We start from the raw sequence: 115,343 nt of genomic DNA, 5'->3' as shown, positions 1-115,343 counted from the left end.
GATGTGCCGGCGCACCTCGGCGCGGTCAAAGTGGGTTTCCAGGTGCACCAGGTGCGCAACACAGTCGCGGCCGTCCAGGGCGTCGTCCACCACATCGGCCACGAGGCGGGGGTAGAAGCCGGCCTTCTCGAGCGCACCTTCCAGGCTCTGGCCTTGTGCAGTGTGGCTGTGTGAGCTGTGGTGGCGGACTGCCTGGGTTTCATTGCCGGGCGTTTCGGGCGCCGAAGCGGGAGGCTGTGAGCTCATCCTCCCATTTTCACAGATCGGCCGGACTCTTGCTAACCGCGTCAGCCCAGCATGGCCCGGCGTGCACTGTCCGTCCGCTGGGCGGCGTTGCCGATCCGCACCTCCGCGGCAAGGATGGTTGCGCCAGACGTGCCGCACAGGACCGGGTTGAATTCCACGAGTGCGATCTCGGGGTGGTTGTCTTTAAGCCAGGCAAGCCGACCGGCCAGGTCCTCGAGGGCAGCCACGTCCACCGCCGGCAGGCCCTGATAGCCGAACAGCTTGCGGGAAGCCCGCGGGCCCCGGATGAAGTCCTTCACGTCGGCGGCGGACAAGGGCGGCACCCGGTGCGACCAGTCGTCCAGCAGGTTCACGGCGTCCCCCGCGAGCCCGAACGAGACCACCGGGCCGAGCAGCGGGTCCTCGATGGCCCGGAAGGTGCAGGCCTGGCCAACCGGCGCCATGCTCTGCACTTCAAGCGCGGGGTCGCCGTAGTTGGAGAGGACCCGACGCATCTGCAGCACGTTCTGTCGCAGCGACTCCGCATCCTGGATGTCCAGGCGCACGCCGCCAAGGTCCAGGCGGTGCCGCAGGGCAGGATCGGTGGTCTTCAGCACCACGGGCCAGCCCAGGGCTTCGGCCGCCTCAACAGCCTCATCGGGAGTGTCAAAGCCCACGGACGGCAGCACCGCGATCCCGTAATGGTCCAGCAGGGAGGCCATCGCCGCGGGGTCCAGCCGTTTGAGCTGATCGCCCTTGACGTCCCGGAGCAGCGCTTCGAGTTCGGCCCGCGCCAGTTCCGGCCTGCAACCTTCGGGTTCCACAAAATGCCCCTGGTCGCGGGACACCCACTCGGAGTAACGGGCAACGGCCGCGAGCGCGGCTACCGCAGCGCCGGGATTGGAGAAGCAAGGGACGGCGCGCCCGGGGGAACCCACCATTCCCTCCACATAGATGGAGGCGTCCAGGATGCCGGTGAACGCGGCCACCACGGGCTTGCCTGCCGTTGCCGAGCATTCGGCCAGCACTTCAGCAACGCTGTCCACCGTCAGCCCCCGCGCGGGAAGCAGCGCAGCAACCGCGGCGTGGACGGCGTCCTGCTCCAGCGCCTTGAGCAGGCTGGCCCGTAACGCAGGCAGGGCAACCGACTGCCCGGCGTCAAGGTCCACGCCCGTCACCAGCTCTTCGACAGTGAGCCCCTGGGACGACGCGCTGTCCGCCACCACCTTGCCCAGAGCCTGGGAGTTGCTGAAAATGGCCAGTCCCGGCCCCGCGGGAAGCGGCTGGCCGGACACCACCTGCGCCACGTCCATCAGCTGCTCCGTGGTTTCCACCCGGATCACGCCGGACTGGCGCAGCATGGCGTCCAGCGCCCCGGAAGGTGCCTGGGTTGTGCGGACGGCATGCCCTGGCGGCAGCCGCAGCCCCATGGTGTCGGACTTGGCCACGATTACCGGCCGCGTACGCGCGAGCCTGCGCGCCAGCCGGGAAAACTTGCGCGGGTTGCCAATCGATTCAAGGTAAAGGCCGACGGCGGCTGTGTCGGGATCGTCTTCCCAGTACTGCATCATGTCGTTGCCCGAGACGTCCGCCCGGTTCCCCGCGGAGAGGAAAGTCGACAGCCCCAGCCGGCGGCGGCTGGACGCGGCATAAAGGGAAACGCCGATGGCCGCTGACTGGCTGAACAGGCCCAGTCCCCCGCGCGGCGGCAGGCTGGGCGCCATGGAAGCGTTCAGGGACACATCCGGATTGGTGTTGACAATGCCCAGGGAGGCCGGCCCAATAACGCGCATGCCGCTGGCCCTCGCCTGCCGCACGAGGTCCCGCTGGCGCTGCAGGCCGCGTTCGCCGTCGTCCGCGAAGCCTGCGGAGGCAATCACCAGCCCCCTGACACCGGCGGCAGCGCAGTCCGCCACCACCGCCGGGACTTCCTCGTAGGGGACGGCCACGACGGCGAGCTGGACCGGATCCGGGACCTCGGACAATTTTCCGAAGGACAGCATGCCGGCAAGTTCCAGCGCCTCGGGGTTGATCGCATAGACCTGGCCCCGGAACCCGCCTTCAATAATGTGTTCCAGGAGCTGATACCCCACGGTGCCCCACTTGCGGCTGGCACCGATAACGGCAATGGACGACGGCGTCAGCAAGTCCCGCACGCTCCTCGCCTCAGCGCGGTGCTCGCGGGATTCCATCACCGCCCGCGATTTCTCCGTGGGGTCGATGTTGAACTCGAGGCTGACGACGCCGTCGTCAAAATGCCGCCGGACGTCGTAGCCCGCATCCGAGAACACCATCAGCATCTTCCGGTTCTCCGGCAGCACCTCGGCGCTGAACCGCCGGATCCCGTTTTCGTGGGCCGCGGCGGCAAGGTGTTCCAGCAGGATGGAACCTATCCCCCGCCCCTGGTGGGAGTCGGCGATGTTGAATGCCACCTCCGCTTCCGTGGGGTCGTCGAGCCGGTCATACCGGCCGATGCCAACGATCTCGCCGCGGATGGTGATGACAAAAGCCACCCGGTCTTTGTAGTCAACCTCCGTGAAGCGCTTAAGCTCTTTACTGGACAACCTGGCTTTGAACGCGAAGAAGCGCATGTAGATTGAATCCTGGGACTGCCCGATATGGAAGGCCTGGACAGCGTCAGCGTCGGAAGGGTGGATTGGCCTCAAGTGGGCTGTTCCGCCGTCACGCAGTACGACATCGGCTTCCCAATGTTCCGGATATTCGCCGTCCCCGGGCTGATCCACCATAGGCTTAGCCTAGCCAAAAACTCTCGCAGCACACCCCCGTCCGCTGCTCAGTACCAGAAGGATTTACCAGCCCCATGGCCCGCCGCCAAAGTTCCGTCCCCGCTGTGGATGACAGCACCGCCTACACGGAGAACATCGTGGACATCGATGTCACCTCCGAAATGGAGGGCTCTTTCCTGGAGTACGCGTATTCGGTGATCTACTCGCGCGCGCTTCCGGACGCCCGGGACGGCCTGAAGCCCGTGCAGCGCCGCATCCTCTACATGATGAGCGACATGGGCCTGCGCCCGGACCGCGGCCACGTCAAGAGCGCCCGCGTAGTGGGCGAGGTCATGGGCAAGCTGCACCCGCATGGCGACACGGCCATCTACGACGCCATGGTGCGCATGGCCCAGGACTTTTCGCTGCGGCTGCCGCTGATTGACGGGCACGGCAACTTCGGCTCGCTCGACGACGGCCCGGCGGCACCGCGGTACACCGAGGCCCGGATGGCTGCGTCCGCCCTCACCCTCACCGACCACCTCGATGAGGACGTGGTGGACTTTGTCCCCAACTACGACAACCAGCTGACCCAGCCGGAAGTCCTGCCGGCCGCGTTCCCCAACCTGCTGGTCAACGGCGCCACGGGCATCGCCGTCGGCATGGCCACCAACATGGCCCCGCACAACCTCGTGGAAGTCATCTCCGCCGCCCGGCACCTGATTGCGAACCCGGAGGCCACCCTGGATGACCTCATGCGGTTCGTCCCCGGCCCGGACCTGCCCAGCGGCGGCCGGATCGTGGGGCTGGACGGCATCCGCGACGCCTACGCCACCGGACGCGGGTCCTTCAAGACGCGGGCCAAGGTGGAGATCGAGCAGTTGTCGGCGCGCCGGACCGGCCTGGTGGTCACCGAGCTGCCCTACATGGTGGGGCCGGAAAAGGTCATTGAAAAGATCAAGGACGCCGTCAACGCCAAGAAGCTGACCGGCATCAGCGACATCGTGGACCTGACGGACCGCAAGCACGGCCTGCGGCTGGTCATCGAACTGAAGAACGGCTTCAACCCCAACGCCGTGCTCCAGCAGCTTTACCGCTACTCGCCGATGGAGGACTCTTTCGGCATCAACAACGTGACCTTGGTGGACGGCCAGCCGCAGACCCTGGGCCTGGTGGAGCTGCTGACCGTCTACGTGAACCACCGGATCGACGTGGTGCGCCGACGCACCGTGTTCCGGCTGGGGAAGAAGAAGGACCGCCTGCACCTGGTGGAGGGCCTCCTCATCGCCATCGTGGACATTGACGAGGTCATCCAGATCATCCGGTCCTCGGATGAAGCCGCCGCAGCCCGCGAACGGCTGATGTCCATCTACGACCTCACCGAAATCCAGGCGAACTATATCCTGGAACTGCGGCTCCGCCAGTTGACCAAGTACTCCCGCATCGAGCTGGAGAAGGAACAGGACGAGCTGCGGCGCGAGATCGCGGAGCTGGAAGCGATCCTGGCCTCGGACGAACGGCTGCGGACGCTGGTCTCGGACGAACTCGGCGCCATTGCCGAAGAGCATGGAACCCCGCGCCGTACCCTGCTGCTCGAATCCGAAGCCGTCTCCCCCACGGTGGCCGCGGAACTGGCCGCCCCGGGCAAGAAGGGCAAGGCCGTGCCGCTGGCCATGGAAATTGCCGACGACCCCTGCTGGGCCATCCTCACCGCCTCCGGGCAGATCGCGCGCACCAGCAACCAGGAGCCCATGGCCGAAGCCGGGCCCAGGAGCAAGCATGACGTCTTCGCTTCGGTGGTGAAGACCTCGGCACGCGGCGAGATCGCTGCCGTCACGTCATTGGGGCGCATGCTCCGCCTGCAGGTGATGGACATGCCGGTCCTTCCGCCGGTCTCGGGCCTGCCCAACCTTGCCGGCGGTGTCCCGGCCAAGGACTTCATCACCCTGCAGAAGGGGGAATCGCTGGTGGCCTTCGTCCGGCTCGATGAAGTCCTGGCCATCGGCACCGCCCAGGGTGTGGTGAAGCGGGTCCAGCCGGACTACCCGCTGAACCGTGAGGACTGGGAAGTGATTTCCCTCAAGGACAAGGACTTCGTGGTGGGCGTGGCGCCTGCCGTCGAGGACGACGCCGAACTGGTATTCCTGACCAGCCAGGCCCAGCTGCTGAAGTTCGGCGCGGCAGGCGTGCGTCCGCAGGGCCGGACTGCCGGCGGAATGGCCGGGGTCAAGCTCGCCGCGGGCGACCGGGTGCTGTTCTTCGGCGCCATCCGGCCCAAGGACGAAGCGGCCGTGGTGGTGACCATCGCCGGAACCACCGGCGCCCTGCCGGGAACTGCCCCCGGCACGGCCAAGGTGACCGCCTTCTCCGAATACCCGGTCAAGGGACGGGCAACTGCCGGCGTGCGGGCACACCGCTTCCTGAAGGGCGAGGACACGTTGCTGCTGGCCTGGGCAGGCCACGGTCCGGCCAAGGCCGCTTCGGCCGCCGGCGTGGCGCGCTCCCTTCCCCAGGAGCACGGCCGGCGCGATGGTTCGGGCGTCCCGCTGTCCCAGCCTGTGGACGTGGTGGGGCCTGCCATGGCCTGGCCTGATCCCGCTTAGACTGCTTCCATGCCTATCGTTCCTGATGAAAAGGATTGGACCTGGGTCCTGACCCGTCCCTGCCCGGAATGCTCGTTCAATGCCTCCACCGTGACGCCATCAACGGTACCGGGCAACATCGAAAGCATGCTGCCCCGCTGGCGCGCCGTTCTCCGCAGGCCTGACACGGCCGAGCGTCCGGACGAGCACACGTGGTCTGCCCTGGAATACGCCTGCCATGTCCGCGACGTGTTCAGCCTTTTCGACCAGCGGCTGAACCTCATGCTGGATTCAGACGACGCCCGGTTCGACAACTGGGACCAGGACCAGACGGCTGTCGACAAGGACTACGCCAACGCCGACCCGGCGGTTGTCAGCGCCGAGCTGACGGCTGAAGGCAAGCAGGCCGCGGAATCCTTTGCCGCCGTCCGGGAGTCCGAGTGGGGCCGCAAGGGCCTGCGCAGCAACGGCTCGGAATTCACCGTCCTGACGCTGTCCCAGTATTTCCTGCACGACGTGGTGCACCACCTTCACGACGTGGACGGCTGATCCCCCGCCTAGGATGCCACCAGGTTTTCGGTGGCGCTTCCCAAACTGTCGTCCCTTGGTCCCGGGTGCTCCCAGCCGGGTGCCAGCACCAGGCGGGCATCCACGGGACGGATGTCGGCCGGGTTGTGCGTCACCAGCACCACGGTGCGGTTGCGCAGTCCCTGCCGCAGGTCCGCCAGCATCGCCCTGGCTGACTCCGCATCCAGGTGCGCTGTGGGCTCATCCAGCAGGATCACCTCGGCACCGGTCATCAGGGTGCGGGCCACAGCCAGGCGCTGGCGCTCCCCGCCGCTCAGGAATGCCCCGCCCGGCCCGATCCGGGTATCCAGGCCTGCCGGCAACCGCTCCAGGAGGCCATTGAGGCCAACCGACGCGAGCACATCAAGCAGCTCAGCATCGGCCCGCTGTCCGCCGGCCTGTTGTTCGTCCTTGGAAATTCCGTTGCCGGGCTTACCCAGCAGGAGGTTTCCACGGATCGTCGAGTCGAACAGGTGTGCTTCCTGCGGGCACCAGGCGGCGCGGCCCGTCACGCCGATCCGCCCTGCGGCAACGGGAAGAAAACCGAGCAGGACTGACAGCAAGGTGGACTTCCCCGACCCCGACGGGCCCGTGACTGCCAGCCAACGCCCCGGTTCCGCCACGGCGTCCACATCGGAAAACACCGGTGCACCGCCGGGCCAGGCGGCGGACAGCCCTTCCAGTTCGACGCCGGGACGGCCGCCCGGTCGGGCGGGTACGGTCTGCAGGCCGCCCTCCTGCCCGCCCTCTTCAAGGGCTCCGGACTCGGCGACGCGCTGCATAACCGTCCGCAGCGCCGGGAACTGGCGCACCGCCGTCGTCATCGCTGCGAAGGGCTCAACCAGCGCGAGGAGCAGCAGGACCACCACCGCTGCGGTTTCCGGGGCGAGCCGGCCAGCGAGCACGGCCGTCCCCGCCAGCCAGGCGGCTCCCAAGGCTGCGGAAGCGCAGGCAGCAGTGGTGATGGCCTGGCCCAGGCCGTCGGCCCAGGCTGATCGCTGCGAGGCCCGGGTGGCGTTCCGGTCCTGGGCACGCAGGTCCTCCAGCACGCGGCAGGCCACGCCGTTCGCGTGCAGTTCCGCCCGGGCGTCGAGGGCCGCCGAAATGCGGCGCAGGACCCCGGAACGGAGGAGCTGCTCAGCAACAGCAGACTTGCGGTCGCCCCAGAGGGCAACTGCCGGGGCGAGCAGCAGGCTCACCATGCTGGCGGCGAGCACGGCGGGAAGGGCGGCGGGCACCAGCAGCGATGTGGTGACCAGGGCCAACACCGAAACCGCGAGTGCAGTGACCTGCGGCAGGACCACCCGCGGCAGGAGGTCGCGCACGGTATCGACGTCGTCAATCACCGTTCCCAGGACGTTGCCGCCCTGCAGCAGGCGGCGCAGCGGCAGCGCCCGCCGACTCAGGGACTCCCACACCCGGCCCCGCAGCCTGGTCAGGGCTGCGAATACGGCATCGTGCAGGAGGAGCCGCTCGCAGTACCGCAGCACAGCCCGGCCAATCCCGAAGAACCGTACGCCAACAATCGCGGTCAGCAGGTACAGGATGGGCGGCTGCCCGGCGGCGCGGATGATGAGCCAGCCGGAGAGGCCGGACAGCGCGACGGCGAAGACCGCCGCCAGCGTTCCCACCACGGCTGCGGCCGCGAACTTGCCCCGCACGGGCGCCAGGAGAGCCAGCAGCAGCCGCGCCGCGCTGTGCTGGACGTTGCCCTGCCTGGCTCTTTGGCCTGGAGCTTCTGCGGAGTCCTGCTGATCTTGCGTGGTGGAGGAGAGTGCCCCCGCGGCGCCGCCCAAGCCAAGTGCGGGCCGGGTAAGTTCAACGGTGCCAGGAGCCGGGGCCGTCAGGGCATGTCCGCCAACCGGCACCAGGTGTTCGGCGAGGGCCCGGGTGCGTTCCTCGTGCGCCACCAGGATGACCGTCACCTGCCCCCGGAGCTTTCTGATGCTGTCCTCTACCAGCGCGGCGGACGCGTCGTCGAGGTGCGCCGTGGGTTCATCCAGGAGGAGGACGGTGGCGCCGGACTCGATCCTGGCTAGCCCGCGGGCCAGGGCCACGCGACGAAGTTCGCCCGGGCTCAGCTCCGCCGGATGCTTGCCGGCAAGGTGGGCGGCGGCCGCCCGGGCCAGGCAGGTCCGGGCAGTTCCCTCAGCGGCCTGGCGCCTGGGCCCGTTTCCGCCGCTCCCCACGCCACCGGACAGGTACAGCACGATCTCGTCGAGGACCGTTTCTGCCACCATGACCGGATGCTGCGGGACCCACGCGATGTCCTTGCGGTCAAGGCCGGAGATCGTGCCGCCGACCGTGGTGCCGGCTCCATGCCCGATGGTCCCCGCCAGGACGCCCAGGACGGTGCTTTTGCCTGCTCCGCTGGGCCCGTCCAGGGCCGTGATCCGGCTTTGCGGCGCGGTGAAGGTGAGCGGGCCGACGGCGGGCTGCGGCCTTCCGTCGTAGGTCACCGTGAGGCCGGTGACGGTGATGGGGGCACCAGGCCTGCCGGCGCGGGCGGCGGGAAGCGGCTGCGGTTCGGGCGCGTCCGTGACTGCCGTGGTTTCGGCGAGCGCCACGCGGCCGTCATCGCTGGCATGGTGGGCGGTCCCGAGTTCGCGCAACGGAAGATAGCACTCGGGCGCCAGGATCAGGGCCAGCAGGCCGGCTTCGAGGGGCATGTCGCCGTGCACCAGCCTTACGCCGATGAACACAGCGACGACGGCCACGGAGATGGTGGCGATCAGCTCCAGCGCCAGGGCCGAGAGGAACGCGGTCCGCAACGTACCCATGGTGCGGGACCGGTATTCCTCGGAGATCTCCTCCAGCGCCTTTCGCTGCGCGGAGGCACGTCCCAGGCCCACCAGCACAGGAAGCCCCTTGGCAAGCTCCAGCATGTGGGTGGAGAGCCGGGCGAGGGACGCCTGGGCCTCCCGGACGTTATCCTCCGTGTACCGTCCGATCAGCACCATAAACAACGGAACGAGCGGAACGGTCAGGACCACCACCACGGCGGAGAGCCAGTCCGCGAAGAGGATCCGGGCCCCCACCAGCAGCGGGATGGCCGCGCAGTTCACCAGCGCCGGCAGGAACTGCGTGTAGTAGCTGTCCAGGGCGTCCAGCCCGCGGGTGGCCAGCACGGCGAGTCCGCCGTCGGCCGGCCCCGTACTGCGGACGCCGTTGCGCAGCGCCCGGTCCAGCAGCCCGGCGCGCAGCTCCTCCTTGATGCCCAGGGCTGCCCGGCGGGCCGCAACTGCCTGGGCCCACACGGTCAGGGACCGAAGCACCACCCCGGCCATACCGGCAGTGATCTGCTCCGCCCACCCTTCGTTCCCCGCCACGAGTCCGGCGAGCACCGACGCCACCGCCTGGCCGATCAGGACCAGGGACAGCGCCTTAAGGGCGGCGAGAAGTCCCAGCCAGTAGAGGGCGGAACGGGTGGCCGGGCCGGGCGGGAAAGTGGGTCGCATGTCAGCCTTTGTTGGTGAAAGCCTTGGCGGCGACGGCCGGAAGGAAGCTGTGGGCTTCCGGGATGTGCGCCGCACTGACCCGCTTCCGGAAGACCCAGTACGTCCAGGCCTGGTAAGCGATGACCAGGGGAACTCCGAAGGCGGCCACAACAGTCATCAGCCCCAGAGTGTAGTCCGAGGACGAGGCGTTGGAAATGGTGAGGTCAAAGGCCTCATTGAGGGTGGAGGGCAGAACCACCGGGAACGCCGCGCCGAAGATTGACGCCGAGCCCAGGGCCAGGAAGCCTCCCAGTGCCACAAACGCCTTTCCCTCTGAGCCCTTCCGGGCCATCGACCATGCTGCAGCCGCGGCGGCCACCGCCAGCAGGACCAGCGCCCAGGTCCAGGGCTTTCCGTGGAGCATCTGCATCGTGAGTGCCCACGCCGCAATCGGCAGGAGCAGGACGGGCAGCAACCGGACAAACCAGCGGCGGGCCCGGTGGCGCACATCGCCGTCGGTCTTCAGGGCAAGGAAAGCCAGGGCGTGCACCAGCGCGAATCCAACGACGGCGAGCCCACCGAACACCGCATAGCCGTTGAACCAGGAGAAGGGGCCGCCCACGCGGTCACCGTTGGCGTTCAGGGGCAGGCCGGTGGTGGTCAGGGCAAGCGCTGCGCCCACGCCGAAGGCCGCGAAGAAGGACCCCAGGGCAATGGCCCAGTCCCACCTGGCCCGCCACTGATCCGTGTCCACCTTGCCCCGGTACTCGAAGGCCACGGCACGGAAGATCAGTGCAACCAGGACCAGGAGCAGCGGCAGGTAGAGGGCAGAGAACAGGGAGGCGTACCAGAGCGGGAAGGCGGCAAAAGTCGCGCCGCCGGCGGTCAGGAGCCACACCTCATTGCCGTCCCAGACCGGGCCCACAGTGTTGAGCAGGACGCGGCGCTCGGTGTTGTTCCGGGCAAACAGCTTCATCAGCATGCCCACGCCCAGGTCAAAGCCCTCGAGGAAGAGGTACCCGGTCCAGAGCACTGCGATGGCGATGAACCAGATGGTTGGCAGCAGTTCCATTCTTTGTTTCCTCTGCTCTTGGCGCGGACTAGTAGGCGAAGGCCAGGACGTCGTCGGCCGGTTTGCCGCCGCCCTGTCCGCCGGGGCCGGGGGTGGCGTCTTCGTTTTCGTCGACCGGGCCGTGGACGAGTTCCGGCATCGCGGACACCACACCGCCCCGGATGTACTTGACCAGCAGCTTTACTTCAACCACCAGCAGGACGGCGTAGATGGCGGTCAGGGTGATCAGCGACGCCAGCAGTTCGCCGGCGGAGACGCCGGGTGACACCGCGGCGGCGGTAAACATAAACACCTGGTCAATGCCGCTGGGATCCGGGTTGGGTGCCACCACAAAGGGCTGGCGGCCCATCTCGGTGAAAATCCACCCGGCGGCATTGGCGCCGAACGGGGCGAGGATGCCAAAGACGGCAAGCCGCATCAGCCACCGCGACTCGGGCACCGTGCCCTTGCGGGTGAGCCACAGGGCCACCAGGGCTGCCAGGGCGGCGAGGCCGCCGAAGCCGATCATCATGCGGAAGCCCCAGTAGGTGACCTCCATAACGGGAAGGTAGTCGATTTCCTGGCCGGCCCGCTCACCGTAGATCGGGTTGTCCGGCAGGTGGGTGCCGTACTTCTCCTTGTATTCGGGCAGCAGGCTGTTGACGCCCTGGACTTCGGTGGTGAAATCTCCCTTGGCCAGGTAGGAGAGGATGCCCGGGACCTCGATCAGGGCCACGATGTCGTCGCAGTTCTGTGAGCCGATGTTGCCGATGCTCAGGACGGAGAAGCCGGTGCCGTCATGGCAGGCAGCTTCGGCCGCGGCCATCTTCATGGGCTGCTGCTCGAACATCAGCTTGCCCTGGAGGTCGCCGGTGAGCGCGGTTCCGGCGAAGGAGATCATGGCCACCACGGCGCCGATGCGCAGGGAATGAAGCCAGACTTTGTGGTCGTTCCGGTCGCGGCCGGGAATTTCTGCTGACTCACCGGGGCTCACCTTGCCGTCCGCACCTACGGTGTCGACGCCGTCGCGCCGCCTCCGCCACAGGTGGTACCAGGCGATGCCGAGCAGGAAGCCGCCTGCGACGGCGAGGGCGCCAAAGAGCGTGTGAGGAACGGCAACCAGGGCGGTGTTGTTGGTGAAGACGGCCCAGGCGTCGGTCATGACAGGCCGGCCGTCGATCATCTCGACGCCGACGGGGTGCTGCATCCAGCTGTTGGCCACGATGATGAAATACGCGGAAAACACGGAGCCGATGACGGCGATCCAGAGGCAGGCGAGGTGGATGGCCGGCTTGAGCTGCTTCCAGCCGAAGATCCACAGGCCGAGGAAGGTGGACTCCACAAAAAAGGCCAGCAGCGCCTCGAGTGCCAGCGGCGCCCCGAAAACATCACCGACGAAACGGCTGTACTCGCTCCAGGCCATTCCGAACTGGAACTCCTGGACGATGCCGGTGGCCACGCCCATGATGAAGTTGATCAGGAAAAGCTTTCCCCAGAATTTGGTCATCCGGAGGTATTCGGGCTTTCCGGTCCGGTGCCAGACGGTCTGGATCACGGCCACCACGAGGCCCAGGCCGATGGTGAGCGGGACCATCATGAAGTGATAGACGGTGGTGATGCCGAATTGCCAGCGTGCGATTTCCAGAGCGTCCATAGCGTCCATGGCGGGTCCCTACTGTCCGGGCGAAGGTTTTCTACGTTCTGTAGAAACTCTAACTTCTACAAAGTGTAGAACAACGGCTGCTGCGGTGTAAAAACGGGCCGTGACCCGCCCGGGCATCTGCTGCGGCCGTGACCCGCCTGCCTTCTACCCAATGTAGAAACTGAAGCGGAATCGGGGTAAATTAGTTTCTGTAGCAGTAGGGAAATGCAAAATGTCATCGTCTGCCCATGGCAACGGTGCGGGGAAACAAAGGAAAAGTGCAATGGCTAGTCTTGGTGAACTGGAACGGGCAGTGATGGACCTGCTCTGGGCGGGCCATGAAGCAGCCACCGCCAACACTTTGCGTGACCGGCTTGCCCAGACGTCGGCCGGCCAGGATGGCACCTCCGGCCATGAAGGCAAGGAACTGGCCGTCACCACCGTACTCACGGTCCTGTCCCGGCTTGAGAAGAAGGGCCTGGTGGAACGTGAACGCGGCATGCGTCCGCACCGCTACCAGGCAGTATCCAGCCGTGAGGACCATACCGCTGAGCTGATGCACGAAGTGCTGGGGTCAGCCCCGGACCGTGAAGCCGTGCTGGCACGCTTCATTGGCTCCGTTTCCGAAGGTGAAGCCGAGACTCTGCGCAAACTGCTTGGCCACATCTAGCGGACCATGTTCTGGGCCTCATACCTGCTGGCGGTCCTTGCGATAGTCCTGGCGTGGCCGGTGCCTATCCTCCTCTCGCGCGCGCAGTGGCCCGCGCGGTCCCCCTTTACGGCCATGGTGCTCTGGCAGGCCATCGCACTTGCCGGTGGCCTGTCGATGATCGGCGCCATGCTGGTGTACGGCCTGGAGCCCATCGGGGACAACCTGCTCGCCGGCCTGCGGGCGCTTGCAGGCATGGTGCTCTTCAACGCCCCCACCACCGACCTCGGGTTCTGGCACATCTTCGCGCTGTCCGCCGCGGCGCTGCTGACCGCCCACCTGGTGTTCACCCTGCTGCTGACGTACTACAAGATCGAGCGCCAGCGGCGGCGGCACCGGGAGCTTCTCGCGCTTCTGGCCTCCCCGTCCGCCCAAGGAGCCGGAACACTGGTTATCAGCCACGATTCGCCAGTGGCCTACTGCCTTCCCGGCGGGGCGCGCTCCGTGACGGTGTTGTCCGACGGTCTGATGGCCGCCCTTGAGCCGGCCGAACTCCGCGCCGTTCTGATCCACGAAAATGCGCACCTGAGCCAGCGGCACCACCTGCTGCTCTGGGCGTTTGCCGCCTGGCGGCAGGCGCTCCCCTGGCTTCCCACCACCCGCCTTGCGCAGGAGTCGGTCAACGCCCTGATCGAGATGCTGGCCGACGACGTAGCGCTTAAGACCGAAAGCAAGGCTACGCTCATCAAGGCCATTGCCATCGTGGCCAGCGGGTCCGCCAGGACGCCGGGCGACGCCGAACTTCAGCCCGGCCCGTCCGGACTCTCCTCGTCCGGATTGTCATTGGCCGGGCTCGACCCCGCTGCGCCTGCCGCCGGCTCGGACTCGGCCCGCACCACGGCCTCCCGGGTCAGCCGGCTGCTCTCCCCCCAGCCGCAGCTGCCTGCCACCGCCCGCAGCCTGGTGCTCGCCGGCTGTGTGCTCCTGCTGGCGCTGCCTACAGCCCTGCTGGTGGTGCCGGGCCTGTTCGGCTAAAGTCCCGCCGTCGTCCGCCCTGCGCCTCCTGCCGCCGTCAGGCACCCATCCATTGCGAGGCATGCCGTCAGGCGCCGATGCGCGCACCCGGTCAGGCGTCGATGCGTTCCCTGTCCAGGCTGGAAGCGCCGGCGATAATAAAGTCCTTGCGCGGCGACACGTCCGAGCCCATCAGGAGGTCAAAAATCTCCTCCGCCTGCTTGGCATTCTCGATCCCCACCTTGCGGAGGGTACGGTGCCGCGGATCCATGGTGGTCTCGGCCAGTTGCTCGGCGTCCATCTCACCCAGGCCCTTGTAGCGCTGGATGGGCTCCTTGTACCGCTTGCCTTCCTGCGCCAGCCGGGCAAGGAGCACGTGAAGCTCGGCCTCGGAGTAGGTGTAGATCATTTCGTTGGCCTTCTGGCCGGCGTTGATGACCTCCACGCGGTGCAGCGGCGGGACAGCGGCGAACACCCGGCCCTCGTCGATCATGGGGCGCATGTAGCGGAAGAAGAGCGTCAGGAGCAGAGTGCGGATATGCGCGCCGTCCACGTCCGCGTCAGTCATCAGGATGACCTTGCCGTAGCGGGCCGCACTGATGTCGAAACTGCGGCCGGATCCTGCCCCCACCACTTGGATGAGGGCTGCGCATTCGGCGTTGGAGAGCATGTCCCCCACCGACGCCTTCTGGACGTTGAGGATTTTGCCGCGGATGGGCAGCAGGGCCTGGAAGTCGGAGGACCGGGCCAGCTTGGCGGTTCCCAGGGCCGAGTCGCCTTCCACGATGAACAGTTCTGAACGTCCGACGTCGTCCGTGCGGCAGTCAGCCAGCTTGGTGGGCATCGAGGAAGTTTCCAGCGCATTCTTGCGCCGCTGGGTTTCCTTGTGCACGCGGGCCGAGATGCGGGACTTCATCTCGTTGACGATTTTTTCCAGGAGCAGGGCGGACTGTGACTTGTCGTTCTTGTTGGCAGACGTGAGCTTGGCGGTGATCTCGCGCTCCACCACCCTGGACACGATCGCGCGCACAGCGGAGGTACCGAGGATCTCCTTGGTCTGCCCTTCGAACTGCGGCTCGGCCAGGCGTACCGTCAAGACGGCGGTGAGGCCGGCGAAGATGTCATCCTTTTCGATCTTGTCATTGCCGGCCTTGAGCTTCCGGGCGTTGTTTTCCACGGCTTTCCGGAAGGTCTTGACCAGTGCCTGCTCGAAGCCGGACTGATGGGTGCCGCCCTTCGGGGTGGAGATGATGTTCACGAAGCTCCGGACCGTGCTGTCGTAGCCGATGCCCCAGCGCAGGGCCACATCGACCTCACAGTCGCGCTCCACCTCGGCGAGCTGGCTGTGCCCGCGTTCGTCCAGCACGGGAACGGTCTCCTTGAACTTCCCCGAGCCGTGCAGGCGCCAGACGTCGGTGACAGCGGGATCGGCCGCAAGGAACTCGACGAATTCGGAGATGCCGCCGTCGTGGTGGAAGACCTCCTCGTGCGGGCCGGATTCCCCGGGGGTTCCCGGGGCCTTCCTCTCGTCGCGCACCGTCAGTTTGAGGCCGGGAACCAGGAAGGACGTCTGCCGGGCCCGGGCCGCGAGTTCGTCGTAGGAGAACTTTGCGTCCGGGGTGAAGATCTGCCGGTCTGCCCAGTACCGGATCCTGGTGCCCGTTACGCCGCGCTTGGCCTTGCCCGCCACGTCCAGGACGGAGTCCTCCACAAAGGGAGTGAAGGGTGCGGCCGGGTCAGTCCTGGAGCCGGTGTCCTGGAAGCGCCCGGGTTCGCCCCGGCGGAAGGACATCTTGTAGGTCTTGCCGCCGCGGTCCACTTCGACGTCGAGGCGGGAGGACAGGGCGTTGACAACTGACGCGCCGACGCCGTGCAGGCCGCCTGAGGCGGTGTAGGAGCCGCCGCCGAACTTGCCGCCGGCATGGAGCTTGGTAAAGACCACTTCGACGCCGCTCAGCCCGGTTTTCGGTTCCTTGTCGATGGGGATGCCGCGGCCGTCGTCGTGGATCTCCACGGAGTTGTCTGCGTGGAGGATGATCTTGATGTCGTGGCCGAACCCGGCCAATGCCTCGTCAACGGAGTTGTCGATGATTTCCCAGAGGCAGTGCATCAGCCCGCGGGAGTCGGTGGAACCGATGTACATGCCGGGGCGCTTGCGGACGGCCTCGAGGCCCTCCAGTACAGACAGGTGCCGGGCAGTGTAATCAGAACTTGGTGCCACCGGTGGTGAACTCCTTCAGGGACGGAACAGCGGGCTGGGAATCGCTCTTTCTAGGGTAGTCGGCCGGACCTTGGACCGCCGACTGCCACACCTTGCGGGCCCTGTGCCCCGCGCCACTTAGGGCTTCCTGGCGGAGCCTTCGCTGATCTTGACGCACTCTTGCGGATACGCGGACAGCGAACTTGCCCCATCCTTGCGATGGTTTTGTTACGAATACTGGTTATATAGACGTACAGATCTACTAAGGAGGCCGACATGACAACAGCAGTGGCAGACCGCACACTCAACGCACTGGACCGGTGCGACCGTTGCGGAGCCCAGGCATATGTGCGGGTTGTACTCGAGTCCTCCGGCGGTGAGTTGCTGTTCTGCGGCCACCACGCCCGTGCAGTTGAAGCGACGCTCAAGCCGTTGAGCTCCGACTGGCACGATGAGACGGGGAAGCTTCACGAGAAAGCTGCCGTAGAAATCGACTAGCGCAACCGAAGCTGTTGGGACCCCACCGGAAGGTGGGGTCCCGTTTCGTTTAAGCGGCGCCCACTCGCGCACAGCCGCGCCTGCGTACTGAACAAAGCAGCCCGCCGGCTGCTGCACCCCCGAAGGGGCACGGCAGCCGGCGGGCCGCTGTTGCTGATTTGCTGGTCCTAGTCCAGGTAGTCCCGGAGGACCTGCGACCGGGAGGGGTGGCGCAGCTTGGACATGGTCTTGGATTCGATCTGGCGGATACGCTCACGCGTGACTCCGTAGACCTTGCCGATTTCGTCTAAAGTCTTCGGCTGTCCGTCGGTCAGTCCAAACCGCATGGCCACAACGCCTGCCTCACGCTCGGAGAGGGTGTCCAGTACGGAGTGGAGCTGTTCCTGCAGCAGCGTGAAGCTCACAGCATCGGCCGGGACAACGGCCTCGGAATCCTCGATCAGGTCGCCGAACTCCGAGTCGCCGTCCTCGCCCAGGGGCGTATGCAGCGAAATGGGCTCGCGGCCGTACTTCTGGACCTCAACCACCTTTTCGGGCGTCATGTCCAGTTCGAGGGCCAGCTCTTCCGGCGTGGGTTCCCGGCCGAGGTCCTGCAGCATCTGGCGCTGGACGCGGGCCAGCTTGTTGATGACTTCAACCATGTGCACCGGGATACGGATGGTGCGTGCCTGGTCTGCCATGGCGCGGGTGATCGCCTGGCGGATCCACCAGGTGGCGTACGTGGAGAACTTGAAACCCTTGGTGTAGTCGAACTTCTCCACGGCGCGGATGAGGCCCAGGTTGCCTTCCTGGATCAGGTCCAGGAAAAGCATGCCGCGTCCGGTGTAGCGCTTTGCCAGCGAAACCACCAGGCGCAGGTTGGCTTCGAGCAGGTGGTTCTTGGCGCGCTTGCCGTCGTGGATGATGAACTCAAGCTCGCGCTTGTACTTCGCATCCATGGAGCCGTCGTCTGCGTTGATCTTCTCTTCAGCAAACAGTCCGGCTTCGATCCGGAGCGCAAGGTCCACTTCCTGCTCGGCGTTGAGCAGTGCAACCTTACCGATCTGCTTCAGGTAGTCCTTGACGGGGTCGGCGGTGGCGCCGGCTGACATGACCTGCTGGACAGGTGCGTCGTCGTCATCGGCGTCGGAGTAGACGAAGCCCTTGCCCGATCCGGCAGCACCCTTCACGGGATCAGCTTCGGCATCCTCTTCAACAACGTCAGGTCCTTCGAGGACGATGTCGTCGAGGTCTTCCTCGGCTTCTTCTACCTCATCATCGGCGTCAGAGGCCGACTTGCCGGCAGCCTCGGCGGCTGCCTTCGCGCCGGGCTTGGGGCCGCGCTTTTTGGGCTCACGCTTGCCGTCCGCACCAGCTTCACCGGCAGAAGCCTTGTTGGCTGCCCGAGTGGCGGCCCGCTTGGCGTTTGTCGCAGCCTGCTTCTGCTCAGCGGACAGTTCGTCCTGGGCGGCGGGGTCCTTCTTCGTGGAAGACGGGGTCACAGAAAACCTTTCTAGCGGTGGTCTGTGGAATCGCCATACGGGCAACACCACTATGACCCTGTCAAGTCCGTGGTGGAAACCAAGCGCCACCACGGCCGGCAGAGTCAATAAATACAACTGCCGGAGCGGCTGTTATGTTCCCCGAAAGGACCAGTCACAAGCACTCGGTACACGGACCCAACCGGGTCTCGGCAACCATTGTCTCACGTTTCCCCGAATAGGACCTCCCCATGGTCCCGCCGCCTTGGCCTCTCAGGCCCCCCGTCTTTAGCCTTCAGGCAGCTTCCGGCCCGAATTTCTGCCAGGCGGCCTCCTTCCGCGCCGCCCAGCCGCACAAAGTACCCCGGCGGACCAGCTCCAGCAGCAGTTCCGCGAGCCGGTAGCCGGGGCAGATCTCCAGGGCCTCCTCGAAATACGCTGCCGAGTACGAGCCGCGCCCGCGGCACCAGGCAATCCATCCCCTACCTGTTAATGCAGCCGCAGCAGGCGCACCGCCAAGGAGGGCCAGTTGCCCCAGGACCAGCTCGAGGGAGTCCATGGTCCCCCACTGCGGGACCGCAGGCTCGTGCCCCATGAGGACTTCCCCGTAACCAGGCGTCCCCAGCCGTTCTCCTGGCCCCAGCGGAACGTCAGCCGAACGTCCGCCTTCCGGCACACCGGTGGTCTCCGGCAGAACAACAGGCTCCAACCCCTGCTCCTCATCGAAGATCCCGAACTCCTCGGCCCCGGCAGCGGCAGCCGCTTGTCCCGCCGCCGCCATCACCAGGACAGCGTCGCGCCATGCCGGCACCAGCAGCGAGGCCCGCAGGAAAGCGTCACGGTCCACCAGCGGCTGGCGCAGTTCCTCCCACGGGCCCGCCAGCAACCCGGTCCACAAGCTCAGCACTGCATCAAACTGCGCCCGGCTCTGCCGCCGGCAGTCGAGCCGGGCCGACCACGCAGCTTCAGCCTCCAGCACAGCCGCGCGGTAAAGGCTGGGGACGGGCCGGAGTTGCCGCTCCTCGGGAGGCGGCCCAATGCTGCTTCCCCGGAACACCATTTCCGTGTTAAGCAGGCTGTCCCGGATCTGTTCCAAGGGGCGTCCGGGCAGCGGGCAGCAGGCGGGGTCCGAGCATCGCGCATCCCGCCAATAGCGGTCCCCGACGTACCAGGCCTCCTTCACGGGCATTCCGGCTTCGGCCAGCGCGGATTCCAGGCCGAAGAGCAGTCCGCCATAGCAGCCCGGACCGGACAACCACCCGTTGTTGGTGAAAAGTGCCAGCAGGGTGCCGTCGGCATGCTCGTCTGCCGCCAGGTACCCGGAGACTGTTTCAGCGAAGGCGGCCGGATCAGCCAGCACAGCCGGCCCGGGAAGATCCAGCCGGAGGGTTGCCCCCAATCTTTTGCCCTGCAGCGTCATGGCCACCAGGCTGTTGGCAGGCCAGTATCCCAGCGAGTGGGGAATGAAGCCCAGGATGTCCTCCGGGCCGCGGACTGTAAGGGGTTCTGAAGATGTCATGGCCCCAGCATTCGCCTGCGCCGCGCCCTTACGCAGCAGGGGCCACGGCTATGTGGAAATCACGGTGAAAATCACCGAAAAACCCAGCCTGTGCAGGACTAGTCCCCGGACGCCTTACTGGTCCTCGAAGCCGCTGCCTTGCTGCGCCGGGCCAGGTTTTCCCGGCGCTGGCGGGCCAGGGCGCTGCGAAGGGGCGGCACCACAACTCCTTGGGCCGCCATCTGCCGGCGCACCTTCCGCCGGCATACCAGCATGGCCACGACGCCGAAACCGAGCAGCACGAACTGGACGCTCAGGGCAATCCGGAACGGATCCAGCCCGTACAGCACGCCGTTGGAGAACCCGCCGGCGTACAGCACGTCCAGAACCAGGCCGATGAGGAAAATGGCAACAAGCGCGGCGATGAACCCGCCGACATTAACAATTCCCGTGGCTGTGCCGATCCGGTGTGCGGGGTTGAAGGTGCGCGCAAAGTCAAAGCCGATCATGGAACCGGGGCCGCCGATGGCGAGCACCACCACCAGGCCGGCCAAGAGCCACAGCGGTGAACGTCCCGGCGTCAGCAGGACAGCGGCCCACGCCCCGGCAGTGGCGGCGGCGATCAGGAGGACCATGGTGGAGCGCCGCAGCGGATGACGGGAGACAAAGCGTCCAATGAAGGGGCCCACGGCCATGGCGGCCGCCACATACAACGCCATCAAAGTTGCCACGGTTCCGGCGTCCAGGCCCTGCCCGGAAATCAGGAACGGATAGCCCCACGTCATCGCAAAGACAGTGCCGCTGAACTGGATGGTGAAGTGGCTCCACAAGCCCAGCCGCGTGCCCGGCTGGCGCCACGCGCGGGCCAGTGAGGCACCAGTGGCCTTCAGGCCCTGCTGCTCCTGCTTCCGCGGGGTGCCGGGCGGCACGTCCTGCAGCAGCAGCACCACCAGGACGACGGCGAGTCCGGACATCCCGGCCAGCATCAGGAACGCCGGGGTCCAGCCGGCGGAGTGGAGGAGGAACGCGAACGGGAGGACACTGATCAGCTGCCCCAACTGCCCGGACATGCCTGTCAGTTGCGTCACCAGCGGCACCCGCGCGGGCGCAAACCAGAGCGGGATCAGTCGGATCACCGAGATGAAGGTCATGGCGTCGCCGGCGCCCACGAGGACCCGGCCGGCCACGCCGCCGGGGATGCTGTCGGCGAACGCCAGCTGGAGCTGGCCAAGGCCCATCAGAACGGCGCCGCCGGCAATCATGGCGCGGGATCCGAAGCGGTCCACCAGCAGCCCTACCGGGATCTGGAGTCCGGCATACACGAGCAGCTGGAGGACGGTGAAGAACGAGATTGCCGAGGCGCTGGCGTGGAAACGTTCCGTAGCCTCAAGCCCGACTACACCGAAGGAGGTGCGCTGGGAGACGGCCACCAGGTACCCGAAAACTCCAATGGTCCAGATCAGCCAGGCTCGGGGTGCGGTCACGTCTTCATTATGCCCGGACGACCCCGCCGGCCCGGCAGCAGCCATTCGGCCTGCCGCCCGGACTTCTACAAACCCCGGTTCTATTGGCCGGGGTTTTCGCGGGCGAGATAGGCCTCCACAGCGGCGCCGAGGACATCCGCGTTGGGCAGCTCGTCATTTTCGTCCGCAAGGAGGGAGCGCCGGACGGTGCCTTCGGCCTTTTCGTCGTAACGGGATTCGAGCCGCGACACCACCTGCTGGACTTCCTCGGAGGCCTCGATCTGCTCCGCGATCTGGCGGCTGACCTCACGGCCGGCCTCCCGGAGCCTGTCCGAGGGAAGCATCAGGGAGGTGGCGGCGCCCAGGTATTCCAGGCCTGCGACGGCGGCGGTGGGGTATTCGGCCTCCGCCAGGTAGTGCGGCACATGGATGACGTAGCCGGCCACGTTGCGGCCTGCCTCCACGAGGCGCAGCTCAAGGATGTGACCCACCGCCGCGGGCACTTCAACCGTGGGCTTCCACACCGAGATGCCCTCGATCAGTTCCGGCCGGTTGCCATGGACCGTGACGCCCACCGGACGGGTGTGGGGAACGGGCATGGGGATCGAGTGGATCCACGTGACCAGGTTGACGTCGAGTTTCTCCACAATGCCCACCACTGCCCGGGCAAACCGTTCCCATTGCAGGTCCGGTTCGAAGCCTGCCAGCAGCAGGAAGGGATTGCCCAGGCCGTCCACCAGCCGGTAGAGGGCAAGGCGGGGTTCCTGGTAGTCCTGCAGGTGGTCCTCGACAAACGTCAGGTGCGGCCTGCGGGAGCGGTAATCGATCAGCTGATCGGCGTCGAAGACTGCTACGGGCTGGGCGTCGAGCGAGTCCAGCAGTTCAGCGTTGATCTGCTTCACCACCTGCCCGGCGTCGGCGAATCCGGTGAAGCCCATCACCAGGTTCAGCCCCTTGAGGTCCGGGCTGTGGAACAGCTCGATGTTGCTTGCATAGAGCGCGTCGGGGTCCAGCAGGGAGCCGGAGATCCGTTCAAGCACGGCATGTTCCTTTCATAGGTGCGGGTGGACATCCTCTTCAACGCCGCAGGACAGCCGCGCATTCCTGCGGCTGGTGTGGCGCACATCTCAGGAAATTCACCGGCTCAGGCGGGGACGGGCTACGATCGGAACTGGCCTGCCAGACGGGCGTGCAGACACCCGGGCTGCTCCCGAACGACAGCAATCCGGGCATCCATGGCAGAGCGCCGAACATGCATCCCTGCTACGAACATCTCTCGAGAATTGAGGACTGATCCCTGTGGTCAAGAATACTGAAATCAACCTTAGTACCCTCGCCAGGGACCTGAAGAAGAGCCCCAGTGACGCAGTCGTCATCGGTGTGGGGAAGGGCACTGACGGTCCGGTCCTCCTTGACAACCCGCTGACGGCCAAGAGCGCAGAGGCCCTGGCCAGCTCCCTCAATTCCCTGGGCGTGACCGGCGCAGCCGACCAGATCGTCCGCCTGCCCGGACTTCCGGAAACGGGCGCCGGAATCCTGGTCCTCGCCGGCACCGGCAGCGTCTCGGCCGGAAAGCCGCTGGCCGGAGAAGCGCTCCGCCGGGCGGCAGGTTCCGCTGTCCGCCAGCTTGCCGGCCTCGCAACCGTTGTGCTGGCGCTTCCGACGGCGTCCCTCGCCGATGTGGCGGCAGTCGCCGAAGGTGCCGCCCTCGGCGCCTATGCCTTCACCGAATTCCGGTCCTCCAAGGACGGGTTGAAGGACCCGGTCAAGAACGCCGTCATCTTCACGGACCTGGCCGGCAACGAGGGCGTGGACGCCGCGCTGAAGCGTGCCGGACTGATCGGCAAGGCAGTGAACGCCACGCGGTCGCTGGTCAACCAGCCGCCCAGCCACCTCTACCCGGAAACGTTCGCCGAGGCTGCAAAAGACCTGGCCAAGGGCCTGCCCGTCAAAGTCACCGTCTGGGACGAAAAGCGGCTCGAAAAGGAAGGCTTCAGCGGCATCATGGGCGTCGGCAAGGGCTCCGCCCGCCAGCCCCGCCTCGTCAAGGTCGAATACTCCCCCGCCAAGGCAACCTCGAAGATCGCCCTCGTTGGCAAAGGCATCACGTTCGACACCGGCGGCATCTCCATCAAGCCGGCCCTCGGCATGGGCGACATGAAGAGCGACATGGCCGGTGCCGCCGTCGTCCTTAACACTGTCCTGGCCCTGGCGGGACTTGGCCTGCCGGTCAAGGCGACCGCCTGGCTCTGCATTGCCGAAAACATGCCCTCCGGCGCCGCTTCACGCCCGGCGGACGTCCTCACCATGTTCGGCGGCAAGACGGTGGAGGTCCTGAACACCGACGCCGAGGGCCGCCTGGTGATGGCCGACGGCATCGTGGCCGCGAGCCGCGAATACCCGGACGCCATCATCGACGTCGCCACGCTCACCGGCGCACAGCTGATTGCCCTGGGAAACCGCACCGCCGGGGTGATGGGCTCGGACAGCGTGACTGGTGCCTTGAGAGTGGCGGCGGACCGCGCCGGGGAACTTGTATGGCCCATGCCGCTTCCCGAGGAACTGCGCCCCAGCCTCGACTCGCAGGTAGCGGACCTTGCCAACATCGGCGAACGCCACGGCGGCATGATGACGGCCGCCGTTTTCCTGCGCGAATTCGTGGGTAAAGGCAAGGACGGGGAACAGATCCCCTGGGCCCACATCGACATCGCCGGGCCTTCCTTCAACAACGGAAGCCCCTATGGCTACACCCACAAGCAGGGAACGGGCTGCACGGTCCGGACCCTGGTGGCCTATGTGGAGGACATCCTCGCCGCCGCGTCCTGACACGCTGGTTTGACGCCGGCCGCTGCGGCGGCCCGGCAGCCACGCGCCCTGCGGCACGCAAATGTTCCCTGCGCCGCAGGGCTGCGTGACACTCGACACAAGCGCTCCACAAACGCGGCGCCAAGGTGGAGCATGGATAAGTGGTTCGCTAAGGTGAACCACGATAGTCACAAATGCAAGAGAACACGCCTGCTGGCATAATCACGGCAGTGCAAGTTCCAAGACCAGATGATGCGCGGAGATCGCGTCATCGTTCACGCGAGGGAGCGTTTAAGTGGCCGATCAGGCAACTGCGCAAGAATTCGACATCCTGGTACTCGGTGGAGGCAGCGGCGGGTACGCCGCCGCCCTGCGGGCCGTACAGCTTGGCCTTACCGTCGGCCTCGTGGAGAAGGCAAAGCTGGGCGGCACCTGCCTCCACAATGGCTGCATCCCCACCAAGGCGCTGCTGCACTCCGCAGAGCTCGCCGACCACGCCCGTGACTCCGCCAAGTACGGCGTGAACGTCACCCTCGACAGCATCGACATCACTGCTGTCAACGCGTACAAGGACGGCATCATCGCCGGCAAGTACAAGGGCCTCCAGGGCCTCATCAAGTCCAAGGGCATCACCGTCATCGAAGGTGAGGGCAAGCTCCAGGGCACTGACACCATCGTGGTGAACGGCACCGCCTACAAGGGCAAGAACATTGTCCTGGCCACCGGCTCCTACTCCCGCAGCCTTCCGGGCCTCGAAATCGGCGGCAAGGTCATCACCTCCGACCAGGCCCTGACCATGGACTTCATCCCCAAGAGCGCCATCATCCTGGGCGGCGGCGTCATCGGCGTCGAGTTCGCTTCCGTGTGGAAGTCCTTCGGCGTGGACGTCACCATCGTGGAGGGCCTGCCCTCGCTGGTTCCCAACGAGGACGCCACCATCGTCAAGAACTTCGAGCGGGCCTTCAAGAAGCGCGGCATCAAGTTCTCCACCGGCGTGTTCTTCCAGGGCGTCGAGCAGAACAACGACGGCGTCAAGGTCACCCTCGTGGACGGCAAGACGTTCGAAGCGGACCTGCTCCTGGTCGCCGTCGGCCGTGGCCCGGTCACCGCCAACCTGGGCTACGAGGAAGCAGGCGTCACCATCGACCGCGGCTTCGTCATCACCAACGAGCGCCTCCACACCGGCGTCGGCAACATCTACGCCGTCGGGGACATCGTCCCCGGCGTCCAGCTGGCCCACCGCGGCTACCAGCAGGGAATTTTCGTGGCCGAGGAAATCGCCGGCCTCAAGCCCGTGGTCGTCGAGGACATCAACATCCCCAAGGTCACCTACTCCGAACCCGAAATCGCCACCGTGGGCTACACCGAAAAGGCAGCCAAGGAGAAGTTCGGCGAGGACCAGGTCCAGACCCAGGAATACAACCTTGCCGGCAACGGCAAGAGCTCCATCCTGGGCACCTCCGGACTGGTCAAGCTGGTCCGCCAGAAGGACGGGCCCGTCGTGGGCGTCCACATGATCGGCGCCCGCATGGGCGAGCAGGTGGGCGAAGCCCAGCTGATCGTGAACTGGGAAGCATATCCCGAGGATGTGGCGCAGCTGGTGCACGCCCACCCCACCCAGAACGAGGCCCTGGGCGAGGCCCACCTGGCACTCGCGGGCAAGCCCCTGCACGGCTAGTCTCCCCCAAGCACCAACGGGCCTGGTGCACCCGGCATGGAATGCCGGGTGCATTAGGCTGGCCAACAAGGCTGCAATCATCCGCACTAAAGATCAAAAAGGAGAACGGGGACGACATGTCTGAATCCGTTAACTTGCCCGCCCTCGGTGAGAGCGTCACCGAAGGAACCGTCACCCGCTGGCTCAAGCAGGTAGGTGACCGGGTAGAGGTGGACGAGCCGCTGCTCGAAGTTTCCACCGACAAAGTAGACACTGAAATCCCCTCTCCTGTCGCTGGCGTGATTGAGGAAATCCTGGTTGCCGAGGACGAGACCGCCGAGGTGGGCGCTCCCCTGGTCCGCATCGGCGACGGCTCCGGCGGCGGCGCGCCTGCCGCTGCACCGGCCGAGGAAGCTCCGGCCCAGTCGGCACCGGCACAGGAAGCTCCAGCTGCCGCACCTGCCGAAGAAGCACCGGCACAGGAAGCTCCGGCCCAGTCTGCACCTGCACAGGCAGCACCCGCGGCAGAGGCACCGGCAGCCGGCGGCGGCGAAGGCCACGAGGTCACCCTCCCGGCCCTGGGCGAGAGCGTGACCGAAGGCACCGTGACCCGTTGGCTGAAGGCCGTTGGCGATTCCGTTGAGGTTGACGAGCCCCTCCTGGAAGTTTCCACCGACAAGGTGGACACCGAAATCCCGTCCCCCGTTGCCGGCACCCTGCAGGAGATCCGCGTCAACGAAGACGAAACCGCAGAGGTCGGTTCCGTCCTGGCCGTCATCGGTTCCGGGGCCGCAGCTGCCCCCGCCGAAGCACCCTCCACCGAGGCGCCGGCCCAGGAAGCACCGGCACAGGAAGCTCCCAAGGCTGAAGCCCCGAAGGCCGAAGCCCCTGCACCTGCCCCGCAGGCAGCACCCGCTGCTGCACCGGCAGCAGCACCCGCCCCTGCGGCAGCACCGGCAGCCGCCGAGTCCGCACCCGCAGCCGGCGGTTCCGACTCCGGCTACGTCACTCCCCTGGTCCGCAAGCTGGCCAACCAGCACGGCGTGGACATCGCGTCGCTCTCGGGCACCGGCGTGGGCGGACGCATCCGCAAGCAGGACGTCATGGCCGCCGCCGAAGCCAAGGCCGCTCCGGCCGCAGCCCCGGCAGCAGCGCCTGCCGCGTCTGCCCCGGCAGCGTCCAACGCCGTTGTTTCCTCGCTGCGCGGCACCACGCAGAAGGCACCGCGCATCCGCCAGGTCATCGCCCGCCGCATGCGCGAGTCCCTCGAGGTCTCCACTCAGCTGACCCAGGTCCATGAAGTGGACATGACCAAGGTGGCCAAGCTCCGCGCCCGCGCCAAGAACTCGTTCCAGGCACAGAACGGCGTCAAGCTGACGTTCCTGCCGTTCATCGCCAAGGCCGTTGCCGAGGCACTCAAGCAGCACCCCAAGCTCAACGCTGCTTACGACGAGGACAAGCAGGAAATCACCTATCACAACGCCGAGCACCTGGCCGTCGCCGTCGACACGGACAAGGGCCTGCTGGTTCCGGTCATCTCCGACGCCGGCAACCTGAACCTTGCCGGACTGGCCGGCAAGATCGCCGACGTTGCCAGCCGCACCCGTGACGGCAAGATCGGTCCGGACGAGCTGTCCGGCGGTACCTTCAGCATCACCAACATCGGTTCCGTCGGGGCCCTGTTCGATACCCCGATCATCAACCAGCCGCAGGTGGGCATCCTGGGCACCGGCGCCATCGTCAAGCGCGCCGTGGTTGTTGCCGACGAGAACGGTGACGACTCGATCGCCATCCGCTCCATGATGTACCTGTCGCTGACGTACGACCACCGCCTGGTGGACGGCGCGGACGCCGGCCGGTTCCTCCAGACCCTGAAGGCACGCCTCGAAGAGGGCGCCTTCGAGGCGGACCTGGGGCTGTAGCAGGTAGATACCGCACGACGGCGGTGCAGGCAGCGGTGGGAAACCAGCGCCAGTCCTGCACCGCCGCCGGCGTTTAACAGCACGAAGTCCAGCAAGCCGGCGTCGACAAGCCGCACACGAACCAAACCAAGCGCCCCGGGGGAACTACTACAAGCTGTAGAACCTCTGGCTACACTGGTCCCATGAACATCGTCTATAACATTGTGGTTTTCCTGCACATCGTCGGCGCCGCCATGATCGTCGGCATCTGGATCGGCCAGATGAAAAATCCCACCGTCCACCCCCGCCAGTTCGACGGCGCCATGCTCCAGCTCCTCACCGGCATCGCCCTGATGGGCCTGATCCCGGCCTTGGACATCGACGCCAACTACGTAAAGCTGGGCATCAAGTTCGCCATCGCCCTTGCTGTCGGCGTGCTGGCGTTTATCGCCCGCCGGAAGTACAAGAACAACGAGCCGGTCAGCAAGGGCCTGGCACACAGCGTGGGCGGCCTGGCGCTGCTGAACGTGGCTATCGCCACCATCTGGCAGTAAGCGGCTTCATCTGCACCGTACGACGGCGGCGCCTCCCTTCCAGCGGGGGGTCGCCGTCGGCGTTTTACCGCCGTGGTCACAATCCTCTGACAGCGGACAACCCGTGCACCCGGAGTGCCGAATCCCTAGGATGGGTAGCGGCGGGGTCCTGGCAGCAGCCTGCCCCGGTAAGGATCAATTTGAGGAGCCGAAATGGCAGCAACACGTACAGCACACACTGTTTGGAACGGCGACCTGATGCAGGGTTCGGGCAAGACCACCCTCGACAGCTCCGGCCTGGGCACATTCGACGTCACCTGGAAGGCCCGCACCGAAGCGGCCGAAGGCAAGACCAGCCCGGAAGAGCTGATTGCCGCGGCCCACGCCAGCTGTTTCTCCATGGCATTCAGCAACGAGCTGGCGAAGGCCGGCCACGCCCCGGAGGAAGTCCGTACCAAGGCTGACGTCACGTTCGTACCGGGCACCGGGATCACCGGCAGCCACCTGACGATGTCAGCGAAGGTCCCCGGCATCTCTGAGGATGAATTCCAGAAGATCGCAGCGGACGCCAAGGTCGGCTGCCCGGTCTCGGGCGCCCTCGCCAGCATTGACATCACGCTGGATGCCACGCTGGAGTCCTGATCCGCGCGGAACAGCAAGCAACAAAAGGCCCTGCCTCACCGGGATGTTCCGGTAAGGCAGGGCCTTTTGCCTAGCTAGGCTTCCGTCCGCCGGCGGGCCGGCAACGGCGCCGGCCGGAGCAGGCGGTACCCCTCACGGGCCGGTGGGCGGTCCGTGGGAAGCTCCTGCACCATCTCCTTCAGCGCACCAATGCCGTACTCCAGTTGCGGATCCCGTCCGGCGGCGTAGGCGTGCGGCGGATAAGCCACTTCGATGTCCGGGTCCACGCCGTAGTTCTCAACGCTCCAACCGACGCCGCCGCCGAACCAGTTGGCGTAACGCGGCTGGGTGACGCCCGTGCCGTCGGCCAGGGAGAACCGGTTGTCGATGCCCACCACACCGCCCCAGGTGCGCGTTCCGATGACGGGTCCAATGCCGCGCAGCTTGGACACCTGGGTGATGATGTCACCGTCGGAACCGGCAAATTCATCGGCGAGGATGATCACGGGCCCGCGCGGGGCGTGGTGCGGGTAGGTCCGCGGCTTTTCACCCCGGGGCATGCTCCAGCCGGTGACTTTGCGGCCGATCAGCTCGGCCACCAGCTGGGAAGTGTGCCCGCCGCGGTTGCGCCGCACGTCCACAATGAGGCCGTCCAGTGCCGTTTCCGTGTCGAGGTCACGGTGGAGCTGCGCCCACCCGTTGGCCATCATGTCCGGGATGTGCAGGTATCCGAACGTGCCGCCGGACGCCTCACGCACGGTCCGCCGGTTGCCGGCCACCCATTCCTGGTACCGCAGGCGCTCCTCATCCTTCACCGGAACGACGGCGACCCGCCGTTGCCTGCCCGCCCGTTCGCCGTGCGCGGCGCCGTTGAGCAGCGTCAGCTCCACGGCACGGCCCGCCGCCCCCACCAGCTGCATGGCCGGGGTGACGGACAGAGACAGCGGAACGCCGTCGATGGCCAGCAGGATGTCGCCGGTCCGGGCGCCCACGCCGGGCCTTGTCAGCGGAGACGTTGCGAGCGGGTCCGAGGACTCGCCGGCAAGGATCCGGGTGATTTCCCAACCGGCGGGGGTGAGTGAAAGGTCCGCGCCGAGCCTGCCCTGTCCGTGGCTGCCGTTTTCGGTGACGGGCGCCGGCCGGACGTAGGCATGGGAGGTGCCCAGTTCGCCATGCAGCTCCCAGAGGAGGTCCACCAGGTCGTCGTGTGAGCCCAGGCGGTCCACGAGCGGACGGTAGCGCTTGTAAACCGACTCCCAGTCCTGCCCGGCCATGTCTTCAGCCCAGAAGAAGTCACGCTGCAGCCGCCACGCCTCGTCGAAGGCCTGGCCCCAGACGCGGAGCGGCTCCATCATCACCCTGATGCGGCCCAGGTCCACCTTGACCAGATCGCCTGATTCCTCGTCCACCTTTTTGTCACTGGGGACAACGGTGACCTTCTTGTCGGAGATCAGCACCACTTTGCTGCGGTCGCCGGAGAGCCGGAAGCTGTCCAGCGCCTCCACAAGGGTGGTCTGCTTCCGGCGGGCCAGGTCAAAACGCGACAGGCTGGGGCGGGAGTCCTTGTCGTCCTGGCTGGCTTTGCCGTCGCCGGTAACGCCGGCGAGGGCCCAGTCGAGCCACAGCAGGGCGCCGTCGGCCGCCTTCAGGGACGTGTAGTTGCCCTGGGGCACGGGGACGCCGATAACCCGGTGGGCGAGGCCTTCCGGATCCACGCTGACCTCCGGCGCGGCCGCATGATCCTGGCGCTCCGCATCTGCCGCGCTGCCCTCCCCGGCGTCGGGATCCACGGAAGGACCAAAGGGCGACGGTGTGTCTGCCGCCAGTGCCACGAGGTAGGGCTTGATGGGGCTGGGGAATGAGAGGTCGAAAGAATGCCCGTCATAGACGGGATCGAAGCTGCGGTTCGACAGGAAGGCCAGGAACTTCCCGTCCGGGGTGAAGGCCGGAGACGTGTCCCGGAACCGGCCGTCCGTGACGTCCACCGGGCCGGCGCCGGGGTCGGCCGCCTTCGCGAGGCGGAGCCGGCTGCGCGAACCGAAGGAGGTGACCGGCTCGGACCAGACCAGCCACCGGGAGTCCGCCGACCAGGCAAGGTCGGAAACTGTGCCTTCGCCGATGCTGGCCACCAGCGTCAAATCCCCGGTTCGCGTGTTGGCCGCGTACACCTCGCCGAACGAGGTGCCCAATGCGAGCCACTCACCGTCCGGGCTTGCCTCCAGTGAGCTGGTCCGGGTGGCGTGGGGAAAACCAATGCGGAGTATTTCTGCCTGCGCGTTTTCTTCCGCCTGTGCAGTTGCCCCGGCGGCTGCCTCCGCCGGCGAGGGAGCGCCCTCCGGGGCGACGTCCGCCTGCTGGTCGTCCCCGGGAACGTGCATCACGGTGGCCGCCGCCCGAACTGCAGCAGCGGCAGCCGGGACAGGTTGCGGCAAGGGTACCTGGCCCTGGTTGTGGCCAGGCCGCGAAGCAGCAGCTGCAGCAGCGTCCGGACGCCCGGCGGGCGTGGCCGCATCTGCTGCGGCGGGGGCGCCAGCGCCGGGGACAGGCGCAGCGACGTCCTTGATGAACAGCGCTTCAACGCCGTCGTGGTCGGCGACGTAAGCCAGGCGCCCGCCGTCGAGCGGCCTGGGCAGACGGGCCCGGACTCCCGGTGTCGCTTCGATGATGCGGGAGGGTCCGTCTTTGTGCCTGAGCCAGGAGATGGTGCCGTGGGCCTCCACCGCGCTGGCTGAGCCGGCAGCGTCCGGGACTACCTCGCCAAGGTGCTTGGCCGCATTAAGCAGGGCCGGCCGCCTCGACTGCGAAGCAGACCCCAGGGTGATGTCCAGCCGCGCGGCCTCGGACCCCAGCCCGGGAAGCACCCACAGTTCGCCCGCGGACTCGAAAATGATCCGCTTTCCGTCGGTGCTGGCGTGGCGGACGTAGAAATCCTCGTGGTCCGTATGGCGCCGCAGGTCTTTTCCGTTGGGCAGCACCGAATAGAGGTTGCCGTAGCCCTCATGGTCGGACAGGAACGCGATGCGGCCGTCCACCCAGAGAGGATCGGCGAGGTTGCCGTCGAGGTCCGGCAGCAGGCGCTCAAACTCCCCGTTGCCGTCGTTGTCTATCCAGAGCTTTCCTGCGGTGCCGCCGTGGTAGCGCTTCCACCAGGCGGGCTCGCGGGACAGCACGCTGCCGACAACCACGGGCCGCTCATCGCCCACCTCGGGGCCGAAGGCCACCGACTCCACCGGGCCGAACGGCAGTTCTTCCGCCCAGCCGCCGTCAAGGGGGACGCTGTAGGCGTGCGTATGCCGGCCTTCCGCCTGGCGGAAGGCGCTGGTGACCACCACCGAACCGTTGGCCGTGAAGCCTTTGACCTTGGTGGTGCCGTGGCCAAAGTACGTCAGCTGCCGGTAATCGCCGCCGTCCACTGCCGCAGACACCACCTCCGGCGCCGTTCCCTGCACCACCGTCCACACCAGCCTCTGCCCGTCGGGGGTGAAGCGGGGGTTGCGGGCAGGCAGCTGGAGCGAGGAGACACGCCATGCGCGGCCGCCGCCCAGGGGCGCAATCCACACGTCGTCTTCGGCCACGAAAGTGACCAGATCGCCGTGCAGGTGCGGGTAACGGAAGTAGCTCGAAGAGGTCATCGTTCGATCATAGTCAACCCCCGCACGGCCCTGATGGAGGTGCCGGCGCCGTGGCAGCCGTGGTGTGATGGACCCCATGCGCATAGTCATCGCCGGGGCCTCCGGACTGATCGGGACCCACATGTCAGCAACCTTCCGCGCTGCCGGACACCAGGTCGTTTCCCTCGTCAGGCGCAAGCCGTCCTCAGCGGCGGAAGTCCAGTGGAACCCGGCCGCCGGGGAACTGGACCCGAAGGCACTGGCCGGAGCGGACGCCGTCGTTAATCTTTCCGGTGCCGGCATCGGGGACAGGCCGTGGACACGCAGGCGGGTTGAGGAGCTTTTCAGCTCGCGGCTGGATTCCACCCGGACCCTTACCAACGCCATGCGGCAGCTGGATTCCCCGCCGCCGGCCTTTATCAGCCAGTCAGGTTCCGGTTACTACGGTGATGCCGGAAACACAGTTCTTCGGGAAAATGCGCCGCAAGGTACCGGAACGCTCGCGCGGATCTGCGGTGGGTGGGAAGCGGCGGCCGCCGCCGCTCCCCCGGGTGTGCGGGTGGTGGTTCCGCGCACGGGGGTGGTGCTCAGCCGTAAGGGAGGAGCCCTGGGCCGGCTGCTGCCCCTGATCCGGCTCGGTGTGGGCGGACCCCTGGGGAACGGCCGTCAGTTTTGGCCCTGGGTCACCCTGCCGGATGTTTCCGCGGCTTTCCTCTTCCTGCTGGAATCGGATCTGAGCGGACCGGTCAACCTCTGCGCTCCCGAGGACGCCGACGTCAGTGCCCTTGTGGCTGCCTTAGCCCATGCCCTGCACCGGCCCGCCGCCCTGCGGGTCCCGGCCCCGGTGCTGCGGCTTGCCATGCGTAACCTTGCCGACGAGCTGCTGCTCGCCAGCCAGCGGATGGAACCGGCCCGCCTGTCGTCTGCGGGATTTACGTGGCAGCATCCAACATTCGCCGGGGCAGCGCATTGGGTGGCCGGCAAGGAGTAGGGGCACCTGGCCGCAGGCCGCCGGACACTCAAGAGCCGGGAAGGATTTCGCTGACCCGCCACTTGCCGTCAACTGACACGAGCACCACCCGGAGCCGCTGCACCTGGCCGGCGGCGCCGGTTGCAACCACGGCACCCTGGGCGTCCTTCTCCTCATAGGCGGACGGGGCGGACGTCACGCCCACCACGGTGCGGGCTGCCGTTCCGCCTTCCTCTGCCTGCACCTGCGACAGAGTGCTGGAGAAACCGGCAAGGGTGTGGCCGGATGCCTCCAGCCGTTCACGGATGTGCTGGTCTGCTGCCGCCGCACCCGATCCGGCGTGGTTCACCTCGTCCAGCAGTTCCAGCCGGCCCGAGCTGAGAGCCAGTGACCTCAGAGATGACAGGCCCCGGGCCGCAACGCCGGGATCGGACGAACCCGCCTGCTGCCTTGCGGCATCGGCAGGGTCTGCCCCCTGCGGCGCTTCAACAGGATGTGTCTCCGGGCCGGCAGCTGCGGTTGCGGGACTTTGGCCCGTGGGCAGGGAACCGGGTCCTGCTGCTGTAACCACCGCGCCCGTGAGCCACCAGGCGCCTGTGGCGACGGCTGTGGCGACGGCTGTGGCGGTAAAAGCGCGGGGTCGCACCCGTCGGCCGCGCTCCGGCTGGACGTGCCGGCCCTTCCGTTGGCCTCCCGCGCCCGGGTCCGCCGCGGCCCGCTCGGGAGTGGCCCCGTCTACCCCGGACAAGGCGGCGTCCGGGGTCGGGAACGGCAGCGTCTGCGGGGCAGCCAACAAGCCGGACCATTTCGACGTCGTCAAGCGCCTCTGCAGGCCATCCAGCCTTTCGCGAAGCCCGCTGGGCGGTGCGGCCGCGTGCAGGCGCGTCACCAGATCGGGAAGGACTGTGGGGTGGACCGCGGGTGCGAGGTCAAGGGGCCGCGCTGTTGCGCTCCGGTAGACGGCGGTCCCAAGGGCTGCTGCCGTGGGCCGGAGCCGCCGGTCTTCGTTGAGCCCGGACTCCAGGGCACCGGCCAGCTCCTTGGGAACCTCCGGAACCAGGAGGGTCAGCGGCGGACGGTCCGCCGTTCGTTGCGGGAGCGTCCCGGTGAGGCAGAACCAGCCCAGGGCGGCTGCTGAGTAGACGTCGCGTTCGGGTTGAAGGCCGGCGCGGACTGCGTCCACAGGTGCAGGGTCCATAAAACCGGGTGTGCCCCGGCCCGGGCCGGAAGCAGGATCACCGAGCATCCGTGCGATGCCGACGTCGGACAGCATCGGCTTCCCCTGGCCGGTAAACAGGACATTGCCCGGTGAGACGTCCGCATGCGTGAACCCCTTGCTGTGCAGGTATCCCAGTACCTGGGCGATCGGCGTCAATACGGTCACTGTCTCACCGACGCTGAGCCTGCCCCTGGCCGTCACCAGGTCACCGAGCGAACCGGCGGGCGCGTAGTCCATGAGCAAGGCCGTGTTGCCGTGAGCGCCGTGTTCCACGTCCACGGCTCTATGGGACTTGATGAGGTGGGGATGGTCCAGCACGGACAGGATTCGGATCTCCCGGCGAATGTCCTCTTCCGTCATCGCTTCCCCCCGTGCTGCCCGGCGCGCGGCCCCGCGGAAGCACTTCAAGGCAAACTCCCGGCCGGTCCGTTCCTCCTTGACCAGCCAGACCGAGGAGCTGCCGCCCCGGCCAAGCAACCGACCCACGGCGTAACCGGGAACCCCCGGGCGCTGCAATTCTTCCATGACCTATGTCTAGCCGAATCCGGAACGGCGTGCAGAAGTTATCCACAGGCAGAGACCGGTGCCTGGCCCAAGTTTTCCGCAGCTGCGGGGGCTGGGTCACAGCCCAGGGTGAGCTTCAGCACTAAACCGGGCGCGCTGCCGCCCAAGGTCTAAGCTGGATCCCATGACTCTTGAGTTTTCACAGCTGGGTCTTGCTCCGGACTTTGTCGACTATACCCGCGGTTGGGCCATTCAGAGCGAACTCCATGACAACGTCGTCGCCGGAAAGGCCCCCAGCACAGTCCTCCTCCTGGAACACGCCGCGGTCTACACGGCCGGTAAACGGACCGAGGACCACGAGCGGCCCTTCGACGGCACCCCCGTGGTCCCGGTGGACCGGGGAGGCAAGCTCACCTGGCACGGCCCGGGCCAGCTGGTGGGATACCCCATCATCAAGCTGAAGAACCGCGCCGGCATCCGGGACTATGTGGAACGGCTCGAGTCCGTGATCATCGCCGTCCTCGCCGATTACGGCATAAAGGCCGTCCGCATCAAAGGCCGTGCCGGGGTCTGGATCACCGCGGATGAAAAAGGCCCGGACAGGAAGATCGCAGCCATCGGCATCCGGGTCCACGAGGGCGTCACCATGCACGGCTTCGCCATCAACTGCAACAACGATCTCACCCCGTACTCGCAGATCATTGCCTGCGGCATCACCGATGCCGGCGTGACCACCATCGCCCACGAAACCGGTTATGACGTTGCCCCGGCAGACCTCGTTTCCCGGATCATCGAAGAACTGCGCAAGAATGAAGACGCCTTGATCGCTACCCCAGAAGGAGCTCTACTGTGACATTGGCACCTGAAGGCCGGAAGCTTTTGCGCGTTGAACAGCGCAACTCTGCTGTCCCGGTAGAGCGTAAGCCGGAGTGGATCAAGGCCAAGGTCCAGATGGGGCCTGAGTTCGTGCAGCTCAAGAACTTGGTGAAGAAGGAAGGCCTGCACACGGTGTGCGAGGAGGCCGGCTGCCCCAACATCTTTGAGTGCTGGGAGGACAAGGAAGCCACGTTCCTGATCGGCGGGTCCGAGTGCACCCGGCGGTGTGATTTCTGCCAGATCGATACCGGCAAACCCTCCCCGGTGGACCGGTTCGAACCCACCAAGGTGGCCAGGTCCGTGCAGGCGATGCAGCTGCGCTACGCCACCGTGACCGGCGTCGCCCGGGACGACCTCGAGGACGAGGGCGTGTGGCTGTACGCCGAGACGGTCCGCAAGATCCACGAGCTGAACCCCGGCACCGGGGTGGAGCTGCTGATCCCGGACTTCTCCGGCAAACCCGAACACATCGCCGCGATCTGCGATTCCAAGCCCGAGGTGTTCGCGCACAACGTGGAAACCGTGCCGAGGATTTTCAAGCGGATCCGGCCCGCGTTCCGCTACGAGCGGTCCCTGGATGTGATCACGCAGGGCCGGAACCTGGGCATGGTGACCAAGTCCAACCTGATCCTGGGCATGGGCGAAACCCGGGAAGAGATTTCCGAGGCGCTGCGGGACCTGCACGAGGCCGGCTGCGACCTGATCACCATCACCCAGTACCTTCGCCCGTCGGAGCGGCATCTGCCGGTGGACCGGTGGGTCAAGCCGCAGGAGTTCGTGGACCTGCAGGACGAGGCCACAGAGATCGGCTTCCTCGGCGTGATGTCCGGCCCGCTGGTCCGTTCCTCGTACCGCGCCGGCCGGCTCTGGGCCACGGCGATGCGGAAGAAGGGCTGGGACATCCCCGCCGAACTCGCCCACATCGAGTCCTCCGGCACCACCCGCCAGGAAGCCAGCTCACTGCTCGCCGCGCGTTCCTGACCAAACATCCCTGACGCCAATACGCTGTATCCCGAGGGCCGGCACCGGAGAACTCCGGTGCCGGCCCTCGGGCTTTGGTCACGTAGAATTAAGGCACTATGGCGAAATCCCCTGATTCCAGCACCCCCACTCCGGCGGGCTCAAGCGCAGTGAAGCGTGGCCTCTTCTCCCGCAAGCCGAAAGAAGCGAAGGTCAAGAAGCCCAGCCGGCTCAAGCAGATCGGCGAGGTCTTCAACATGACCCGCCGCCATGACCCCATGGTCCCGTGGCTGATGCTGCTGGTCTTCGTGGGTGTTGTGGCGCTTAGCTTCCTGGTGGGCTTCTTGCTGGACAACTGGATCACGGGCCTGATCATCGGCATCCCCCTGGGCCTGTTGGGCGCCACGCTGATCCTTTCCCGCCGCGCCGAACGCGCCGCCTTCGCCCAGATCGAAAACCAGCCGGGCGCCTCCGGAGCCGCCCTCGGGACGCTCCGCCGCGGGTGGATCACCGAGGAACAGCCCGTCGCAGTCAACCCGCGCACGCAGGACGCCGTGTTCCGCGCCATCGGCCGTCCCGGCGTCGTGCTGGTCAGTGAAGGACCCACGCACCGTGTTAAGCCATTGCTGGATGCGGAACGCAAGCGCCTGGCGAGGATCCTGCCCAACGTCACCGTGCACGTTATCGAAAGCGGGCGCGGCGAGGGCCAGGTGCCCATCAGCCAGGTGGCAAAGAAGATGGGCAAGCTGAAGAAGGAACTGACCAAGCTTGAGGTGAATGCCGTCTCCAAGCGGATCGCATCGCTGGGCAACCGGCTCCCCATCCCCAAGGGCATCGACCCCTACAAAGCCCGCCCCAACCGCGGACGCTAGGCTAAACGCCCCGGTATCCGGCTACTGCCGGTACCGGGGCTTTTTTATGGCCGGCCATTGCCGCAACACCGACTACAGGACAGGACAAAGTGGAACAGCTCAAGGTGAAACAGGACCAGGCGGAACAGGACCAGGCGGAATCTTCCGTGACGCGCGCTAAAACTCTGGCGCTCCGCGCCTTCCGGATTCTCGCCGTAGCTGAAGCGTTCAGCTGGGCCGCACTCCTGGCCGGCATGTACTTCAAGTGGATTGCCGGCACCACGGAAATCGGCGTGCAGGTGGCCGGGCCCATCCACGGAGCCTTGTTTGTTGGCTACGGAATCACGGCGCTGGCACTCTGGCGGCTCCAGCGCTGGCCGTTCGTGGTGGCGTTCTTCGCCGGAATTTCCGCCATCTTCCCCTTTGCCACACTGTGGTTCGAGCGCTGGGCCGGCAAGCGGGGATACCTTTCAGCCGCCAAATTTGAGGCCGCGGCCGGCAGGGAAACCAGCCGGGCCTGAAGCCCGGGGTACTACCGGCGCACCAGCAGCGTATTCATCGCCTTGTCATGGAGGCCGCGGTGGTCGGGGTCAAAAATGACGGCGGGGACCACCAGGCAGAGCAACAGCGACCTCACCAGGGCAGACAGCGGTCCCGGCGCTCCGCCCCCGGCCCGCACCACATGAATGCCCATTGCACGGTGCCCGATGCTGTAGCCGAGCGTGCCCACGAGGAGGATCTGCTCGACGGCGAAGATCGCCAGGGTTGCCCAGGCGTCGCCCCCGAAAGCGAAGTTGCTGATCAGCAGCGCAACGCCCCAGTCGATCATGATGGCAAGAATCCGGCGGCCGGCCCGGGCGATGGAACCGGGCCCGCCCTCAGGCAGCCCGAGCCGCTCACCCGGATATTTTGAAATGCCGGAGGTGTCGGGGCCCGCCAGCCAGGAACCGAGGTCTTTGCGATCTACCACCGTCCAAGTTTACCCGGTTCACCCGCCCATACTGTGGAAGCGGTTAGACCACAGTGTGGACTGCAGATAGCGTTCCATAACAGGGCATTCTGTAACCTGCCCGAAACAATACGGACACGGACGGGAAATGCCCCATCCATAGGCTGTTAGCAGTTTCAAGCGAATCCCCCGGCAGGGTGCACATCAGCAGGGAAACCTTGTGGTCTCCCTGCCTTTGGATTGCGTTGGATCAGATGGCTGTCACGCCAGATATTTACATATGCGTTAGGAGCATAGATGTTCAAGACTGCGGACGAAGTCCTCAAGTTCATCCAGGACGAAGATATTAAGTTCGTCGATATCCGCTTCACCGACCTTCCGGGTGTCCAGCAGCACTTCAACGTCCCGGCAAAGAGCGTTGACGCCGACTTCTTCATCAACGGCCAGCTCTTCGACGGATCCTCCATCCGCGGCTTCCAGGGCATCGCCGAGTCCGACATGCAGCTGATCCCGGACGTCACCACCGCGTTCCTGGACACCTTCCGCATGGAAAAGACCCTCGCGCTGAACTTCTCCATCGTCAACCCCCGCACGGGCGACCCCTACCACCGCGACCCCCGCGGCGTTGCTGAGAAGGCCGAAGCCTACCTCGCCTCCACCGGCATCGCAGACACCGCGTTCTTCGCTCCCGAAGCAGAGTTCTTCGTGTTCGACAACGTCCAGTACCAGTCCTCCCCGCAGGGCAGCTTCTACAAGATCGATTCCGAGGAAGCACACTGGAACACCGGCCGCGAGGAAGAGGGCGGAAACCTCGGCTACAAGACCCCCGTCAAGGGCGGTTACTTCCCGGTCTCCCCCACTGACAAGCAGGCCGACCTCCGCGACGCCATGTGCGTGGCCCTGGACGAAGCCGGCCTCGAGGTCGAACGCAGCCACCACGAAGTTGGATCCGCCGGCCAGGCCGAGATCAACTACAAGTTCACCACCCTGACGCACGCTGCCGATGACCTGCAGAAGTTCAAGTACGTCATCAAGAACACCGCAGACGCCTGGGGCAAGTCTGTCACCTTCATGCCCAAGCCGGTCTTCGGCGACAACGGCTCCGGCATGCACTGCCACCAGTCGCTGTGGAACGGCGGCGAGCCGCTGTTCTACGACGAGAAGGGTTACGCCGGCCTGTCCGACACCGCCCGCTGGTACATCGGCGGCCTGCTCAAGCACTCTTCCGCCGTCCTGGCCTTCACCAACCCGACGGTGAACTCCTACCGCCGCCTGGTCAAGGGCTTCGAAGCTCCGGTCAACATGGTCTACTCGCAGGGCAACCGCTCCGCCGGTATCCGTATCCCCATCACGGGCACCAACCCCAAGGCCAAGCGCATCGAGTTCCGCGCGCCGGACCCCTCCTCCAACCCGTACCTGGCGTTCGCTGCCCAGCTGATGGCCGGCATTGACGGCATCCGCAACCGCATCGAGCCCCCGGCACCGATCGACAAGGACCTCTACGAGCTGCCCGCAGAAGAAGCCAAGGACATCCCCAAGGCTCCGGGCACGCTTGAGGAAGCCCTGGAGGCCCTGGCCGAGGACAACGAGTTCCTGCAGGCCGGCGGCGTCTTCACCCAGGACCTGATCGACACCTGGATCGAGTACAAGTACGAGAACGAGATCCGCCCGCTGTCGCTGCGCCCGAACCCCTACGAGTTCGAGCTCTACTACGGCGTCTAGTCAGATCCTGCGGCGAAAGCGGGCATGACCGGCCAGCCGTCGCATGAATCTTCATAGTGGAAAGGCCGGCCTCAAGGGATAACCCTTGAGGCCGGCCTTTCTGCTGCGCGCGCGCCGCTGCATGATCCAACGCCGCACTACGAGCCTTGCCTGGCTCGGGGCATCAACCGGCCGGGCGCGCTTCTTCTGCATCGGCCGAACTTGATGGCTGTACGGCGACCTTGGTGAACCCCGTTGGCAGTCCGGGGTCGGAAGACGCGAGGATGATAGTGGTGCGCTCCGCTATGTCCGCGTCACTGGTGTCCGCGTTGTACAGTTCATCGGCCTCACGCTTCAACCCCTCACCTTCAGCCGCGTCCAAGGCCCGGCCACCCATAGACCACTTGTAGTCGTAACTGTAGGTCGGTGCCCAGCTATGGATGGCATCGGCAACACTGGAGAACGTGAACTGACGTCCTTCTTCATTGAAGGCGCTCACCATGTACATAGTGACGGGTACCGTGCCTTTGCTGTTGTCCACGTCCGCGACGAGATATGAAACGGGCGCCGCTCCGACCTTGACCCTGTAGGCCTCGATTGCCACCAGAGCAGGGTCCGTCGCAGGTGTCGGCAACGTGAAAGAAATATCGGCACCGGACGCTGTCGTGAGCTCGTACCGTCCTGCGGGGATCGCTGTCCCTGATGCCGTGACCGGCGGTGAGTCCGCGCTTGTGCTTGCAGCTCCCGCCGTCGGGCCGCCTTGCACGGGCGCCGGCGCTGTACATGCCGCGAGCAATAAAACAAGGGCCGGCAGGGTGGTCCTGATCCGCTTCATGGTTACCCCAAAGGAAGGTTTGTAGCCCCCAGCATAGGGGCCGGACGAGTACTGCGGAAGTGCCTGGATGGCCGAGCAGCGTCTGGTGAAGGAATCAGAAGCAGGCAGGACACCCTGGAGGCACGGCTGTATACCGTCGAAGGTGGGAATCCGGCTCCAGACGTGCTGAGACCGGGAGCCGGACCCCCTGGCGAATGTCCCCCGAGACGAAGACTAAGGAAGCCTTCCCCCCAACAAGGTTTGGAGAACACCGCCAATCCACATGATCTGCCAATCCGGGACCGAGTGCAACGCTGTGCCGTCCGGTTACGGCCGGCCACCCGCAGCAAAGCCCCGGAACATGGTCCGCTGGGGTCCTGCGGTCCCGCCTGGATATTGTCCACGGTCTTCGAATCCGGCGCGAAGGTAGGCGGAAAGGCCCGCGGGATTGGCTTCGTTGACGGAGAGGACGACGCCGGCCTCCCCCGTCCGGTGCCGACGGCTTAGTTTTTCCGCGGCCGCCACTGCGGCGGCAGCAGCGAGGGGACCATAGCCTTTGCCCTGCTGGCGCCGGTCGATGAGGAAACCGCGCAGCAGCCAGGCGGAATCGTCGTCCGGCCAGCCGGCAAGCCGCGCTGCCCCTGCCTGCAGCGTGAGCACCCCCACGGCCTGGCCATTGGATTCGATCACGTAGGGACGGCGTGACTCCTCAGCCAGCCCGGCCAGGACCATCCGCAGCGGATCCCCAACAAACTTGTCCTGCCCCGGCCCAAGTTCGAGTCCGGCCACTGCCTCCAGCTGAATGGCGCGGGCATCGTCGTCGAGGTCCTGGAGTGAAATGAGCCAGACGCCCAGGCCCATGCCGTTCAGGACTGCGGACCGGAGGAACCTCCATCCGCGGATTCACCTGTTGGGCCCGCCGGATCCATCCAGAGGACCTCCCACAGGTGTCCGTCCGGGTCCTGGAAGCTGTGGTTGTACATAAAGCCGTAGTCCTGGGGATCCTGGGACACAGAGCCTCCGTTGGCCAGGGCAGTCCGTACAGCCTCGTCCACGGCTTCCCTGCTGTCCACGGAGTAAGCGATGATCGCCTCCGCTGTACCTTTGTTGTCGGCGACTTCCTTGGAGGTGAAGGTTTTGAAGAACGCCTCCACCAGGAGCATCACGTAGGCGTTCTCGTTAACGACCATGCACGTGGCATTCTCATCCGTAAAGTCAGGGTTGAAGGTGAAGTCCAGGGCCGTGAAGAAGTCGACCGAGCGTTTCAGGTCCTGGACGGGCAGGTTGAGGAAGAGTTGGGTAGCCATGGGCTCAAACTAGCACCGGGCCCTGACAGATGTCAGCCGCTCCCCCGGCTCGGGCGGGGAGTGCTCCCTGCTTACTGGCCGTAGAAGACCCGCTCAAAGACCGCGCGGGCCCGGCGGCTGACCCGCAGGTAGTCCTCTTCCAGGGCAGCGGCATGGCCTGGTTCATAGCCGCACCAGCGTGCCACGGCCTCCAGGTCGCGCCGCGAGGACGGAAGCAGGTCTGAGGCCTTGCCGCTCCAGATGACGTTGGCGGACCTGATCCGGCTGGCCAGCCGCCAGGCCGCCGCAAGGAGATCCGCGTCGTCCCGTGCGAGCAGGCCCAGTTGCGTCGCCGCCTTGAGCGCACCGATGGTGGAGGTGGTCCGCAACTCCGGGTGTTTGCCCGCGTGCTGGAGCTGCAGCAGCTGGACCAGCCACTCGACGTCGCTGAGCCCGCCGCGGCCCAGCTTGAGGTGACGGGCAGGATCCGCACCACGGGGCAGGCGTTCGGACTCCACCCGGGCCTTGATCCGCCTGATTTCGCGCACGTCCTGCTCCGCCACAAACTCCGGGTAGCGGATGGGATTGATGAGTTCGACGAAGTCCGCGGCCAGGGTGTCGTCGCCGGCCACGGGCCGGGCCCGCAACAGTGCCTGCGCCTCCCAGATGAGCGACCAGCGGCGGTAGTACTCGGCGTAGGAGTCCAGGGAGCGCACCATGGCCCCGTTTTTTCCCTCGGGCCGCAGGTCCGCGTCCATCTGCAGGACCCGTTCGGCCATAATGGCCGGCTTCAGCGGCTGGGTGAGGAGGCTGGAGACCTTGGCAACAATCCGCGACGCCTGCTCTTGCGCTTCACCCTCGGAGAAGCCCGGCAGCGCGCGGTGGACGTAGATCACGTCGGCGTCGGACCCGTAGCCGATTTCGCGCCCGCCCTGCCGGCCCATGGCCACCACCAGGACAGAGGTTTTCAACGGTCCGCCGGCCGGCACAATTCCTTCGGCAACGCGCAGTGCACCCAGGACAGCTGCCCTGTCGGTGTCCGCCAGCGCTGCTCCCACCTCCTCCTGGTTCAGCAGTCCCGCGGAATCGGCGATAGCGATCCGCAGCGTCTCGCGCCGCCTGATCAGGCGGATCAGGCGCATGGCGCTTCCCGGATCCGCGTGGCGGGACATCTTGGCGGTGATCTCCTGCCACTGGCCCTCGAAGCTGACCGGCACCAGGTCCTTGTCATGGCCGAGCCACGCCACCGATTCCGGGGAGACTTCCAGGAGGTCCGCGATCAGCCGCGAGTTGGAGAGCACGTGGCACAGCCGCTCGGCCGCCGCCTTGGAGTCCCGAAGCATGCCCAGGTACCAGTGGGTGGTGCCCAGGGCTTCGCTGACCCGGCGGAAGGCGAGGAGTCCGGCGTCGGGATCCACGCCTTCTGCCAGCCAGTCCAGCAGGATGGGCAGCAGCTGCCGCTGCAGTGCGGCCCTGCGGCTGACGCCGGCAGTAAGGGCCTCAATGTGGCGCATGGCGCCCTTCGGGTCCCGGTAGCCGAGTGCGGCGAGCCGGCCCTGGGCGGCTTCGGGCGTCAGCTTGGCGTCCTCGCTGCTGAGCTTGGCTGCCGTGTTGAGCAGGGGACGGTAAAAGATCCGCTCATGCAGCTCACGCACCGAGCGCTTGGTTTTCTGCCATGCGGCCAGCAGGGCGTCCGGATGCGGACGTTCATTGGAAAATGGGCCCAGCACTGCTTTGGCCAGTGCCCGGAGTGCTGGTTCGCCCACCGGCATGAGGTGGGTCCTGCGCAGCTGGAAAAGCTGGATGCGGTGCTCCAGCAGGCGGAGGTAGCGGTAGGCATTGTCGAAGGCGGCAGCATCGGCGCGGCCGATGTAGCCGCCGGCGGACAAGGCGGCGATCGCGGATGTGGTGTCGCGCCGGCGGAGCGATTCGTCGGATTTTCCGTGCACCAGCTGGAGCAGCTGCACGGTGAATTCAACGTCGCGCAGTCCGCCGCGGCCCAGCTTGATCTGCCGCTGCTCCTCGGCGGGCGGTATGTGTTCGGTGACGCGGCGGCGCATGGCCTGGACAGACTCAACAAACCCGTCGCGGCTGGCGGAGCTCCAGATCAGCGGAGTGATGGCTTCTTCGTACCGTTGGCCGAGGGCTGCGTCGCCGGCGATGGTCCGGGCCTTCAGCAGCGCCTGGAACTCCCAGCTCTCAGCCCACCGCGCGTAATATGTCTGGTGCGAGGCGAGGGTCCGGACCAGCGGCCCGGATTTTCCTTCCGGCCGGAGGTTCGCGTCCACCTCCCAGAGTCCAGGTTCCCTGGCAACTGATGAGATGGCCCGGGAGATTCCGCTGGCCAGTGCAGTGCCGATGGTGGCGGCCCGCGCGTCGTCCAGGCTGCCCGGCTCCACCACGTAGATAACATCGACGTCGGAAATATAGTTCAGCTCGCGGGCTCCGCATTTGCCCATGCCAATAACGGCCAGGCCAACGTCGGCCACGTCCGCGGCGTTGAACTGGCTGGCTGCCTCGGCGCGCGAGACGGCGAGGGCCGCCTCGATGGCGGCGCCCGCAAGGTCGGCGAGCTCCCCGCCCACGGACGGCATGAAGTCCAGGGGGTCGGCGGCGCACAGGTCCTTGACCGCCAGGTCCACGATTCCCCTGCGGTAGGCCGTCCGAAGGGCTGCGTAGGCGTCCGTTCCGGTGGCTGCGGCGACGGGCCGGGCGGCGCGGGGATCTGCACCCACCGACTGCAGCAGGGAGGCACGCAGCTTGTGCGGATCTGCCGGCAGCGGCTCCGGGCTGGGCCGTACCTCAAAGGCGGCCAGGTGTTCGGGGTGGCGGATGAGGAACTCCCCCAGCGCCTCAGATGCTCCCAGGACGCGGTACAGCGGCTCGCTGGTCTCGGGGTCAGCGCCCGCCAGCTCCCGCAGGGCGGGATGCTTTTCGATCAGGCGGACCAGGGACTGCAGAGCAGTGTCCGGGCTGGCAGCCATCTGGAGCCCGGCAAAGAGCCTGTCTTCATCCAGTCCTTCGAGCTCGCGGGCAGCGAGGAACCGCCCGCCCTTTTCGAGGTCGCTGAAACCGGCGGAAATCAGGCGCCGTGCGAGGCTCACCACCGCTCCCTAGAGAATGCCCAGGTTGCGCTGCAGTTCGTAGGGCGTCACCTGGAGGCGGTAGTCCTGCCACTCGGCGCGCTTGTTGCGCAGGAAGTGTTCGAAGACCTGCTCGCCCAGGATCTGCGGCATCAGTTCGGAATCCTCCATGGAGCGGATGGCGTCATGCAGGCTCGCGGGAAGGGGATCGTGGCCCATGGCACGGCGCTCGGCCGAACTGAGGGACCAGACGTCGTCCTCGGCAGCGGCAGGCAGGTCGTAGCCCTCTTCGATGCCCTTGAGCCCGGCGCCCAGCAGGACGGCGTACGCGAGGTACGGGTTGGCTGCCGAATCGATGCCGCGGTACTCAATCCGGGCGGACTGGCCCTTGCCCGGCTTGTACAGCGGAACGCGGACCAGTGCGGAGCGGTTGTTGTGTCCCCAGCTCAGGTAGCTTGGAGCCTCGCCACCGCCCCAGAGCCGCTTGTAGGAGTTCACGAACTGGTTGGTTACGGCCGTGAACTCGGGCGCGTGCTTGAGGATGCCGGCAATGAACTGGCGGGCGGTCTTGGACAGCTGGAACTCGGAGCCGGCTTCGTAGAACGCGTTCGCGTCGCCTTCAAACAGGGAGAAGTGGGTGTGCATGCCGGAGCCGGGGTGCGCTGTGAAGGGCTTGGGCATAAACGTGGCGTAGGTCCCCTGCTGGAGCGCAACTTCCTTGATGACGGTACGGAACGTCATGATGTTGTCCGCCGTCTGCAGCGCATCGGCATACCGGAGGTCAATCTCGTTCTGGCCCGGACCGGCCTCGTGGTGGCTGAATTCCACCGAGATTCCCACCGATTCCAGCATGGTCACAGCGGTCCGGCGGAAATCCTGCGCTACGCCGCCGGGCACGTGGTCGAAATAGCCGCCCTCGTCCACGGGCACCGGGGCGCCGTCCGGTCCCGGTTCCTGGGACTTGAGGAGGTAAAACTCGATTTCCGGGTGGGTGTAGCAGGTGAAGCCCATGTCCGCGGCCTTGGCAAGGGTGCGCTTGAGGACGTTGCGGGGATCCGCGGCCGAGGGCTCGCCGTCCGGCGTGAGGATGTCGCAGAACATGCGTGAGGTCTGCTCGGTTTCGCCGCGCCACGGCAGGATCTGGAAAGTGGACGGGTCCGGCTGCGCCAGCATGTCGGACTCAAAGACGCGGGCGAGCCCCTCAATGGCTGAACCGTCGAAACCAAGGCCTTCCTCGAAGGCGCCCTCCACTTCCGCAGGCGCAAGGGCCACGGACTTGAGTGAACCCACAACATCGGTGAACCACAGGCGCACGAAACGTACGTCGCGCTCTTCGATTGTGCGCAGGACAAACTCTTGCTGGCGGTCCATGATGGCCTCTTCTGTCGGTCAACGTCCATGCCCCGGTCCGCAGAGGAGGAAGCCGGAAAGCAGTTCACCAACACTGTACTAAGCAATTGGCGCCGATGCTGGAGCCTGCGGGCCGCGTAACACAGCGTTAACACGCCAGGGCAGTGAAAGGCACGGCTGCACCGCCGGGTCCGGGCCGCTGCCACCGCCGCCCATATGACGCGAATCACCAGGGAGGGAGCCGCCGCCGCTGGCTAGGACTGCGGGTGCGGCACTACGCTCATGCCATGGCCTCAAGCAACAGCTCCGACTCAAGCCTGCCCGCCGACGTCCCCGCCCCCTACGGCAACGGCCCGGGGGAGACTGTCCAGGCCGCCGCCGGCCGGAAGCCGGCGAAGGTCCGCATCCACCACCTCCAGCAGGCCAAGGATGAGGGCACGAAGTTCGCGATGCTGACCGCCTACGAGCAGTACACGGCAGAAATCTTCGACGCCGCCGGCATCGAGGTGCTCCTGGTGGGAGACTCGGCCTCCAACAATGTCTTCGGCAATGAGACCAGCCTTCCGGTCACCGTGGACGAGCTGCTTCCGCTGTGCCGGGCGGTGGCGCGTTCCGCCAGGCGCGCCCTTGTTGTGGCCGACCTGCCGTTCGGCAGCTACGAGGTCTCGCCTGAGCAGGCGGTCGCTGCGGGAGTGAGGTTCCTGAAGGAGGGCCTGGCGCACGCGGTCAAGATCGAGGGCGGGAAGTACTACGCCCCTACTGTCCGGGCAATGGTGCAGGCCGGAATCCCCGTGATGGCCCACATTGGCTTCACGCCGCAGAGCGAGCACGCGCTGGGCGGGTACCGCGTCCAGGGCCGCGGCGACGATGCCCAGAGGTTAATTGACGACGCCGTGGCGCTGGCCGAGGCGGGCGCCTTCAGCGTGTTGATGGAAATGGTTCCCGCGGAGACTGCGGCTGCGGTGGACGCAGCCGTCAGCGTTCCCACCGTCGGCATCGGTGCCGGCAAGGAAACCACCGGCCAGGTGCTCGTGTGGCAGGACATGGCGGGCCTGCGCGGCGGCAGGATGGCCAAGTTCGTCAAACAGTATGCGGACCTGCGCACCACTCTTCTTGACGCCGCCGCAGCCTACGGTGAGGATGTCCGGTCCGGCCGGTTCCCCGGCCCCGAACACACTTTCTGAATACCGGCCCAAGGAGCAGGCCGGCACTCAGCCGTCAGTCGTCGTCGTCCTGCTTTTCCCACGCCTCATTGCGCGCGCGGACCTTTTCCAGGGCGTGCTCGGCCTCTTTCCTGGTTTTGTAGGGGCCGATCAGCTGGCTCCAGTCCGACAGCCGGTCCTCCTCAACCTCGTGGGTCTTGATGTTGTACCAGTACTCAGTCATCCCTTTTCCCCGTTCCGCCGGCCGGGAAGGTGCGGCCGTGACGCGCGTAACTTAGATTCTTACGCGGCACAGACGCGGCTCCCGGTTGTTAGGCCTTCTGTGGTGCCTTATATGATCAATCTATGCCTTCCCTTGCCTCGACTGCACCCATCGGCACCCTCACCCCGGGGACCGTTGGCCCGCAGCGTCCCGTTCCGGCGTCCATCCCCCGCCCGGAGTATGTCGGCAAACCGGCACCTGCCAAATTCACCGGTTCGGAGGTCAAATCCGCCGAAACGATCGAGAAGATCCGCGTGGCCGCCAGGATCGCCGCGCAGGCCATTGTCGAGGTGGGCAAACACATCGAGCCCGGCGTCACCACGGACCAGCTGGACAAGGTGGGCCACGAGTTCCTCCTTGACCACCGCGCGTACCCTTCCACGCTGGGGTACCGGGGGTTTCCCAAGTCCTTGTGCTCGTCGTTGAACGAGGTCATTTGCCACGGGATCCCGGATACAACGGTGGTCCGGGACGGCGACATCATCAATATCGACATCACGGCCTACATTGGCGGCGTCCATGGGGACACCAACTACACCTTTATGGTGGGCGATGTCGACGAGGAATCACGCCTCCTGGTGGAACGGACGCAGGAATCCCTGAACCGGGCCATCAAGGCCGTGGCCCCGGGCCGCGAGATCAACGTGATCGGCCGCGCCATCCAGTCCTACGCCAAGCGCTTCGGCTACGGTGTTGTCCGGGACTTCACGGGACATGGCGTGGGCGAAGCGTTCCATACCGGGCTGATCATCCCGCATTACGATGCCGCCCCGGCCTACAACACGGTGATCGAGGCCGGCATGGTGTTCACCATTGAACCGATGCTCACGCTGGGAACGGTGGAGTGGGAGATGTGGGCTGATGACTGGACCGTCGTGACCCGGGACCGCAAGCGCACCGCGCAGTTTGAGCACACCCTGCTGGTCACAGATACAGGCGCAGAGATCCTCACCCTGCCCTGACCGGCGCCGCACCACCTGGTGGCCGGCACCCTGCTTGCCCCCGCTGCCGCTGACAGAACAAACCACCGCTGCTGGACAAGCAGCCACCGCTGACTTAGCTACAACCGGGCCGGCTGCCTGCCGGCCCTTCCCTGCCCGCCCCTGCATGAACGGAAACCCATTGGCCAACAAGGACGAGAAGTCGCACAAGAAAGCCCCGCTGATCGGCATCGACATCGGAGGCACGGGAATCAAGGGCGGCATTGTCGACCTGAAAAAGGGCAAGCTCCTGGGCGAACGGTTCCGCGTGCCCACCCCGCAGCCGGCCACCCCTGAGTCCGTGGCTGAGGCAGTGGCGCTGGTGGTCTCAGAGCTTTCCGCCCGTCCCGAGGCGCCCGCCGCCGGCTCCCCCGTGGGCGTGACCTTCCCGGGCATCATCCAGCACGGTGTGGTCCACTCTGCCGCCAACGTGGACAAAAGCTGGCTTAACACGGACATCGATGCCCTCCTGACCGCGCGCCTGGGCCGTCCCGTGGAGGTCATCAACGACGCCGATGCCGCCGGGCTCGCCGAAGCGCGCTACGGAGCGGGGGCCGGGGTTGCCGGCACGGTCCTGGTGATCACGCTGGGCACCGGCATCGGCTCGGCCTTCATCTTCGACGGCAAGCTGGTGCCGAACGCCGAGCTGGGTCACCTGGAGATCGACGGCCACGACGCCGAGACCAAGGCCTCCGCCGTGGCCCGTGAACGCGACGGGCTCTCCTGGGAGGAATACAGCGTCCTCCTGCAGCGCTACTTCTCCCACGTCGAGTTCCTGTTCTCCCCCGAACTGTTCATCGTGGGCGGCGGCATCTCCAAGCGCGCCGACGAATACCTGCCCAACCTCAAGCTCCGCACGCCCATCGTCCCGGCGGTCCTCCGCAATGAGGCCGGCATCGTGGGTGCCGCGATCGAAATCGCCCTGAAGCACAAGCTCGCGAAATAAAGCTGGCGCTCCTGCCCCTCGGCCCCCGGGCCGGGCAGGGGTGCCGGCGGCGGCAGCGGCTTCCCCTCCGCTGCCGCCACCGGAGATTAGGGTGGACCCTTACAACGGGCTCTTTTCCGAGGTTTTGGGGCCCTTCCGGGCGATGCCCTTGGCATCGTCTTCGGCTTCCTGGCGGAGCAGGGCAATGGCCGTTTCAAAATCTTCAAGGGACTCAAAGGCCTGGTACACGCTGGCGAACCGGAGATAGGCCACTTTATCCAGCTTCTGCAGCGGCCCGAGGATTACCAGGCCCACCTCGTGGGCGTCGATTTCGGCCGCACCGGAAGAACGGATCTGCTCTTCGACTTCCTGTGCCAGCAGGGCGAGATCGTCTTCGCTGACCGGCCGCCCCTGGCATGCCTTGCGGACGCCGTTAATGACCTTGCTGCGGCTGAAGGGTTCCCCCACGCCGGACCGCTTGATAACCGACAGGCTGGTGGTTTCCACCGTGGTGAACCTGCGCCCGCACTCAGGACACTGGCGGCGGCGGCGGATGGCCGAGCCGTCGTCGGCCATGCGGCTGTCCACTACCCGTGAATCGGGATTACGGCAGAACGGACAGTACATGGACGTCCCTTCTTTAGCTCCGTGGCGGTGCCGCGCTTGCAGTGTCAGTTGCAGTGTGAAGTTGCAGTTTCATGGGCAAACGCGGGCTCTGTTGCGTCTTCAATTCTATGGCCCGGCGCAGGGTAATAACAAGCGTGTAACTACTACATGTTGTGGTGGGCGGTACTAGATGTCGTTACGCCCGCCGGCGGACTGGCCGCCGAACCGGGCCGTGACAGCTTCCCCGTGCGCAGGCAGGTCTTCCGCGCCGGACAGGCTCACGATATGGCCGCTGACCTCCGCCAGCGCATCCCGGCTGTAGTTCACCACCTGGATTGCACGCAGGAAGGTGGTGACGTTCAGGCCGGAGGAAAAGGCAGCGGTACCGCTGGTGGGCAGCACGTGGTTGGAACCCGCGCAGTAGTCCCCCAGGCTCACCGGGCTGTAGTCGCCAACAAAGATGGCCCCGGCGTTGCGGATCCTCGCCGCCACGGCCGCTGCGTCCCGGGTCATGACCTCCAGGTGCTCAGCGGCATACGCGTCGCATGCTGCGATCCCCTGATCCAGGTTGTCCACCAGGACAACTCCTGACTGGGGACCGGAGAGGGCCTCCCGGACCCGGGCCGTGTGCTTGGTGGCAGCGGCCTGCAGATCCAGCTCTGCGCCTACGGCTGCGGCCAGGTCCTCCGAATCGGTAATCAGCACCGATGCTGCCTTGGGGTCGTGCTCGGCCTGGCTGATGAGGTCGGCTGCCACCAGCGCGGGCTGGGCCGTGGAGTCGGCCAGGATCGCGATCTCCGTGGTCCCCGCCTCGGAGTCGATTCCCACCACGCCCTTCACCAGGCGCTTGGCGGTGGCCACGAAGATGTTGCCCGGTCCGGTGACCACATCCACCGGCTCCAGCGCAGGACCGGTTTCCGTTGCGGACACCCCATAGGCGAACGCGGCGATCGCCTGCGCTCCGCCGATGGCGTACACCTCGGTGATGCCCAGCAGTGCTGCGGCGGCAAGGATGGTGGGGTGCGGAAGCCCGCCGAACTCCTTTTGGGGAGGTGAGGCCAGGGCAATGGACTCCACCCCGGCGGCCAGGGCCGGTACCACGTTCATGATCACCGAGGAGGGGTAGACGGCCAGGCCGCCGGGAACATAGAGACCCACCCGCGCCACCGGCACCCAGTTCTGGCTGACCAGGGCGCCGTCGCCAAGTTGGACGTCGACGTTGCGGGGACGCTGGCCGTCGGCAAAACGGCGTGCCCGGCTGATCGATTCTTCCAGCGCCCGCCGCACGGCCGGGTCCAGCTCTCCGAGGGCGCCCGAGAGGGCCTCCTGGGGGACCAGCGGGTGGTCCTGTTCGACACCGTCAAAGCGCAAGGCCAGCTCCGCCAGGCCAGCGAAGCCCCGCCGCCGCACCGTCGAAATGATGTCGAGGACCTTTTCTTCGGCGTCGGCCATAGTCTGTCCCTGGGCGCGGGGGACGGCGGCACGGAGTCCCGCAAGGGTCAGGTTCCGGCCCCGGAGGTCAATGGTCCGGAAGCTCACGGCGGCAGCGGCAGGGGTGGCGGGAAACTCCGAAGAAATGGTCACCGCACTATTTTACGGGTCTAACCCCACGGTGCCGCGACCCCTCCGCGCCGGCGTCGTCCTTCTTTCCCAGGTGGTGCATCAACTCCAGCACAAACACGGACACCGCCGTAGCAGCCGGCCACAGCAGCAGTACCGGCAAAGCGCGCAAGGAAAAAGCGATACTGGCATTGGCGGTGGCATCGACGGCGGGGCCAAACAGCCGGGCGGACAAAACACCCGCCTGCCAGGCCAGGACTGCGCCGCACAGTCCGCCGGCGAGGCCCATCAAGAGGCTTGCTTGCGGATCCTGGCGCTTTTTCTCCGTCAGGAACACTGCCAGCAGGCATCCTGCGAAGACCAGGAGCCCTGCCAGTGTCAGGTCCCTTGGCAGCCAGACTTGGGGGCGGGCGCCGTCGCCCAGGGCGGGGTCCCGGGTGATCAGGTTGAGGCCTCCAGGGGCCAGCAGCCACCAAAGAATTCCTGCCGGCAGGCCGGCCGCAGCAGGCAGCACGAACATGGCCCAAGGCAGGCGCGGACGTGCCCGTCCGGTCGGATGTGTCATGCAACAAACCTTAACAGTTGTTCCGGCAGCTTAACTCCCCGGCGTGGGGCTTCAAGAGATTCCGCGCCTGGCCGGCGGGCCCATACAGTTGAAGGAGAACACCACAACCACCACCAGGAGTTTCCGTGACCGAAAACGAGGCACCCTTCGAACGGACGTTCAAGGAAATGTTCCGGCGCCATGCCGCCGGCGTTGCCATCATTACGGTCAATTACCAGGACCGCCCGTTTGGGTTCACAGCCACATCGGTGGCATCGCTGTCCGCGCAGCCGCCGCGCTTCACTTTCAACATGGCCCGGAGCTCCGGGTCCTGGCCGGCCGTGGCCAACACCACCTACATCGGGGTACACATGCTCGGCCTTGAGAACCAGGCACTGGCCGACCGTTTTGCCCGTGGCACCAACCGCTTTGAGGGCGACCACTGGGAGGTGGGGCCGCACGGCGTCCCGGTGCTGAAGGACGTGGCCGGCTGGCTGATCGGCGAAGTGCAGATGCGCCTCTCATTCGAGAACAATGCCGTGGTGGTGGTCCAGGTGGTTGACGGCCAGGTGGGCGGGGAGGGCTCACCGCTGCTCTACCACGGGGGCGCCTACAGCCAGCCCGTCCCGCTGGACTACGAGATTTAGCTGCACCCAGGAAACGGACGACCGTCGTCGGCACGCGGGTGCCGCCGTCGTCCGCTTCTTTCTCAGGCGTCCAGGCAGGCCGGGCCCAGCAGGACCTTCAAGTCACCAAACAGTGACGGGCTCGGATTCACGCGGAGGTGGACCGGCAGGCCCATGACCTCCGTGCGGGTGTCACCCTGCAGGTGCAGGCGCACCTCCGAGTTGCCGCGGTGCGTGCGGAGCACATCGCCAAGCTCCGTGACCACAGCTTCCGTGGCCTTATGCGTGGGCATGGTGATCACCAGCGGCCCGCCCAGCCCTTCGCTCAGGTCCGGAACGGAAAGCTCCATGCAGTTGAGGGTGATCGCGCCGTCGTCGCGCTTCTGCAGGCGCCCCTTGACCACCACGATCAGGTCCTCGGCCAGTACCGAGGCAATGGGTCCGTAGACCTGGCCGAAGAACATGACTTCCATCGAACCGCCGAGGTCCTCCACCTCGGCCCGGGCGTAGGCATTTCCGCTGGCCTTCGCGATGCGCCGGCTCAGGGACGTGATCATGCCGGCGATGGTGATGATGGCACCGTCCTGCGGCCCGTCTTCACCCAGGACCGAAGTGATGCTCATCTCGGCGTGCTGGCTCAACACCCCTTCAAGGCCCTGCAGGGGGTGGTCCGAGACGTATAAGCCCAGCATGTCCCGCTCGAAGGAGAGTTTGTCCTTCTTCTCCCATTCCGGCAGGTCCGGAATGTCGATGCTCAGCGACGACTCCGACTCGGCCTCCTCGAAGCCGGCAAAGAGGTCAAACTGCCCAATCGCTTCATTCCGCTTGAGCGTGATGACCGAGTCGATCGCTTCTTCGTGGATCATCGCCAGGGCACGGCGGTGGTGGCCCAGCGAGTCGAAGGCTCCGGACTTGATCAGTGACTCGATGGTCCGCTTGTTGCAGACCACAGCCGGAACCTTCATCAGGTAGTCCTTGAAGGACGTAAACGCGCCCTCGCTCTCGCGCGCGGCCACCATGGCCTCCACCACGTTGACGCCCACGTTGCGGATAGCGCCCATGCCGAAGCGGATGTCGTTGCCCACCGGGGTGAAGTTCAGGGCGGACTCATTGACGTCCGGCGGGAGCACGGTAATGCCCATGCGCCGGCACTCATTCAGGTAGATGGCGGACTTGTCCTTGTCGTCGCCCACGGATGTGAGCAGCGCGGCCATGTACTCGGGGGCGTAGTGGGCCTTGAGGTACGCGGTCCAGTAGGAGATCACGCCGTAGGCGGCCGAGTGGGCTTTGTTGAAGGCGTAGTCGGAGAAGGGCAACAGGATGTCCCACAGGGTTTTCACGGCCTCCATGGAGTAGCCGTTGTCCTGCATACCCTGCGAGAAGCCGGCGAACTGCTTGTCCAGCTCGGATTTCTTCTTTTTACCCATGGCGCGTCGGAGGATGTCTGCCTGGCCCAGCGAGTACCCGGCGAGCTTCTGCGCCACGGCCATCACCTGTTCCTGGTACACAATCAGGCCGTAGGTTCCGCCGAGGATTTCCGCCAGCGGTTCCTTGAGTTCGGGGTGGATGGGAATGACTTCCTGGATCCCGTTTTTCCGCAGCGCGTAGTCGGTGTGCGCGTTGGCGCCCATGGGGCCCGGCCGGTACAGGGCCAGGACAGCCGAGATGTCCTCGAAGTTGTCCGGCTTCATCAGCTTGAGCAAGGACCGCATGGGGCCGCCGTCGAGCTGGAAAACGCCCAGGGTGTCGCCACGTGCCAGGAGTTCATAGGACGGCGCGTCGTCGAGTTCCAGGGACTCGAGGTCCAGGTCGATGCCGCGGTTCATCTTGATGTTTTCCAGGGCGTCGGAAATGATCGTCAGGTTCCGCAGACCCAGGAAGTCCATCTTGATCAGGCCAAGGCCTTCACAGGTGGGGTAGTCGAACTGCGTGATCACCTGGCCGTCCTGGATACGGCGCATGATGGGGATGACGTCGATGATCGGATCCGAAGACATGATCACGCCGGCCGCGTGGACGCCCCACTGGCGCTTCAGCCCCTCGATGCCCAGCGCGGTCTCGAAGACCTTGGCTGCTTCCGGGTCCGTGCTGATCAGTTGGCGGAAGTCGCCGGCTTCGCCGTACCGCTTGGCCTCCGGGTTTTGGATGTCCGCCAACGGGATGTCCTTGGCCATCACGGCCGGGGGAAGTGCCTTGGTGAGCGTTTCACCCATGCTGAACGGGTAGCCGAGCACACGCGAAGAGTCCTTCAGCGCCTGCTTGGTCTTGATGGTGCCGTAGGTGACGATCATGGCTACACGCTCGTCACCGTACTTCCGGGTCACGTAGTCGATGACTTCCGAGCGGCGCCGGTCATCGAAGTCAACGTCGAAGTCGGGCATGGAAACACGGTCCGGGTTCAGGAACCGTTCGAAAATGAGGCCGTGGCGCAACGGGTCCAGGTCGGTGATGCGCATCGCGTACGCCACCATGGAGCCGGCGCCGGAACCACGGCCCGGACCCACCCGGATGCCGTTGTTCTTGGCCCAGTTGATGAAATCCGCCACCACCAGGAAGTAGCCGGGGAAACCCATGGAGGTGATAACGCCGAGCTCATAGTCCGCCTGCGCCCGGACCTCGTCCGGAACGCCGCCGGGGTAGCGGTAGTCCAGTCCCGTGGCAACTTCCTTAACCAGCCAGGACGTCTCGTCCTCCCCGGGAGGGCAGGGGAAGCGGGGCATGTAGTTGGCGCCGGTGTTGAAGGAGACCTCGCAGCGCTCCGCGATCAGCAGGGTGTTGTCGCAGGCGTCGGGGTGGTCCCGGAACAGCTCCCGCATCTCCTGCGGCGACTTCAGGTAGTAGCCGCTGCCGGAGAACGCGAAGCGGGAGCCGCCGTTGTCGTACGTAGGTTCCAGGAGGGTGGAGCCGGACTGGATGGCCAGCAGGGCCTCGTGGGCCTTGGCGTCATGCTCGTGCGTGTAGTGGAGGTCGTTGGTGGCAACGAGGGGAAGGTTCAGCTCCTTCGCGAGCCGGATCAGGTCTCCGGTGACGCGCCGTTCGATGTCCAGCCCATGGTCCATCAGTTCGCAGAAGTAGTTCTCTGCACCGAAAATGTCACGGAACTCGGAGGCGGCCGCCAGCGCCTCGCGGTACTGGCCCAGCCGCAGCCGGGTCTGGATCTCCCCGGACGGGCAGCCTGTGGTGGCGATGAGCCCCTCGGAGTAGGTGTTCAGGAGCTCACGGTCCAGCCGCGGCCATTTGCCGAACACCGCGTCCAGGGATGCGATGGAGGACGCCCGGAACAGGTTCCGCATGCCCGCGTTGTTGTAGCTGAGCAGCGTCATATGGGTGTAGGAACCACCGCCGGAGATGTCGTCCTTGCGCTGGTGCTCCTCGCCCCAGCGGACGCGGCCTTTGTCGCCGCGTGCAGTTCCGGGAGTGACATAGGCTTCGACGCCGATGATCGGCTTGATCCCTTTGTCGGTGGCCTTCTTCCAAAAGTCGAAGGCGCCGAACAGGTAGCCGTGGTCGGTGGTGGCGAGGGCCGGCATCCCCAGCCGCTCGGTTTCATCGAAGAGCTCGCCGAGCCGTGCAGCACCGTCCAGCATTGAATACTCGGTGTGGTTGTGGAGATGGACAAACGAGTCGTTGCTGGAAGTCACCGCACTATTCTATGCGTTAGCCCGGTGGCGGTCCGTCAGGCCCGCCCTGACTCCAGCACTTCCAGGGCAAACGCCAGGTCCTGCGGGTAGTCGCTGACAACACGCACGGACTCCCCCGTTACCGGGTGCTCGAAGCCGAGTTCCCGGGCGTGCAGCCACTGGCGGGTCAGGCCCAGGGTGGCGGCGAGCCGGGGATCGGCACCATAGGTGAGGTCGCCGGCGCAGGGGTGGCGCAGCGCGGAGAAGTGCACCCTGATCTGGTGCGTGCGTCCGGTCTCCAGGTGTACTTCCACCAGGCTTGCCTTGCCGAAGGCTTCCACCACTTCGTAGTGCGTGACGGAAGGCCGGCCGTCCTCGATCACGGCGAACCGCCAGTCGTGCCCGGGGTGCCGGCCGATGGGGGCGTCGATAGTGCCCACCAGCGGGTCGGGCAGGCCCTGCACCACTGCGTGGTACACCTTGTCCACGGTGCGCTCCTTAAAAGCACGTTTGAGGGCCGTGTAGGCACGCTCGGATTTGGCCACCACCATCGCGCCTGACGTCCCGACGTCGAGCCGGTGGACAATGCCTGCGCGCTCAGGGGCGCCTGAGGTGGAAATGCGGTAGCCCGCCCCGGCAAGGCCACCCACAACAGTGGGCCCCACCCATCCCGGGGAGGGATGGGCGGCGACGCCCACGGGTTTGTCGACCACGACGAAATCGTCGTCGTCCAGCAGGATCTTCAGGCCTTCCACAACTTCCTCCACGACTTCCAGGGGGTCACGCCGTTCCGGCAGGCTCACCTGGAGGACATCTCCGGCCACCAGCCTGGCCGACTTGCCCAATGCTTTGCCTTTGCTGAGGACATGGCCCTCGGCGATCAGGGTTGACGCCAGGGAGCGTGATATCCCCAGGAGCGCGGCGAGGCCCGCATCAGCGCGGGACCCCGCAAACTGTTCGGTGACGACGAGGCGCTCAAGCATCGCCGGATTTTTCCTTGCTGGCCGCCATCAACCGGGTTCCGTCCAAGGAAATGCCCCGCAGCGTCAGGATGCAGATGATCGCGACGGCGGACACCACGGCCGAGTCGGCGATGTTGAAGATCGCGAAGTTGGGCAGTTGGATGAAGTCAACCACATGCCCCATACCGAAGGAGGGTTCCCGGAAGAGCCGGTCCGTCAGGTTGCCCAGAGCACCGCCCAGCAGCAGGCCCAATGCCAGGGCCCACCAGATGGAGCCGAGCTTGCGGACCTGGAACAGGATGGCAACGGCCACGGCAGCCATGATGATGGAGAACACCCAGGTGACGTTTTCCCCGATGGAGAACGCCGCTCCCGAGTTCCGGATGAAGTACCAGTGCAGTACAGGCGGCAGTACGGGGGTGCGCTCACCTTCCACCATGGTGGAGGTGACCCAGAGCTTTGTCAGCTGGTCGAGGACATAAGCGAAGACCGCGAACCCGGCAAAAAGGGACAGCAGCACGCCGCGGCGGGGGCGCGGCGAGGGCGGGACAGGGCGTGCGGCGTCGGCGGCAAGTTCGTCAGTCATGGTGCTTTCATTCGTAAAACCGGTGTCAATGCCAAAAGCCGGTGGCCGAGGAATCCTCAGCCACCGGCTTTCAGAATACGTGCTTGACAGACTAGTTGGCTTCGCTGACTTCCGGCGTAGCCACTGAACCGCGCGCATCAAGGTCGCGCAGCTGGCCTTCGATGTAGGCCTTCAGGCGTGAACGGTAGTCACGCTCGAAGCCGCGCAGCTGCTCCACCTTGCGCTCGAGAACCGAACGCTGCTGCTCGAGGGCACCAAGGATTTTCCGGGACTTCTCCTGTGCATCGTTGACCAGGCTGCTGGCTTCGATCTGCGCCTCGGCGATGATCTTGTCCTTCTGCGCCTGTCCGTCAGCGACGTGGCGGTCGTGCATCTGCTGGGCCATGGCGAGCAGGCCGGCAGCCGATTCGGCTGAAGTGCTGGCGGCAGGAGCGGCGGCTACAGGAGCGGCAGCTGCCGGGGCAGCCTGCTGGACGTCCTTCTTCTTGCGCTCCTCGGCAGCCTTGGCTTCTGCTTCGGCCTTCTCGCGGGCTTCGTCCTTCTCGGACTTGACGGGCGCGGGGACCTTTTCCACCACGGGCGCGGCAACGGTGCTTGCCGGAACGCTGGAACCAACTTCGGCGAGCTTCTTGCGAAGTTCGTCGTTTTCCTGGTTCAGGCGCCGGAGCTCGACGACGATCTCGTCCAGGAAGTCATCAACCTCGTCCTGGTCGTAGCCTTCGCGGAACTTGGTCGGCTGAAAGCGCTTGTTGACAACGTCTTCTGGCGTCAAAGCCATCTGGTCACCTCACTGGTCTGGTTAGTCAGTAGGCCTTCCGGCCGTCAAAACTACGGTACCTAAATTTGGTCTTGTTCCTCTAATTCAACACTGCGGTGTCAAACGCGAGTTTCTCTTCGCATAACATTCGTGGTCCCCGGCGGGTTCCATCCCTGCGCTGCTGGTCTAGCGGCTAAATCAGGCGAGGCCTCTGGTGATCCCCATGGCAATGCTGACGCCAATGAACAGGACCAGGAAGCCCAGGTCCAGGGAGATGCCGCCAAGACGCAGCGGCGGGATCATCCGCCGCAGTCCGTTCAGCGGCGGATCGGTGATGGAGTACACCGCGTGCGCCACTACCAGTGCTGCCCCCCGGGGGCGCCATTCCCGGGCAAACATTTGGACCCAGTCGAAAACCAGGCGAATGATCAGTGCGACAAAGAACAACAAAAGCGCGAGATAGACAAGCCCGAAAACAATTCCCATGACTTACTTCATATCTCCAAGTCCCTTGTGGATACCGCGGTGTTCCTTGCGATGTGTCTTGTCTATTTCAGCACAGATGCCAGGCAGGTGTGTCCCTGCCTGGCATCTGCGTCAGCTGAGTGCTCAGCTTTGGTTGAAAAAGCTGGCCGTGGTATCGCTGGCCTTCTTGTCGTCGCCGATGACCTCCACGTACGACGGCGAGAGCAGGAAGACCTTGTTGGTCACCCGCTCAATGCTTCCGCGGAGGCCAAAAACCAGGCCCGCAGAGAAGTCAACCAGTCGCTTGGCGTCTGCCTCCCCCATGTCCGTTACGTTCATGATGACAGGGATGCCGTCACGGAAGCTTTCGCCGATGAGTTTGGCATCGTTGTACGACCGGGGGTGGATAGTGGTGATCTGGCGGAGACCGGTGGCCTCCTCGCGGCTCGAGGCCGCGCGCTTGATGGGGGTCACTGGGGCGCGGTATTCCTCTTCGGGGGCGTGGGACGATTCGCGGCTGACCTCGCGGACGGGTGCAGGGGCACGGCGCTCCTCGCGGTCAGCTTCCATCGTTTCGTCCTCATCCTTACGTGTGGTCTGTTCCTCGGACTCGTAGTGTTCATCGCCGTCGGCGAGCCCAAGATAGATCATTGTCTTGCGCAGAGCGCCGGCCATGGTCGACTCCTAATCGTGTCCGTAAGCGGGCCGCCCAATGGCTTGACAGCACTGGAGTCCCCCGCCCATCACTTCCAATAGCACCGACGCTACCCCACCGCGGGACGCGATCCGAGAATATCGGAGCCGATTCTCAGGTGTGTCGCTCCGAACGCGATGGCCGCTTCCAGGTCCTGGCTCATACCGGCGGAAATGCCTGTGGCAGCGGGATGCTCCGCCACCAGCCGGGCTGAAACCCCCGCGAGTTTTTCGAAGGCGGCTTCCGGCGGGGCGCCCAGCGGGGCCACCGCCATCACCCCTGCCAGGTCCAGGCCCGCGGAGGTTGCTATCCGTTCGGCAAGCGGCAGCACGTCTTCCGGGAGTGCACCGCCGCGGTGCGCTCCGGCGTCGTCCTCCAGGCTGACCTGGATGAAGCAGCGCAGCGGCGCCCGCCCGGTGCTGTCGCACTCGGCCTGCGCGGCCTTGGCCAGCGCGTCCACAAGCTGCGGCCGGTCAACGGAGTGCACAGCGGCGGCGTACCGGAGCACCGACTTGGCCTTCTTGCTTTGCAGCTGGCCCACGAAGTGCCAGGTAAGGCCGCAGTCCGCGAGCTGGAGTGCCTTCGCTGACGCCTCCTGGTCGCGGTTTTCGCCGACATCGGTGACACCCAGCCCTGCGAGCCGTCTTATGTCCTCGGCAGGGTGGAACTTGGTCACCACGATCAACGTGGGGGGACTTCCTTCGCGGCCTGCCGCGCTTGCCGCCGTCTCGATGCGCTGGCGGACGGCGGCCAGCCGCGTCCGGAGTTCGCCGGAGCGCGTGTCACCGCCTGCGGCGGCCTCAGTCATGGCACCACACCAGGCCTGCGAAGCGCCCGGTGAACTTGTTCCTGCGGTACGAGAACAGGGACGGCGTTTCCAGGGTGCACGGACCGCTGTATTCCACAGTGACACCGGCCTGTTCCAGCTGGCTTCGGGCACCGGCCGGCAGGTCCAGCCCGGGAGTTCCCCACGAGGTGGTGCTCAGTGAAGCAGGAACGGCGGCCGTTACTTCGGCCTGCAGCCCCGCCGGCACCTCGTAACAGTTGCCGCAAATGGAAGGACCCAGCCATGCGCGGATGCCGCTGGCGCCGAGGGACCGCATACTGTCAACGGCCGCCGGGATAACCCCGTTGGCAAGGCCTGGACGGCCGGCATGTACAGCGGCCAGGACAGGCCCCTCCGGCGACTCTCCGGCTAGCAGGACGGGGATGCAGTCCGCAACCATCACGGCAAGCGGGACGCCGCGGGAGACCATGGCATCGGCTTCGGGCGCCGGGCTGTCCTGGCCCATAACCGATACGGCGGTGCCGTGCACCTGGTTCATGAACCGCAGCCCCTGCGGCGCGACGCCCATGGTCCGTTCCAGGTGTCCGCGCCGCCTGAGGACCTCGTCCGGATCGTCACCCACGTGCAGTGCCAGGTTTCCGGCCCCGGCGTCAGTGAAGGCGACAGAGAGCCCGGGCCGGATATCGGCGCGCCAGTGGAACAAGCGGGTCCTACTTCAGGAAGTCGGGGACATCCAGGTCATCCGAGTGGCTGCCGGTGAGGTCCGGCTCCACCACGGAGGGGAGGTCGACGTCGAAGCCTGAGTCAGCCGGGACAGCGGAGGGCCGCTGCTGGCCCCAGTTGCTGAGCCCTGCGGCGCCAACGCCGGCGTGGATGGGCTGGACGCTGGCCTGGTGGCTGCCGGCGGACGGCGCCTGGGCAGGCGCCGGAGCGGCAGCGGGAGCGGCCGGGCGCTGCGGAGCGGCCTGGGGCTGGGACTGGTCCATCGAGGGCGAGGTGGCCTTGACGTCGTCGAACCCGGCGGCGATGACCGTCACCCGGGCTTCGTCGCCCAGGGCGTCGTCGATGACAGCACCGAAGATGATGTTCGCCTCCGGGTGCGCCACCTCCTGGACCAGGCGGGCAGCTTCGTTGATCTCGAACAGGCCAAGGTCCGAACCGCCCTGGATGGACAGCAGCACGCCGTGCGCACCGTCAATGGAAGCTTCCAGCAGCGGCGAGGCGATGGCAAGCTCTGCGGCCTTGACGGCACGGTCTTCGCCGCGGGCGGACCCGATTCCCATCAGCGCGGAACCCGCGCCCTGCATCACCGACTTGACGTCGGCGAAGTCGAGGTTGATCAGGCCGGGGGTGGTGATGAGGTCCGTAATGCCCTGGACGCCGGAGAGCAGCACCTGGTCAGCGGAACGGAAGGCATCCAGCACCGAGACGTTGCGGTCGCTGATCGAGAGGAGTCGGTCGTTCGGAATCACGATGAGGGTGTCCACCTCGTCGCGCAGGGCGTCGATGCCGGCTTCCGCGGAACCGGCACGGCGGCGGCCTTCAAAGGTGAACGGGCGGGTGACAACACCGATGGTCAGGGCACCAAGGGAGCGTGCGATGCGGGCGACGACGGGAGCACCACCGGTGCCGGTTCCGCCGCCTTCGCCGGCAGTAACGAACACCATGTCGGCGCCGCGCAGGACTTCCTCGATCTCGTCTGCGTGGTCTTCGGCAGCCTGCTTGCCCACCTCGGGGTTGGCGCCGGCACCGAGGCCGCGCGTCAGTTCGCGTCCCACGTCAAGCTTGACGTCTGCGTCGCTCATCAGCAGGGCCTGGGCGTCGGTGTTGATGGCGATGAATTCAACACCTCGGAGGCCGACCTCGATCATGCGGTTGACTGCGTTCACGCCACCGCCGCCGATGCCGACGACTTTGATGACGGCCAAGTAATTCTGCGGAGCTGCCACGTTACGTGTCCCTTGTTCGTGTCTTATTGCTAAATCTGATGAAGAGCTTAGTGCCTGCAACCTTAACCTTCGAGTTGAAGGTTATAGTTATGTCAAGTAACTCATGTCTGTGACGCTATTTCCTCTGGTTCACACATTCAATGACCGGCTCCGCGTGTCGGATTAATACCGGAAAGAAAGCGTGTCAGCGCGTCACCGGGTGCCGGGGCACGCTCACGTCGTACACCTTCACCGGGTTCTTCGGATCCACCGGAGCCTTGAGCAGGACGGCGAGCACTTTGGCTTTGAGTTCCTTCTCGCCCGCGTTGCCCCAGATGATGGTCTGGCCATCAACCAGCTTGAGTTCCACCGCATCTACAGACTGGGCCGAGGCATTGGAGAGCTTGGCCAGCACATCCGGCGGCAAGGCGCCCAGCACCTCTGCTGTGGCCCGGAAAAGGTCCTTACCGATGGTACCGGCACCGCCGTCGATGACGGGCAATGAGACCGAGGCCGGGTCAGTTGTTGACGCCAGCTGGATGCCGTCCACGTCGACCAGCTGGTACTGCTCCCCCTGCTTGACCAGGGCCACCGGCACGCGTTCCCGCACGGCCACCGCAAGGTCCGACGGCGGACGTGCCTCTGCGGACACGGACTTCACCTGGACCAGCGGCTCGAGGAGGCGCCCTACCTCCTCGTCGGTGACCTGCGGCAGCGGCTTGTTGCGCAGCGGTTCCAGCGCGGTCTCCACCTGGGCAGGTGTCAGCAGGTGCGTCCCCGACACCGAGATGGTTCGGACGGCAAGGGCAGGGGAAAATACCGCAGCGGCCAGGAGCCCGGCCACGACGGCAACCAGCGTGGCGGACACCAGCAGGACGTTCCTCTTCCGCCGTTTCCCCTTGGGCTCGGGAAACGCCAGAACATTCCCGGCATTGTCGGAAGCCTGCGCGGTCCCGTAGGGGTTTTCCTGAGCGGGCCCGCCTTTTTTTGGCCCGTCCTTCTTCAGTGCCCTTTTCGTCAGTCCGGCCACGCTGGCTTTCCGGGCTTCTTGAACCGGCTGCGGGGCGGGCTCCGGAACGGGGCGCGAAGCCGAGATGACGTCCTGGCTGCTGTCCGCATCCGGGCGTGGCTGACCGGGCCGGGCACCGGGGTTCCCCGGGCGCCGCCGCGTGGACGTATAAGTGGGGCGGCGCGGGCTAGGCACGCAGGGCCTCCACGATCTGCGGCCCGTACGCCGTTACGTCGCCGGCGCCCGCGGTGAGGATGATATCGCCCTCCCCTGCCGCATCGGCGAGTGACGCCACGGCCGCTGAGGCCGGAACCAGCCGCCCGCCGTCGTCCAGGTAATCCGCGATGAGCTGGCTGGTGACGCCGGGAATCGGATCTTCGCGCGCGGGGTAGATGTCAAGCACCCAGGCAGTATCGGCAAGGTTGAGCGCCTCGGCGAACTCCTTGGCGAATTCCCGGGTCCGGGAGAACAGGTGCGGCTGGAAGAGCACGTGCACCTTGTTGCCTCCGGCCACCGACCGGGCTGCGGCAAGGGCCGCGCGGACTTCGGTGGGATGGTGGGCATAGTCGTCGAAGACCCGCACACCGCGCGCCTGGCCTTTAAGCTCGAAACGCCGTGCTGCGCCGGAGAAATGCGCCAAGGCCCCGGCCGCTACGGCCGGCTCCACGCCCAGCTCCAATGCCACGGCAAAAGCGGCAGCCGCGTTCAGGGCGTTGTGCCGGCCCGGCACCTGCAGCTCAAGCTTGAACCGGCCGGACGGCGTGGCCACCGCGACGTTTCCCGGCCCGCCGTCGTGCAGCACCACCTCGGCTTCGTCGCCGGTCCCGTAAAGGACCACGCGGGCATTGCCGCGCTCCCTGGTGCGCTGCGCCAACGCCAGGGCGCCGGGATCATCCGCACAGGCGATCAGCACACCGTCGGCGGGCAGCAGGGCAGTGAAGCGGTCAAAGGATTCGTAGACGGCCTCGGCGGTGCCGTAATAGTCCAGGTGGTCCGGCTCCACATTGGTGACTACCGCAATTTTCGGCCGGTAGTTAAGGAATGACCCATCGGACTCATCCGCCTCGGCCACGAAGATCCCGGAGCTTCCATGGGCGGCATTGACGCCCAGCGCCGGGACGTTTGCGCCAATGGCAAAGGAAGGATCCAGGCCGGCGCCCTGCAGCAGGACGGCCACCATGGAGGTGGTGGTGGACTTGCCGTGGGTTCCGGCCACAGTCACCACCAGGTCCTCCCCCATGGTGGCGGCGAGGGCCTGGGAGCGGTGCAGCACCGGCAGGCCTGCCTCCCTTGCTGCCACCAGCTCCGGGTTGTCGGCGCGGATGGCGGAACCGGCCACCACTGTCTGGGCATCTGCCAGGTTGGCAGCGTCATATCCGACGGCGATGCGCGCACCCGCGGCGGAGAGGTCCGCCATCACGGGCAGGTCCTTGGCATCCGAGCCGCTGACCGGCACGCCGCGGGCCACCATGATCCGGGCGACGGCGGACATCCCCACGCCGCCGATCCCAACAAAGTGGACCTTGCCCAGCGACGCCAGAGTGGGGATGCTCACAGGACTCATGCGGGTACCGCTTCCATGACAAGACCAGCCATTCGCTGGTCGGCGTTTCGAATTCCAAGCCGGTAGGAGTTGGCTGCCATGGTGGCGAGCCGGGACTTGTCGGTCACAAGCGGGATGAGCTCCCGGTCTACCCACTCAGCCGTGAAGTCGCGGTCAGCCACCAGCACGGCGCCGCCGGCGGCCACCAGTCCGGCGGCATTCAGTGCCTGTTCGCCGTTGCCGATGGGCAGCGGCACCAGGACAGCCGGCACTCCGACGGCGGCAATCTCGCAGACGGTCGCGGCGCCGGAGCGGGCCAGCAGTACGTCGGCGGCGGCGTAGGCGAGCTCCATGCCGTCGATGTATTCGACCTGGCGGTATCCGTCGGCAGCCAGCAGCCTGCCGTCGTTGTCCAGGACCGACTTGCCGCGGCCGGTGATGTGCAGGGTCTGGATACCGGCGTCAGCGAGCTGCCCGAGGGCTCCGGCGATGGTCCGGTTGATGCTTTGGGCACCGGATGATCCGCCGGTGACGATCAGTGTGGGCTTTGCGGGGTCCAGTCCCAGTGTTTCCCGGGCGGATGCCCGGGCCGCCGCCCGGTCAAGCTGCGAGATTTCGGTGCGCATGGGCATGCCAACGTGCACGGCGCCCCGCAGCGGAGTGGCCTCGAAGGCCGCGGCCACGCGCCTGGTGAACAGCGCGCCCACCCTGTTCGCCAGCCCGGGGCGGATGTTGGCCTCATGGATCACTATCGGAATGCGGCGCTTCCGCGCGGCGAGGTACATGGGTGTGCAGACGTACCCGCCTACGCCCACCAGGACGTCCGCGGCCGCGTTGTCCAGGATGGCGCCGGCCTGCGCCACGGCGCCGGCGAGGCGTCCCGGAAGGCGAAAGAGGTCGGCGGAAGGCTTCCGGGGGAAGGGGACGCGGTTGATCGTCGCAAGCTCCACGCCGGCGGCGGGAACCAGCCGTGTTTCCATTCCCGACGGAGTTCCGACGGCCAGGAGGGCGGCGCCGGGAGCGGCACTGCGGATGGCTGCTGCGATGGCCAGGAGCGGGCTGATGTGGCCGGCGGTTCCGCCGCCCGCCAGGACGATTGATGGATTTTTCGAGGTCATCTCGGGTCAGGCACGCTTTCTTGAAGTCTTTTTCGTGGCGGCGGTGGTCCGCGCCGGTTTGGCCTTGAACTTCAGCATCCGTTTGGGGCGGATGGCCGGGGCCATCTGCTCCCGGGCCAGGGACAGCACCACCCCGATGGCGCAGAGCGACATCAGCAGGGCGGACCCGCCATAGGAAATGAACGGAAGCGGCACGCCGATGACGGGCATCAGGCCGGTCACCACTGACATGTTGACCGTCGCCTGGCCCAGCAGCCACACCATAATGGTGCCGGCCAGCACGCGGTGGAACATGTCCTCCTGCGCCACCACCACACGGTAGATGGCGGCTCCCAGGATGGCGAAAAGGATCAGGACGACGACGGTGCCCACCAGGCCGAGCTCCTCGCCGATGATGGCGAAAATGAAGTCGTTGTGGGCTTCGGGGATCCAGCTGTACTTTTGCCGGCTTTGCCCCAGCCCTACTCCGAACCAGCCTCCCGACGCGAGTCCGTAAAGGCCGTTCGTGGCCTGATAGTTGGCGTCGATCCCGTCGGCGCAGGACTGCCCGGTCCACCAGGAGGTGATGCGGCACATGCGGTTTGAACTGGTCACAGCCATAACGGCCGTTCCGGCCGCGGCCACCAGGCCTGCGATGCCGAAGAGATAAAGGGGCGCCCCGGCAAAGAAAAGTGCGGCAGCCGTAATCATCATGATGATCATGGCCGTTCCGAGGTCGTTTCCCACCAGGACCAGGCCAACGATGATGATGGCCATGGGGACGGCAGGAATCGCCACGTGCTGCCAGCGGCTCAGCAGCCGGCCCTTTCTGGCCAGGACGGTGGCCATCCAGAGCGCGAGTGCCAGCTTGGACGCTTCGGAGGGCTGGAAGGTGATGCCGCCGAGGTCGATCCAGTTTTTGTTGCCGTTGACCTCCGCGCCCACGATCTGCACGAGGCCCAGGAGGACCACTGCGGCGATGATTGCCACCCACGCGAGCCGTTTAAGCCACACCACATTGATGCGGGAGAGCACAAACATGGTGAAGATGCCGATGGCGGCGAACACCCCCTGCTTCAGCGCATCGCCGTAGGGCGACTTTCCCGCGGCAATGGATTCCACACTGGAGGCGGAAAGGACCATCATGATCCCGATCGCCGTCAGCGCCAGGGTTGAGCCGAGGATGAGGTAGTACGTGGAGCCGTTCTTGGAGGTCCCTGTGCCCTCCAGTGCCGACCAGAATTTCCGGTAGGCAGCTTTGACCCGCAGGGGGGCGGAGACCGGGCGTTGCGCGGGTACTGCCGAGGAGCCAGGGCCTGGCTTGCCGGCCTGCTGTTTGTCTGGCTGGGGCCGGGTGGGCGTACTGACCATCGTTACTCCTCGCCGGTCCGGGCCTGCCCTTCCACCAGCTCGCGGACAGCTTCGATAAAGGTGTCACCACGGTGAGCGTAGGAAGAGAACTGATCCATGGAAGCAGCTGCCGGAGCCATCAGCACAGTATCGCCGGATTCGGCGAGCTGTGCTGCTGACGCAACTGCACTGGCCATCACCGTCTCACCGGAGGAACCGGCGCGGACGGCACCGGCCGTTGCGGCAGTCTGCACCTTTTCAGTTTCACCCGCGCCCGGGATGATCACCGGGACATCCGGCGCGTGTCGCTGGAGGGCCTCGCTGAGTGCCGAGGTATCGCTTCCTATGAGCACCACGGCTTTGAGGCGTTGGACGTGCTCACGGATCAGGTCGTCGTAGCTGACTCCCTTGGAGAGGCCGCCGGCAATCCAGATGACATTGCTGAAGGTGGCCAGCGAGGCGGATGCCGCATGCGGATTGGTGGCCTTGGAGTCGTTAACCCACAAGACCCCGTTCTGGCGGGCTACCGGCTGGATGCGGTGGTCGCCGGGGATGTAGTCCTGGATCCCCCTCCGCACCGCCTGTGGGTCCACGCCGTACGCGCGCACCAAGCCTGCGGCTGCCAGGGCGTTGGCCACCATGTGGCGGGGTGCGAAGGCGCCGAGGTCGCGCATGGAAGCGAGCTCCGCGGCGCTGTCCTTGCGCTCGGCGATAAACGCCCGGTCCACGAGGAGTCCCTCCACCACGCCGAGCATGCTGATGGCAGGAGTGACGGTGGTGAAACCGACGGCGCGGCAGCCCTCAACGACGTCGGCGTTTTCCACCATGCGCTCGGTTTCGATCTGCTCGGCGTTGTAGAGGCAGGCCTTCTGCGTTTGCTCGTAGACCTTGGCCTTGTCCGCAAGGTAGGAATCGTAGGAGCCGTGCCAGTCGACGTGGTCCTCGGCCACGTTCAGGCACACGCTGGCTACGGGTGACAGGGAGTGCGCCCAGTGCAACTGGAAGCTGGAGAGTTCGACGGCGAAGACGTCATAGTCCACAGGGTCACGGAGGGCGTCAAGGATGGGTGTGCCCACATTGCCCACGGCAATGGCCTTCAGGCCGGCCGCCCGGAGCATGGACTCGGTGAGGCCCACCGTGGTGGTCTTGCCGTTCGTTCCGGTAATCGCGAGCCAGTCGGCCGTCTTGCGGCCCTCCCTGACCCGCACCCGCCAAGCGAGTTCCACATCGCCCCACACGGGGATGTGCGCCCTTGCTGCCGCAGCCAGGAGGGCCTGGTCCGGGCGCCACCCCGGTGAGGTCACGATCAGTTCGGGGAGTTCGCCGTCGATCCTGGGGATCCGGGTGACCGCCTCTTCGCCCAACAGGACATCGGCGGCACCGACGATCTTCAGGGTTTCAGCGTGGGCTTTCGCGGTGTCGCTGGTGGCGGCGTCGACCACTACCACCCGGGCGCCCAGTTCGATGAGGGTATCGGCGGCGGCAAAGCCGGAAACGCCAATGCCGGTCACCACAATGCGGAGGCCGGACCAGTCTGAGTCCCAGCTGACGAGGTTTTCGAGGCGGGAGGAAACGGTCATAGCAGCACAACCCATTCAGCGTAGAAGATGCCCAGCCCCACGGCGACGAAAAGCCCGCCGAGGATCCAGAACCGGACCACCACTGTTACTTCTGCCCAGCCCTGCAGTTCGAAGTGGTGCTGCAGCGGTGCCATCTTGAAGACGCGTTTACCGCCCGTGGCCTTGAAGTACCCCACCTGGATGATCACGGACAGGGTAATCAGCACGAACAGGCCGCCGATGATGCCCAGCAGCAGTTCGGTCCGGGACAGGATAGCGAAGCCTGCGATGGCACCGCCGATCGCCAGCGAACCGGTGTCGCCCATAAAAATCTTTGCCGGTGACGTGTTCCACCACAGGAAGCCCACCAGTGCTGCGCTCATGATGGCAGCCAGCAAGGCAAGGTCCAGCGGATCGCGGACCGAGTAGCAGCCGCTGCCCGCCTGCCGCGGCGATCCGCAGGCCTGGTTGCTTTGCCAGATTCCCATCAAGGTATATGCGCCGAAGACCATGATTGATGCACCTGCGGCGAGGCCGTCGAGGCCGTCCGTAAGGTTGACGCCGTTTGTTGCGGCCGTAACGATCAGGTTGGACCACACCACGAAAAGAATGGTTCCCAGGAGCGTCCCGCCGAAGGCAAGGTCCAGCCACGGCAGGTCACGTACCAGGGAAATCTTGGTGGAGGCCGGCGTGGCACCGGCCGCGTTGGGAAAGTTCAGGGCAAGCACCGCGAAGATAATGCCAACCGCCGCCTGCAGTATCAGCTTGGCCTTGGCGTCGAGGCCCAGGCTGCGCTGCCTGGAGATCTTGATGAAGTCATCGAGGAAGCCCACGAGCCCCATCCCCACCATCAGGAACAGCAGGATGAGGGCGGAGGCGGAGGGTCCGGGAGAGTCCGGATTCACCATCAGCATGATGAGGTGCGTGAGTCCGTAGCTCAGCAGTACGGCTGCCACCACTACCGTCCCGCCCATGGTGGGTGTGCCGCGCTTGGTATGGTGCGAGGTAGGGCCGTCGTCCCTGATGAACTGTCCGTAGCCACGGCGGACCAGCAGCCGGATGAAGAGCGGTGTCCCCACCAGGGCGAATAAGAGGGCCAGGCCGGCGCCGATCAAAAGTGCAATCACAGCAGAGTGCTCCTTTCATCGGCCGGTTGAGGGGTTTGTGGGGGTAATGCTATCCGATCGCCCAGATGGCGAAGTCCCACGCTGTTCGAGGACTTAAACAGCACCAGGTCCCCGGGTTCGAGCTCGCTGTTCAGCACGTCGTAGGCCTCATCCACGGTTTCGGCGAAGAGGCATTCATCGCCCCAGGAGCCTTCCTGCACCGCGGAGACATAGAGGGCGCGGGCCGCCCGGCCCACCACCAGCAGGCGGGAGATGTTAAGCCGGACCACCTGTGTTCCAACGGCCGTGTGTTCCCGGATGGAGTCATCGCCGAGTTCGAGCATGGCGCCCAGCACCGCCCAGGTGCGGCGGCCGCGGCCCAGGTCCGCCAGGGTGCGCAGGGCGGCCCGCATGGATTCGGGATTGGCGTTGTAGGCGTCATTGATAATGGTGACGCCGTCTGCCCGTTCGGTACGTTCCATCCGCCACCGGCTCCCGGCGGCCTGGCTGCTGAGAGAGGACGAGATGTCCTGCCCTGGAACCCCGGCCGCCCAGGCTGCTGCTGCGGCGGCCAGCAGGTTGCCCGTATGGTGCGCGCCGATGAGGCGGCTGCTCACATGCAGGCCGGTTTCGCCATCCGGAAGCCGGAGACCGAATTCCGGGTTGCCGTCCGCGTTGGTGTCGGCGTTGAGTGCCTGCACGGCGGCATCGGCGTGGCCCCGCGCGGAGAACCCGAGTACCTTTGCGGAGGTGCGTGTGCGCATGGCGGCCACGCGGTCGTCATCGAGGTTGATAATAGCGGTGCCGCCGGGAGCAAGCGCTTCGACAAGCTCACCCTTGGCCAGGGCGATGTTCTCCACTCCCCCGAACTCGCCTGCATGCGCCGTTCCCACGGCCAGCACTACCCCGATGTCCGGTTCGACCATGTCTGCCAGGTAGCGGATGTGCCCGATTCCTGTGGCGCCCATCTCAATCACGAGATAACGCGTATCGGTTCCGGCCCGGAAGACGGTGAGCGGCACGCCGATTTCACCGTTGTAGGATCCCTGCGGCGCCACAGTGTTTCCCTGCGTGGACAGTATGCCGGCGAGGAGGTCCTTGGTGGTGGTTTTTCCGGCCGAGCCGGTGATTCCCACCACCGTCAGTTCGCTGCCCTGTTCGGCGCGGGCGCTGCGGATCCGGCGCACGGCCTCTGCAGCCAGCGCGCCCATCGCCAGCACGGCATCCGGAACCAGCACCGAGGGGTAGCCGCTCCCGTCCGGGGCGGCGACAGGACGCTCCAGCAGGGCCAGGCTGGCGCCCGCTGAAAACGCGGCGGCCACAAAGTCGTGGCCGTCAGCGTACTCGCCGGGCTTTGCGACGTACAGCGAACCGGGTGTGGCAACGCGGGAGTCCGTGACCACCGAAAGGGGCGTGATTCCCGGATCGGCGTCCAGGCGCCCGTTAGTGATTTGGGCGATCTCCGCCGCAGTAAAAGCAATCATCTCGGTCTAGGACTCTATCCGGTCGTCTTGGAGAACGTTGAATCCCCTGGCTGTCAAGGCGCCGCGAAGCTCCACCCTGTCGTCCAGGGCAAGGTTGACGCCTTTCACTTCCTGCCACACCTCATGGCCGCGGCCGGCTACAAGGATGGTGTCCTGCGGGCGCGCCAGTTCAACGGCGCGGCGGATGGCCTCGGCACGGGGGAAGACCTCCAGGACCTCGCAGGGCAGGGAGTCCTTTTCCTGCGCTTCCCGCGCTCCGGCGAGGACATCTGCACGGATGGCGGCCGGATCCTCGTCGTGGGGGTCGTCATCGGTGATGATGACGGTGTGGGCGAGGCGGGCGGCGATGGCACCCATGGCCGGGCGTTTTCCCTGGTCGCGCTGGCCGGTGGCGCCAAACACGACAATGAGGTTTGAGTCGTTTTCATGGGACCGCAGGGCGTCCAGCGCCCTGGCCAATGCATCGGTGTTGTGGGCAAAGTCGACAATGGCGGCGGGTTCCGTGGAAACCAGCTGCATTCGTCCGGGGACCGCCACGGTGAAGGGATCGGACTCATCAAGTGCCGTCTGCAACGTTGCGGCGTCCACTCCTGCGGCAATCACCATGACTGCCGCAAGCGCCGCATTGGCCACGTTGAAGCTGCCCGGCAGTCCGGTGTGGACGTTGAGCCGCACCCCGGCCGGCCCGCTCAGCGTGAACTCGGTCCCGAGCCCGCGCGGGGCAGTTCCCGTGACGGTCCAGTCGGCTGCCGCTCCGGCCGTACTGAGGGTGGTAACGGGCACCGTGCTGCTGCCGGCAAGCCGCCGGCCCCATTCGTCGTCGACCGTTACTACCGCCGCACGGGTGCGGCGCGGCGTAAAAAGTTCCGCTTTGGTGCCGAAGTAGTCCTCCATGGTGAGGTGCAGGTCCAGATGGTCCTGGGTGAGGTTGGTGAAGCCGGCAACGTCGAACAGCACCCCGTCCACGCGCTGGAAGGAGATGGCGTGGGAGGAAACCTCCATCGCAGCGGCCGCCAGCCCCCTTTCACGCATCAGGGCCAGCAGCGCGTGCACATCGGTGGACTCCGGTGTTGTGAGGAGGCTGGGAATCGGGTCCCCGCCGGCGTGGATCTCGATGGTGCCGATCAGCCCGGTACTGCGGCCGAGGGCGCGCAGTAACGAGTTGATGAAGTAGGTAGTGGTGGTCTTGCCGTTGGTGCCCGTGACACCGAACAACTGCGGCCGGCCGGCGCCCGGCTGGCTGCGATAGATCATGGCGGACAGCGGGCCCACTACGTTCCTTGGTGACTCCACGATCACCACGGGTACGGGCGTTTCAGCGGACAACGCCAGCAGCCTGGCACCGGCGTCGTCAGTGAGGACTGCGACGGCTCCTGCTTCAATGGCCTGCCGCACGAAATCCGCGCCGTGCCGGCTGGCGCCCGGCAGCGCAACGTACAGGTCCCCCGGCTCCACGGTCCGTGAGTTCAAGGAAATCCCGGTGACTTCAACGTCAGCCGCCGGACCGGGCACCGCAACATCAATGGCTTCGCCAATGCTGGCCAGCCGTACCGGTTCGACAATTGACGGGCGGAAGCGGCCCGGGCCGGCCGGTCCCTCGGGGACGGCGCGATTGTCCGACGAGTTGATCTCTGACAAGGAATCTCCGATGGTGCTAGTGGATCGTGCCCGGCATGGGCGGGCCGTAGTGGTGCTCTGGGCGGGACTGCTACTTTGCGAACTGGGGCAGCCGGGCCGGTTCACCCGTGGACGGCTGGACGTTGTAGGTCCGCAGCGCCTGGCTCATGACCGACCGGAAGACCGGCCCGTTGGTAATCCCGTAGATGCTGCCCTTGGGCCGCTGGAGTACCACCTCCACAATAAACCGCGGATCATCCATCGGTGCCATCCCCACCATGGAGGCGGTGTACCCGCAGAAGCCGGACTTACCGTCGTCGCACGGCGATTCCGAGGTCCCTGTCTTTGCCCCGACCCGGTAGCCGTCGATCCCTGCGTCCTTGATCTGGCCTTCGGTCACAGCACTTTCCAGGATGTCCTGGACCTGCTGGGCTGTGTTCTCCGAGACGACCTGAATGGACGGTGCGGCCGGCACCTTTTCCTCGGTTCCGTCCGGGGAGATGTATGAGTCGATGAGGCGTGGCTGGAGCATTACGCCATTGTTTGCGATGGACTGGAAGGCCCTGACAGTCTGCAGGGTGGACTGCGAAACGCCCTGCCCGAATAATACGGTGTATTCCTGCCGCCCGTCCCACTGCTGCCAAGGCGTGAGGATGCCGGACGCCGGGGCGGGGAGGCCAATGTCCGGGGCATCGCCGATGCCGAACTTCTTCAGCCAGTTATAGCGCTGTTCCTTGCTGAGGCGCTGGCCTGCCATCACGGTACCGGTGTTCATGGAGTACCCGAGGATGCCCGCGAGGGTTCGTTCCTCGGTCCCGTGGGCAAAGGAGTCACTGAACGTCTGCCCGTCCACCGTGTATGTGGGCCCCAGGGTGAAGGTGTCGAGCGGTGCTGCCTTGCCCTCTTCGATGAGGGCGGCAGCCGTCATCATCTTTTCGACCGACCCGGGCTCATAGGCAGCGGTGACGGCGCGGACGCCGCGGTCCTTGGCCGCCACGCGGCCGGGATCGTTGGGATCAGGAGCGTTGGTATCGGCCATGGCCACCAGGTTCCCGGTCTTGGCGTCCATCACGATGATGACGCCCCACTCGGCGCCAAGCTTGTCCGACTGGCTTTGGATGGCCTGTTGGGCGAAATACTGCAGGTCCGAGTTGATGGTGAGCTTGACGTCCTTGCCGTCTGCCGGCGGCGTCAGCTCATCCATCCCCACCGGGATCCGCAGGCCGTCGGCACCAATCTCAAACAGGCGTTTGCCGTCTGTGCCCTTCAGCAGCCCGTCCTGGGTCTGTTCAATGCCCGCCTGGCCGCTGGTGCCGTCCTGCAGGAAACCGATGATACCGCCGGCCACGGAGCCGTTGGGGTAGACCCGCTTGCTGACGCCTTCGGTGACGATGCCGGGAATCTGGAGCTTGGAGATGCGGTCCTCAACGTCGGGCTTCACATCCTTGGCCACAATGTAATAGGGCTGCTGGCCGGTGACGGCGTCGCGGATGGCGTCCTGGTCCATGCCCAGGGCAGCGCCCAGCTCTGTCAGCCCCTGGTCCCTGCTGACGTCCACCAGCTTGTCCTTGCCGTCCACCGTCTCCAGCCGCTTGAACGTCTCGGTTTTGGTGTTGACCCGCTGGTCCACCACAACGTTGTAGCGGATCACGCTGTTGGCCAGCACCGTGCCTGCGGAGTCCAGGATGCTGCCCCTCTCGGCGGGAAGCACGGTCTGCTTCATCCTGCTGTTGAGGGCCGCTTCGGCCATTCCGCCGACGTCAAGCCCCTGGACCAGGAAGAGTTTTCCGCCCACCACCAGCAGGAGCGTGAGCATGATCCCCAGGCCGAGCCGGAGGCGCTTGGTGGCGTTGGGCACCTTGCCGCTTCTTGCCTTGCCGGTCCTCTGCGCCACCGTGATATTCCTTGCTGCTCGACCTTGTTGCCTGTCAGACCTGCCTGCTACTGCCCGGGGACCTTCTGCTCCGGAGCGGGAACGGATCCACCGTGGAGTTCCACGGGAGGCACCGCCGCCGCTGCCGGCGCCTGTGCCTGTGCCGGCGCTGCGTCCGGCGCAGCCCCGGGCGTGGTGCCTGCGCCAGGGGATGCAGGAGCCGGCGACGGGCTCTCTTCTTTAGGCTTCCGGGCTTGCACGGCGTCGCCCTTGCTGGCCGGCGGAACCACGGTCAGCTGTCCTGCGACGGCCGGCGCCGGGATGACGGCACCGGCAGCACCATCCTTGACGGCCGGCGTTGCCTTGCCGGTCACCGAAAGGGTGGACAGGTCGATCTGGCCCTTCACGGTCGAAGGCACCATCCCCAGTTTCGTCGCCTGCGCGGCAAGATTCTGCGGTGCTTCGAAGCTCTGGACCTGCTGGGTGAGGTCCTGGTTCTGTTTCGTCAGCGTGCTCTGCGCGGCACGCAATTCCACCAGCTGGTACTGGGCCGTGGAAACCGAGATGTTCAGTACCAGGACGGCGACCAGGGCCAAGGCCAGCATGCCGAAGCACAGCACAACAAAAGGCGCCCGGCGCTTGCGGGGAACCGTCCGGACTACGGAGAGCGGCGTCCGGCTCCTGCGCGGCGCCTCAGGCGAACCCGAAGGGAGCTGCTTCGCCGCGGAGCCGGAGACGACGGGAAAGTTCTTCACGGCAGCGGTGCTCATTCAGCTCTCCTGGCTCGGATTCGTTCCACCGCGCGGAGCCTTGCTGAGGCAGCGCGGGGGTTTTCGGCGATTTCGACGGCGGTTGGCACCTCGGTGCCTTTGGTCAGGGTCTTCAGTTCGGGTTTGTGTTCTTCCAGCTCCACCGGGAAGCCGAGAGGAGCGGAGGACTTCGAGCGGGCCTGGAAGACACCCTTGACGATCTTGTCCTCGAGCGAGTGGTACGACATGACCACAATGCGGCCCCCCAGTGCCGTGGCGTCCACCGCGGCAGGCACCGCCCGTTCCAGCACCTCGAGTTCCTCGTTGACCTCAATCCTCAAAGCCTGGAATGTCCTCTTGGCCGGGTGTCCGCCGGACTTGGCAGCGCCAGCCGGAACAACGGAGCGGATCTGGTCCACGAGTTCGCCGGTGGTGGTGAACGGCTTGGCGGCCCTGGCGGCCACGATCCTGTTGGCGATCCTGCCCGCGAACTTCTCCTCGCCCCACTTACGGATTATCCGCACCAGTTCCTCTTCGCTGTAGTTGTTCACCACGTCCGCAGCTGTCTGTCCGCGGCTGGTATCCATCCGCATATCGAGCGGAGCGTCGAAGGAGTAGGCGAAGCCGCGTTCACGCTCATCGAGCTGGAGCGAAGAAACGCCAAGGTCCATCAGGATCCCATGCACCTCGGGGACGCCGAGGTCAGCCAGGACGTCTTCGATTTCGTCATAGACGGCGTGCACGAGGTCGGTGCGTGCTTGAAAGGGCACCAGCCGTTCACCGGCCAGGGCAAGGGCTTCTTCATCGCGGTCGATGCCGATCAGGTGCAGGTCGGGGAAGCGCTGCAGCATGGCCTCGGAGTGGCCTCCCATGCCGAGCGTGGCATCAATGGCCACGGGCGTTTCACCGCGGCTCCTGGCCGCTTCGAATCCGGGCGCCAACAAATTGATGCACCGGTCCCGAAGGACCGGCACATGGCGTTCGGACGTGGGCTTCGGTAGATCGTTCATGCCTCGTCCTTTCTCGCCGTCGCTGTCACCTGGTTGCTTCTTGGTTCGGATCCCCATCCGCGCCTACCGTCCTGCCCGCCTGGCTCCGGGGAAGTTGAGCCAGGTTGGCCGGCCGATGGGCCGGCTGGAGATCCCAACCAAGAAGATGCCCGCTGTCCTGTTCCGGTCACAAAATGCCTGCAATGGGGTCATCGGTTTCAGAGAAGGCAGTTTCCTTCTCTGCGAGGTATTCATTCCAAGCCTGGGCGTCCCAGATCTCGGCGCGGGTTCCGGCGCCAATCACAGCCAGCTCCCTCCCGAGTCCTGCGTATTCCCGGAGCGCTGGCGGAATGGTCACGCGCCCCTGCTTGTCAGGTACCTCGTCCGAGGCTCCAGAGAGAAAGACGCGGATGTAGTCCCGCGCCTGTTTCGAGGAGATTGGCGCCTCCCGCATTTGCTCGTGGACCCGGGCAAATTCCTTCTCGCTGAAGACGTAGATGCAACGTTCCTGGCCCCTGGTAAGGACCAGTCCGCTGGCAAGTTCCTCCCGGAACTTCGCGGGGAGAATGATCCGCCCCTTTTCATCCAGACGCGGCGAGTGAGTGCCCAGAAACACTGGCCCACCGCCTGTCCGATGTCAGGAACCGCACATCCCCTATGTTGCAACCACCCTCTTATGTCCTCCACATTACTCCACTTTCCCCCACAGTCAACGCGAATTCGTGCCTATTGTGCCTAATCCTTGGGGAAGGGGGCCCGAAATGGCGCGGAATTGTGCCGGTGGTGGGAAGTGGAGGACTTTCTCTGGCCAGCCCTCTGAATTCACGGACCTCCGCCCAGGCATTCGGGGGTGCTTTTGCCCTGGCGCGCGATTGGATGCCAAAAGGACCTGCTTTAAACACAAAAGACCCGCCGAAGCGGGTCTGTTTGCTGCTCTCCTACATTTGGGGAGCAAAGTGGTGGGCCGGGGGTGGAGTCCGGTTCAGCCGGCTGGGCGGTTCAGGATTCTCCCTTGCGCCTCTCATCCCAACGTTCCTCAAGGCTGCTCATAAACGAACTGCGCTGCTTACCGGCCTTGCCCGCGCCGGACTTCGAGCCCTTGGTGCCGGACGAACTGCTGCGCATTGTGGCGAAGTACACGCCGCCGCCCATCACAATAAAACCGAGCACACCGACGAGGATGCTCTGGAGGGTGACGCCGACGAGTAACAGGAAGACGCCCGCGAGCGCACAGAGGACGCCGATCACGACGTGTCTTGTCGACCACGAACGCCCGGGGTCCGACCCCATGGAATTCGCGAACTTCGGATCATCCTCGTGAAGCTGCTTCTCCAGCTGCTCAAGCAGCTTCTGTTCGTGCTCCGACAGCGGCATCACGACCTCCTTTTCTAGGCCAACGTCCGGGCTGGTCCCAGCCAGTACTTCTGCTCCAATAACGTCTGGTACGCCCTGGTGGTTCCCGTACCCGCCGGCTGTGGCGGTAAAACGAAAACCGGCATGCAGACCTGGAGCGGAAGCATGTCCGAGAGAGCCCGGCAGTAAGTCCAGTCACTCACAAACTTTGTATTTATAAGGATAGTTTGTTGAGGGCCGTTCTGAAAGACGGCAATGACTTTCGCCGGCGCTCCCGTGGAGCTGATTCGGGCCATTTAAGCAGCCCATTAGTCAGTGCCGCTGCCTGGCTCAAGGAGGCGGGCAGGAAGAACGGATTTATTGCCGAATTTGCGGGCTACTTGGTCAAGTGCCTGCTCCGCGGCCCGCCAGTTGTCATCCCGTCGGTCGATGCTTAGCTGGAGCGAGGTGGTGGCTGCGTCTTCGAGCTGTTCGGCCCGCACGCCAACCAGCCTCACTGTCATTGGCCGGTCCACCGCGTCCAGGAGCTGCAGTGCAACTCCATAGATGAGCTGGGCACTGTCTACGGGGGTCTGGACAGTCCGGCTGCGGGTGATGGTGGAAAAATCAGCGAAGCGCAGCTTCAAGGCGATGGTCCTGGCCACCATGCCCGAACTCCGCAGGCGCCCGGCCGTCCGGTGCGCGAGGCGGAGCAGTTCCCGGTGGAGGAGGGCGTCGTCCGCTGTGTCCACGGCAAACGTCTCTTCGGCACCGATGCTCTTTTCCAGCCGGACCGGCGTTACGGGACGCGGGTCTTGTCCCCAGGCCAGCTGGTGCACGTGCGCTCCTGTGGCGCCCAGCATCTTCCGAAGCGAGGAGACCGGGGTGGCGGCCACATCGGCCACGGTCCTGATACCCATTCTCGCCATGACCTCTGCGGTTTTGGCGCCTATGCCCCAGAGTGCCCCGACCGGCAGGCTGTGGAGGTAGGGCACCGTCTGGTCGGGTCCGATGAGGAGCAGTCCGTCCGGCTTGCAGCGGGTGGAGGCGATTTTGGCCACAAACTTTGTCTCCGCTATCCCCACCGAGGCCGTAATGCCCAACTCCGCAGCGACCCTGCTCCGGATCAGTTCGCCAATGACCCGGGGCGGACCCAGCCGGCGGATGGCGCCGGTTACATCCAGGAATGCCTCATCCACGCTGAGCGGCTCGACGAGTTCGGTCACGGATTCGAAGATTCCCATCAGCTGCGCCGAGACTTCGTAGTACACCTTGTGGCGCGGCTCAATGATTACCGCCTGCGGGCACATGCGCATTGCCAGGGCCATGGGCATGGCTGACTTCACGCCAAATGCCCTGGCCTCATAGGAGGCCGAGAGGACCACCGAGCGTTCCGCCGGAAAGCCAACGATGACCGGCTTACCGCGAAGCCCGGGCCGCGTGCGCAGTTCCACGGAGACGAAAAAGGCGTCCATATCCACGTGCATGATGCACTTGCGCCTGCGGACCTGGAGACCCGCTCCGGCCGGCTCGTTCGTCCCAACAGGTCCCACGGCTGCAATCCTATCGCTTTGTACTGACTAAACTGGAGGCTGAATCCGGCATCAACACCAGGAGGAAAGTCCCTGTGACGGTCATTGGAAACCTCAAGCCAGCAGCCCTGGCCGCTTTCGCTGCCGCGGCAGCATTGGCCCTCGCTGCCTGCAGCCCGACACCGTCAGGAACCCCTGGTCCCAGCGCCTCCGCTTCCTCGCCGGAAACAGGACAGTCCACCACGACAGCCTCCACCAGCCCCTCCGCTTCGCCCAACACCTCCGCCACGGTAGGGGCCGTCGTCGAAGGCTTCCCCCAGCAACTCCTGCCCCTCATGCCGGGCGCAAGCGTGGTGTCTACCAGCTTCGACAAGGCATCGGCGCCTGCCACCGCCGCCCTGGTAGCCACCATCACCGCACCCACCGCCGCCGTCCTGGACTTCTATACCAAGGAACTTGAGGCACGGGGATTCAAAGCGGTTCCGGGTGAGGCGGTGGGGGCTGTGGCCTCCAAGGATTTTGTCCGCGGGGACAACGAGACGGTCAACCTGTCCGCAGTGGAAGCGGCCGGCGTTGTGACTTTTACTATCGGCGCCAATGTGGCAGCTGAGTCAGCCAAGTGACGGTGGCGGAGCAGCTAAGGGATGAACAGGCCGGCTTTGTGGCGGCAGTAGCCGGCGAACTGACCGATTTCCTTACGTCCCGGCAATCCGTCATGTCCGCGATCTCCCCGGACATTGAGCCGATCATGGGTTCCATCTCCAACCTGGTCACGGGCGGCAAGCGGCTCAGGGCGCTGATGTGCTACTGGGGCTGGCGGGGCGCGGGGGGCGAGTCCGGCGCGCAGCAGGTGGTGACGGCGGGAGCGGCGCTGGAACTGTTCCAGGCCGCCGCGCTGATCCACGACGATATCATTGACCGCTCGGACACCCGGCGGGGCGGTCCAAGCGTCCACCGCCGCTTCAGCCAACTGCACGGCACCCATGGCTGGGCCTTGGACAGTGAGCGGTTCGGGCAGGCAGCGGCAATTCTCACCGGCGACCTGTGCTTGTCATTCAGCGAAGAGGCCTTCACGGATATTGGAGACCGGGCTGCAGCAGGCAGCCGGGCGCGGCTGATCTTCAACCTCATGCGTGCAGAGGTCATGGCGGGACAGTACCTTGACATCCTGGAAGAGGTTGCCGGGCCCGTGCGCGACCGTGCGGGTGCGGTCAGCAGGGCCCAGTCCATCATCAGGTTCAAGTCCGCCAAGTACTCCACCGAACATCCCCTGGCGTTGGGCGGCGCGCTGGCGGGAGCCTCGAACGAACTGCTCCGTGGCTATTCCGCGTTTGCCCTGCCCTTGGGCGAGGCCTTCCAGCTGCGCGACGACGTGCTCGGCGTTTTTGGTGATCCGCTCACTACCGGCAAGCCTGCCGGCGACGACCTGAGGGAGGGCAAGCGCACGGTGCTGGTGGCGCTGGCCCTGGACCAGGCCTCGGCAGCCGAATCCGCCTTTGTTGATGCCCGGCTGGGCAGCCCGGAACTCACGGACCAGGACATACGCGAGATCCGGCGGATCATCGAAGAGTCGGGCGCCCTGCAGGCCACCGAGGTCCTGATTAGTGAATTCGGCCAAGCCGCCTTCGACGCCCTGGAGATGCTGCCCTTGGACGACCTGCCAAAAACCGCACTGCGGAGGCTGGCCGAAGCAACGGTCAGCCGGGCCTCCTGATTCCGCAGTTTCGGACGGGCAATTACCAGGCCAGGGTTTGCGCCCTGCGCCTGATTTCAGTTTTGCGGCCTTCCCGCAATGCATCTATGGGACGTCCCCGCAGTGACTCGTCAGGCGTGAAAAGCCAGATGATCAGGTCCTCGTCCGAGTAGCCCGCGTCAGCAAGCACAACAATGGTGCCTTTGAGGCTGTCCACCACTTGGCCGTCCTGAATGAATTCAGCCGGGACTGAACGGATATTCCGCTCCCCCACCCGCACAGCCGCCAATGCCCGTTCTTCAATCAGGCTGTGGACTCTGGTAATGGAAACGCCCAATAAACGGGCGACGTCAGGCAGGGGCAACCATTCGCCCACGAGGTTTTGTACATTACTCACGGATCAAGGTTGCCATGCTGCCCGCCGTGGCGCCTAGTCGGAAATAATTGCGCGGGCTCCTCACGTGCGGACACTCCGTAAATTCTTCTATGCCGGGAATGCGTGAATTGTTGTGCTAACTGCGAATCCGTGAGAGATTCACATACATCACTTTCGTAACAGAAATAACAGCAGTAACAGTAGTATCGAGTAACAGCGGCATCCCCGTCCGCGCCCGCAGTTGAGAAGAGGATCCCTTCACATGACGATGTCCCGCTCGCCCAAGCAGCCCCAGAAGCCGAGCCTGCCCATGATTGCTGCCACAACGGCGGCGCTGCCAGCGGTCGTATTGTCGTCTTTAGCCCTCGCCCAACCCGCCGCTGCCCAGCAGCCCGCGCGTGCAATCCCGGCCACCCTCGCAGCGGCCATGAAGGCCCAGGCGGCGCAAGCGACGGCAGCCATGATCCCGTCGTCCTCTGTTTCCACCACCATCCCTGCCGCGTTCAAGCCGGCACAGCCGGCCGCGCCCGCGGAATACACCATTGCCAGGGGCGACACCATCAGTGCCATCGCAGGCAGGTTCGGGCTGAACACCGGCGAAATCCTGACGCTGAACAACCTCCAGGCCAACACGATCATCCACCCCGGACAAAAGATCAATCTGTCGGGTTCGCCCACAGGCCCGGCGGCTCCCGCTGCAAACCCGGCACCTGCCGCTCCCGAGAGTACGGGGACGGGCGCCACCTACACCGTGAAGCCCGGCGATACGCTGGGGGCCATTGCGGCGAAGCATAACGTGAGCCTTTCGGACGTTTTCGCCTGGAACAACCTCAACATGCGTTCCATCATTCACCCCGGGCAGAAAGTTAAAGTAGGTGCGGGCGATGCGGCTCCGGCCGCGGCAGCACCTGCTCCAGCACTGGCCAACGCTTCTGCCACCCCGGCCAGCCCCGCCGCCCCCGCGCCGGCAACGGGCTCCTACTCTGTTAAGGCCGGCGACACCCTGTCCGCCATCGCTTCCCGCCACGGAGTCAAGCTTTCGGAGCTCCTCTCGGCCAACCAACTGAGCCTTACCTCGGTGATCTACCCGGGCAACAAGCTGGCAATCCCGGGCGCTGCAGGCCAACCGGCCCCACAACCGGCAGCGTCCGTTACGCCGTTGGTTCCCAGTTCCTTCCTCGGGTTCAGCTATCCCGCAGCCGTGGTGAGCTCGGCCAACGAAAACAAGGCGCTCCTAAATGCTTCCCCCGTTCCCTCCCGGGAGCAGATGAAGGCGGTTGTGGCTGACACGGCGCGGGCGATGGGGGTAGAGCCCTCGCTTGCCCTCGCCTTTGCCTACCAGGAATCAGGGTTCAACCAGCGCGCGGTTTCCCCCGCCAACGCGATCGGGACCATGCAGGTCATTCCCAGCTCGGGCCAGTGGGCCTCCGACCTGGTGGGACGGAAGCTGAACCTCCTGGACCCCTATGACAATGCAACTGCCGGTGTGGCGATCATCCGCCAGCTCCTGGCCACCAGCAAGGACCGGGACACGGCCATCGCCGGGTACTACCAGGGCCAGTACTCGGTGGGCAAGTACGGCATGTACGACGACACCAAGGCGTACGTCGAAGCCATCAAGGCGCACCAAAAGAACTTCGGCTGAGGCCGCGCCTGCCGCCTGCTGAACCGGGCCTGCGGAGGGACATCGGCACGGGTCCGCACCGGTAGGGGTTCGGACCCGTTTCATTGCTGGACTACGATCGTAGGGTGCAGGAACACGTGTCAGACCCGCTGGTAGGAACCCTGGTGGACAACCGGTACGCCGTGCGGTCAAGGCTGGCGCGTGGCGGCATGTCCACCGTTTACGTTGCCACTGACCAGCGGCTGGACCGGGATGTGGCCCTGAAAGTGCTGCACCCGCACCTTGCCGCGGATGAGAGCTTCCTGGGCAGGCTGGGCCGTGAAGCGAAGGCCGCGGCCAGGCTGTCGCACCCCCACGTGGTGGGTGTGCTGGACCAGGGCGCTGATGACCACACCGCTTACCTGGTGATGGAGTACATCAAGGGCCACACGCTGCGCGATGTCATTAACGCCAAAGGGGCACTTCCGCCCAGGCTTGCTCTTGCGCTGATCGATCCCGTGGTGGAAGGCCTCGGAGCCGCCCACGCCGCCGGTTTCATCCACCGCGACGTCAAACCCGAAAACGTCCTGATAGCGGACGACGGCCGGATCAAGATCGGCGACTTCGGATTGGCGCGCGCTGTCACCACGTCCACGAGCACGGGAGCCTTGCTCGGAACCGTCGCCTATCTGTCGCCTGAACTTGTCCTGGGCAAGCCCGCTGACGCACGGAGCGATGTGTACTCAGTGGGCATCATGCTTTACGAAATGCTCACCGGCCAGCAGCCGTTCACAGGCGAGGTCCCCATCCAGGTGGCGTACCAGCACGTCAACGGGGCGGTGGGCCCTCCCTCGGTCCTGGTGCCCGGCCTCGCCGCCGAAGTGGACGAACTGGTGCAATGGTGCACCGCCAACGATCCCGAGAACCGGCCGATCGACGGGAATGCGCTGCTTCAGGAACTGCGGCATATCAGGACCAACCTCAGCGACCGGGAACTGGACCTGCAGCCACCGCCGGCTGCAGGGATGGAATCGCAAAGCCACACGGAAGTCATAGCCCGCACCAACAATCCGACCAGCGTTATGCCTTTCGGGCGGCCCCCCGCACCCGTTCACAACCCACTGCAGACCCAGGCCGGCCCGCGCGCCGGCCAGGATGTAGTCCCGGCCCCCACCGGCACGCGGCACAACCTCACTCCCGCGGACTCTGACGATGACCAGGCCTGGACTCCGGCGCCCGCCGCCCGAGTGAGCAAAAGGGCGCAGCGGAAGGCCGCGACGGAAGACCGGAAGGCCCGCGAGCGGGCCGCCGCCGTCCCGGTCCGGAGTCTCCGCGAGGGCAGCGCGCGCCGCCGCGGACTCCTGTGGGTTGTGGTCCTGGTCATTGCCGCGCTCCTGGCCACCGGCGCCGGCTGGTTCTTCGGCATGGGCCCCGGCTCTGCTGCGGCCATCCCGGAGGTAGCCAACAAGACTGTGGCGGAGGCCCAGGAGCTCCTCAGCAAGGCCGGATTCCGGTCCACCACCAGCGATGTCTTTGACGACGACGTGCCTGGTGGGCTGGTGGTGGGAACGGAGCCGCCAGCCGGTTCGGAGGTCCGGAAATTCCAGCCGGTCTCCCTGCATGTGTCCAAGGGACCGCAGCTCTTCCCACTGCCGAAGCTGGCCGGAGGCACCCTTGAGGAAGCCAAGACGGGCCTCAACGCAGCCGAGATGGCTTTGGGAAAGATTACGGAGCAGTTCCACGAAACGGCAGCGGCAGGCGTCGTCCTCTCGCAGGATCCCGCTCCGGGAACGCCCGCACGGCGTGGAACTCCTGTCAGCCTGGTGGTATCCAAAGGACCCGAGCCGATTCCGGTGCCCAACGTGGTAGGGCGGGAAGAGGACGAAGCCGTGGACGCCATCGAGGCAGCCGGGCTGAAGGCTGACGTGGCACGCGAGGAGGTCTTCGACAAGAACGTTCCCAAGGGCGCCGTGGTGAGCCAGTCGCCCGCGAACGGGACACTCACCCGGGGCGGCACCGTTACCCTGACCATCTCGAAGGGCCCACGGATGGTGGAAGTGCCGAGCTTCATCGGAAAGCAGGCCGCCGAGGCCAGGAAGGCCCTCGAAGGCCTTGGCTTCCAGGTGAAGGTCAACAACATCCTGGGCGGCTTCTTCGGCACAGTGCGGGACCAGGATCCGGTAGACACCAAAGTACCTGAAGGTTCAGTCATCACCCTGACGGTGGTGTAGGCGGCCCTGCCGCCCACACCACCACTCGCGAAAATCAGTGCTTGGCGAGGGCTCCCGCCACCAGGAAGGCCATCTCCAGGGACTGCATGTGGTTCAGGCGGGGATCGCAGACTGACTCGTAGCGGTCCAGGAAAGCTTCCTGGTCGACGGGGTCCGCCCCGCCGAGGCATTCGGCAACGTCGTCGCCCGTCATTTCCACATGAAGGCCGCCCGGAACCGTGCCCAGGGCGTGGTGCACCTCGAAGAAGCCGCGAACTTCGTCGATGACGTCGTCGAAGTTGCGGGTCTTGTAGCCGTTCGGGGACGTGACGGTGTTCCCATGCATGGGGTCGGTGACCCAGAGCACCTGCGCACCTGAGGCAGTGACCTTCTCAACGACGGCGGGCAGCTTCGCGCGGATGTTGCCGGCACCCATACGGGTAATGAAGGTCAGGCGGCCGGGTTCGCGCTCCGGGTCCAGCTTGTCAATCAGGCGGAGGGCGTCGTCGCCGGTGGTGGACGGACCCAGCTTCACGCCGATGGGGTTCCGCACGCGGGACAGGAAATCAACGTGGGCGTGGTCCAGTTCGCGGGTCCGCTCGCCGATCCAGAGGAAGTGCGCGGAGGTGTCGTACGGGAAGCCGGTGCGGGAGTCGATGCGCGTGAGGGCACGCTCGTAATCCAGCAGGAGCGCCTCGTGGCTGGCGAAGAATTCAACCCGCTTCAGCGCTTCGAAGTCAGCCCCGCAGGAGTCCATGAACTTGATGGCCCTGTCGATGTCCCGTGCCAGGGACTCGTAGCGGGCGTGCGCCGGGTTTTCGGTGAAACCCTTGTTCCACTGGTGTACCGAGCGCAGGTCCGCGAACCCGCCCTGGGTGAACGCGCGGATGAGGTTAAGCGTAGAAGCTGACGTGTGGTAGGCCCGAAGCATGCGGGCGGCGTCGTGGCCGCGGGACTCAGGGGTGAAGTCGTAGCCGTTGACGATGTCGCCACGGTAGGCGGGAAGCGTCACGCCGTCACGGGTTTCATCGTTGGACGAGCGCGGCTTGGCAAACTGGCCGGCCATCCGGCCCATCTTGATGACGGGCATGGCGGCACCATAAGTCAGGACCACCGCCATCTGGAGAATGGTCTTGACGCGGGCACTGATCTTGTCCGCAGTGGCCGCTTCGAAGGTCTCGGCGCAGTCACCGCCCTGGAGCAGGAATGCCTTCCCCTGGGCAGCGGCGGCCAGCCGTTCGCGCAGGACATCAACCTCGCCGGCGAACACCAGAGGAGGAAGGACGGAGAGTTCCTTTACCGAGGCATCAAACACCTCCCGGTCCTGCCAGCTGGGCTGCTGGGAAATGGGAAGGTCCCGCCAATTGTCGAGTCCGGGATAGTTGGCCGCTCCGCTCTGGGCGGTACTGGACAGCGAGAAGGCAGGTTTTGCAGATAGCTCAGTCACCCTCTAAGACTAACGGCAGCGCCGGGCCGCCGGACACCGCAGCGTCACGCGTCCGGGACAGGCCGTCACAGACATCGGCCGTGCAGTCCAGAGGCACCGGTGACGGCCGGCTGTCCAGTCAGGTGACCTTTGTCAGACAGCCGCGGCAGCCCCGCCGTCGTCCTCCTGCTTTGCTGCGTTCTCCCGCTTCGCCGCTTCCTGCTGATTTGCGTGGTCCTGCTGCTGTTCCCGGGCACCGCCATTGCCCGTCCGGGCCTGGCCGCCCTGAACGGGTGCCGGGGATGCGGGCCGTTCAGCGGCTCCACCGGGGCGGGCGGGCTGGCCTGAAAGCCGGAGCTTCACCACGGCCGCATATTCGTCCACGTATTCCTGCCCCGAGAGCCGCATCAGCTCGAACATGATTTCGTCCGTGACCTGCCTCTGGACAATCCGGTCCTCGGCCTGGTCGCGGTACTTGCTGAAGTCCAGTGGTTCGCCGAAGATCATGCCGATCCGGCGGATGTTCGGGAGCCGCTTTCCTATCGGCTGCACTTTGTCCGTGCCGATCATGGCCACCGGAATCACGGGCACACCCGCCTTAAGGGCAAGCCTGGCCACGCCCACCTTTCCCCGGTAGAGGCGCGAATCGGGGCTCCGCGTGCCCTCCGGGTAAATTCCCAGCAGCCCGCCGTGCGAGAGGACTTCCATCCCCGCGCCGAGTGATGCCTCTGAGGCGGCGCCGCCGGACCGGTCCATGGGCAGCTGGTTGGTCAGCCGGAAGAACAGAGCGGTCAACCTTCCCTTGATCCCCGTGCCGGTGAAGTACTCGGATTTCGCCAGGAACACCACGGGACGGCGGACCATCAGCGGCATAAAGATCGAGTCGGAAAACGAGAGGTGGTTGGAGGCGATGATTGCTGGACCGTTTGCGGGAATGTTATCCAGGCCCTTGACCCAGGGACGGAAAAGCAGCTTCAGCACCGGACCGAGAAAGATCCTTTTCATGACCCAATAGAACACGTGCGAAACCCCTCCGGAAGGCAGCCTCCACGCCCTGCGTCGGGCCTGGTCGGCGGTTCAATGAAACCCTACTCTAGTGAGATTTGCCCGGAACAGTGACACGATGGAGTCATGAGCGAAAGCAGCATCCCGTCCCGTCCTGCCGCTTTCAGCTATCCCGGCCATGGAGCCAACGCGCGGATCGGCGTGGCCATCTGCCACGGCTTTACCGGAAGCCCGCTGAGTGTATTGCCGTGGGCGCAGCACCTCGCCTCCGAAGGGTACGCAGTGACCGTTCCCCTGCTGCCCGGCCACGGCACTGACTGGCGCCAGCTTGCCCGGACGCGGTGGACCGACTGGTACAGCAGTTTCGAAACCGCCTACCTCGACCTTGCGGAGCGCACCGAAACATGTTTTGTTGCCGGGTTGTCCATGGGCGGAGCCGTCGCCCTGCTCACTGCCTCCCGGCACCCGGTGGCAGGCGTCTCCGTGGTCAACCCCGGCCTCAGCTTCTACGACCGGCGGATCCGGGTCATCGGCGTGCTCAAGTATTTCCAGCGAACAACCATGCCCATCCAGGAGGAGCAGGCTACCGCAGCCGTCACTGAGGATGGGGACTATTCGCTCACTCCCCTGTCTGCGGTGCACGAATTAAAGAAACTGTTTGGCGCAGCCCTCCGGGGCCTGACCCGCATCACGGCTCCGGTGCAGGTGTTCAAGTCCCGCACGGACGCAGTGGTCCCGCCCACCTCATTGGCCATGCTGCGAAACCGCCTTGGCGCCCACCTTACTGAGGTAGTCGACCTTGCCAGCAGCGGCCATGTAGCTACGCTGGACGTGGATGCGCCGGAGATCTTCGCGAAATCCAGTGCCTTTTTCCGCACCCATGCCCGCCAAACCACCTCAATGGAGACCCCATGACCTCCAGTCCGGACCACAGCCCCTTCAGCAGTCCGTTCAGTGGCGACGGGCCGAGGATCGGGGTGGTCCTCTCACATGGGTTCACTGCAAGCCCCCATGGCCTGCGTTCCTGGGCCCAGGCCTTCGCCGCCGCCGGCTTCGCTGTCCGCATGCCCCTGCTGCCTGGACACGGCACCAGCTGGCAGGAACTCGCACGGACCCGGTGGCAGCAGTGGCACGGCGCCCTTGATGACGCCTACCTGGAGCTGGACGCAGACTGCGACTACGTCTTCTCGGCAGGCCTGAGCATGGGCGGAGCACTCGCCTTGCGGATCGCCGCCACCCGCCCCGTGGCCGGGGTGGTTCTGGTGAATCCGGGCCTGGTGATTGACGACCCCCGCGCGCCGCTCGCTGGGATCCTGAAGCTGGTCATGAAAAGCACGCCCGCCATCGCCAACGACATCCTCAAGGAAGGCATGGACGAAGGAGCCTACCCCCGCACCCCGGTAGCCGCCGCGCACGAGCTCAACAAGATGTTCAAGGACACCATCAGGATCCTGCCCAGGGTCACCGCGCCCGTCCGGGTCTATCGGTCCACCATTGACCACGTGGTGTCCGATTCCAGCATCATGGCGCTCCGCCGCGGCCTCACCCACGCGCCCGTGGAGCTTGTCCGGCTGGAAAACAGCTACCACGTGGCCACCATGGACAACGACGCGGAACGGATCTTCCGGGATTCGGTGGACTTCATCCGCAGCGCAGTCTCCCCGGCCGGTCCTGCATCCGCCTTTCCCGCAATATCCGGCCAGGAGGTCTCCCATGAACAGGCCTGACCCCGGCTCACCGGATCAGGGGGCCAACCAGGACGACGCTGCCTGGCTTGACCTGGTGGCCCGGCTTGAAGGGAACTCCCCCACCGAGCACGACGAACCGGCAACAGAGCAGAAGCCCGGGGCGGCTGGCGGCGCACCTGCCGCGTCGGGACGGGCGGCAACCTTTCGGGACTTCGACCCGCTGGGCCTTGCGGGAGCTGCCCCCGCCGAACTGTCTGCCGCAGACCGGCAGGAAGCCTCCAGCGCCGGCCGGAACCCCAACGCCCCTGCCGCGGACGGCAACGCAGCGGGGCCGCGCGATTATGATGCGCCGGAGGATGGGGGCGAGTTCATCCCCGAGGAACCACCCAGCCTCGCCGGCACCGATCCGTTGACGATGCTGGCATGGCTCGCCGCGGTGGGCGGGCCTGTAGCCCTGCTGTTCTCGGCCATGTTCTGGCGCTCGGCGCCGCTGCTGGCCATTGTGGGAATCGTGGCTGTGTTTGTCCTGGGCACCGTCTACCTGATCACGAAGCTTCCCCAGGAAAAAGACGACAACGACGACGGCGCCCGGGTTTAGCGCCGTCCGCCGCCATTACTTCAGCCGCGCAGCCTGCTGCTGACCCGGGAGAGGTCCGCCGCGCCGATCAGGCCGGCGTTCGGCCCCAGTGCTGCCAACTCAATGGCGGCTGCCGGCCGGAAGCCCCGGCCGGTCAGGTTCCGGGCAAATGCTTTCCGGGCAGGCTCCACCAAGAGGTTTCCGGCGGAACACAGGCCGCCGCCGATGACGAACAGACCGGGATCCAGCGCCGCCGCCAGGTTGGCAAGCCCCAGCCCAAGCCACTCGCCCACCTCGTCAAGGAGTTCACGCGAGGCGGCGTCACCGGCGAGGGCAAGTTCGGTGACGGTGGTCCCGGTGATCGTCTCGGAACGTCCGCCCACGGCTGCCAGGAGTTCCTGCGCCACCGGCGAGTTTGCCCGCGCGAGGATCCGTGCTTCCCGTCCCAGCGCGTTACCGGAGGCGTACTGCTCCCAGCAGCCCCGGTTGCCGCACTCGCACCGGTGCCCACCGGGCATGATGATCTGGTGGCCGAACTCGCCGGCTACGCCGAACCTGCCGCGTTCCACCCGGCCGTCCATCACCATGGCGCCGCCGATTCCCGTGCCCAGGGTGATGCAGACCAGCCGGTCTTCACCCTGCCCGGCACCAAAGCGCCATTCCGCCCAGGCCGCGGCGTCTGCATCATTGGCAAGCAGGACGGGACGGCGCAGCAGTTTTTGCAGGTTGTCCCGCAGCGGCTCATTCCGCCAGGCCAGGTGGGGACTGAAAAGCACCGTGCCGCCGTCGAGGTCCATCCACCCGGCGGCACCGATCCCCACGGACCAGATCCGGTGCCCGCGGCCCAGCTCTTCGACGAGTTCGACAATGACCTGTTCTACTGCCCGCGGATCCGTCCCGGGCGTGGAACGGCGGGCCTCGCTGAGAATCCTGCCCTCGGCATCCACCACGCCCGCAGCAACCTTGGTGCCACCGATGTCGATGCCGATGGCGAGGCCCCTCCGGCCGAGGCGCAGGTGCTCGCGGAAGCTTTCGCCGTGCCGCATACGTGCCCGGCTGGGGGTTGGCCGCCGCCGCCATGGAACGGGTCGTCGCAGGGGGCCGGCCTGTTCGCCGGGAGGCGGTGCATACATAGTCACCCATTCTAGGCGGGCGCCTCACGGAGAGGGGGCCGCCCTTGCCCGCATGTCCCTGTCCGCGGCATTGACGCCTAAGTTACCGACCAGTAGCTTTAGATACTGCACGGCCCCGGTACAGGCGTACTAGTCTTTAGGCATACCCTGCCCGGGTCTTCGGATATCAAAGGAGCTATAGTGCGCGAATTCAGTGTTCCGCCTCTTGTTGTTGTCCCACCGGAAACCAACATCACGGACCTGGTACTGCGGCAGGCCGCCAAGCCGAGTAACCCTTCACTGTTTTCGCGACTGGACGCAGCCGGAGGCTGGCAGGACATTTCCGCCACGGACTTCCTCGCCGATGTGACCGCTCTCGCCAAGGGTCTGATGGCCAACGGCGTTGCTGCCGGCGACCGCGTGGGGATCATGTCCCGGACCCGTTACGAGTGGGCTTTGGTGGACTTCGCCATCTGGTTTGCCGGAGCCGTGTCGGTTCCCATCTATGAGACGTCCTCCCCCTCCCAGGTGGCCTGGAACCTCGGCGACTCCGGAGCCGTGGCAGCATTCGGCGAAGCCGCCCACCACGAGGACGTGATCCGCCAGGCGGTGAACGCCGAGGGCCTCACGGCGCTCCAGCATGTATGGCAGCTCGAAGGCAAGGGGCTCGATTCGCTCCGCGAAGCCGGCCGGAATATCAGCGATGCGGACCTGGAAACGCGGCGGGCCTCAGCCAGACTGGACGACATCGCCACGATCATTTACACCTCAGGCACCACCGGACGTCCGAAAGGCTGCGAACTCACCCACGGAAACTTCGTGGAACTCTCGGAGAACGCCCTCGGCATCATCGGCGAGATCGTCCACGAGAACGCCAAAACGATCATGTTCCTGCCGTTGGCCCACGTTTTCGCCCGTTTCATCTCCGTCCTGGCCATGGCCGCCGGAACCACCGTGGCCCATACACCGGACATCAAGAACCTCCTATCCGACCTGCAGAGCTACGAGCCCACCTTCATCCTCGCCGTGCCCCGGGTATTCGAAAAGGTCTACAACTCGGCGCTGACCAAGGCCGAAGACGGTGGCAAGGGAGCGATCTTCCACCGGGCTGCCGATACCGCCATCGCCTTCTCCAAGGCACGCCAGAACGGGCGGGTGGGCCTGGGATTGAAGCTTCGCCACGCCCTCTTCGACAAACTGGTGTACGGCAAACTGCGGGCTGCGATGGGTGGCCGCGTTGCCCACGCGGTATCCGGAGGCGGGCCGCTGGGCGAACGCCTGGGCCATTTCTTCCAGGGCATCGGCCTGCAGGTGCTTGAAGGTTACGGCCTGACCGAAACCACAGCCCCCATCTCCGTCAACACACCGTCGCTGATCAAGATCGGCTCCGTGGGTAAACCGCTGCCGGGGAACGCCGTCAGGATCGCCGAGGACGGCGAGATCCTGGCCAAGGGCGTCTGCGTAATGCGCGGCTACTACCGGCGCGAGGACCTCACCGGCGAAACGTTCGACGACGGCTGGTTCCGTACCGGCGACGTCGGCCGCCTCGACGAGGACGGTTTCGTCTGGATCACCGGCCGGAAGAAGGAGATCATTGTCACCGCGAGCGGCAAGAACGTGGTCCCCGCGCTGCTGGAGGACCAGATCCGGGCCGACGCCCTGGTCTCCCAGGTGCTGGTGGTGGGTGACAACAGACCCTTCATCGGGGCCCTCGTCACCCTCGACCAGGAGGCCCTGCCCGGCTGGCTGCAGCGCCACGGGCTTCCGGCGGACACCACCCTGGAAGCCGCCGCCTCGAACCCGGTAGTGAAGGCAGCAGTGCAGGACCTGGTCACCGCAGCAAATGCATCTGTTTCCCAGGCCGAGGCCATCAAGTCCTTCCGCATTGTCCCTGCAGACTTCACCGAAGCTTCCGGGCACCTGACACCGTCCATGAAGGTCAAGCGCGCCCAGGTGATGAAGGACTTTGAAACGGTGATCGAGGACATGTACGCAGCGCCGCGCCCGTAGGCCGTCCGCTGACGAGGCGGTCCCCGATCCTCTGCGTGCTATTCCCCGCGCCCCGCTAAGGCCGCTTCGCGGCGAGCAGGGGCGCGGGGCCCCTTTTACGCACGCTGCCGGACCGGGACCGCCTGTACACGCTGTGGGGCCAGTCGGTGGCTGAGGCGGCAAACGCAACGAGAGGGTCCTCCTGACGGGGGACCCTCTCGTTGTATGACTAGCCCAGTGGCTCTACTGCTCCACCACCAGCAGCAGGTCTCCACCCTGCACCGGCTCCACCGCGGAGATGGCGAGCCGGGAAACCTTGCCGGCTACGGGCGTCGTGATGGATGCCTCCATCTTCATTGCCTCAATGGTTGCCACGGTGTCGCCCGCCTTGACCTCGTCACCGGGCTTGACCGTGACCGTCACGGCACCGGCGAACGGGGCTGCCACGTGGCCCGGCTGGCCGGGGTCTGCCTTCTCGGCCGCCTTGACGTTGCTGACCACGGAACGGTCGCGGACCACCACTGGACGGGACTGGCCGTTCAGGGTGCACATGACCGTGCGCATGCCCTTTTCGTCGGGTTCGGACACGGCTTCGAGGGACGCGATCAGCCGGACGCCCTTCTCCAGCTGGATCTCGTGCTCCTTGCCGCGCTGGAGGCCGTACAGGTAGTCGCGGGTATCCAGCACCGAGATGTTGCCGTAGGTCTCCACGCTCTTCAGGTAGTCCTTGGTGGGGCCATCGAAAAGCAGCCGGTTCAGGGTGTGCTGGCGGGTCTTCGAATCGGACTTCAGGGCAGCGCTGTCTTCGGCGCTGAGCTCCACGTCCCGGACCTTCACGCTGCGGCCCTGGAGGGCTTTGGTGCGGAAGGGCTCGGGCCAGCCGCCGGGAGGGTCACCGAGTTCGCCGGACAGGAATCCGATGACCGAATCGGGGATGTCGTAGTTCTGCGGGTTCTCGTTGAAGTCCGCCGGGTCTGCGTTCAGGCCCACCAGGTGCAGGGCGAGGTCGCCCACCACCTTCGAGGACGGCGTGACCTTGACCAGGTGGCCCAGGATACGGTCCGCTGCGGTGTACATGTCCTCGATCGCTTCAAAGCGCTCCCCCAGCCCCAGTGCCATGGCCTGCTGGCGCAGGTTCGAGAGCTGCCCGCCCGGGATCTCGTGCTGGTACACCCGGCCTGTGGGACCCGGCAGCCCGGACTCGAACGGTGCGTAGACGCGGCGCACAGCTTCCCAGTACGGTTCCAGCGAGCTGACGGCTTCCAGGCTGAGGCCGGTGTCCCGCGGGGTGTGTGCCAGCGCTGCCACCAGGGCCGACGCTGACGGCTGGCTGGTGGTTCCGGCCAACGATGCCGAGGCGACGTCGACGGCGTCCACGCCGGCATCCGCGGCAGCCAGCAGGGTGGCCAGCTGGCCTCCTGCGGTGTCGTGGGTGTGCAGGTGCACCGGAAGGTCGAAGCGTTCCCGGAGCGCCGACACCAGTTTCGCAGCTGCCGCCGGGCGCAGCAGGCCGGCCATGTCCTTGATCGCCAGGATGTGGGCTCCGGCGTCAACGATCTTTTGGGCGAGCTCCAGGTAGTAGTCCAGCGTGTAGAGCTTCTCGTTGGGGTCCAGCATGTCGCCCGTGTAGCAGAGCGCCACTTCCGCCACGGCGGTGCCGGTGGCCCGCACGGCACGGATGGCCGGTGCCATCTGGCTGACATCGTTCAAGGCGTCGAAGATCCGGAAGATATCGATGCCGGTTGCCGCGGCCTCGTTAACGAAGGCTTCGGTGACCTCTTCGGGGTAGGGCGTGTACCCCACGGTGTTCCGGCCGCGCAGGAGCATCTGCAGGCAGACGTTCGGGAGCGCCTGGCGCAGGGCAGCCAGACGGTCCCAGGGATCTTCGCCCAGGAACCGCAGGGCGACGTCATACGTGGCACCGCCCCAGGCTTCAACGGACAGCAGCTCCGGCAAGAGTGCGGTGACTGCGGGGCCGGCCGCGACGAGGTCCCGGGTCCGGACGCGGGTGGCAAGCAGCGACTGGTGTGCGTCGCGGAAGGTGGTGTCCGTGACGGCCACCGCGTTCTGCTCACGAAGCGCTGTGGCGAAGCCAGCCGGCCCGAGCTCCAGGAGCTTCTGCCGCGAGCCCGGTGCCGCCGGCTGGTCCTTGACGGACGGGAGCTTGCTGGCAGGGTTCGAGTGGACGGTCAGCTCGCCGTTGGGCTTGTTGACGGTGACGTCCGCCAGCCAGGTGAGGAGCTTGGTGCCGCGGTCGGCAGAGACCCGGGCCTTGAGCAATTCCGGGCGCTCGTCGATGAAGGACGTGGCCACGTCGCCGGCGATGAAGTCGGGATCGTCAAGCACAGCCTGCAGGAAGGAGATGTTGGTGGAGACGCCGCGGATCCGGAATTCCGCGAGGGCACGGCGTGCACGTGCCACGGCGGCCGGGTAATCCCTGCCGCGGCAGGTGAGCTTAACCAGCATGGAGTCGAAGTGCGGGCTGATTTCGGCACCCGAGTAGACAGTGCCGCCGTCGAGCCGTACACCCGCACCGCCGGCGGAGCGGTAGCCGGTGATCTTTCCAACGTCAGGGCGGAAGCCATTGGCCGGGTCTTCCGTGGTGATACGGCTCTGCAGCGCGGCGCCGCGCAGCTTGACCGTGTCCTGGGAGAGGCCAAGGTCAGCCAGGGTCTCGCCCGCGGCGATGCGCATCTGCGCCTGGACGAGGTCCACGTCGGTGACCTCTTCCGTCACCGTGTGCTCCACCTGGATACGGGGGTTCATCTCGATGAAGACGTGCTGGCCCGCCCGCTCACCCACGGTGTCCACGAGGAACTCAACGGTGCCGGCGTTGACATAGTTCAGGGCCTTGGCGAACTTGACGGCGTCCCGGTACAGGGCCTGCCTGATGCCCTCGTCCAGGTTGGGAGCCGGGGCGATCTCAATCACTTTCTGGTGGCGCCGCTGGATGGAGCAATCCCGTTCAAAGAGGTGCATCACGTTGCCCTCAGCGTCGGCCAGGATCTGCACTTCGATGTGCCGCGGCCGCAGGACTGCCTGCTCGAGGAACATGGTGGGATCGCCGAACGCCGCATCGGCTTCGCGCATGGCGGATTGCAATGCCTCAGGCAGGGCTTCACGTGTGTCCACCCGGCGCATGCCGCGCCCGCCGCCACCGGCCACAGCCTTGGCGAAGATGGGGAAGCCGATTTCATCGGCCGCCGCAAGGAGCTCGTCCAGGTCCTTTGAGGGCTCACTGGACTTGAGGACCGGTACGCCGGCCTCACGGGCGGCCTTCAGTGCCGCCACTTTGTTGCCTGCCAGTTCCAGTACCTCGGCCGGCGGACCAACAAAGGTGATGCCCGCGTCCTTGGCCGCGCGGGCCAGGTCCGGGTTTTCAGAGAGGAACCCGTAGCCGGGGTAGATGGCGTCCGCGCCGGACTCCTTTGCCACCCGCACTATTTCGGCAACGTCCAGGTACGCACGGACGGGGTGGCCCTCTTCGCCAATCAGGTAGGCCTCGTCCGCCTTCTGGCGGTGGATCGAGTTCCTGTCCTCTTGGGGGAAAACAGCAACGGTCTTGGCGCCCAGCTCGTAGCCGGCGCGGAAGGCCCTGATCGCGATTTCGCCGCGGTTGGCCACCAGAACTTTGGAAAACATACTTCTCCTGCATCATTGCGGGTGGATCGGTGAGTGGTCACAGTGTCTAGGACCTGCAAGGACAAACACAAATCTTTGTGGCCACCGTCACAGATTTCCCCGTCATGTCCCGAACCCTTCAGCCGGGCCGGGCGGAAACCGCCCCCAGCAGCACAGTGGGTGCCATGCCGACGCCCGATAAAGCAGGATTCGCCGACGCGTCCACATATGATGAGTAGGGCGGCAGGACCGTCCGGCTTCGGCGCTGCCGCAGCAAACATTACCCCCAACCGGCATCCGGCGTTAGGTTTTGGTCTCTCAAGTGCAAGTAGTCAGCATCAGCAGCCTCAAGGGTGGAGTCGGCAAGACTTCCGTCACCACAGGATTGGCATCTGCCGCGCTTGCCGCAGGCGTCCGCACGCTGGTGGTGGACCTTGATCCGCACGCGGATGCGACCACCGCACTGGGCGTTCAGCCCGGCGACCAGCTCGACATTGGCAGGATGCTCAAGAACGCCCGCCGCGCCAAGCTGGCAGACAACGTTGCGGGCAGCAGCTGGACGGCGCTCGCCCACTCCAACGGCTCCGGTCCGGCGGTCCTGGATGTCGCCGTGGGCTCTGCCTATACCGGAATTTATGACCGCCCGGACCTCAGCCGCCGCGACCTCCGCCGGCTGTCCACGGTGCTGGCTGGTGCACCCGACTACCAACTGGTCCTGATCGACTGCCCGCCGTCCCTCAACGGCCTGACCCGCATGGCGTGGTCAGCCAGCGACAAGGTGGCCCTGGTTGCCGAACCGGGCTTGTTCTCCGTGGCCGGTACAGAGCGGACCATGCGGGCCATCCAGCTTTTCCGCCAAGAGTTCGCGCCCAACCTTTCACCGGCGGGCATCATCGCTAACCGGGTCCGGTCCGGTTCCTCGGAACACAGCTACCGGCTGGCCGAGATGGAATCGATGTTCGGTGAGCTCCTGCTGAGCCCGAGAATTCCCGAGCAGGCAAACTGGCAGCAGATCCAAGGCGCAGCGCACCCCGTGCACCACTGGCCGGGCGAGTCCGCAAAGTCTGCAGCCGCCCTCTTTGACGAACTGCTGGCAAATCTTATGGCGGTGGGAAGCGGCCTGCGCAGCCGGGCCAGGTAGAGAGTCAGGTTTAACGGAAGAAGCCGCTCTCCGTGGGAGAGCGGCTTCTTCCGTTAAACCGTCAGCTGATCTTGCGGGTTGCCCGCCGCTTGCTCAGTTCGTCGTCGGGAAAGGACTGCTCTGCAGCGTGCTCACTGGGCAGCGATGCCAGGCTGCCTTCCACTTCGCGCCACACGCGTCCCACGGCGATGCCGAACACACCCTGGCCGCCCTGCACCAGGTCAATCACTTCGTCCGCCGAGGTGCACTCATACACGCTGGCGCCGTCGCTCATCAGGGTGATTTGGGCGAGGTCTTCCACGCCGCGCTCACGCAGGTGCTCAACGGCCGTGCGGATCTGCTGCAGCGACACGCCGGTGTCCAGGAGGCGCTTAACCACCTTCAGCACCAGGATGTCGCGGAAGCCGTACAGGCGCTGGGACCCCGAGCCGGCGGCACCGCGGACGGCGGGCTCAACCAGCCCCGTACGTGCCCAGTAGTCCAACTGCCGGTAGGTGATGCCTGCGGCCTTGCAGGCGGTGGGACCCCGGTATCCGGCGTCCTCGTCCAGGACTGGAAGGTCTTCAGTGAACAGGAGGCCCTGGGCACCGCTCGCGGGCATAGCAACACCAGCCGTGGGCTGCTTCAGCCCGCCTGCTTCGCCTTTGGGACTCACCTGGATCCTCCTTGTCATAAGCCCCCCGTGAACTACTGCAGCGGCAGGAACAGGTACGAAGACCATGCCTGTAATTTCCGCGGGGCGCACTTCCCAGTGTGACCTGCGCGGCTGCCGTAAGCAATGGGAACTTGATACTTCGACGTTAGGCCCGCAGGGACCCAAGGTCAAAGACGTTGGCCGGTTCAAAGAGGCGTGTCGGAACTTTCATCCTCAACTTTAACCTTAACGTGACCTCAGCCGTCGAAATCCTCGGGCTCCACGTCGTCCAGGAACTCGCGGAAGCGGCGCAGTTCGCGCTCTTCGTCCACGGTGGGGCCGGGCTCCGTGTCCTCCCCCTCATCGTGCTCGGTGATCCGCACGCCGGCTTCGTCCATGACCGAGTCCGCACACCAGATGCGGCACTTGGCACGCAGGGCGATGGCGAGTGCATCGGAGGCACGGGAGCTCACGGTGGTGCCGTTCTCAAACTGGAGCTGGCCGTAGAAGATGTTGTCCTCCACCGCCACGATATTCACGCTGACCACTGAATGGCCCAGCGACTCGACTACGTCCACGAGGAGGTCGTGGGTCATGGGCCTGGGCGGAACAACCCCTTGCTGGGCGAGTGCGATGGCGCTTGCTTCCGGGGTTCCGATCCAGATGGGCACGTGGCGTTCGCCGTGCATCTCCCGCAGGAGGACCAGTGGCTGGTTGGAAGGCAGTTCGATCCGAACGCCTACGATCTCAACTTCAATCATCAGATGTCCATGCGTGAGATGTGGTCCTGCACCAGAGCCCGGTGCAGGGTAAGGCAGAGGTCGCTGATTTCACGGGCAGCCTCCGCCGCGCGCGCTTGCGAGGCGGCGTCCTTGCGCGAGGCAAGCGGCGCCACTGCACGTTCCACCAGCCCGAACTCCCGTTCGGCAGCTGCCTGGAAGGGACGCAGGTGCCGCGGTTCAAGCCCGTGGCTTTCCAGCTGCACGCAGGCCCGGGCCACCTGGAGGGCGGGCTCGTCAAACTGTCCGTTGGAGTGGCTGATGAGGCCGAAACTCAGCAGGGCCTGGAGCAGCGGGACGCTGGCACCGGACTCCGTCCGCAGCTGTTCCTCACTGAGCTTGCGCCCCCGGCTCTGCAGTTCTGCCGCCAGTTCATCCGACACGATCCGCGGCGAAACCACGACGCCGGGCGGCAGGTTTTCCGGACGCTCCCCCCTGTCAATGGCGTCAAGGTAGTCTTTGATGACTTTCAGGGGCAGGTACTGGTCCCGCTGCAAAGCCAGGACGAAGCGCAGGCGCTCCACGTCGCCGTCGGAATACTGGCGGTAACCCGCAGGGGTACGCCGGGGATTAATCAGCCCTTTTTCCTCAAGGAACCGGATTTTTGACGCTGTCATGCCCGGGAAGTCGCCGCTGAGCTGGGCGAGGACTTCGCCGATGTTCAGGACCTGCGGTCCCCGGCGTTCCGGTTGTGCCATTGCCACAGGCAGCGGTCCCCGGATCAGCCGCGGCCTGCAGCGGTGGCAGGGCTGAGGTAGAAGGTGAGGCGGAACTTGCCGATCTGGACTTCGCTGCCGGACTTGAGCTCCACGCTGTCCACGCGGTCGTGGTTGACGTAGGTGCCGTTCAGGCTGTTCTTGTCCACCACTTCGAAGCTCCGGGCAGTGCGCCGGAATTCCACGTGCCGGCGGGAGACGGTGACGTCATCGAGGAAGATGTCGGCATCGGGGTGGCGCCCGGCTGTGGTGACGTCCGAGTCGAGCAGGAAGCGGGCACCGGCGTTCGGGCCGCTGTGCGCAACGAGGAGCGCAGAACCGGCCGGCAGTGCCTCCACCGAGTTGCGCTCGTCGGATGACAACTTGGGCGCGATGGTAGGTTCATCGGTCACCGGGGTGAGATGGATCGAGGTGGTCTCCGACGCCTTGGCCGCACCAGTGCCGTATTCCCCATCGGCAGGGTTGTTTCTGTGGCCAGCCATGGACTCCTCCTCTTTCCCGATGCGGCTCTCACGCCGACATTCAACTTTTGCCCTCCGGCCTGCCCGGCAGGTCCGGACCCGGCTCCCGATCCGGCCTTTGACGTGCGAAGACGTTCCGCCTGCACTCCGGGCCGAACCGGATGCACCGGTTAGCTTTCAGCCTACCTGTTGTTCGTACTCGGATGCACTGAGCAATGACTCGACGGCGTCAGGTTCGGCCAGTTTGACCTCGATGAGCCAGCCGTCGCCGTAGGGATCGGTGTTGATCAGGGCCGAATCGGTGTCCAGGGAGTCGTTGCGGGCCACTACTTCACCGCTGACCGGGGCGTAGATATCGCTGACGCTCTTGGTGGACTCAACCTCGCCCACCACTTCGTTCGCCGTAATCTTTGTGCCGGCTTCGGGCATCTGGGCATAAACAACATCCCCGAGCGCGTCCTGGGCGAAATCGGTGATGCCCACGCGCACCACGCCGTCGCCATTGGCAGCGGATACCCACTCATGTTCGGCGGTGTAGGACAGGTCTTCGGGAATGTTGCTCATCAGGGGCCTTTCATCGGGTCGAACACCAATGTCAACGGGGCCCAAACAGGCCGCCGCTGAAAGTATAGGCACAACTGCCGGGGCCTTCGCGGGGGATTCTGACAAGATGGGACGCATGACCGCGCGCATTGTCCCCCTGCCCCGGGAAGCGGCGGGCTAGCGATGCCCGAACTCCCCGAGGTGGCCGGGCTGGCTGAATTTCTTGACAAGCATCTCCAGGGAACGTCGGTGACCAAGGTGCAGATCGTTTCCTTCGCCGTGCTCAAGACGGCGGATCCGCCGTACAACGCCCTCGAGGGCAGGACGGTGACCGGCGTGCGTCGCTTCGGCAAGTTTGTCAGCATCGACACCGGCGGGATTTCCCTGGTGTTCCATCTGGCCCGGGCCGGATGGGTGCGCTTCACGGACTCCCCCACTGATGCTCAACTGAGGATGGGCAAGGGCCACATCGCGGCCCGTTTCACTTTCGAGGGCTCGGATGGACCGCGCGGCTTCGACCTTACCGAGGCTGGAACCAAAAAGAGCCTGGCCGTCTACGTGGTACGGGATCCCCAGGACGTTCCGGGCATCGCCACCCTGGGCCCGGACCCGTTCACCGAGGCGTTCGACGCCGGCATGCTGGCGGAGATCCTCGCCGGCAGTTCACAGCAGATCAAAGGGCTCCTGAGGAGCCAGAGCGTGATAGCCGGCATTGGGAACGCCTACAGTGACGAGATCCTCCATGCAGCGCGGATCTCGCCCTTTGCCACGGCCAAATCGCTGGACCGCGGGACAACCCAGGTCCTGTACGACGCCATCCACAGCGTCCTGGGCACGGCTTTGGCGGAGGCACGCGGCAAGCCGCCGAAGGACCTGAAGGACGTCAAGCGGAGCCACATGCGGGTCCATGCCCGGACGGGTCTGCCATGTCCCGTGTGCGGGGACACCGTCCGCGAGGTTTCCTTCGCCGATACCGCGCTGCAGTACTGCCCCACCTGCCAGACGAAGGGCAAGATCCTGGCCGACCGCAGGACGTCGAAATTCCTCAAGTGATGGCGCGTTTCCCGATTCACTGCTGGAGGTGATGGCGCGTTCCCCGGATTGATGCGGGAGGTGATGGGGCGTTTTCGGGCTGGCCCCAGAGGGCAAAAAAAAAGTGGAGGCACCGGATCTCTCCGGTGCCTCCACTTCTTTGGTCGGGCTGACAGGATTTGAACCTGCGACCCCTTGACCCCCAGTCAAGTGCGCTACCAAGCTGCGCTACAGCCCGTCAGTTCCGCCGTTCTCCGCTGCGCTTCATCCGCGGGCCAACCCCGGGATTTCCACCAGCAGTCCGGCTGAACCACCTAGAAGAGCTTACACGATTCCGGAGGGTGCCTGTGACACTTTCCGGGCTTCGGAACCCTGGTGTGTCGCAATTAACGCTTCTTGCCCCGCTTTTCCCGCACCCGCATGCTGACCTCGATGGGCGAGCCCTCGAAGCCAAAGGTTTCCCGCAGGCGGCGGGTGATGAAGCGCCGGTACCCTGGGTCCAGGAAGCCGGTGGTGAACAGCACGAACTTCGGCGGCCGGCTTGAGGCCTGGGTGCCGAAAAGGATGCGCGGCTGCTTGCCGCCACGCACGGGGTGCGGGTGGGCTGCCACGAGTTCGCCCAGGAAGGCATTCAGGCGGCCGGTGGCAATACGCTTGTCCCAGCTTTCCAGCGCCACGTCCAGGGCAGGAACCAGGCGGTCCTTGTGCCACCCCGTCTTTGCCGAGATATTGACCCGGGGAGCCCAGCTCACGTGCGCCAGGTCCTGCTCGATTTCACGCTCAAGGTAGCGCCGGCGTTCGTCGTCGAGCAGGTCCCACTTGTTGAACGCCAGCACCAGGGCGCGGCCCGATTCAATGGCGAGCTGCAGGATCCGGACGTCCTGCTCGCTGAGGACCTCATCCACGGCGAGGAGCACGACGGCGACCTCCGCCTTTTCGAGCGCGGCCTGCGTCCGCAGGGAGGCATAGAAGTCCGCGCCCTGCGCCATGTGCTGGCGGCGCCGGATGCCTGCCGTGTCCACGAACCGCCAGGTCCGGCCGCCGAGCTCAATGAATTCGTCCACGGGGTCACGGGTAGTTCCGGCAGTGTTGTCCACCACCACCCGCTCGGTGCCGGCGAGCTTGTTCAGCAGCGATGACTTGCCCACGTTGGGGCGGCCGATCAGGGCGATGCGGCGGGGGCCGCCGGAGCGTTCCAGGCCTTCAATGGTGGAGAACTCGGGAAGGACGTCCAGCACGTGGTCCAGCAGGTCGGCCACGCCCCGGCCGTGCAGGGCGGACACGGGGTAGGGCTCGCCGAAGCCGAGGCCCCACAGGGCAGCGGAGTCAGCTTCCTGGGCGAAGTCATCCACCTTGTTGGCCACCATGATGACCGGCTTCTTGCTGCGGCGCAGCATCTTCATCACGCCTTCGTCGGTGGCGGTGGCGCCCACGGCGGAATCGACGACGAAGAGAACTGCGTCCGCAAGCTCCACGGCCATTTCGGCCTGCTCTGCCACCCGGGCGTGGATGCCGCGGGCGTCGTGTTCCCAGCCGCCGGTGTCCACCAGGGTGAAGTTGCGGCCGTTCCAGTGGGCGGAGTACATGACACGGTCGCGGGTGACGCCGGGGGTGTCTTCCACCACTGCTTCGCGCCGGCCGAGGATGCGGTTCACCAGGGTGGACTTGCCCACGTTGGGGCGGCCGATGATGGCCAGGACGGGGTCAAGCTTGACCGGACCGTCGTAGTCCTCGTCGCCGTACTCGCCGCTGAGGAGCGCGGCGTCGTCCTCGTCAAGGTCGTAGTCCTCAAGTCCCGCCCGGAGGGACGCCGCGCGGAGCTCCGCTTCGTCGTCGTCAATTGCCGCCAGCCGCTCGGCAACCTGGTCGGTGCCTGTGGGGGTGTATTCGTCGTCGCCGGCGCCTGGGTGGCCGGAGGTCTGGGTGGTGTCGCTCATTGCACTGTCCTTAGTGGTCATCTGCCGGCGTCCCGGCTACTGCTGTGAAGTCTTTGTGAATTGTCGGCCGCCGGCAGTGGCTGCCCGGTGAGCTGAATGGAATCCTGCACGTGCCCTGACAGTGCGGCCCGGATCTCCAGCGCCGCCCTGTCCATTGAAGCACGGCCGCTTTCCCCGGCCCTTCGGCTCAGGGTCAGCGCATTCCCGAAGCTGACGTGGAACCGCCTGCCCGGCCGCGGTACCGAATCAAGGTGCTCGTTGCCCTTGCGGGTGCCCAGGATCGAAACAGGCACTACCGGGGCTCCGGAGTGCAGGGCCAGCCAGGCAACGCCGCCGTTGATGTCTTCTGCCGCCCCGGTCCCCCGCGTTCCCTCGGGAAGAATCCCCACGCAACGGCCGGCGTCGAGCACTTTCCTGCAGCGCTGCAGCGCTGCGCGGTCTCCGGAACGGTCCACCGGCAGTTGCCCGGAGGCGGTGAGGACCCGGCCCAGGAACCCCGAGAACATCTCCTGTTTCACCAGGATGTGCATGGGCCGCGGCGAGGCACCGAACATGACCGGCCCGTCCAGGAAACTGATGTGGTTCGCGGCGAAAATCACCGGACCGCCGGTGGGGACGTTGTCCCGCCCGGTGACCGATGTCCGGTAGACCAGGTGGTCCAGGACCCAGCCCACCGGCCGGCTCCAGGCCATGGTCCAGCCGGCGGGAATGTCCGGCCTGCTCTCAGTCCTTACCGGCTCAGTCACGGTTCAGGACCTTGGTCACAATCACCAGGGCTGCGGCAACTGTCTGGTCGAAGTCGAGCTCCGAGGAGTCCAGCGTGACCACGCCGGAGGCGGCCTGCGTGAAGTTGACCACCGTGGAATCCTTTGCGTCGCGGCGGGTGACCTGCGCGGCCAATTGTTCGGCGTTCTGCGTACCGCCAAGCTGGATACCGCGGCGGCGAAGCCGGGCTTCCTCGCTGGCCGTCAGCAGCATCCGCACCTCTGCGCCGGGCGCGACGACGGTAGTGATGTCCCTGCCTTCCACCACCATGCGGCGGTGGTGCTTTTCAATCAGGGCCCGCTGCCGCCGGATGAGCTCCGTCCTGGCGCCCAGGGTGGTAGCTACGGCACTGACTGCCGAGGAGATGGCGGGTTCGCGGATGGCGTCTGTAACATCCACCCCGTCCACCCGGACGTACTCCTCGTTGGGGCTGGTGCTCAGGTCCAGGACAAGGTCGCGGGAGGCCTGCTCCACGGAGGCGGCGTCCTCCAGGTCAATCCCCCTGGTAACGCAGTACCAGGTGAGGGCGCGGTACATCGCACCGGTATCGAGGTAGGCCAGGCGAAGCCGGCGGGCCACTTCCTTGCTGACGCTGGACTTGCCCGAGCCTGACGGCCCGTCGATGGCAACCACCAGCGGCCTGCCGACGCGAAGCGCCGGCAGGGTGTCAAGAAGTTCCTGTGTCATTACTGGAGTACCCGCCATCCGCGGTCGTTTAATGCTTCGATCAGGTGGTCATGCTTATTGGGCAACACTGACAATTCCACCATGCCCACGTTCTGGCCGGATGAATGGTCCAGCCGCAAGTCCTCAACGTTTACGCCGATTTCACCGATCTCGGTCAACAGCTGCGCGATCTGGCCCGGCTTGTCGTCCACCAGAACGGTGAGCCACGAATACGCCTGCGGAGGCCCGCCGTGCTTTCCCGGGATCCGGGCCTGGCCTGCGTTGCCTTCACTGATCAGTTGCGCCAGATCCAGGCGCGCACCCGCGGCCGCGGGCTGTTCCAAAGTACCGATCAGCCGGTTGAGGTCCTCGCGGACGCCGTAAAGGATCTCCACTACCTTCGCCGCGTTGCCGCCCAGGATCTGCACCCACAGGGTGGGATCGCTGGCGGCGATCCGGGTAACGTCCCGGAGCCCGTTGCCGGCCAGGGACAGCGCATGCAGGGGCGTGCCCTGCAGCCGGCTGGCCAAAAGCGATGACATGACCTGGGGCAGGTGCGAGACCAGGGCCACTGCTTCGTCGTGCTCGTCGGCCGTGAACTGGGAAACCACGGCCCCCAGGTCGGTGGCCAGCGAACGGGCCACCTGGAGGGCGGCACCCGAAGTCTCGTCCGACGGGCAGAGCACCCATGGCATGGAGGTGAACAGCTCGCCCCGGGCAGCAACCGGCCCCGACTTTTCCCGTCCGGCCATGGGATGGGTGCCCACGTAGCGTGACAGGTCAGCGCCGCGGCTGCGCAGGCCCGAGAGGATCCCCGCCTTGACGCTGGCAATGTCCACCACCACGGATTGCGGGTAGTCAGCCAGCGCCTTCGCAACCACATCGGCTGTGACATCCGGCGGGGCGGCAACAACCACCAGCTGCGGCACACCACCTGCAAGCGCAGCCAGCGGTTGCCCTGCCCCGATGTCCACCGCAACAGCCTGGTTGGTGGGCGATGGATCGGAGAGGTACACCGGTACGCCCCGCCCGCGCAGTCCCAGGCCGATGCTGGTCCCGAGCAGCCCCGTGCCGATGACCACCACCGGCCCGTCCAGGTGCCCGCGGCCGTGGCTCTGGAAAGCGGACATGGTCAGAGCCCTACGGATGCCAGCAGATGGCCGACTTCCTGCTTGCCGAGGTTGCGGATGCTTCCCTGGCGCTGGTCGCCCAGGCCAATGGGTCCCACCTTTACCCGGACCAGCCGCAGGACCGGGAACCCGACGGCGTCGAACAGGCGGCGGACGATGCGGTTCTTGCCGGAGTGCAGCACAACCTCGATCAGCACATGGCCGGGGGTGGAGTCGACCAGCCGGAAGGAGTCGACGTTCGCGAAGCCGTCCTCGAGTTCCACGCCCTGCTTGAGCTGGGCACCGATACCCTGCGGGAACGGCCCGCGGACCTGCACGAGGTACGTCTTGGGAACCTCGTAGGACGGGTGGGTCAGGCGGTTGGCCAGCTCGCCGTCGTTCGTCAGCAGGAGCAGCCCCTCGGTGGCGACGTCAAGCCGGCCCACGTGGAAGAGCCGTTCGCCGTGCTGGTTCCGGAGGAAGTCACTGATGCAGGGCCTGCCCTCGGGATCCTCCATGGTGGAGACAACACCCTTGGGCTTGTTGAACACCATGTACACCATGTTTTCGTCCAGCTGGATCCGGATGCCGTCGACGTGGATGACGGCGGTCTTCGGGTCGATGCGGACGCCGAGCTCGGTGACCACCTGGCCATCCACTTCCACCCGGCCTTCGGCAATCATCTCCTCGCAGACGCGCCGTGATGCCACTCCTGCGGAGGCCATCACCTTTTGCAGCCGCACGCCGTCGGCATCGTGGAGTTCGGACTGGGGAACCTCGCCCCGCGGGCCCTTCTTACGTGTTGGCCTGCGGACCGGCCCCAGGTTCTGGCCGAAGCGTTCGCTGCCGAAGGCACGGGAAGCGGCTGCTCCCGGTGCGCCGGTACGTGGCTTCTGCTTGGGTGCCCCGGGCGTTCCGGGCGCTTTCTTGGCCCCCGGCTTGCGCGCGGCAGGCTTGCGGGAAGAGGGCTTGGCGGGCTTTTGTTCCGCGGCTCCGCGTCCGGTCCGGGCTTCCGGTGCCTGGTCCGGATCGATAAACCGCTCCTCGCGCGGCTTCGGTGCGCGGTGGGGCCGGTCGCTGCCGAACCCGCCGGCGCGCTTGGCCGAACCGCCGCGGAAGCCGGCGCCGGAATTGCCGCCCTGGGATGTGTTGCGTCCCGGCGTGCTGTTGTGTCCGGAGCTGTTGCGTCCCGAACCGCTACGTGGTGAACCCTGGCGTCCCGCCTGTGTCATGACCCGTCCTTCGATATATTGACCGGCAAGGTGTCCAAAGACAACCCTAGCCAGCCGCGCAGAAATAATCTGCCTTTGTAAAGTACTCTTGCCGCAGCCAGGGCTGGTTCCCTGCCTACGTTCTTTCGGCGTCGTAGAACTCCGCAATCCCGTCCAGCCCCGGGAGGTGCGGGGACAGCTGCGGCAGCTCGGCCACTGAACTGATTCCCATCCGTTCCAGGAAGTACGTGGTGGTCCGGTAGAGGATGGCACCGGACTCGGGATCGGTTCCCGAGTCCTCGATCAGCCCGCGCTGGGCGAGTGTCCGTACGACGGAGTCAACATTGACCCCCCTGATTGCGGACACCCTGGCCCTGGAGACCGGCTGGCGATAAGCGATCACCGCGAGCGTTTCCAGGGCGGCCTGGGTGAGCCTGGCCGTCTGCCCCTCCAGCACATATTTGCCCACGACATGGGCGAATTCGGCACGGGAGTAGATCCGCCAGCCACCGGCGACTTTCCGCAATTCAAAACCCCGGGGGCTGGAGCCGAAACCAGCTTGGCTGGCTGAATCCATATCCGGGGCGTTAACAGTATAGCCGTTATACTCCCGTTGAAGTTCTGCCAGCAGGGCGACGACCGCATCGATGGTCAGCTCCAGGCCCGCCGCCAGCTCCTCCTCCGTGGCGGGCTGGTCGATGACCATCAGCACGGCCTCAAGGGCGGCTTTGGCGCCGCCGGGAAGATTTCCGACGTCCGGCTCCCCCTGGCCTGCGCCTTCTGTTGAATGTTCAGTCACAGCGGCTCCTCAAATTCCTCACTGACGTTCTCCACGGACCAGTCCCCGCTCCCGGCTGTCCAGTGCACGGCCAGGTCCCCCAACGGCGACAGTTGGTCGAAGGAAACTGCCTTGTCACGGAACAGTTCCAGGAGGGCAAGGAACCTGGCAACCACCACCAGGGTTGAGTCAGCGTCGGCGATCAGGGTCCGGAACGTCAGCGGCGATTCCAGCTGAAGCCGCAGGCCCACGATTTCAGCCTGCTCCTTCACACTGACTTTGCCGCCGTGAAGGTGGGCCAGGCCCACTTCTGTTGGCTGCGGGGCCTTTGGCCGCATGGCTGCTTGCGCCAGGCGGGCAAACTGTTCGGGCGTGTGTTTCCAGACGAGTTCGGGAAGCATCGCGGCGAAGTGTTCCTCCAGTGCCACCTGCCGGGGAAAGCGCAAGGCCTCCTGGTGCAGGGTTTCACCGAGGAGGCCGGCCACCTGCTTGAAGGCCTTGTACTGGAGCAGCCGGGCGAAGAGCAGGTCCCTTGCTTCCAGCAGCGCGATCTCTTCACTGTCTTCGACTTCTCCGGCAGGCAGGAGCCGGGCAGCTTTGAGGTCCAGGAGCGTCGCGGCGATCACCAGGAACTCGCTGGCTTCATCGAGGGCCCATTCTTCGCCCAGCTTCTGCAGCTTCCGGATGTACTTGATGAACTCATCGGTTACGGTGGCGATGGCCACCTCGGTGATGTCCAGCTCGTGCTTGGCGATCAGCCCCAGGAGGAGGTCGAAGGGACCCGTGAAGTTGGCCAGCCGGACCTCGAAGCCGGGCTTGGTTTCGGCCACGCGTGGCTAGGGCGCGCCGCCGCGCGAAATCAGTTCCTTGGCCAGCCTGCGGTAGGCGTCGGCCCCCACATGGGTGGCCGCGTAGCTGGTGATGGGTTCCGCGGCCACGGTGGCGTCGGCGAACTTGATGGAGCGCTTGATGACGGTTTCGAAGACCTTGTCCCCGAAGGCCTCCACCAGGCGGGCGATCACTTCGCGGCTGTGCAGCGTGCGGGCGTCGTACATGGTGGCCAGCACACCGTCCACCTGCAGGCGGGGGTTGAGCCGGTCCTGGACCTTGTCGATGGTTTCCACCAGCAGGGCCACGGCGCGGAGCGCAAAGAACTCGCAGATCAGCGGAATGATAACGCCGTGTGCGGCGGTCAGTGCGTTGACGGTGAGGAGTCCGAGGGACGGCTGGCAGTCGATGAGGACGACGTCGTATTCATCTTCGACTTTCTTGAGCGCGCGGTCCAGGACCTGTTCCCGTGCCACCTCGTTGACCAGCTGCACTTCTGCTGCCGAAAGGTCAATGTTGGCCGGCAGCAGATCAACGTTTTCCACGCCGGTCTGGTGGATGGCGTCCCGGATGTCCACTTTGCGGTCCATCAGCACGTTATAGACAGTGAGGTCCAGTTCGTGGGGGTTGACGCCCAGGCCCGCGGACAGGGCACCCTGGGGATCAAAGTCCACCAGGAGCACGCGGCGGCCGTATTCGGCCAGCGCTGCCGCGAGGTTGATGGTGGAGGTGGTCTTTCCGACGCCGCCCTTTTGGTTAACCATGGCGATGACGCGGGCCGGACCGTGGGAGGACAGCGGCGCGGGTTCCGGGAACTCGCGGTATGGACGCCCGGTGGGCCCCATCACCGCGTCTTCCAGGTCGAATTCCGTGCCCTCCAGAGTTGCTGAACCCTGTTCGCTGCTCACGTATCTATCCACACTTTCGATGACGGTGATTTCCTGCCGCTGGTTGGCCAGCAACGCTCCTGCTTCTTCCCAAGGTTACAGCGCCCGACACGGTATTCGAGGCAACTTGACTTTCCGCGGATGTTGAGCCTTTACCCTCTAGCTGAGGTCGAAGGTTCTCCCCTCTCCGGCACGAAACTGCCCCCGCAGCAGAGGTTGCGGGGGCAGTTTTTATGGTTAGCGGATGGCGGAGGCTAGGGCGTGGTGGAGACCGCCCGGGTGGCGTCTTCCTTGGGTGCCATCTCGCCGTGGTGGTGGGCCAGCATGGTTGCCTCGTCGAAGGGTTCCTCGCCCGAGAGGACGCGGCCAACCTGGTCGCCGTCGATTTCCTTGACCCAGGTGCCGATCAGGACCGTTGCCACGGCGTTGCCCGTGAAGTTGGTCAGGGCGCGGGCTTCGGACATAAACCTGTCGATTCCGACGATCATGCCCACGCCGCCCAGCAGTTCGGGCTTGTGTGCCTGCAGGCCGGCAGCGAGGGTGGCCAGGCCTGCGCCGGTGACGCCGGCTGCACCCTTGGAGGCAATGATCATGAAGACCAGCAGCGAGATCTGCGCGCCGAGGTCCAGCGGCGTGCCCATGGCGTTGGCGACGAACAGGGACGCCATGGTCAGGTAGATGGCCGTGCCGTCAAGGTTGAAGGAGTAGCCGGTTGGGACCGTGACGCCGACAACGGGCTTGGAGACGCCGAGGTGTTCCATCTTGGCGATCAGGCGGGGCAGAGCTGCCTCGGAGGAGGACGTGGAGAAGATCAGAAGGTATTCGCGGGCCAGGTACCTCATCAGCTTGAAGATGTTGACGCCCGACACCACCTGCAGAAGGCCACCGAGAATGATGACGATGAACAGTGCACACGTGATGTAGAAGGCGGCCATCAGCGTGAACATGCTGACGATTGCCTGGAAGCCGGTGGCTCCCACGACGGCGGCGATGGCACCGAAGGCACCGACGGGGGCCAGCCACATGATCATGATCAGGATGCGGAAAACAAGGACCTGGCCGTGGCCGATGGCCCGAAGGATGGGGGCACCCTGCGGGCCCATCTTCTGCAGCGCGAAGCCAACCAGGATAGCAGCGAACAACGTCGGCAGGACGGGGATGTCACTGGGGATGATTCCCAGCAGGAAGTCCACAGTGCTGTCGGTGGCGGCCTTCTTGTTGGGATCGTAGGGTGCCAGCTTCAGGCCCTCGCCCGGGTGGATCAGGTTGCCTACCACCAGGCCGATGGCCAGGGCGAAGGTGGACATGACCACGAAGTAGCCCAGCGCCAGGCCTCCGACCTTGCCCACAGTGGCGGCCTTCGCGATGGAACCGATGCCCAGGACAATGGTGCAGAAAATGATCGGTGCGATCATCATCTTGATGAGCTTGATGAACCCGTCGCCGAGCGGCTTGAGGGATTTGCCCACCTCGGGGAAAAGCAGGCCGACGACGGCGCCCAGGATAACGGCGACGATGACGGCAATGTAGAGGTAATGCGACTTGTCCAGGCCCTTGCGCGGCGTCTTCACGCTGTCAAGCGACTCTCCTCGTTGAGAAGCCATGATGTGTCTCCTTTGGATAATCTAATAGACGCTGCGCACAGTCTCTGGGCTCAACACGTCCTCCTTTGTGATATCCATCATTAGGCAGGTGGTGACCCAGCTCACCGTTGCGTTCATATTGGTCGTGGCGCAGTTAATTGTCAGGCCGCAGTCATTGGTCCGGGAAGGCACAGATGATCCACCGCTGGAGTATCGCCCGCCGGCTGTTTGTGGCGAACCTGCTGATCGTGGTGTCGTTTATTGCGATCGTTGGCACCGCCACGTTCATCGACGCCCGGGACCGCACCTACGAGGAAGCCGGGCGCAGGATGACCGGCGTTGCTGCCGCGATCGCCGCCAATCCCCTGGTCCTCCAGGCTGCGGGCACCACCAATCCATCTGCTTTGCTGCAGCCCTATGCCCTTGAGGTGATGGCGGGATCGGGGGCTGACTTCGTGACGATCATGGCGCCGGACCGGACGCGCTGGACGCATCCCCGGAACGAAGAACTGGGCAGGCCCTACATCGGCTCCATCGATGCCGCGCTGCAGGGTGAAACGTTCACCGAGGTTACGGCGGGAACACTGGGTCCCTCCGTCCGCACCATCGCGCCCGTGAAGGATGCTGCCGGGAACGTGAAGGCGCTGGTGGCCGCGGGCGTCACCGTCCGAAGCGTGGACGTTGCCTTGTCCGGCCGACTGCCCGCCCTCGTGGCCATCGGCCTGGCCCTTCTGGTGGGTGGTTCGCTCGCCTCATGGCTGCTGGGCCGGTACCTCCGCCGCATCACCCGGGGCTGGGGGCCGGAGCAGCTGGCCCAGCTGTTCGCCTACTACGAATCGGTGCTGCACTCGGTGCGGGAAGGACTGATCCTGATCGACACCAAGGGCCGTGTGGTGATGTACAACGACCAGGCGGCCGAGCTGCTGGGCCTGGAAGGCCCCGGCAGCAAGGACCCCACCCGGCCACCGTCGCTGTCCGGCCTCCCAATCGACGCGGGGCTCCGGGCCCTGTTCGAGTCCGGGCGCAGCGCCAAGGACGAGATTGTCCTGACCGGTTCGCGCATCCTGGTGGTTAACCAGGGCCCGGCCAAGGGGCCGGAGATGACTGGCAGCCGCGGCAGGACCCCCGTGTATGGAACAGTGGCAACCCTGCGGGACCGGACGGAGATCGAGGCCCTCGGCAGCGAGCTGGAAACCATGCGTACGCTCTCTGATGCCCTCCGCGCGCAGACCCACGAGCACGCCAACCGGCTGCACACCATGGTTTCGTTGCTGGAGCTGGGCCGCACGCAGGAGGCCCTGGCCTTCGCTACGAAGGACCTGGAACTCAGCCAGCAGCTGACGGATGACATGATCAGTTCATTGGACGAGCCTGTGCTCGGTGCCCTGGTGATGGGAAAAGTGGCTGAGGCCCACGAGCGCGGAGTCCAGCTGAAGGTGGCGGCGCTCGGTTCGGCAAGCGTGGCGGGGATTGCCGTGCAGGACCTGGTGACCATCCTTGGCAACCTGCTGGACAACGCGATGGATGCAGCTGCGGACGGACCGCCCCCGCGGCAGGTTGAGCTGACGGTGGAAGCCGATGAAGAAGGCCTGGACATCACCGTGCACGACTCCGGCCCCGCCATTGATTCCGCCGCCGCCGAGAACCTGCTCCGGCATGGGTTCAGCACCAAGCCGGCGGGACCCGGCGGACGGGGCATCGGCTTGGCGCTAATACGACAGGCCGTGCGGCGCCTGGGGGGTACCCTGACCATCAATGGCAGGCGCGGTGCCAAATTCGAAGTGTTCCTCCCCGCAGCGGTGCCAGCAGAGAAGGAGCACAAAACGTGAGCAACATCCGGGTCCTCGTCGTAGAGGATGAGGCCATCGCAGCTGCCGCGCACGCAGCCTACGTGGGGCGCCTGACTGGCTTCGAGCTCGCCGGCACGGCCCCGGACGGACAGTCCGCACTGCGGCTGCTCAACGAATTCGCAGCGGCGGGGAACCCGGTGGAGCTTGTCCTGCTGGACATGAACCTTCCCGACCTCCACGGCCTCGATATCGCCCGCCGCATGAGGGCGTCCGGGATCCTCGCCGACATCATCGCCATCACCGCCGTCCGCGAACTGGCCATCGTGCGCAGCGCAGTGGCCATCGGCGTGGTCCAGTACCTGATTAAGCCGTTCACCTTCGCAACGTTCGCGGACAAACTGGAAAGCTACCGCCAGTTCCGCCAGCAGCTGGCAGGCCCCACAGGGGGGTCGGGAAAGGCGGGAGCTTCCCAGACAGACGTGGACCAGGCGTTCGCCAGCCTGCGGGCACCCTCCGAGCTGCCCTTGCCCAAAGGCCTCTCGGTGTCCACGCTGAGTTCCGTTCAGGCGTTCATGAAGCAGCAGCAGGGTGCCGTGTCCGCCACGGAAGTCATGGACGCCCTGGGGATGTCCCGGGTCACCGCCCGCCGCTACCTGGAATACCTCGCGGACGCAGGGACGGTGTCCAGGACTGCCCGCTACGGAACGCCAGGCCGGCCCGAGAACGAATACCGCTGGGGCACCCGGTGATCGGCGTGGGTGATTGAGCCTGCCGG

Annotated in this window: 95 protein-coding genes, 1 tRNA gene and 1 pseudogene (1 of these 97 only partly in view); 32 read left to right on the top strand and 65 right to left on the bottom strand. The window is 65.8% G+C overall.

Going from position 1 to position 115,343, the window contains the following annotated elements; translation table 11 throughout:
- Nucleotides 1–246, bottom strand: the 5' end (the start) of a protein-coding gene (locus tag FBY31_RS00745; RefSeq protein ID WP_142035697.1) for a DUF5998 family protein. It extends 498 nt beyond the left edge of the window; only the first 246 of its 744 coding nucleotides appear in the window; the start codon lies at nucleotides 244–246; its stop codon lies off the left edge, out of view.
- Nucleotides 247–287: 41 nt separating this feature from the next.
- A complete protein-coding gene (locus FBY31_RS00740) occupies nucleotides 288–2,972 on the bottom strand; it encodes a bifunctional acetate--CoA ligase family protein/GNAT family N-acetyltransferase (protein ID WP_142035694.1) in 2,685 nt (894 codons plus the stop codon).
- A 74-nt stretch (nucleotides 2,973–3,046) separates the two neighbouring features.
- Here FBY31_RS00740 and FBY31_RS00735 point away from each other — a divergent pair, with 74 nt between their 5' ends.
- Complete coding sequence (locus tag FBY31_RS00735) at nucleotides 3,047–5,554, top strand: DNA gyrase/topoisomerase IV subunit A (RefSeq protein WP_142035690.1); 2,508 nt, start codon at nucleotides 3,047–3,049, stop codon at nucleotides 5,552–5,554.
- 9 nt (nucleotides 5,555–5,563) lie between these two features.
- Nucleotides 5,564–6,082 carry a DinB family protein gene (locus FBY31_RS00730; RefSeq protein WP_142035687.1) on the top strand — a complete coding sequence of 173 codons (519 nt, stop codon included), beginning with the start codon at nucleotides 5,564–5,566 and terminating at the stop codon, nucleotides 6,080–6,082.
- A gap of 8 nt (nucleotides 6,083–6,090) precedes the next feature.
- On the opposite strand, the gene cydD is transcribed toward FBY31_RS00730, so the two are convergent.
- From cydD to FBY31_RS00715, 3 genes are read right to left on the bottom strand one after another with little or no spacing between them, the layout of a single operon-like run.
- Nucleotides 6,091–9,558, bottom strand: a complete 3,468-nt coding sequence (gene cydD / locus FBY31_RS00725) for a thiol reductant ABC exporter subunit CydD (protein WP_142035684.1) — start codon at nucleotides 9,556–9,558, stop codon at nucleotides 6,091–6,093.
- Between the two features lies 1 nt (nucleotide 9,559).
- Complete coding sequence (cydB, locus tag FBY31_RS00720; protein WP_142035681.1) at nucleotides 9,560–10,609, bottom strand: cytochrome d ubiquinol oxidase subunit II; 1,050 nt, start codon at nucleotides 10,607–10,609, stop codon at nucleotides 9,560–9,562.
- A 28-nt stretch (nucleotides 10,610–10,637) separates the two neighbouring features.
- The gene (locus tag FBY31_RS00715) at nucleotides 10,638–12,242 is read right to left on the bottom strand and encodes a cytochrome ubiquinol oxidase subunit I (RefSeq protein WP_142044925.1); all 1,605 of its coding nucleotides are present in this window, start codon (nucleotides 12,240–12,242) and stop codon (nucleotides 10,638–10,640) included.
- Between the two features lie 271 nt (nucleotides 12,243–12,513).
- Between FBY31_RS00715 and FBY31_RS00710 the strand changes: the two genes are divergently transcribed.
- A complete protein-coding gene (locus tag FBY31_RS00710; protein WP_142035678.1) occupies nucleotides 12,514–12,900 on the top strand; it encodes a BlaI/MecI/CopY family transcriptional regulator in 387 nt (128 codons plus the stop codon).
- 6 nt (nucleotides 12,901–12,906) lie between these two features.
- Nucleotides 12,907–13,914 (top strand): M56 family metallopeptidase, encoded by a 1,008-nt coding sequence (locus FBY31_RS00705; RefSeq protein ID WP_142035675.1) that lies wholly within the window; start codon nucleotides 12,907–12,909, stop codon nucleotides 13,912–13,914.
- A 91-nt stretch (nucleotides 13,915–14,005) separates the two neighbouring features.
- On the opposite strand, the gene FBY31_RS00700 is transcribed toward FBY31_RS00705, so the two are convergent.
- Nucleotides 14,006–16,114 carry a DNA gyrase/topoisomerase IV subunit B gene (locus FBY31_RS00700; protein ID WP_142035672.1) on the bottom strand — a complete coding sequence of 703 codons (2,109 nt, stop codon included), beginning with the start codon at nucleotides 16,112–16,114 and terminating at the stop codon, nucleotides 14,006–14,008.
- A 255-nt stretch (nucleotides 16,115–16,369) separates the two neighbouring features.
- On the opposite strand from FBY31_RS00700, the gene FBY31_RS00695 reads away from it, so the two are divergent.
- On the top strand, nucleotides 16,370–16,591 hold the full coding sequence (locus FBY31_RS00695) for a DUF7455 domain-containing protein (protein WP_013600696.1): 222 nt from the start codon (nucleotides 16,370–16,372) through the stop codon (nucleotides 16,589–16,591).
- Nucleotides 16,592–16,758: 167 nt separating this feature from the next.
- Here the strand turns inward: FBY31_RS00695 and FBY31_RS00690 are convergent, their stop codons facing one another.
- From FBY31_RS00690 to FBY31_RS00675, 4 genes are all read right to left on the bottom strand, one after another.
- Nucleotides 16,759–18,072 carry an RNA polymerase sigma factor gene (locus FBY31_RS00690; RefSeq protein WP_142035669.1) on the bottom strand — a complete coding sequence of 438 codons (1,314 nt, stop codon included), beginning with the start codon at nucleotides 18,070–18,072 and terminating at the stop codon, nucleotides 16,759–16,761.
- A 274-nt stretch (nucleotides 18,073–18,346) separates the two neighbouring features.
- Entirely contained in the window at nucleotides 18,347–19,570 is a 1,224-nt protein-coding gene (locus FBY31_RS00685) for a DUF4192 domain-containing protein (RefSeq protein ID WP_142035666.1), read from the bottom strand.
- 98 nt (nucleotides 19,571–19,668) lie between these two features.
- Nucleotides 19,669–21,033 (bottom strand): MFS transporter, encoded by a 1,365-nt coding sequence (locus FBY31_RS00680; RefSeq protein WP_142035663.1) that lies wholly within the window; start codon nucleotides 21,031–21,033, stop codon nucleotides 19,669–19,671.
- Between the two features lie 80 nt (nucleotides 21,034–21,113).
- Nucleotides 21,114–22,052 (bottom strand): proteasome assembly chaperone family protein, encoded by a 939-nt coding sequence (locus tag FBY31_RS00675; protein WP_142035661.1) that lies wholly within the window; start codon nucleotides 22,050–22,052, stop codon nucleotides 21,114–21,116.
- 259 nt (nucleotides 22,053–22,311) lie between these two features.
- On the opposite strand from FBY31_RS00675, the gene FBY31_RS00670 reads away from it, so the two are divergent.
- The 5 genes from FBY31_RS00670 to FBY31_RS00650 all read left to right on the top strand — a co-directional run bounded on the left by FBY31_RS00670 (nucleotide 22,312) and on the right by FBY31_RS00650 (nucleotide 28,550).
- Nucleotides 22,312–23,838, top strand: coding sequence for a leucyl aminopeptidase (locus FBY31_RS00670; protein WP_142035658.1), 1,527 nt, complete (start codon nucleotides 22,312–22,314; stop codon nucleotides 23,836–23,838).
- Between the two features lie 274 nt (nucleotides 23,839–24,112).
- Nucleotides 24,113–25,495 (top strand): dihydrolipoyl dehydrogenase, encoded by a 1,383-nt coding sequence (gene lpdA / locus FBY31_RS00665; RefSeq protein WP_142035655.1) that lies wholly within the window; start codon nucleotides 24,113–24,115, stop codon nucleotides 25,493–25,495.
- A 116-nt stretch (nucleotides 25,496–25,611) separates the two neighbouring features.
- Complete coding sequence (sucB, locus tag FBY31_RS00660) at nucleotides 25,612–27,396, top strand: 2-oxoglutarate dehydrogenase, E2 component, dihydrolipoamide succinyltransferase (RefSeq protein WP_142035652.1); 1,785 nt, start codon at nucleotides 25,612–25,614, stop codon at nucleotides 27,394–27,396.
- 182 nt (nucleotides 27,397–27,578) lie between these two features.
- On the top strand, nucleotides 27,579–27,929 hold the full coding sequence (locus FBY31_RS00655; protein ID WP_142035650.1) for a hypothetical protein: 351 nt from the start codon (nucleotides 27,579–27,581) through the stop codon (nucleotides 27,927–27,929).
- A gap of 192 nt (nucleotides 27,930–28,121) precedes the next feature.
- Nucleotides 28,122–28,550: an OsmC family protein gene (locus FBY31_RS00650; protein WP_142035647.1), complete on the top strand. Its 429-nt coding sequence runs from the start codon at nucleotides 28,122–28,124 to the stop codon at nucleotides 28,548–28,550.
- Nucleotides 28,551–28,624: 74 nt separating this feature from the next.
- On the opposite strand, the gene FBY31_RS00645 is transcribed toward FBY31_RS00650, so the two are convergent.
- Complete coding sequence (locus FBY31_RS00645; protein WP_142035644.1) at nucleotides 28,625–32,161, bottom strand: S41 family peptidase; 3,537 nt, start codon at nucleotides 32,159–32,161, stop codon at nucleotides 28,625–28,627.
- A 76-nt stretch (nucleotides 32,162–32,237) separates the two neighbouring features.
- Between FBY31_RS00645 and FBY31_RS00640 the strand changes: the two genes are divergently transcribed.
- Nucleotides 32,238–33,131 carry a TIGR01777 family oxidoreductase gene (locus FBY31_RS00640; protein WP_142035641.1) on the top strand — a complete coding sequence of 298 codons (894 nt, stop codon included), beginning with the start codon at nucleotides 32,238–32,240 and terminating at the stop codon, nucleotides 33,129–33,131.
- Nucleotides 33,132–33,159: 28 nt separating this feature from the next.
- On the opposite strand, the gene FBY31_RS00635 is transcribed toward FBY31_RS00640, so the two are convergent.
- Entirely contained in the window at nucleotides 33,160–34,854 is a 1,695-nt protein-coding gene (locus FBY31_RS00635) for a serine/threonine-protein kinase (protein WP_142035638.1), read from the bottom strand.
- Nucleotides 34,855–35,017: 163 nt separating this feature from the next.
- On the opposite strand from FBY31_RS00635, the gene lipB reads away from it, so the two are divergent.
- The 4 genes from lipB (at nucleotide 35,018) to FBY31_RS00615 (ending at nucleotide 38,041) form a co-directional block, all read left to right on the top strand.
- Complete coding sequence (lipB, locus tag FBY31_RS00630; RefSeq protein WP_142035634.1) at nucleotides 35,018–35,686, top strand: lipoyl(octanoyl) transferase LipB; 669 nt, start codon at nucleotides 35,018–35,020, stop codon at nucleotides 35,684–35,686.
- The gene (gene lipA, locus FBY31_RS00625; protein ID WP_142035631.1) at nucleotides 35,683–36,690 is read left to right on the top strand and encodes a lipoyl synthase; all 1,008 of its coding nucleotides are present in this window, start codon (nucleotides 35,683–35,685) and stop codon (nucleotides 36,688–36,690) included. The genes lipB and lipA overlap by 4 nt, the downstream gene beginning before the upstream one ends.
- A 98-nt stretch (nucleotides 36,691–36,788) precedes the next feature.
- Nucleotides 36,789–37,541, top strand: coding sequence for a DUF4191 domain-containing protein (locus FBY31_RS00620; protein ID WP_142035628.1), 753 nt, complete (start codon nucleotides 36,789–36,791; stop codon nucleotides 37,539–37,541).
- A gap of 146 nt (nucleotides 37,542–37,687) precedes the next feature.
- Complete coding sequence (locus FBY31_RS00615) at nucleotides 37,688–38,041, top strand: DUF3817 domain-containing protein (protein WP_142044923.1); 354 nt, start codon at nucleotides 37,688–37,690, stop codon at nucleotides 38,039–38,041.
- Between the two features lie 11 nt (nucleotides 38,042–38,052).
- Here FBY31_RS00615 and FBY31_RS00610 read toward each other — a convergent pair whose 3' ends face one another.
- Nucleotides 38,053–38,490 (bottom strand): RDD family protein, encoded by a 438-nt coding sequence (locus tag FBY31_RS00610; RefSeq protein ID WP_142035626.1) that lies wholly within the window; start codon nucleotides 38,488–38,490, stop codon nucleotides 38,053–38,055.
- Between the two features lie 276 nt (nucleotides 38,491–38,766).
- On the opposite strand from FBY31_RS00610, the gene glnA (FBY31_RS00605) reads away from it, so the two are divergent.
- A complete protein-coding gene (gene glnA, locus FBY31_RS00605) occupies nucleotides 38,767–40,191 on the top strand; it encodes a type I glutamate--ammonia ligase (protein WP_142035623.1) in 1,425 nt (474 codons plus the stop codon).
- Nucleotides 40,192–40,354: 163 nt separating this feature from the next.
- Here the strand turns inward: glnA (FBY31_RS00605) and FBY31_RS00600 are convergent, their stop codons facing one another.
- From FBY31_RS00600 to glnA (FBY31_RS00580), 5 genes are all read right to left on the bottom strand, one after another.
- Nucleotides 40,355–40,774, bottom strand: a complete 420-nt coding sequence (locus FBY31_RS00600; protein ID WP_142035620.1) for a hypothetical protein — start codon at nucleotides 40,772–40,774, stop codon at nucleotides 40,355–40,357.
- Between the two features lie 537 nt (nucleotides 40,775–41,311).
- Complete coding sequence (locus FBY31_RS00595; RefSeq protein WP_142035618.1) at nucleotides 41,312–41,845, bottom strand: GNAT family N-acetyltransferase; 534 nt, start codon at nucleotides 41,843–41,845, stop codon at nucleotides 41,312–41,314.
- A 5-nt stretch (nucleotides 41,846–41,850) separates the two neighbouring features.
- The gene (locus tag FBY31_RS00590) at nucleotides 41,851–42,291 is read right to left on the bottom strand and encodes a VOC family protein (RefSeq protein ID WP_142035615.1); all 441 of its coding nucleotides are present in this window, start codon (nucleotides 42,289–42,291) and stop codon (nucleotides 41,851–41,853) included.
- A 71-nt stretch (nucleotides 42,292–42,362) separates the two neighbouring features.
- Complete coding sequence (locus FBY31_RS00585) at nucleotides 42,363–45,374, bottom strand: bifunctional [glutamine synthetase] adenylyltransferase/[glutamine synthetase]-adenylyl-L-tyrosine phosphorylase (protein ID WP_142035612.1); 3,012 nt, start codon at nucleotides 45,372–45,374, stop codon at nucleotides 42,363–42,365.
- 9 nt (nucleotides 45,375–45,383) lie between these two features.
- On the bottom strand, nucleotides 45,384–46,724 hold the full coding sequence (gene glnA / locus FBY31_RS00580; RefSeq protein WP_142035609.1) for a type I glutamate--ammonia ligase: 1,341 nt from the start codon (nucleotides 46,722–46,724) through the stop codon (nucleotides 45,384–45,386).
- A 266-nt stretch (nucleotides 46,725–46,990) separates the two neighbouring features.
- Between glnA (FBY31_RS00580) and panB the strand changes: the two genes are divergently transcribed.
- Nucleotides 46,991–47,887: a 3-methyl-2-oxobutanoate hydroxymethyltransferase gene (gene panB, locus FBY31_RS00575; protein ID WP_142035606.1), complete on the top strand. Its 897-nt coding sequence runs from the start codon at nucleotides 46,991–46,993 to the stop codon at nucleotides 47,885–47,887.
- Nucleotides 47,888–47,921: 34 nt separating this feature from the next.
- Here panB and FBY31_RS00570 read toward each other — a convergent pair whose 3' ends face one another.
- Complete coding sequence (locus tag FBY31_RS00570) at nucleotides 47,922–48,089, bottom strand: SPOR domain-containing protein (protein WP_142035603.1); 168 nt, start codon at nucleotides 48,087–48,089, stop codon at nucleotides 47,922–47,924.
- 122 nt (nucleotides 48,090–48,211) lie between these two features.
- Between FBY31_RS00570 and map the strand changes: the two genes are divergently transcribed.
- Both map and ppgK read left to right on the top strand, forming a co-directional pair.
- Complete coding sequence (map, locus tag FBY31_RS00565; protein WP_142035600.1) at nucleotides 48,212–49,090, top strand: type I methionyl aminopeptidase; 879 nt, start codon at nucleotides 48,212–48,214, stop codon at nucleotides 49,088–49,090.
- Nucleotides 49,091–49,250: 160 nt separating this feature from the next.
- Nucleotides 49,251–50,054: a polyphosphate--glucose phosphotransferase gene (ppgK, locus tag FBY31_RS00560; protein ID WP_142035598.1), complete on the top strand. Its 804-nt coding sequence runs from the start codon at nucleotides 49,251–49,253 to the stop codon at nucleotides 50,052–50,054.
- Between the two features lie 99 nt (nucleotides 50,055–50,153).
- On the opposite strand, the gene nrdR is transcribed toward ppgK, so the two are convergent.
- The 3 genes from nrdR to FBY31_RS00545 form a co-directional block, all read right to left on the bottom strand.
- Nucleotides 50,154–50,660 carry a transcriptional regulator NrdR gene (gene nrdR / locus FBY31_RS00555; protein WP_142035595.1) on the bottom strand — a complete coding sequence of 169 codons (507 nt, stop codon included), beginning with the start codon at nucleotides 50,658–50,660 and terminating at the stop codon, nucleotides 50,154–50,156.
- A gap of 165 nt (nucleotides 50,661–50,825) precedes the next feature.
- Nucleotides 50,826–52,223 carry a histidinol dehydrogenase gene (gene hisD, locus FBY31_RS00550; RefSeq protein WP_142035592.1) on the bottom strand — a complete coding sequence of 466 codons (1,398 nt, stop codon included), beginning with the start codon at nucleotides 52,221–52,223 and terminating at the stop codon, nucleotides 50,826–50,828.
- Between the two features lie 4 nt (nucleotides 52,224–52,227).
- On the bottom strand, nucleotides 52,228–52,764 hold the full coding sequence (locus FBY31_RS00545) for a hypothetical protein (RefSeq protein ID WP_142035589.1): 537 nt from the start codon (nucleotides 52,762–52,764) through the stop codon (nucleotides 52,228–52,230).
- Between the two features lie 125 nt (nucleotides 52,765–52,889).
- On the opposite strand from FBY31_RS00545, the gene FBY31_RS00540 reads away from it, so the two are divergent.
- Nucleotides 52,890–53,390, top strand: coding sequence for a flavin reductase family protein (locus FBY31_RS00540; RefSeq protein WP_142035585.1), 501 nt, complete (start codon nucleotides 52,890–52,892; stop codon nucleotides 53,388–53,390).
- A 62-nt stretch (nucleotides 53,391–53,452) separates the two neighbouring features.
- Here the strand turns inward: FBY31_RS00540 and dnaE are convergent, their stop codons facing one another.
- From dnaE to dinB, 23 genes are all read right to left on the bottom strand, one after another.
- Complete coding sequence (dnaE, locus tag FBY31_RS00535; RefSeq protein ID WP_142035582.1) at nucleotides 53,453–57,010, bottom strand: DNA polymerase III subunit alpha; 3,558 nt, start codon at nucleotides 57,008–57,010, stop codon at nucleotides 53,453–53,455.
- Between the two features lie 35 nt (nucleotides 57,011–57,045).
- Entirely contained in the window at nucleotides 57,046–57,972 is a 927-nt protein-coding gene (locus FBY31_RS00530; RefSeq protein ID WP_142035579.1) for an RluA family pseudouridine synthase, read from the bottom strand.
- On the bottom strand, nucleotides 57,965–58,537 hold the full coding sequence (lspA, locus tag FBY31_RS00525; protein ID WP_142035576.1) for a signal peptidase II: 573 nt from the start codon (nucleotides 58,535–58,537) through the stop codon (nucleotides 57,965–57,967). The genes FBY31_RS00530 and lspA overlap by 8 nt, the downstream gene beginning before the upstream one ends.
- Nucleotides 58,538–58,628: 91 nt before the next feature.
- The gene (locus tag FBY31_RS00520) at nucleotides 58,629–59,315 is read right to left on the bottom strand and encodes a DivIVA domain-containing protein (protein ID WP_142035573.1); all 687 of its coding nucleotides are present in this window, start codon (nucleotides 59,313–59,315) and stop codon (nucleotides 58,629–58,631) included.
- 177 nt (nucleotides 59,316–59,492) lie between these two features.
- On the bottom strand, nucleotides 59,493–59,780 hold the full coding sequence (locus FBY31_RS00515) for a YggT family protein (RefSeq protein ID WP_142035570.1): 288 nt from the start codon (nucleotides 59,778–59,780) through the stop codon (nucleotides 59,493–59,495).
- A 123-nt stretch (nucleotides 59,781–59,903) separates the two neighbouring features.
- The gene (locus FBY31_RS00510) at nucleotides 59,904–60,434 is read right to left on the bottom strand and encodes a cell division protein SepF (RefSeq protein ID WP_142035567.1); all 531 of its coding nucleotides are present in this window, start codon (nucleotides 60,432–60,434) and stop codon (nucleotides 59,904–59,906) included.
- An 89-nt stretch (nucleotides 60,435–60,523) separates the two neighbouring features.
- Nucleotides 60,524–61,261, bottom strand: coding sequence for a YggS family pyridoxal phosphate-dependent enzyme (locus FBY31_RS00505; protein ID WP_142035565.1), 738 nt, complete (start codon nucleotides 61,259–61,261; stop codon nucleotides 60,524–60,526).
- Complete coding sequence (locus FBY31_RS00500; RefSeq protein WP_142035562.1) at nucleotides 61,254–61,943, bottom strand: polyphenol oxidase family protein; 690 nt, start codon at nucleotides 61,941–61,943, stop codon at nucleotides 61,254–61,256. The genes FBY31_RS00505 and FBY31_RS00500 overlap by 8 nt, the downstream gene beginning before the upstream one ends.
- A gap of 7 nt (nucleotides 61,944–61,950) precedes the next feature.
- Nucleotides 61,951–63,189 carry a cell division protein FtsZ gene (gene ftsZ / locus FBY31_RS00495; RefSeq protein WP_142035559.1) on the bottom strand — a complete coding sequence of 413 codons (1,239 nt, stop codon included), beginning with the start codon at nucleotides 63,187–63,189 and terminating at the stop codon, nucleotides 61,951–61,953.
- A gap of 184 nt (nucleotides 63,190–63,373) precedes the next feature.
- Nucleotides 63,374–64,372: a cell division protein FtsQ/DivIB gene (locus FBY31_RS00490; RefSeq protein ID WP_142035556.1), complete on the bottom strand. Its 999-nt coding sequence runs from the start codon at nucleotides 64,370–64,372 to the stop codon at nucleotides 63,374–63,376.
- Nucleotides 64,365–65,741 carry a UDP-N-acetylmuramate--L-alanine ligase gene (gene murC / locus FBY31_RS00485; RefSeq protein WP_142035553.1) on the bottom strand — a complete coding sequence of 459 codons (1,377 nt, stop codon included), beginning with the start codon at nucleotides 65,739–65,741 and terminating at the stop codon, nucleotides 64,365–64,367. Before murC ends, FBY31_RS00490 begins: the two co-directional genes overlap by 8 nt.
- A complete protein-coding gene (murG, locus tag FBY31_RS00480; RefSeq protein WP_142035550.1) occupies nucleotides 65,738–66,838 on the bottom strand; it encodes an undecaprenyldiphospho-muramoylpentapeptide beta-N-acetylglucosaminyltransferase in 1,101 nt (366 codons plus the stop codon). The genes murC and murG overlap by 4 nt, the downstream gene beginning before the upstream one ends.
- A 6-nt stretch (nucleotides 66,839–66,844) precedes the next feature.
- Nucleotides 66,845–68,188 carry a putative lipid II flippase FtsW gene (gene ftsW, locus FBY31_RS00475; protein WP_142035547.1) on the bottom strand — a complete coding sequence of 448 codons (1,344 nt, stop codon included), beginning with the start codon at nucleotides 68,186–68,188 and terminating at the stop codon, nucleotides 66,845–66,847.
- Between the two features lie 2 nt (nucleotides 68,189–68,190).
- Nucleotides 68,191–69,747 carry a UDP-N-acetylmuramoyl-L-alanine--D-glutamate ligase gene (gene murD, locus FBY31_RS00470; RefSeq protein WP_142035544.1) on the bottom strand — a complete coding sequence of 519 codons (1,557 nt, stop codon included), beginning with the start codon at nucleotides 69,745–69,747 and terminating at the stop codon, nucleotides 68,191–68,193.
- Nucleotides 69,744–70,853: a phospho-N-acetylmuramoyl-pentapeptide-transferase gene (gene mraY / locus FBY31_RS00465; protein WP_142035541.1), complete on the bottom strand. Its 1,110-nt coding sequence runs from the start codon at nucleotides 70,851–70,853 to the stop codon at nucleotides 69,744–69,746. Before mraY ends, murD begins: the two co-directional genes overlap by 4 nt.
- The gene (locus FBY31_RS00460) at nucleotides 70,850–72,316 is read right to left on the bottom strand and encodes a UDP-N-acetylmuramoyl-tripeptide--D-alanyl-D-alanine ligase (protein ID WP_142035538.1); all 1,467 of its coding nucleotides are present in this window, start codon (nucleotides 72,314–72,316) and stop codon (nucleotides 70,850–70,852) included. The genes mraY and FBY31_RS00460 overlap by 4 nt, the downstream gene beginning before the upstream one ends.
- Nucleotides 72,317–72,322: 6 nt before the next feature.
- Complete coding sequence (locus tag FBY31_RS00455; RefSeq protein WP_142035534.1) at nucleotides 72,323–73,954, bottom strand: UDP-N-acetylmuramoyl-L-alanyl-D-glutamate--2,6-diaminopimelate ligase; 1,632 nt, start codon at nucleotides 73,952–73,954, stop codon at nucleotides 72,323–72,325.
- Between the two features lie 70 nt (nucleotides 73,955–74,024).
- On the bottom strand, nucleotides 74,025–75,827 hold the full coding sequence (locus FBY31_RS00450; protein ID WP_142035531.1) for a peptidoglycan D,D-transpeptidase FtsI family protein: 1,803 nt from the start codon (nucleotides 75,825–75,827) through the stop codon (nucleotides 74,025–74,027).
- 47 nt (nucleotides 75,828–75,874) lie between these two features.
- Nucleotides 75,875–76,576 (bottom strand): hypothetical protein, encoded by a 702-nt coding sequence (locus FBY31_RS00445; protein WP_142035528.1) that lies wholly within the window; start codon nucleotides 76,574–76,576, stop codon nucleotides 75,875–75,877.
- On the bottom strand, nucleotides 76,573–77,565 hold the full coding sequence (rsmH, locus tag FBY31_RS00440; RefSeq protein ID WP_142035525.1) for a 16S rRNA (cytosine(1402)-N(4))-methyltransferase RsmH: 993 nt from the start codon (nucleotides 77,563–77,565) through the stop codon (nucleotides 76,573–76,575). Before rsmH ends, FBY31_RS00445 begins: the two co-directional genes overlap by 4 nt.
- A gap of 166 nt (nucleotides 77,566–77,731) precedes the next feature.
- Nucleotides 77,732–78,160 (bottom strand): division/cell wall cluster transcriptional repressor MraZ, encoded by a 429-nt coding sequence (gene mraZ / locus FBY31_RS00435; RefSeq protein WP_142035522.1) that lies wholly within the window; start codon nucleotides 78,158–78,160, stop codon nucleotides 77,732–77,734.
- Between the two features lie 383 nt (nucleotides 78,161–78,543).
- Nucleotides 78,544–78,918 carry a DUF3040 domain-containing protein gene (locus tag FBY31_RS00430; RefSeq protein ID WP_142035519.1) on the bottom strand — a complete coding sequence of 125 codons (375 nt, stop codon included), beginning with the start codon at nucleotides 78,916–78,918 and terminating at the stop codon, nucleotides 78,544–78,546.
- A gap of 287 nt (nucleotides 78,919–79,205) precedes the next feature.
- Nucleotides 79,206–80,429 carry a DNA polymerase IV gene (gene dinB, locus FBY31_RS00425; protein ID WP_142035516.1) on the bottom strand — a complete coding sequence of 408 codons (1,224 nt, stop codon included), beginning with the start codon at nucleotides 80,427–80,429 and terminating at the stop codon, nucleotides 79,206–79,208.
- A gap of 74 nt (nucleotides 80,430–80,503) precedes the next feature.
- Between dinB and FBY31_RS00420 the strand changes: the two genes are divergently transcribed.
- Complete coding sequence (locus tag FBY31_RS00420) at nucleotides 80,504–81,031, top strand: hypothetical protein (RefSeq protein ID WP_142035513.1); 528 nt, start codon at nucleotides 80,504–80,506, stop codon at nucleotides 81,029–81,031.
- The gene (locus FBY31_RS00415; RefSeq protein WP_142035510.1) at nucleotides 81,028–82,122 is read left to right on the top strand and encodes a polyprenyl synthetase family protein; all 1,095 of its coding nucleotides are present in this window, start codon (nucleotides 81,028–81,030) and stop codon (nucleotides 82,120–82,122) included. The genes FBY31_RS00420 and FBY31_RS00415 overlap by 4 nt, the downstream gene beginning before the upstream one ends.
- Before the next feature lie 22 nt (nucleotides 82,123–82,144).
- On the opposite strand, the gene FBY31_RS00410 is transcribed toward FBY31_RS00415, so the two are convergent.
- Complete coding sequence (locus tag FBY31_RS00410) at nucleotides 82,145–82,498, bottom strand: Rv2175c family DNA-binding protein (RefSeq protein WP_200833281.1); 354 nt, start codon at nucleotides 82,496–82,498, stop codon at nucleotides 82,145–82,147.
- A 241-nt stretch (nucleotides 82,499–82,739) separates the two neighbouring features.
- Between FBY31_RS00410 and FBY31_RS00405 the strand changes: the two genes are divergently transcribed.
- Entirely contained in the window at nucleotides 82,740–84,122 is a 1,383-nt protein-coding gene (locus FBY31_RS00405; protein WP_142035507.1) for a lytic transglycosylase domain-containing protein, read from the top strand.
- 104 nt (nucleotides 84,123–84,226) lie between these two features.
- On the top strand, nucleotides 84,227–86,311 hold the full coding sequence (locus FBY31_RS00400; RefSeq protein WP_142035504.1) for a Stk1 family PASTA domain-containing Ser/Thr kinase: 2,085 nt from the start codon (nucleotides 84,227–84,229) through the stop codon (nucleotides 86,309–86,311).
- Nucleotides 86,312–86,345: 34 nt separating this feature from the next.
- On the opposite strand, the gene FBY31_RS00395 is transcribed toward FBY31_RS00400, so the two are convergent.
- Together FBY31_RS00395 and FBY31_RS00390 are read right to left on the bottom strand one after the other, a co-directional pair.
- Nucleotides 86,346–87,737: a class II 3-deoxy-7-phosphoheptulonate synthase gene (locus FBY31_RS00395; RefSeq protein WP_142035501.1), complete on the bottom strand. Its 1,392-nt coding sequence runs from the start codon at nucleotides 87,735–87,737 to the stop codon at nucleotides 86,346–86,348.
- A gap of 132 nt (nucleotides 87,738–87,869) precedes the next feature.
- On the bottom strand, nucleotides 87,870–88,736 hold the full coding sequence (locus tag FBY31_RS00390; RefSeq protein WP_235012855.1) for a lysophospholipid acyltransferase family protein: 867 nt from the start codon (nucleotides 88,734–88,736) through the stop codon (nucleotides 87,870–87,872).
- A gap of 111 nt (nucleotides 88,737–88,847) precedes the next feature.
- Between FBY31_RS00390 and FBY31_RS00385 the strand changes: the two genes are divergently transcribed.
- Genes FBY31_RS00385 through FBY31_RS00375 form a run of 3 tightly spaced genes read left to right on the top strand, consistent with a single transcriptional unit; the run spans nucleotide 88,848 to nucleotide 91,007 of the window.
- The gene (locus tag FBY31_RS00385; protein ID WP_142035498.1) at nucleotides 88,848–89,636 is read left to right on the top strand and encodes an alpha/beta hydrolase; all 789 of its coding nucleotides are present in this window, start codon (nucleotides 88,848–88,850) and stop codon (nucleotides 89,634–89,636) included.
- Nucleotides 89,633–90,448: an alpha/beta hydrolase gene (locus tag FBY31_RS00380; protein WP_142035495.1), complete on the top strand. Its 816-nt coding sequence runs from the start codon at nucleotides 89,633–89,635 to the stop codon at nucleotides 90,446–90,448. The genes FBY31_RS00385 and FBY31_RS00380 overlap by 4 nt, the downstream gene beginning before the upstream one ends.
- Entirely contained in the window at nucleotides 90,435–91,007 is a 573-nt protein-coding gene (locus FBY31_RS00375) for a hypothetical protein (protein ID WP_142035492.1), read from the top strand. The genes FBY31_RS00380 and FBY31_RS00375 overlap by 14 nt, the downstream gene beginning before the upstream one ends.
- Before the next feature lie 20 nt (nucleotides 91,008–91,027).
- Here the strand turns inward: FBY31_RS00375 and FBY31_RS00370 are convergent, their stop codons facing one another.
- Nucleotides 91,028–92,032, bottom strand: a complete 1,005-nt coding sequence (locus FBY31_RS00370) for an ROK family glucokinase (RefSeq protein WP_235012854.1) — start codon at nucleotides 92,030–92,032, stop codon at nucleotides 91,028–91,030.
- Between the two features lie 267 nt (nucleotides 92,033–92,299).
- Between FBY31_RS00370 and FBY31_RS00365 the strand changes: the two genes are divergently transcribed.
- Complete coding sequence (locus FBY31_RS00365) at nucleotides 92,300–94,108, top strand: AMP-dependent synthetase/ligase (RefSeq protein ID WP_142035486.1); 1,809 nt, start codon at nucleotides 92,300–92,302, stop codon at nucleotides 94,106–94,108.
- A gap of 222 nt (nucleotides 94,109–94,330) precedes the next feature.
- Here the strand turns inward: FBY31_RS00365 and FBY31_RS00360 are convergent, their stop codons facing one another.
- The gene (locus FBY31_RS00360) at nucleotides 94,331–97,729 is read right to left on the bottom strand and encodes a pyruvate carboxylase (protein WP_142035483.1); all 3,399 of its coding nucleotides are present in this window, start codon (nucleotides 97,727–97,729) and stop codon (nucleotides 94,331–94,333) included.
- Nucleotides 97,730–98,030: 301 nt separating this feature from the next.
- On the opposite strand from FBY31_RS00360, the gene FBY31_RS00355 reads away from it, so the two are divergent.
- A complete protein-coding gene (locus tag FBY31_RS00355) occupies nucleotides 98,031–98,849 on the top strand; it encodes a ParA family protein (RefSeq protein ID WP_142035480.1) in 819 nt (272 codons plus the stop codon).
- A 61-nt stretch (nucleotides 98,850–98,910) separates the two neighbouring features.
- On the opposite strand, the gene FBY31_RS00350 is transcribed toward FBY31_RS00355, so the two are convergent.
- The 5 genes from FBY31_RS00350 to gcvH all read right to left on the bottom strand — a co-directional run bounded on the left by FBY31_RS00350 (nucleotide 98,911) and on the right by gcvH (nucleotide 102,003).
- Entirely contained in the window at nucleotides 98,911–99,504 is a 594-nt protein-coding gene (locus FBY31_RS00350; RefSeq protein WP_142035477.1) for a MerR family transcriptional regulator, read from the bottom strand.
- 236 nt (nucleotides 99,505–99,740) lie between these two features.
- Nucleotides 99,741–100,244: a bifunctional nuclease family protein gene (locus tag FBY31_RS00345; RefSeq protein ID WP_013600629.1), complete on the bottom strand. Its 504-nt coding sequence runs from the start codon at nucleotides 100,242–100,244 to the stop codon at nucleotides 99,741–99,743.
- Entirely contained in the window at nucleotides 100,244–100,960 is a 717-nt protein-coding gene (ftsR, locus tag FBY31_RS00340; protein ID WP_142035474.1) for a transcriptional regulator FtsR, read from the bottom strand. Before ftsR ends, FBY31_RS00345 begins: the two co-directional genes overlap by 1 nt.
- A gap of 23 nt (nucleotides 100,961–100,983) precedes the next feature.
- Nucleotides 100,984–101,460, bottom strand: coding sequence for an FHA domain-containing protein (locus FBY31_RS00335; protein WP_142035471.1), 477 nt, complete (start codon nucleotides 101,458–101,460; stop codon nucleotides 100,984–100,986).
- Between the two features lie 156 nt (nucleotides 101,461–101,616).
- Complete coding sequence (gene gcvH, locus FBY31_RS00330; protein WP_142035469.1) at nucleotides 101,617–102,003, bottom strand: glycine cleavage system protein GcvH; 387 nt, start codon at nucleotides 102,001–102,003, stop codon at nucleotides 101,617–101,619.
- 162 nt (nucleotides 102,004–102,165) lie between these two features.
- Between gcvH and FBY31_RS00325 the strand changes: the two genes are divergently transcribed.
- Nucleotides 102,166–103,035 carry an Fpg/Nei family DNA glycosylase gene (locus FBY31_RS00325; RefSeq protein ID WP_142035466.1) on the top strand — a complete coding sequence of 290 codons (870 nt, stop codon included), beginning with the start codon at nucleotides 102,166–102,168 and terminating at the stop codon, nucleotides 103,033–103,035.
- A 140-nt stretch (nucleotides 103,036–103,175) separates the two neighbouring features.
- Here FBY31_RS00325 and FBY31_RS00320 read toward each other — a convergent pair.
- The 10 genes and pseudogenes from FBY31_RS00320 to FBY31_RS00275 all read right to left on the bottom strand — a co-directional run bounded on the left by FBY31_RS00320 (nucleotide 103,176) and on the right by FBY31_RS00275 (nucleotide 112,799).
- Nucleotides 103,176–103,252: transfer RNA gene (locus tag FBY31_RS00320), tRNA-Pro, on the bottom strand.
- 148 nt (nucleotides 103,253–103,400) lie between these two features.
- A complete protein-coding gene (der, locus tag FBY31_RS00315; RefSeq protein WP_142035463.1) occupies nucleotides 103,401–104,951 on the bottom strand; it encodes a ribosome biogenesis GTPase Der in 1,551 nt (516 codons plus the stop codon).
- 10 nt (nucleotides 104,952–104,961) lie between these two features.
- Nucleotides 104,962–105,643, bottom strand: a pseudogene (locus FBY31_RS00310) (lysophospholipid acyltransferase family protein).
- 46 nt (nucleotides 105,644–105,689) lie between these two features.
- Nucleotides 105,690–106,403, bottom strand: coding sequence for a (d)CMP kinase (gene cmk, locus FBY31_RS00305; protein ID WP_142035460.1), 714 nt, complete (start codon nucleotides 106,401–106,403; stop codon nucleotides 105,690–105,692).
- A complete protein-coding gene (locus tag FBY31_RS00300) occupies nucleotides 106,403–107,512 on the bottom strand; it encodes a prephenate dehydrogenase (protein ID WP_142035457.1) in 1,110 nt (369 codons plus the stop codon). Before FBY31_RS00300 ends, cmk begins: the two co-directional genes overlap by 1 nt.
- 2 nt (nucleotides 107,513–107,514) lie before the next feature.
- Nucleotides 107,515–108,723 (bottom strand): pseudouridine synthase, encoded by a 1,209-nt coding sequence (locus FBY31_RS00295; protein ID WP_142035454.1) that lies wholly within the window; start codon nucleotides 108,721–108,723, stop codon nucleotides 107,515–107,517.
- A gap of 115 nt (nucleotides 108,724–108,838) precedes the next feature.
- Nucleotides 108,839–109,501, bottom strand: a complete 663-nt coding sequence (gene scpB / locus FBY31_RS00290; protein WP_142035451.1) for an SMC-Scp complex subunit ScpB — start codon at nucleotides 109,499–109,501, stop codon at nucleotides 108,839–108,841.
- Nucleotides 109,498–110,310, bottom strand: coding sequence for a segregation and condensation protein A (locus tag FBY31_RS00285; protein WP_142035448.1), 813 nt, complete (start codon nucleotides 110,308–110,310; stop codon nucleotides 109,498–109,500). Before FBY31_RS00285 ends, scpB begins: the two co-directional genes overlap by 4 nt.
- A 6-nt stretch (nucleotides 110,311–110,316) precedes the next feature.
- Nucleotides 110,317–111,216, bottom strand: coding sequence for a ParA family protein (locus FBY31_RS00280; RefSeq protein WP_142035445.1), 900 nt, complete (start codon nucleotides 111,214–111,216; stop codon nucleotides 110,317–110,319).
- A 233-nt stretch (nucleotides 111,217–111,449) separates the two neighbouring features.
- Nucleotides 111,450–112,799, bottom strand: coding sequence for a cation:dicarboxylate symporter family transporter (locus FBY31_RS00275; protein WP_142035442.1), 1,350 nt, complete (start codon nucleotides 112,797–112,799; stop codon nucleotides 111,450–111,452).
- Between the two features lie 173 nt (nucleotides 112,800–112,972).
- Between FBY31_RS00275 and FBY31_RS00270 the strand changes: the two genes are divergently transcribed.
- Together FBY31_RS00270 and FBY31_RS00265 are read left to right on the top strand one after the other, a co-directional pair.
- On the top strand, nucleotides 112,973–114,607 hold the full coding sequence (locus FBY31_RS00270; protein ID WP_142035439.1) for a sensor histidine kinase: 1,635 nt from the start codon (nucleotides 112,973–112,975) through the stop codon (nucleotides 114,605–114,607).
- The gene (locus FBY31_RS00265) at nucleotides 114,604–115,317 is read left to right on the top strand and encodes a response regulator (RefSeq protein ID WP_142035436.1); all 714 of its coding nucleotides are present in this window, start codon (nucleotides 114,604–114,606) and stop codon (nucleotides 115,315–115,317) included. Before FBY31_RS00270 ends, FBY31_RS00265 begins: the two co-directional genes overlap by 4 nt.
- Nucleotides 115,318–115,343 lie beyond the last annotated feature (26 nt).

The organism is Arthrobacter sp. SLBN-100, from assembly GCF_006715305.1.
Taxonomy (GTDB): domain Bacteria; phylum Actinomycetota; class Actinomycetes; order Actinomycetales; family Micrococcaceae; genus Arthrobacter.
Note: the sequence above shows the minus strand (reverse complement) of the source record. Positions and strands in the feature narration are given on the sequence as shown.

What these genes read in the sequence shown, in the direction of transcription:
- FBY31_RS00740 (WP_142035694.1), bottom strand. Translation starts at nt 2,972, where the DNA reads ATGGTGGATCAGCCCGGGGACGGCGAATATCCGGAACATTGGGAAGCC.
- FBY31_RS00735 (WP_142035690.1), top strand. Translation starts at nt 3,047, where the DNA reads ATGGCCCGCCGCCAAAGTTCCGTCCCCGCTGTGGATGACAGCACCGCC.
- FBY31_RS00730 (WP_142035687.1), top strand. Translation starts at nt 5,564, where the DNA reads ATGCCTATCGTTCCTGATGAAAAGGATTGGACCTGGGTCCTGACCCGT.
- cydD (WP_142035684.1), bottom strand. Translation starts at nt 9,558, where the DNA reads ATGCGACCCACTTTCCCGCCCGGCCCGGCCACCCGTTCCGCCCTCTAC.
- cydB (WP_142035681.1), bottom strand. Translation starts at nt 10,609, where the DNA reads ATGGAACTGCTGCCAACCATCTGGTTCATCGCCATCGCAGTGCTCTGG.
- FBY31_RS00715 (WP_142044925.1), bottom strand. Translation starts at nt 12,242, where the DNA reads ATGGACGCTCTGGAAATCGCACGCTGGCAATTCGGCATCACCACCGTC.
- FBY31_RS00710 (WP_142035678.1), top strand. Translation starts at nt 12,514, where the DNA reads ATGGCTAGTCTTGGTGAACTGGAACGGGCAGTGATGGACCTGCTCTGG.
- FBY31_RS00705 (WP_142035675.1), top strand. Translation starts at nt 12,907, where the DNA reads ATGTTCTGGGCCTCATACCTGCTGGCGGTCCTTGCGATAGTCCTGGCG.
- FBY31_RS00695 (WP_013600696.1), top strand. Translation starts at nt 16,370, where the DNA reads ATGACAACAGCAGTGGCAGACCGCACACTCAACGCACTGGACCGGTGC.
- FBY31_RS00685 (WP_142035666.1), bottom strand. Translation starts at nt 19,570, where the DNA reads ATGACATCTTCAGAACCCCTTACAGTCCGCGGCCCGGAGGACATCCTG.
- sucB (WP_142035652.1), top strand. Translation starts at nt 25,612, where the DNA reads ATGTCTGAATCCGTTAACTTGCCCGCCCTCGGTGAGAGCGTCACCGAA.
- FBY31_RS00655 (WP_142035650.1), top strand. Translation starts at nt 27,579, where the DNA reads ATGAACATCGTCTATAACATTGTGGTTTTCCTGCACATCGTCGGCGCC.
- FBY31_RS00650 (WP_142035647.1), top strand. Translation starts at nt 28,122, where the DNA reads ATGGCAGCAACACGTACAGCACACACTGTTTGGAACGGCGACCTGATG.
- FBY31_RS00645 (WP_142035644.1), bottom strand. Translation starts at nt 32,161, where the DNA reads ATGACCTCTTCGAGCTACTTCCGTTACCCGCACCTGCACGGCGATCTG.
- FBY31_RS00640 (WP_142035641.1), top strand. Translation starts at nt 32,238, where the DNA reads ATGCGCATAGTCATCGCCGGGGCCTCCGGACTGATCGGGACCCACATG.
- FBY31_RS00635 (WP_142035638.1), bottom strand. Translation starts at nt 34,854, where the DNA reads ATGGAAGAATTGCAGCGCCCGGGGGTTCCCGGTTACGCCGTGGGTCGG.
- lipB (WP_142035634.1), top strand. Translation starts at nt 35,018, where the DNA reads ATGACTCTTGAGTTTTCACAGCTGGGTCTTGCTCCGGACTTTGTCGAC.
- FBY31_RS00620 (WP_142035628.1), top strand. Translation starts at nt 36,789, where the DNA reads ATGGCGAAATCCCCTGATTCCAGCACCCCCACTCCGGCGGGCTCAAGC.
- glnA (WP_142035623.1), top strand. Translation starts at nt 38,767, where the DNA reads ATGTTCAAGACTGCGGACGAAGTCCTCAAGTTCATCCAGGACGAAGAT.
- FBY31_RS00595 (WP_142035618.1), bottom strand. Translation starts at nt 41,845, where the DNA reads ATGGGCCTGGGCGTCTGGCTCATTTCACTCCAGGACCTCGACGACGAT.
- FBY31_RS00590 (WP_142035615.1), bottom strand. Translation starts at nt 42,291, where the DNA reads ATGGCTACCCAACTCTTCCTCAACCTGCCCGTCCAGGACCTGAAACGC.
- glnA (WP_142035609.1), bottom strand. Translation starts at nt 46,724, where the DNA reads ATGGACCGCCAGCAAGAGTTTGTCCTGCGCACAATCGAAGAGCGCGAC.
- panB (WP_142035606.1), top strand. Translation starts at nt 46,991, where the DNA reads ATGGCCTCAAGCAACAGCTCCGACTCAAGCCTGCCCGCCGACGTCCCC.
- FBY31_RS00570 (WP_142035603.1), bottom strand. Translation starts at nt 48,089, where the DNA reads ATGACTGAGTACTGGTACAACATCAAGACCCACGAGGTTGAGGAGGAC.
- map (WP_142035600.1), top strand. Translation starts at nt 48,212, where the DNA reads ATGCCTTCCCTTGCCTCGACTGCACCCATCGGCACCCTCACCCCGGGG.
- nrdR (WP_142035595.1), bottom strand. Translation starts at nt 50,660, where the DNA reads ATGTACTGTCCGTTCTGCCGTAATCCCGATTCACGGGTAGTGGACAGC.
- FBY31_RS00545 (WP_142035589.1), bottom strand. Translation starts at nt 52,764, where the DNA reads ATGACACATCCGACCGGACGGGCACGTCCGCGCCTGCCTTGGGCCATG.
- FBY31_RS00530 (WP_142035579.1), bottom strand. Translation starts at nt 57,972, where the DNA reads ATGCTTGAGCGCCTCGTCGTCACCGAACAGTTTGCGGGGTCCCGCGCT.
- lspA (WP_142035576.1), bottom strand. Translation starts at nt 58,537, where the DNA reads ATGACTGACGAACTTGCCGCCGACGCCGCACGCCCTGTCCCGCCCTCG.
- FBY31_RS00520 (WP_142035573.1), bottom strand. Translation starts at nt 59,315, where the DNA reads ATGGCTTTGACGCCAGAAGACGTTGTCAACAAGCGCTTTCAGCCGACC.
- FBY31_RS00515 (WP_142035570.1), bottom strand. Translation starts at nt 59,780, where the DNA reads ATGGGAATTGTTTTCGGGCTTGTCTATCTCGCGCTTTTGTTGTTCTTT.
- FBY31_RS00510 (WP_142035567.1), bottom strand. Translation starts at nt 60,434, where the DNA reads ATGGCCGGCGCTCTGCGCAAGACAATGATCTATCTTGGGCTCGCCGAC.
- FBY31_RS00505 (WP_142035565.1), bottom strand. Translation starts at nt 61,261, where the DNA reads ATGACTGAGGCCGCCGCAGGCGGTGACACGCGCTCCGGCGAACTCCGG.
- murC (WP_142035553.1), bottom strand. Translation starts at nt 65,741, where the DNA reads ATGAGTCCTGTGAGCATCCCCACTCTGGCGTCGCTGGGCAAGGTCCAC.
- murG (WP_142035550.1), bottom strand. Translation starts at nt 66,838, where the DNA reads ATGACCTCGAAAAATCCATCAATCGTCCTGGCGGGCGGCGGAACCGCC.
- ftsW (WP_142035547.1), bottom strand. Translation starts at nt 68,188, where the DNA reads ATGGTCAGTACGCCCACCCGGCCCCAGCCAGACAAACAGCAGGCCGGC.
- murD (WP_142035544.1), bottom strand. Translation starts at nt 69,747, where the DNA reads ATGACCGTTTCCTCCCGCCTCGAAAACCTCGTCAGCTGGGACTCAGAC.
- FBY31_RS00460 (WP_142035538.1), bottom strand. Translation starts at nt 72,316, where the DNA reads ATGATTGCTTTTACTGCGGCGGAGATCGCCCAAATCACTAACGGGCGC.
- FBY31_RS00445 (WP_142035528.1), bottom strand. Translation starts at nt 76,576, where the DNA reads ATGAGCACCGCTGCCGTGAAGAACTTTCCCGTCGTCTCCGGCTCCGCG.
- rsmH (WP_142035525.1), bottom strand. Translation starts at nt 77,565, where the DNA reads ATGAACGATCTACCGAAGCCCACGTCCGAACGCCATGTGCCGGTCCTT.
- FBY31_RS00430 (WP_142035519.1), bottom strand. Translation starts at nt 78,918, where the DNA reads ATGCCGCTGTCGGAGCACGAACAGAAGCTGCTTGAGCAGCTGGAGAAG.
- FBY31_RS00405 (WP_142035507.1), top strand. Translation starts at nt 82,740, where the DNA reads ATGACGATGTCCCGCTCGCCCAAGCAGCCCCAGAAGCCGAGCCTGCCC.
- FBY31_RS00385 (WP_142035498.1), top strand. Translation starts at nt 88,848, where the DNA reads ATGAGCGAAAGCAGCATCCCGTCCCGTCCTGCCGCTTTCAGCTATCCC.
- FBY31_RS00380 (WP_142035495.1), top strand. Translation starts at nt 89,633, where the DNA reads ATGACCTCCAGTCCGGACCACAGCCCCTTCAGCAGTCCGTTCAGTGGC.
- FBY31_RS00375 (WP_142035492.1), top strand. Translation starts at nt 90,435, where the DNA reads ATGAACAGGCCTGACCCCGGCTCACCGGATCAGGGGGCCAACCAGGAC.
- FBY31_RS00370 (WP_235012854.1), bottom strand. Translation starts at nt 92,032, where the DNA reads ATGCGGCACGGCGAAAGCTTCCGCGAGCACCTGCGCCTCGGCCGGAGG.
- FBY31_RS00360 (WP_142035483.1), bottom strand. Translation starts at nt 97,729, where the DNA reads ATGTTTTCCAAAGTTCTGGTGGCCAACCGCGGCGAAATCGCGATCAGG.
- FBY31_RS00345 (WP_013600629.1), bottom strand. Translation starts at nt 100,244, where the DNA reads ATGATTGAAGTTGAGATCGTAGGCGTTCGGATCGAACTGCCTTCCAAC.
- ftsR (WP_142035474.1), bottom strand. Translation starts at nt 100,960, where the DNA reads ATGGCACAACCGGAACGCCGGGGACCGCAGGTCCTGAACATCGGCGAA.
- FBY31_RS00335 (WP_142035471.1), bottom strand. Translation starts at nt 101,460, where the DNA reads ATGGCTGGCCACAGAAACAACCCTGCCGATGGGGAATACGGCACTGGT.
- gcvH (WP_142035469.1), bottom strand. Translation starts at nt 102,003, where the DNA reads ATGAGCAACATTCCCGAAGACCTGTCCTACACCGCCGAACATGAGTGG.
- FBY31_RS00325 (WP_142035466.1), top strand. Translation starts at nt 102,166, where the DNA reads ATGCCCGAACTCCCCGAGGTGGCCGGGCTGGCTGAATTTCTTGACAAG.
- der (WP_142035463.1), bottom strand. Translation starts at nt 104,951, where the DNA reads ATGAGCGACACCACCCAGACCTCCGGCCACCCAGGCGCCGGCGACGAC.
- cmk (WP_142035460.1), bottom strand. Translation starts at nt 106,403, where the DNA reads ATGACACAGGAACTTCTTGACACCCTGCCGGCGCTTCGCGTCGGCAGG.
- FBY31_RS00300 (WP_142035457.1), bottom strand. Translation starts at nt 107,512, where the DNA reads ATGTCCGCTTTCCAGAGCCACGGCCGCGGGCACCTGGACGGGCCGGTG.
- FBY31_RS00295 (WP_142035454.1), bottom strand. Translation starts at nt 108,723, where the DNA reads ATGACACAGGCGGGACGCCAGGGTTCACCACGTAGCGGTTCGGGACGC.
- FBY31_RS00275 (WP_142035442.1), bottom strand. Translation starts at nt 112,799, where the DNA reads ATGGCTTCTCAACGAGGAGAGTCGCTTGACAGCGTGAAGACGCCGCGC.
- FBY31_RS00270 (WP_142035439.1), top strand. Translation starts at nt 112,973, where the DNA reads ATGATCCACCGCTGGAGTATCGCCCGCCGGCTGTTTGTGGCGAACCTG.